Below are 95,226 nucleotides of genomic sequence, written 5' to 3' on the forward strand. Positions count from 1 at the left end.
GCGCAGAGCCCGCGGCACAGCGGCAGCGCGACGCTCGCCTGGGCATCGCCGCGTGGTTTCGCCGCCTCGCTCACCGCGCGCTATGTCGGCAAGCAATATGAGGACGATCTGCAGACCGACGTGCTCCCGTCCGCGACGACGCTCGACGGGGTGCTCACACTGCCCGTCGCCAGGCGTGTGGCGGTCGTCCTGCGCGGCGAAAATCTTTCCGACGAAACGGTGATCACCCGCAACGCGGCGGGATCGATCGACGTCGGCACCCCGCGCACGCTGTGGATCGGCGTGCGCTTGCGATGAGGAAGACAGACGTGACGCCAGATATCTATCCCGTTCCGACCAACTGGGCGACCGAGGCGACGATCACCGCGGAACGCTATACGACGGACTATGCCCGCTCGCTCGACGACGCCGATCGGTTTTGGCTCGAACAGGCAGAACGGCTCGACTGGTTCACCCCGCCGAGCGTGGCCAATCAAAGCAGTTTCCACGAAGCCGATTTCGGCGTGCGCTGGTTCGCCGATGGGGTGCTCAACGTCTCGGTCAATTGCATCGACCGGCATCTCGCGACGCGCGGCGATCAGGTCGCGATCGTGTGGGAGCCCGACGCTCCCGATCGCCCTGCGCGCCACATCACCTTTACCGAACTCCATGCCGAAGTGTGCCGCTTCGCCAACGTGCTGAAGGCGCAGGGCGTGCGTAAGGGTGACCGCGTAACGCTATATCTGCCGATGATCCCCGAGGCGGCGTTCGCGATGCTGGCGTGCGCGCGAATCGGCGCGATCCATTCCATCGTCTTCGGCGGCTTTTCGCCCGAGGCGCTGGCCGGGCGGATCACCGATTGCGACAGCCATATCGTCATCACAGCCGACGAGGGCTGTCGCGGCGGCAAATGCATCCCGCTCAAGACCAATGTCGATGCCGCCGCCAAACTCACCACCTGCCTCGACACGGTCATCGTGCTGCGCGCGACCGGCGGCCCCGTCGCGATGCAGGACGGACGCGACGTCTGGTATCACGAGGCCGCGGCGCAGGTGGATGCCGAGTGCCCGCCCGAATGGATGAACGCGGAAGATCCGCTGTTCCTGCTCTACACGTCAGGATCGACGGGCAAGCCCAAGGGCGTGCTTCACACCACCGGCGGCTATCTGCTCTGGGCGGCCTATACCCATGCCTGCGTGTTCGATTGCCGCGACGGCGACACCTATTGGTGCGCCGCCGACATCGGGTGGGTCACCGGGCACAGCTATATCGTCTATGGCCCGCTCGCCAACGGCGTTACCACGCTGATGTACGAGGGCGTGCCCAACTGGCCGACCCCGGCGCGGATCTGGCAAGTGGTCGATCGCCATCAGGTGACGCAACTCTATACCGCGCCGACCGCGCTACGTGCGCTGATGCGCGAGGGCGACGGCTTCGTCACGCAGACCAGTCGCGCCTCGCTCCGCCTGCTCGGTTCGGTCGGCGAGCCGATCAATCCCGAGGCGTGGCGCTGGTATCATGAGATCGTCGGTGAGGGGCGCTGCCCGATCGTCGATACATGGTGGCAAACCGAGACCGGCGGGCACATGATTACGCCGCTGCCCGGTGCGACGCCGCTCAAGCCCGGTGCCGCGAGTGTCCCGTTCTTCGGGGTCGAGCCGGCGCTGGTCGATGCGGCGGGCGCGGTGCTCGAGGGAGCGATCGAGGGCAATCTCGTCCTCACGCGGAGCTGGCCGGGGCAGATGCGGACCGTCTGGGGCGACCATGCGCGCTTTTTCGAGACCTATTTCTCGGCCTATCCCGGCGTCTATTTCACCGGTGACGGCGCACGACGCGACGCCGACGGGTATTGGTGGATCACTGGCCGCGTCGATGACGTCATCAATGTTTCGGGGCATCGCATGGGAACTGCCGAGGTGGAATCGGCGCTCGTGCTGCACCGCGCCGTCGTCGAGGCGGCGGTGGTTGGCTTCCCACACGACATCAAGGGGCAGGGGATTTACGCCTATGTCACGCTCAATACCGGCGAGGTGCCGAGCGCAGCGTTGCGCAAGGATCTGGTGGCGTGGGTCCGCACCGAAATCGGCCCGATCGCAACGCCCGACGCGATCCAGTTCACCCCCGGCCTGCCCAAGACGCGGTCAGGCAAGATCATGCGCCGGATCCTGCGCAAGATCGCCGAGGGGGACATCGCCACGCTCGGCGATACCAGCACGCTGGCCGACCCGGCGGTGGTCGACGATTTGATCGCCAACCGCGTCGGATAACACACGCGTCTCGCCGTGTTTCCTCGCAAAAGAGAGCGCTCCGTGTGCGCAGGAGCCTATGCGGAGCGTCAGCGCCCTGCGTCGATCCGGGGCAGGAGCTCGGCCTCAAGCCCCGGATAGAGATGAGCGACGGAGCGCTGCAGTTCGTAGCGCGCGGCCTGCAGCGTCGCGAAACGTGCCGGGATCATGACGTTGCCCGCCGCGACATTGTCATCGCCGGCGATGACCGACGCGCGCAGTGTGGCGGCGAGCCAGTCGAGCCAGTCGCGCGTCTGGACGATCGCAGTGGCGGGGGTGGGATCGACCGGGCCATGTCCCGGCACGACGCGCTTGTGACCCAACGCTTCGAGCGTCTTCAGCGAATCGTGCCATTTCTCCAGGTCGGCATGTGGGGTGGAGGGCGCGCGATCATGGAACACGAGGTCGCCTGCGATCAGCGTTCCGCTCGCTTCGTCGAGGATCGCGAGGTCGGCCGGGCTGTGTCCCGCCAGCGGGAGCAGTCGAAACCGCCGTGCCCCGAATGTTTCGTGATCGGCCGTCAGGATCGCGCCCGGCGGCGTGAATTCGGTCCCGCGCATCCAATCGCCGAGCAGCCGGTACATCCCATCAGAAAAGCCGGCACCCTCGCTCTTCAAGAGGTTCGCCAATTGTGGCGTGGCCGCGACGATCCCGGGCGCGAAAGCGGCGGCACCATAAATATGGTCGGGGTGGAGATGGGTCAGATAGACGCGAACCACCGGCTGGCCGGTCAGCGCTTGGGCCGCCTGCTTGAGCGCGACGCCATAGCGCAGCGACGGGCCGCAATCGACGAGCACGGTCCCGCCCTCGGTTGCGAGAATCGTGATATTGGCGATCGCGCCACCATTGGCCATCGCGATCGGCGCATCGACGCCTCGCACGACCCACAGCCCATCGGCAACCTTCTCGGGAATGATCCGATAGGCGAGCGGCTGGGCGCGGGCCGGCAGCGCGATCGCGCCAAGCAGACCCGCCAATGCGATCCGGCGATCGATCATCTAGCGGACCGCGGCCAGCGCGGGTGTCGCCTCGCGCACCGCGAGCGACCCGTCATAGCGGATCCCGTTGGTGTCGCTGGCGCGCACGGCCACCGTCTCGCCCGCTGCTGTCTCGGCGATGATCGAGATCGTCGGATCCTCGGCGACCGACGCCTCGATCCGCATCGTTCCGTATGCCTTGCCCGCCCCGCTCAGGGTGAGCGTGTCGAGATTGTACGTCGGGATGTTCGCGACGAAGCCGGTATCCATCGGGTGGCGGAAGGCCACCCGGATGTGTGTGCCGTCGGCCCCGCGCACCGCGACACCGCGGACTTCGCCGAGATGGTCTGCCCAATCGCCCCTGACACGACTTGTCGGCGGGGTCGAGCAGCCCCCGCCCGCTGCATCGATCCAGCCGCCGCCGACGAGCCAACTGCCATCGGCGAGCTGCACCGCACCGCGCACCGGGGTGCGCTGGTCGAGCTTGATTCGCGTCGCAAGAAACGCCCGGGCACCGGCGAGCGTATAATCGATCGCAAGCGGAATTGGGTTAAGGTCGGCGAACAGCAGGATACGCTTCACCCCCTCAATGCCGCGCGCGTCGACTGTCACGGGAAAGCTGGTCTGGTTTTCGGCGATTTCGGGAAAGATCACATGAACGCGATCGTCGAAGCGGACGGGGTCGTTGCCGAACAGCGTGTCGCCCAATCGCTGCCACATCGGCGATCCGAGCGGATCGGCGGGCAGGGTCGCGTGCGCCGGTAGCGGTGCCAGCGCCAGCAATAGCCCCCCGATCCAGGGTAGCGACGATACGACCATAATCTTCTCCCAAAGCACAGCTTAGCAGCGCGGCGACGCCTGCTACTATGCGACTTTGGGCCAAGCGGAGCGTTGCGGATGCGAAGGGCAATCATGCTTGCGGTGGCAGTGCTAGCCTCGACCGGGGGTGTGGTACAGGCCGACTCCCGCCCCCCAGCCGAAGCCCCACTGTTCGATCCGATTACAGGTTATCGAATGAGCCATTATCGCGGCGTGATCCCTTCAATCCCCGAAGGTGTCAGGCGCGTCGACGTCGCGCAGGCACATGCCTTGTGGCGGGCGGGTGCCATTTTTATCGACGTCAATCCTGCACCCGGTGCGCTCCGCGACGTCGAGACCGGACGATGGAGTCTTGCCGAGCCGCATGCCTCGATCCCAGGCGCGCATTGGTTCGCCGAGAGCGGGCGCGGCGAACTCGACCCCGGGATCGAGCAAGCCATGCTGCTCGGCGTGCGCCGTCTGGCTGCCCGGCACCCCCATCGCCCGCTTGTCGTGTTCTGCCAGGCCGATTGCTGGATGAGCTGGAACGCCGCACTGCGCCTGCATCGCGCAGGGCTGCCCGACATACGCTGGTTCGCCGACGGGCTCGACGGTTGGAAGGAGGCGGGCTTTGCCGTGACGCTGACGGTTCCAGCGGGATGAACCGAATTTTATGGAGTGTCGCTTGGACCTGCGATGGTTCGTCAGGCGCGCAAGAGAGACGCCAGTCGTGCCACTCGACGCCGGTGTCCTGGCACCCGGCATTCCCGGCTGTAGTCGTCGATGACGCTGAGCAGGCAGCGCCGCCGCCCATTGAGTACGATGACCAGCGAATACGAACGAGCGTACCAAAGGGCGGCCCTGGACTTCATGCGGATGGCTGCAGCCGCGTCGCTGCCGTTCTTTGGAACTCCCAACGCGTGCCGTATCGATAATCGAGCCTGTACGCATGCGCCCGTGCCGGATCATCCACCGACGTGCCGCATCATCCGTATTTTTGTCTTCGTTGCGAATCGTCTGGAATCATTGCGACAAAACGGCACACTATGCCGGTTATGAACGACGCCGCGATCGACCAGATTCTTGCTGCGCTCGCGGTGAACGTGAAGGAGTTCGCAGTCTGCGAGTTCACCGCGACCTCGGCGATTGAAATCAAGCAGCTCGACAAGATCGAGGTCCACTTCATTCTCGCGGGTACGCTCTATCTCGGCCTCGCCGACGGCGCGTGCATCGAGGCACCGGTGGGCAGCGTGGTCCTGGTACCGGCATATATCGATCAGGTGATCGGCGGTTCGGCCACGCCCTCCAAGATCCTCACTTCGCAGGAGACATGCAGCAGGCGGCGCGACGGCTTGATGCACTACGACGCTACGATGGGAAGCCCGGGCAGCGTCGTTGTCGCCTGCGGCCAGATCAAGGCCGACATCGGTGGATCGTTCGGGCCGTTCGAGGGGCTGAAAGAGCCGATCTGTTCGTATGTCGCCGATGAACCGGTCGTTGGCGTCGCCTTCTCGACGATCCTTCGTGAAACAGGCGTCGCGGCACTGGGGAGCAAAGCACTCATCGGATCGCTGATGAAGGCGTGCCTGATCCTGGCATTGCGCCGATCCGCTCAGGACCGTGGCTCGCGGGAAGTCCTCCCCGGCCTGTTCGAGCGGCCGTCCCTGGCGCGGGCGGTGGCGCGGGTCGTCGAGGATCCGGCCTCACATCATAGTCTGGCCGATCTTGCCCGCGCGGCCGGCATGAGCAGGTCCAAATTCGCGAAAGTCTTTGCGGAGACGGTTGGGTCGCCGCCGATGGAGTTCGTGAACCGCGCACGTCTCGACAAAGCGCGGCAGCTCGTCTTGTCGACGGACCTTTCGATCTCCGACATCGCCAATCATGCGGGCTTCGCCAGCCGCAGCCATTTCAGTCGCAGCTTTCGCAACGCATTCGGCATCGATCCGACGCGCATGCGCCGGAACGGCCTGAACGGGGATGCCCAGGATGCGCAATGAGCGAAAGTTTTCGGCAGTGAGAGCACGACGCATATCGGTGGCGGGCAAAAAGACCCCACGCGTTTTTATTTTGGGCGAGGCTGTAACCGTCCAGCCGGTTCCGCCGAATGACGGGACGTGCAACCCCACCTTCGTCTTGCGGTTCAACGATCGGCCAGCGCTGCGGTCCTGGTGCCGGGGAGCTCGTCGATGAGCGAGACCGCGGACCAATGGGGTCAATTGATGGCTGCGGCCCAAGAGGGGCATGCCGCCGCCTATCGGCGGCTGCTGGACGAGATCAGGCATTGGCTGAAGGGTTTTTACGCACGCCGCCTTCCCCCCGCTATGGTGGACGATGCCGTTCAGGACACGTTGATTGCAATCCACGAAAAACGGCACACCTACGACCCGGAAAGGCCGTTCAAGCCGTGGCTGATGGCGGTCGCCCGGTACAAATGGATCGATCGCCTGCGGTCGATGAGCCGCTCCCGGACCGAGGAACTCCCTGAAGAGATCGCTGTTGAGGACCATGAGCGCAACGTGACCAGCTCGGTGATTTTGGCGCGGTTGATGACCGAGTTGAAACCCGCACAGGCCGAAGCGATTCGGCTCGTGAAAATCGAGGGTTTTTCGGTTGAGGAAGCCTCCGAAAGGACCGGCCAGTCCGGATCCCTTATCAAGGTGAATATCCACCGGGGGCTGGCGCGGTTAGCCATGATTGTTCAGAAGCAAGCCGATGTCGAATGATGCGCTGATCGATAAACTGGTAGGGGATCTTCGTCCGGTGCCCCGGCCGAGGCTCGGCCCCCAATTTGTCACCCTCCTCATATTAGCCGTCGTCGAACTCGTCGGCTTCCTGGCGCTTGGCACGATCCGGCCCGATCTCGGCGCGGCGCTCGGCCGTGCGGCCTTCTGGTGGAAGATGGCGGGGCTCGGAATCCTCGCGCTTATTGGCGTGAATGTCGCTTTGCAGTCCTTCAGCCCGGTGTCCCTGCCACGAAAGGGGCTTCGCCGCTGGGGGCTTGCCCTCACGGCGATCGTCTTGGTCGGCGTGGTTATCGACGTTGCCGGTCAAGGCCTGGATGGGCTCGCTGCCCGATTGATGTGGCGAATGGGCGTCGAGTGCCTGGCCGTCATGACGGTCCTTTCGGTTCCGCCCGTGATCGCCCTTGGATATATGATGCGCCGAGGTGCGCCGACCGATCTTGAGGCGAGCGCATCGGCCGTCGGCGTAGCCGCAGCCGCGTGGGGCGCATTTATCTTCGCCTTTCACTGCCCGAGCGACGATCCCTTCTACATCGTGTTCTGGTACGCGCTCGGTTGCGCGGCCATCACGCTGGTCGCGCGTGCCATCCTCCCCTTGACCTCACGCTGGTAATACCGCCCGACAGCTTTACGCCGCCGGACGATATTCCGCGTAAGTCGGGCCCGGCCGTTCAACCGAGCCCAACGGCTGTTCAGCCCGCCTTCGGGGTGAGGCTGCCGCCCATCTTGGCGCACGACTTGGCGGAGAGGTCCTTGAAACCCTGGCCCTTGCAGTCGTTCTGGCCCTTGCAGTCATGCGTGCCCGACTTGCAGTCCGACTGGCCCTTGCACGAATTGACGCCGTAACAGGGCTGCACCTTGCCCGATGCGTGTGCGCCAGCAGCCTGCGCCGGGCTCACGGATGCGACACCTGCGAAGGCGAGCATGGCGGCGGCGGAGGCGATGGCAGCGCCGGTCTTGAAGGTCTTCATAGCAAACTCCTGAATTGAGACGTTGACTTGCCGAGTGGCAGCCATGTTTTCGCCGCGCGATGACGGGCGGTTACAGACGCATTTTAAAATCTAACTGCGGGGGCGACCTGTAACCGGGGCGCGCGTCCCAGCGGACTCATCGTCGTGGTCCGACCCTGTCAGCCTCCCGGACCACCGTGCGGCGCTCCCTCCCTTCCCGACGGACCGCCGCACGTGAGGCTGAATTGGAGACCGTAAGATGACAAGTCGTACCACCACCGCGCTCAGCGCCCTGCTGCTCGCGTCCCTCGCAGCCGGTGCCACCACGGCCGCCCACGCCCAGGCGAGCAAGCCGATGGAGAAATGCTACGGCGTCGCCAAGGCCGGCAAGAACGACTGCAAGGCCGGTGCCGGCACCACCTGCGCGGGCACTTCCAAGGTCAACTATCAGAAGGACGCGTGGAAGCTCGTGCCGGCCGGCACCTGCGCCAAGATCAAGACTCCCAAGGGCTTCGGCTCGCTCACGCCGGGTGCCTGAGGAGTCGACCGATGATCATGACCGCAGGCCTGGGTTTCAAGCTCGAGCATCTCGATGAAGCGCTGACAGCGCGTAACCCGGGCCTGTGGTTCGAGGTCCACGCCGAAAACTACATGGTCGATGGCGGACCGCGCCTGCGAGCGCTCGTCGCGCTGGCGGAGCGCTTCGCGATCTCGCTCCACGGCGTCGGCCTCTCGCTGGCGTCGGTGGAACCGCCTGCGGAGGATCACCTCCGCAGGCTGCGGGCCCTCGCCGACCTGATCCGCCCGGCCGCCATCTCCGACCATCTCGCATGGCAAAAGTGGGAGGGTGCTCATCACTCCGATTTCCTCCCGTTTCCGCGAACGCGCCAGGCCCTCGACATCACTGCAGGTAACGTGGCGCGCGTGCAGGACGCGCTTGGCCGAACGATCATGGTCGAGAACCCGTCCCTTTATATTGACCTGCCGGGACACGAACTCGACGAAGCGACCTTCCTGTCGGAGCTGGCACGGCGCACCGGATGCGGTTTGCTGGTCGATGTGAACAACATCTTCGTCAGCGCCGCCAACCTACGGTTCTCGCCCGAGGTTCGGCTCGACGCGATCCCGGCGTCGATCATCGGCGAAGTCCATCTCGCCGGGCATCGCCCCGATCCCGACCCTGATAGCGGGTTGCTGATCGATAGCCACGATGCGCCGGTCTCCGACCCCGTCTGGCTGCTCTACCAACGCCTGATCGACCGCGTCGGGCCGCGTCCGACCCTGATCGAACGCGACGACGAAATGCCGCCCTTCCAGGATCTGATGCTGGAGCGCGACCGCGCCCACCGCCTGCTCGAGCAGAGGATGTCGATCGATGCTTGATGCCGCCGATTTCCAGCACGCCTTCGGCACGATGCTCGCCTCCCCGGATCCGTCGAACGACCCCGCGATGCGGCGCGCGCTCGCGGTCCATCGCAATACCGCAAGCAAGGCGGCACGCGACGCGCTGTTCGCCAACTACCCGGTGACGGCGGCCATGGTTGGAGAGGAAGCGTTCGCCGCGTGCGCAACCTCCTATATCGAGGCGGTACCGCCACGCGAGGCGCGTCTGTGCCTCTATGGCGACAGGTTCGGGCCCTTCGTCGACGCTTGGACCCCCTTTGCGGAAGCACCGTATCTTGGGCCCGTCGCGATGCTCGAACGCAATGTGACCGAGGCGCTGTTTGCCGCGGACCGCCCGCCGCTGGATGCGGCGGCCCTTTCCCGAGGCATCGATCCCGAGGCGCCCCTGCACTGGCACCCCGCAACGCGGATCGCGAAGGCGCTGATGCCGGCGGCGAGCCTATGGCTTGCGCACCAGCCCGACGCCCCACCCGACGCGCTCGATGCGATCGCCTGGGATCGGGAGATCATCCTCGTCACGCGCCCAAGCGATGCGGTCGAGGTCCGCGTCATCGACGGGCCGACCAGAGCTTTTCTCGCGGGCAAGACGCTCGCCGAGGCCGCTGCCAACGCGTCGAGCGAAGGCGGAGACGTCGCCTCGACATTCGCATTGCTGCTGTCCGCCGGTGCCTTCGCCGAAGATATTCCAAGGGGAGAATGAGAATGAACTACTACGCCCGCTTCTGCTCGCTGCTCGATCGGTTTCCCGGCTCGATCCTGCTGCTGGTCGCACGCTTCGGAGTCGCTGCGGTCTTCTTCATGTCGGGCCGGACCAAGGTCGATGGTATTCTGCACATCACCGACAGCACGTACTCGTTGTTCGAGACCGACTATAAGATCCCGCTGATCCCGCCGCATGTCGCTGCGCATCTGGCGACTTACCAGGAGCATCTGTTTCCGATCCTGCTGGTCCTTGGCCTGTTCAACCGGGTCGCCGCCCTGGGTCTGCTCGGCATGACCACGGTCATCGAGGTGTTCGTCTACCCGGACGCATGGCCGACCCATTTGAGCTGGGCAGGCCTCCTGCTCCCAATCATCTTCCGTGGCGGCGGCAAATTCTCGCTCGACTATCTGCTGGGCCTGGATCCGAAGCGCGAGCGCAAGGCACGGGATTATGCCGCAGACTGACCACCGGCAAAGCGCGCCGCTGCTCTCGCGGCGCGGCGCGCTTTGCTATGCTGCGTGGGGAATCTTGCACAGCAAGGTGGCGGCGGACATCTGGCACCTTGGCGCGGGGCAGCACGGCCTTGCGCTGCGGCATTTTTGCCAGCTCGCCGCCTGCGACCACACTGCGCGTAGCGGTGAACGTCAGCGGGAAGTGATCCGCTGGCGCAATCGTGAGTGGGCTACGAAACTACCGGGCGTTCCGCCTGGCAGGCGTTTTGAGGCGGCGACTGTTGAAATAGGATCGCGAGCAGCACCGCCGTGCTTGGAAAAACACCTGCGTAACCAACGATTCCGATGTTGCGGAACCGCATGTCGCCAAGGACGACGCCACTCAGCCCGGCAAGCGCCAGCGTCCCGCTGGTTGCCAGTAGCACGCGTATCGTCGTGGCGAGCCGACCGCCGCTGAAGACTGGAGCCGCCCACAGCACGGATAGCGCGAAGAAAATGTCCCACCCAAGAATGTCGATCGCATAGGCTACCGAGGGCCATTTGAACGACAGCAACAGGGGCGACAGTTTGGAGAACGCTGCTTGGTGGCCGACAATAAGTATGACGAAGTGTAAGGCGGATGTCAGGCCCGCCAAGACGCCCGCGAAGACAAGAGCCATAAGGCTGAACACCTTGGCACCCGCGCCGGCCCATGCATGTACCGAAACCATAAGCGCGACGAATAGCGGCATCAGCAAGAGGATCTCGATCTCCAGAAAAGAGAATAGCGGGTCCGGAATCGGTTGCTGCAGCGACCGGAGCGACAAAAGGCCAGCGATCAGCGTCGCGACGTATACGGCACCAAGGAAAGCAGTCCCGCTAGCCGCCACGATCCCGACCCGACGGGCGCTCTTCGTGAATGTGAGACCTACGGTCACGCCTCAATCGCTCCCCGACGCCGATTTACACGCCCCCTTCTTGAGCGGCAAGCCGGGCTGGGATCGGTCGAGGGCCTGAATTTGGCTCTTCTCGTCGAACGACAAGACGATCGCACGGGCTGGCGGAGCGGCTTCCTGGATCAGACGCTCGCCTCTCCCGATCCGGCGGCCGGGGCGGGGCGGTTCCGTTCAATCTTCGTTCGGCGTAACCGATTGCTCCTGTGCACCGAATGTAGGGAAGACTCGCGGCGTGGAGGCCCGTCGGCCGAGTGATCGACGGAGCATTTCATGAACACCGAAGCGTTGATTGCTGAACTATCCAGCGGCTTGCAGCCGGTGCCGCGCGGGGCGACGAAAATCCTTCTCCGTAAGGGGCTCATCACCGGCGCAGTGGTCGCCGGGGTCGCGGTGCTCTTCTGGCCCAGCCTTGGGCCGCGGCCCGACATCGCGACAGCTGTCATCACCCCGTCGTTCTGGATCAAGCTGCTTTACACAGCGTCGATTGCGTCCCTGGGTTTCGTGGCGCTTGACCGGCTGAGCAGGCCCGACGCGGCGAAGCTTCACTGGTCGCGGCTGCTTTGGCCCCCGGTCGCGGCGTTGGCGGCAATCGCCGCGATGCGCTGGGCCGCGGCCCCAGCCGGCGATTCCAAGGCGTTCTGGATGGGGACGAGCTGGTGGCAGTGCCCCGCTTACGTCGCCGCGCTCGCGCTGCCTGTGTTCGTCGGGTTGATGTGGGCGATGTCGCGGCTGGCACCGACACGGCTGCGGGCGGCAGGCGCGGCGGTGGGCCTCGTCTCGGGCGGCACCGGTGCGACGATCTACGCGCTGCACTGCAGCGAAAGCTCGCCGGGGTTTGTCCTGCTCTGGTACTCGCTTGGCCTTGCCGCTGCGACGTTGCTTGGCGCGGTTGCGGGTCCCCGCCTCCTGCGATGGTGAGATCGGCGGCTCCAGCCTTGTCGCTGGCACCCCGGCCGAGCCGGACGAGGCGCATTTTTCCCTCGCCCGTGTAACCTTCAACGTCCAGCTACCGAACTTCCCTTTGTGCCGGGTCGGTCTCCCCCGGGATCGAGCCCCGGCACAACATTGGGAGGTCAGCAGTGCCGCACGTCGAGATCGCGCCATTTCAGGGGTTCGGGCTTGGGCTGCGCATCCCGCACTTCCAAAACTTCCTCACCGAACCCGTCCCCGTGGATTTTATCGAGATCATCTCGGAGAACTTCATGGTCGCCGGCGGTCGCCCGCTCCATGTGCTCGACCAGGTGCGGGAACGTTGGCCCGTCGCGATGCACGGGGTTTCGATGTCGATCGGTTCGGCTGACGGGGTGCGCACGGACTATCTCACGCGGCTCAAGGCGCTCGCCGACCGAGTCCAACCTTTGTGGGTGTCGGACCATCTCAGCTGGTCGCGGGTCGAGCGCGTCAATTCGCACGACCTTCTGCCCCTGCCGTTCACCGACGAGGCGCTCGACGCCGTGTGCGCCAATATCCTCCACGTGCAGGACGTGCTCGAACGCCCGCTCGTGCTGGAGAACCCGTCGACCTACCTGACCTTCGCCGATGACCAGATGACCGAATGGGCGTTTCTTACCGAGATGACCAAGCGCACCGGCTGCTATCTCCTCCTCGACGTGAACAACATCTATGTCAGCGGCACGAACAACGGCTTCGACCCCTATGAGTATCTCGCCGGTGTCCCTACCGATCGCGTCCGCCAGATCCATCTCGCAGGCCATAGCCAGGGGCGAGAGCGCTTGATCGACACGCACGACCAGCCGGTGCCGGATCCAGTTTGGGACCTGTTCAGGCGGATCTACCCGCGATTGGGCCCGGTTGCAGCGATGATCGAACGCGACGACAACATCCCGCCGCTTGGCGAGCTGCTGTCCGAACTCGACATCGCCCGCCGGATCGCCACCGAAGCAATGGCGGTCGCGGCATGAGCCTGCTCGCCCTGCAGCGGACGTTCCTGGACTTTCTGCTCGACCAACCGACCGAGATCCCGGTTGCCGTCAACGGCGGGGCCGGGCCGGGGCTCGCCGTCTACCACAATGCCTATAGCGCTCAGCTGGTTGCCTGTCTGAAGGACAGCTACGAACGGCTTTGGGCATGGCTCGGAGACGACGCTTTCGAAGCTGCGGCGCGCCATCATATCGGCCTTCACGCCCCGACCAGCTGGACGCTGGGCGATTACGGGATCGGTTTCGCCGATACGATCGACGCCCGCTATCCCGAGGACCCGGAGGTTGCGGAAATCGCCGCGCTCGATTGGGCCCTGCGACGCGCGTTCGATGGCCCCGATGCTTCGCCATTTGATCCAGCGCGCCTCGCCGAGATCGATTGGGACGATGCCGTCATCCACTTCGTCCCAACGCTTGAACTGATACCGGTGAGGACGAATTGCGGTGCGATCTGGACGGCGATCGCGGCCAGCGATGATGTTCCCGCCGCACAGATGCTGCCCGAACCGGCCTGGGTGCGGGTGTGGCGGGTGGACCTGCAGCCGCATTTTGCGACGATCGAGCGAACGGAAAGGGACGCCATCCAGCTCGCTGCGTCCGGCGTGACCTTCGCCCGGCTGTGCGACCGGCTTGCGGAAACGAGTGGTGTGGAGGAAGCGGTCCTTGCCGCCGGGCGCTATCTGACGTCTTGGCTGCAGGACGGTTTGATCACCGACATTCAATAAAATCGAACCGCTCGCCGTTGATCGCGAGAGTCCGTCGCAGAAACCGGTTGCCAACCGGGTTGCCGCCCCGGATCGGGGACATTGTTCAATGATTTTAAGGCGAAATGGCGGAGACGGAGGGATTCGAACCCTCGGTACCAGTAAACCCGGTACGGCGGTTTAGCAAACCGCTGGTTTCAGCCACTCACCCACGTCTCCGGATCACGGCGAAGGCGGGCTATAGCCGCGCATGCGCTGCGGATCAACAGCGCGTTCGCATGTTACCTGGCCTAAAATCGACTCGGTTGGTCGCGCTCAACCGCGCGGTTCATTGTCGCGACAGGCACGATGGCGTTACGGGGGCGGATTGAGGCGTGGGGAGAAGAACGATGCGAACAGGATGGCACAGCGTCCCGAGAAGCGGGGCCGCTTTGGTGTTGGCGCTTGCTACCGCCTCCGCCCCGGTGGCGGGGCAGGTGCGCACGATCGACCCCAATCAGGCGATCGATTCCGATCTGCGCGGCCAGAACGCTCCCGCGCCCGCACAGCCGCAATATCCCGCCGCCACGCCGACCACACCCGATAGCCAACGCTACCCCGATGCCCCGCGCTATCCGGACGCCCCGCAGTCGAGCGTGCCGCTCTCGGGCCCGACCCCGACGGCAGCGCCCCCAGGCGGACAAAATGGCACCGTGCGCGATGAGCGGGCGCAGGCGGCCGCGCGCGACGGGGCCGATGCCGAATCTGCCGCGAGCCAGACCTTCCAGAAGCAGGAGTTGCTCAACGCCGCCGAGGGCACCTTCGGCAAGGGTGCGGCCGGCCTCGCCGGGATCCTGGAACGCACGCTGAAGGAACAGGGGCAGCCCAATGCCTATATCGCCGGGCGCGAAGCGTCGGGCGCGGTGGTGGTCGGCCTGCGCTATGGCAAGGGCACGATGTTCCACAAGGTCGAGGGGCAGCAGCCGGTTTATTGGACCGGGCCGTCGGTCGGCTTCGATCTCGGCGGTGATGCCAACAAGGTGTTCGTATTGGTCTACAACCTCTACGATTCGGAAGACCTGTACAAGCGCTTCCCGGCGGGCGAGGGGCGCGTCTATTTCGTCGGTGGCTTCGCCGCGACCTATTTGCGGCGCGGCAATATCGTGTTGATCCCGATCCGGCTGGGCGTCGGCTGGCGGCAGGGCGTGAACCTTGGCTATATGAAGTTCAGCCATACATCGAAGTGGTTCCCCTTCTGAGCCAGCGACCCGCCAGCGCCGCGCCGCGCACTCGAGCGGTGCTCCGCGCGGTGCTGGCTGCGGCCTATCTCGCGGCGGGGGTATTGCACGTCGCGGTGCCGGGGCCGTTTCTGTCGATAACCCCCGGCTTCGTGCCCTTTCCCAAGGCGGTGATCCTCGTCACTGGGCTGTGCGAGATTGCCGGGGCGGTGGGGCTGTTCCTGCCGCGCTGGCGGTGGTGGGCCGGGGTGATGCTGGCGCTGTATGCGGTGTGCGTCTATCCCGCCAATGTGAAACATGCGGTGGATTATATCGAACATGGCACGGGCGGATTGAGCCTGTGGTACCATGTCCCGCGTTTGCTGTTTCAGCCGGTGATCGTGTGGTGGGCGCTGTTCGCCGGCGGCGTGATCGACTGGCCTTTTCACCGGCGGAGCAGCTTCCGATGAGCGATATCGACGACACCATCATCGACACCCCCGACGGCCCGATGACCTGGGCCGCGTGGAAGAAGAAGAACCCGGTGCAGATCCCCTCGCGCCGCACCAAGGGCAAGGATTTGCCGGTGAAAGTGAAGCGCTTCACCGAGAAGTGAGCGTTCGCGCTGCGGCGGGTAAGGTTAGGGGACGGATAGCAATAGCGGCCGGACCGGCGCCTAGACACGTTCAGGAGCGCAGGAGGTCAATCGTCTGTCGCTCGAAAGCCTGCGGGTCTTGCGCCGCCGTGTGAAGCGCGTGTTCGTCCAGCGCCAAAGCAACTTCGCCGTTCGCAAGGACGAGCCCGGCATCGCAGGCTGCGGCGAGCGTGCCGAGATCGTGGAGGGCCGTGATCAGCGTCAGCCCATCATCAACCATGCTGCGCAAGACCTCCCGCACATCAAAGATCGCCACGGGGTCGAGCCAGTTGAACGGCTCATCCAGAATGACGCGCGGGTGACCGCCCGCAAAGGCGCAGGCGATCGCGACCCGCTGCCGCATTCCGGCCGAGCAATCGCCGATCCAACGGTCCAGCAGTGGGGCGAGCGCCAAGGCGAGGGACAACCGCCCCAAACGGGGGCGGACATCATCGTAGCTGCCGCCGACCAGTTCGAGAACGTCGCGGACACGCACGCTATCCGGCAGCGTATGGGCGGGCGGACAAAAACCGAAGCGCAGCGCGCGTCCGGCGCGATCCGAGGCTAGGTCCTGGCCATCGACCAGACACGATCCGGCCGCGAACGGCAGCCTGCCCGCAAGCGCGCGTAGCAAGCTGGTCTTGCCCGATCCGTTGGCACCGATGAGGCCGAACCACGATCCGCGCGCGACCCTCAGATCGACGTCCTGCACGACACGCTGTCCGCTCCGTTCAACCGCCGCCCCGGCAAGGTGGATCGCGGGGCTCATGCCAGCAGCCACGTCTTCGTGCGGGCCCGGTGTTGCAACTGCCACAGGATCGCGACGGCGAGAAACGGCAAAGCGATCGGCAGGAAATAGGCTAGAAACAGGAGCAGCCCCGCGAAGATGGAGACGATGAGATCGGCGAACCGCTTCCCGTGCAGGCAATAAGCGAGGACGCGCAGGACCAAAAGCAGCAGCACCGCGCCCGAGACCGCCGTGACGACGGCTGCGGCAACCGACCCCGCGATCAGCCAGCATCCCGGCACCGCGAGCGCGAGGAAGTACGCCATGCTCTTCCCATGATAGCCGACGATGCGCCATGGCCCATAGCCGGTGGTCGCCATGAAGCGAACGACGTCGGAATCGACGCTGGTGAGTGCTAGTGTGAGCAGCGTGGTCTCGATGCCGAGGATCGCGATCAGCGTATTCGGCGTAAGCGATCGCTCCAATAGGAGCACCACGAGCAGCGTCGAGGCGACAAGGGCACCCGCTTGCCCATGGCGCAACCATGCCCGGATTACCCGTGCCGACCCGACTCTGTCGGCCAACCTCTTTGGCACGGTGACGCCGCTCATGAGCGCGGCCAAGAGCGTTCCAGCCAAATAGCTCGCACAGCCGACGATCAGCAGCGAGGGTGCGACGACCAGCAGGACTGTGGCCAGCAGGGCGAGCGCGATGCCATGCCAAGCGGCGATATACCGTCTGCGGGTTGCTGGGCGCAGCGCGTCGACTGCGAGCAACCCGTCAAAGCCGTGGAACGCCAGACGTTTCGCGACAAGACGTTCAGCGCTGGTGCCGAGGAGGAGACCGGCACCGACTGCCGACCACGCCGCGATCGTCCAAGGCCGCTCCGCCAGCCACGATTTGATCATCGCTAATGTGATGATCAGCACGGCCACAGCGACAAGGCGGTCGTTCCATCCTGCAAACGCGGCGCGTATCGTGTTGATCGCAATGCGCCCGTCATGGCGGAACAGCCGGTTACGGTCGCTGTCGGGGGAGATCATGGCGGCAGACTAGCCTGTCAGCCCATATCTGCAATTGGGATCGTCCAACCAAGCCCCCTCACCCAAACTCCACCGCCTCGAACCGGATCGGCTCCCCAACCGCTGCGCCAGCCAGCGCGCCGTCCCACATCACGCGGTGGCCGCGGACGATGGTGCCGATCGGGCGGCCGGTCAGCTCCATGCCGGTGAAGGGCGACCAGCCGCAGCGCGAGGCGAGCCAGTCTTCGGTGATCGTCCAGCGCGCCTTCAAGTCGACCACCGAGAAATCGGCATCATAGCCGACCGCGATGCGGCCCTTGCCGACGATGCCGAACACGCGCTGCGGCCCGGCGCTGGTGAGGTCGATCACGCGGGCAAGCGTGGTGCGCCCCTCCGCCACATGGTTGAGCATCAGCGGCAGCAGCGTCTGCACGCCGGGCATGCCGCTGGGCGAGCCGGGATAGGGCTTGGCCTTTTCCTCCAGCGTGTGCGGCGCATGGTCCGAACCGAGAATGTCGGCAACGCCCTGATCGACCCAATGCCACAGCCCGTCGCGATGCGCGCCCGAGCGGATCGGCGGGTTCATCTGCGCCAGCGTGCCGAGCCGGGGATAGGCTTCCTCGCCCGCCAGCGTGAGGTGCTGCGGGGTCACCTCGCAGGTCACGATGTCCTTGTGGGCGCTCAGGAATTCCAGCTCGGCGGGGGTGGTGATGTGCAGCACATGGATGCGCCTCCGCGCCGCGCGGGCGAGCGCGACGATGCGCTTGGTGGCGAGCAGCGCGCTTTCATCGTCGCGCCACACCGGATGCGAGGACGGGTCGCCGGGGACGCGCTCGTCGGCGCGGGCGTTCATGCGGTCCTCATCCTCGGCATGGATGGCGACGCGGCGATGGCCCGAAGCGAGCACGGCGGCGAGCGAGGCGTCTTCCGACACCAGCAGATCGCCGGTCGAGGCCCCCATGAAGATTTTCACGCCTGCGGTGCCGGGCATCCGCTCCAGCTCGGCGAGATCGGCGGCATTGTGGTTGGTCGCGCCGACATAGAAAGCATGGTCGCACCACATGCGATGATGCGCGCGGGCGAGCTTGTCGGCGATCGCCTCGGCCGAATCGGTATTGGGCTTGGTGTTGGGCATTTCGAACACGGCCGTCACGCCGCCCAGCACCGCCGCGCGCGCGCCGGATTCCAGGTCTTCCTTGTGGACGAGGCCGGGTTCGCGGAAATGGACTTGCGTGTCGATGACGCCGGGCAGGATGTCGAGCCCGGTGCAGTCGATCGTCTCGCCCGCATCGCCGGCCGCGCCGATCGCGGCGATTTTCCCTGCGATCACGCCGACGCTGGTCTGCACCGGACCCGCGGGCAAATGGACGGTGCCGTTCTTCAGGAGGAGATCGAAAGTCACTGCACGCACTCCGTTCGGGCGGAATCTGTCGAAGCCCTGACCTTGATCCCCGCCCGTCGGGGATAGGCAGCCGGGCGGCACGCGCGCGGCGATGGGTGACAAAGAGTCGCGGGCTTCCTACCTGTTAGCCATGCCAGAAACCACCCTGACCGACCGAGCGCTCCTTCGTATCGCGGGCGATGACCCGCGCGGCTTCCTGCAGGGGCTTGTTACGCACGACATGGCGAGCGTGGTGCCGGGCGCGCCGCAATGGGGTGGGCTGCTGACGCCACAGGGCAAGGCGCTGTTCGATTTCATGCTGTGGGCCGAGGGCGAGGCGATCCTGGTCGATTGTGAAGCGAGCGCGGCCGAGGCGTTGGTGCGGCGCTTGTCGATGTACCGGTTGCGGCGCGCGATCACGATCGAGCGCACGGGCGGCGCGGTGCATTGGGCGCGTGAGGGCGAGCAGGGCGTGCCCGATCCGCGCCTGCCCGCGCTCGGGCGGCGCTGGATCGGCGACGCGGGCGATGCCGCGACGGGCTGGCTGGCGCACCGGCTGTCGCTGGGCGTGACCGAGGGGCAAGCCGAACTGGGCAGCGACCAGACGCTGTGGCTGGAATGCAATGCGCGCGAGCTGAACGGGGTGAGCTTCACCAAGGGCTGTTATGTCGGCCAGGAAAATACCGCGCGGATGCACCATCGCAGCAAGGTCAACCGGCGGCTGGTGGTGGCGCCGCTCGGCGAAGCGGGGGACCGCACGCGGGTGACGTATCCTGAATTGGGCCTGATGGTGGAATTGCGCCGGGTGGAGGCGCTGGGGGATGCGCTGGTGCCCGACTGGATGGCGGCGGCGCTGGCGTAGACACGAGTGTTCGCACTCGCGTGTTGCGTGTGCGAGCGGATTGTGGCCATGTCGGACGGGAGATAAGGGGCCCCGAGTGATCCACAGCGCGTCATCGATCTGCCACGCGTCCGCACGGGCGGCGGGCTGGCCCCGGACGGGGATGCACGTGCGGCCCGGCATGTGCCGCCGCTGATGGCGAGCGCGCCCGCCCCGTCGTTGCTCGACCCCGGCATCCACGCGGCGCGCTGGATCGCCGAGTATCGCGCGCGGGCGGTCAGCGGCGACGTGCTCACGGCCGATCCCGATCCGGCGTGGGCGGCGATGTTCGAGGAACTGGCGGCGGCGGCAGGGGACGATCTCGGCCTCGCGCGCGAGCGCGTGCAGCGCCATGCCGAGGATATCGGCACCGGCTTCCGCATCATTGGCGAAAGCGAGGAGCGGCCGTGGCCGCTATCGCCGGTGCCGCTGCTGATCGCCGCCGAGGAATGGCGCACGATCGAGGCGGGGATCGTGCAGCGCGCCGATCTGCTCGAAACCGTGATCGCCGATCTGTACGGCGATGCGTCGCTGGTGGCGCGCGGGCTGATTCCGGCGGCGTTGGTCGGGGGATCGCCCTTCTTCCTGCGACCGATGGCGGGGCTGGTGCCGTCGGGCGGGCATCATCTGCAGTTCATCGCGGTGGACCTCGGGCGCGGGCCGACCGGCGAATGGCGCGTGCTGGCCGATCATCTGCGCGCGCCTGCCGGGGCGGGCTATGCGCTGGAGAACCGTCTGGCGATCGCGCGGACGCTGGGCGGATTGCAGGCGCGGCTGAACGTGCAGCGCCACGCGCCCTTCTTCGCGGCGTTTCGCGACGGGCTGGCGGCGGCGTGCCGCCGGGCCGAGCCGCGCATCGGGCTGCTGACGCCCGGGCGCTACAGCGCAAGCTATGCCGAGCAGGCGCATCTGGCGCGCTATCTGGGTTTTCTGCTGGTCGAGGGCGCGGATCTCGCTGCGCTGGAGGACAAATTATATGTCCGCACGATCGGCGGGCTGAAGCGCGTCGATGCGCTGTGGCACCGCGTCGACCCGCGTTTGCTCGATCCGCTGGCGTTCGATTCGCATTCGCGCATCGGCGTTGCCGGGCTGATCGATGCGGCGGCGGCGGGCAATGTCGTTATCGCCAATGCGCCGGGCGCGGGCGTGCTCGAATCGGCGGCGTTCGGTGCGTTCCTGCCGCGCCTGGCGACGCGGCTGTTCGGCGCGGACCTGATCCTGCCCAATATCGCGACCTGGTGGTGCGGGCAGGATGACGCGCGGGCAGCGGTGATCGAGGATCTCGACCAGATGCTGATCGGCCCCGCCTTTGGCGTGGCCCCGCTCGGCCTCGGCGGCGCGGTTGCGGTGCCAGGGGCGGAGATTGTCGGAGATGCGCGCGTCGCCCTGCTCGACGACATGACGCGGCGGCCACAGGATTATGTCGGGCAGGAAATCGTCCGACTGTCGACCATGCCGGTGGTGACGGATGCGGGGCTGGCCGCGCGCCCTTTCACGCTGCGCGTCTTCGCGGCGCGCGGGGCCGATGGCGGTTGGACCGTGCTGCCGGGCGGTTTCGCGCGCATCGCCGAACATCCCGATCCGCGCGCGTCGGTGATGGGGGAGGGCTGCTGGTCCGCCGATGTCGCGATTCATGGTGGTGAAGCGGTCGCGCCGGTGTCGCTCTTGCCGCCCGCCGACACCATCCATGTGCGGCGCAACCCCGGCACCTTGCCGAGCCGCGTCGCCGACAATTTTTTCTGGCTCGGGCGCTATCTGGAGCGCGGCGAGGCGCTGCTGGCGATCATTCGCGTGATGCTGGGCAATTCGATCGATGCCGATGCCGGGGCCGCGCTTGCGCCCGAGACGGTCGGGCGGCTGGTCGGGCTGGCGGTCAATGTCGGCGCGGCACCGCACCCGCCGAGTTTGCGCCGGGCGGATCTGGCAGCCTTTGCGCGTACGGCGATGGAGGATGGCGACTGGCACAGCGTGCGGTCGATCAACCGGCTGGCGCGCGGCATCGGCCAGGGATCGCGCGACCGGCTGGCGGCGGATGTCGTGCGGCTGCTCGACGCGCCCTATCCGACCAAGGGCGGGATGCTCGATCGTGCGGGCACGCTGCAGCGCCGCTATGCCGCTTTGTCGGGGCTGTCGGCCGAACATATGGGGCGTACCGCCGCGTGGCGCTTCCACGATCTCGGGCGACGGCTGGAACGCGCGCTGACGGTAACGCGCGCGCTGCGCGTGTTCGGCATGGCGCAAGCGAGCGCCGACGATCTGTCGAGCCTGCTCGACCTTGCCGACAGCCAGATCAGCTATCGCCAGCGCTATCTGACGGGCATCGCGCGCGTGCCGGTGGTCGATCTGGTCGCGCTCGACCCCGGCAATCCGCGCTCGCTCGCTTTTCAGATCTGCCGGATCTGCGAGCATCTGGCGGCGCTGCCGGTGCTTGAGGATGACGGCATGGAAGAGCCGCAGCAGACGCAGGGCACGGTGCTGACCGCGATCGTCTCCACCGCGACCGCCGCTGGGCTCGATGCCGAGGTGCTGGGCGATGTCGAGCGGCGGCTGTTCCAATTGTCCGAGGCGATTGCGCGGCGGTACTTCCTGCAAGGGGCCGAGCCGCTGCGCGCGGCGGGGATGGTGCTGGCGTGATTGGCATGCTGCATAACCGTCACCCCGGGCTGGTCCCGGGGTCCACCGTGCGGCTATCCCAAGCCGTGTGGAACGTGCTGCTCGGTGGACCCCGGGACAAGCCCGGGGTGACGCAGGTTTGGGTTCGATGATCTACGACATCCGCCACATCACGCGCTTCGACTACGGCGCGAACGTGAAATTCGCGCGCTGCAATTTGCGGTTGAAGCCGATCCATTGGTCGGGGCAGGATCTGCTCGACTATCGGCTCACCATTTCGCCCTCGGGCCGGGTGTCGCCCGCGCGCGCCGAGGCGGGGCTCGCCAATGTGATGCGGATGGTGGTGGATGCGCCGGTGCGGCATCTGACGATCGAGAGCGTGTCGCGGATTTCGGTCGATCGTCCGGTGCCGATGCCCGCCAACGGGTCCCCCCCCTTGCGCGAGATCGCCGCCGCTGCACGCGCCAGCCGCGATCCGTCGCCCGCCGGCCCGGCCAATTATATTTTCCCCTCGCCGCTGATCCCGCTCGATCGCGACATTGCCGAGTGGTGCGCACAGGATCTCCATCCCGATCGCCCCGCGCTCGATGCCGCCATTGGCCTTGCGCAGCGCATCCAGCACGATTTTGCGTTCGATCCGCAGGCGACCCTGGTCGATACGTCGCCGCATGAGGCTTTCATGAAACGCGGCGGCGTCTGCCAGGATTTCGCGCAGATCATGATTACCGGCCTGCGCGCCGCCGGGCTGCCCGCCGCTTATGCCTCAGGCTATATTCGCACGATCCCGCCCCCGGGCCAGCCGCGGCTGGTGGGGGCCGATGCAACGCACGCCTGGGTGCTGTTGTGGTGCGGGGCGGAGCTGGGCTGGGTCGGCGTCGATCCGACCAATGGCATCTGGATGGCGGGCGACCATATCGTGATGGCGATTGGCCGCGATTATGGCGAGATCGCGCCGATCGACGGGGTTGTACTCGGCTCCAGCGCGCAGAAAATGGACGTCAGCGTCGACGTGGCCCCGCTTATCTAGGCGACGGCGTTTGCACTCGCTCCCCCGATACCCCAAATAGACGGCAATCAAGACCACATCAGCACACCGGGGACATTCGTGGCCGATCCATATGCAACGCTGGGCGTCGCGCGCACCGCGACCGATGCGGAGATCAAGAAAGCGTATCGCAAGCTCGCCAAGGAGCTGCATCCTGATCGCAACAAGGACAACCCGAAGGCGACCGATCGCTTCGGGCAGGTGACGCAGGCCTATGATCTGTTGCTCGACAAGGACAAGCGCGCGCGCTTCGATCGCGGCGAGATTGATGGCGACGGCAATCCGGCCTCGCCCTTTGGCTTTGGTGCGGGCGGCGGCAACACCGGCGGGTTCCGCCCCGGTCCGGGGGGTGCGGGCTTCCAAGCCGACGGACCCGATCTGAGCGACATTTTCGAAAACATGTTCGCGGGCAGCAGCGGGCGCGGCGGCTTTGCCGGGGGCTTTGGCGGTTTTGGGCGGCGTGAGCAGCCGAAGGGCGCAAACGTGCTGTACAAGCTCGACGTGCCGTTCGTCGATGCGGTGGCGGCCAAGCCGCAGCGCATTACGCTCGCCGACAATAAGACGATCGACCTGAAATTGCCGGCGGGCCTGGAAAGCGGCGCGCAAATGCGGCTGGCGGGCAAGGGGCAAGTGGGCCCTGGCGGCAATGGCGACGGGATCGTCACCATTAATGTGCTGCCGCATCGCTTCTTCGAACGCGTCGGCGACGATGTCCGGCTCGATCTCCCGATCAGCCTGTCGGAAGCGGTGCTGGGTGCAAGCGTACGCGTGCCGACCGCTGAGGGCGCGGTGATGTTGACCATCCCCAAGGGATCGAATTCGGGCAAGGTGCTGCGGCTGCGCGGGCGCGGGTTTCACCGTAAGGACGGCACGCGCGGCGATCAGCTCGTGACGCTGATGGTCGATCTGCCGGTCGATGACGATGCGCTGATCGAGTTCGTCGAGGGCTGGAAAGACAAGGACTTACGGAACCCGCGCGGCGGAATGGGCGTCTGACCCGTTCCAGGAGGCCGACCGCGTGAGCCACATTTCCCCCGTATCCCCCGAAGAGCGCGAAGCGCACCGAGCGGCGGGGGGCAGTGGTGTGCCGGTCGGCCGGACGCACCTTGAGCGGGTGGCTAGGCGGGCTTGGCAAGTGCTGCAGCGGGTGTTGATCGGCGTGTTTTCCGACGGCTTCATTCACGCCGGTAACCTGGCCTATCTGGCGCTGCTGACGGTGTTTCCGTTCTTCATTCTGGCGGCGGCGATCGCATCGCTGATCGGGCAAAGCGCGGAGACGCAGCGCGCGGTCGCCTCCTTCCTTCACGTCCTGCCGCCCAATGTCAGCGAGTTGCTCGCCAAGCCGATTGCCGACGTGCTGGTCGCGCGGACGGGCTCGCTTCTGTGGCTGGGAGCGATTGTCGGGCTGTGGTCGGTCGGCAGTTTCGTCGAGACGATCCGCGACATTTTCCGCCGTGCCTATGGCGTGAAGATGAGCCGACCGTTCTGGCATTACCGGCTGAGTTCGATGCTGGTCATCATCGTGTCGGTGGTGGTCGCCTTGCTGTCCTTCCTGGTGCAGGGCGTGCTGACGGCGGCAGAGCGCTTCATTTACGACGTGCTGCCGGTCGCGCGCGATGTGGCGGGCTGGGTCGGGGTGTCGCGCGCGGTGCCGGGGGTGGTGATGTTCATCGCGCTCTACATGCTGTTCTTTTCGGTCACGCCGGCCAAATATCGCCTGAGCAAATGCCCGAAATGGCCGGGCGCGCTGTTCACCAGCGCGTGGTGGGTGACGATCACTGCGTTGCTGCCGGTGATCCTGTCGCGCCTCAGCAGCTACAGCCTGACCTATGGCAGTCTGGCGGGGGTGATCGTGGCGCTGTTGTTCTTCTTTCTGGTGGGGCTTGGCATTGTCGTCGGGGCGCATTTGAACGCGGCACTGGCGGAACCCCCCGAACCGGGAGTAGAGAGCGCTCACGGAATCAAGGAGTCTATACCGGCGTGATGGAATTGATGGCAGGCAAACGCGGGCTGATCATGGGCCTCGCCAACGATCGCTCGCTCGCCTGGGGCATTGCCAAGAAGCTCAGCGAAGCGGGGGCCGAGCTTGCCTTCAGCTACCAAGGCGAGGCGATGGAGAAGCGCGTGCGGCCGCTCGCCGAGCAGCTTGGCGTCGCGCGCTTGTTCGATTGCGACGTGTCGGACATGGCTGCGCTGGATGCGACCTTTGCCGAACTGGCGAAGGAATGGCCGACGATCGACTTCGTCGTCCACGCGATCGGCTTTTCGGACAAGACGCAGCTGCGCGGGCGCTATTGCGACACGACGCTCGACAATTTCCTGATGACGATGAACATCAGCGTCTACAGCTTCACCGCAGTCGCGCAGCGCGCGGCGGCGATGATGCCCAATGGCGGATCGATGCTGACGCTCACCTATTACGGTGCCGAAAAGGTGGTGCCGCATTACAACGTGATGGGCGTGGCCAAATCGGCGTTGGAAACGAGCGTCAAATATCTCGCGGTCGATCTCGGTCGCGACAAGATCCGCGTCAATGCGATCTCGGCCGGGCCGATCACGACGCTGGCCGCCAAGGGCATCGGGGATTTCAACCTGATCCTGAAGTGGAACGAGCTCAATGCGCCGCTCAAGCGCAACGTGACGATCGAGGATGTTGGCGGCTCGGCGCTGTACCTGTTGAGCGACTTAGCGAGCGGTGTGACCGGCGAGACGCACCATGTCGATGCGGGCTATCACGTGATCGGCATGAAGGCAGAAGACGCGCCGGACATCGCGCTGGCGTAAAGCTCCCTCTCCCGTTGGGAGAGGGAAGGGGCCCGCGCCGCAGGCGTGGGAAGGGTGAGGGCGACCGCCATGATTGATCTAGCAGGCGTGGGTGTATCACCCTCACCCTCCCATGCTGCGCATGGGCCCCTCCCTCTCCCGTTGGGAGAGGGAAAGTGAGCTTTAACAGCTTCGGACACCTCTTGCGCTTCACCACCTGGGGCGAATCACACGGGCCCGCGATCGGCGCGGTGGTCGATGGGTGCCCGCCGGGGATCGCTTTGTCCGAGGCCGATGTGCAGCCGTGGCTCGACCAGCGTCGCCCCGGCACCTCGCGCTTCACCACGCAGCGGCAGGAGCCCGACCAGGTCCGCATCCTGTCGGGGGTGTTCGAGGGGCGCACGACGGGCACGCCGATCAGCCTGATGATCGAGAATGTCGATCAACGATCGAAGGATTATTCGGAAGTCGCCAAGGCCTATCGTCCCGGCCATGCCGATTATGCCTATGACGCCAAATACGGTTTCCGCGATTATCGCGGCGGCGGGCGGTCCTCGGCGCGCGAAACCGCGTCGCGCGTGGCGGCGGGTGCGGTGGCGCGGCTGGTGATCCCCGAGGTCGGCATCATCGCCTGGGTCGAGGCGATTGGCGGCGACGCGATCGACCCGGCCAATTTCGATGCCGCAGAGATTGGCCGCAACCCGTTCTTCTGCCCCGACCCGCACGCGGCGGCGCGTTGGGAGGGGCTGGTTGATGCTGCGCGCAAGGCGGGCTCTTCGCTCGGCGCGGTGGTGGCGTGTGCGGCGACCGGTGTGCCGGCGGGCTGGGGTGCGCCGCTATACGCCAAGCTCGATGCCGAGCTGGCGGCGGCGTGCATGGGCATCAATGCGGTGAAGGGCGTCGAAATCGGCGATGGCTTCGCGGCGGCGCGCTTGCGCGGCGAGGACAATGCCGATGCGATGCGACCCGGCGCGGAGGGGCCGCAATTCCTGGCCAACCATGCCGGGGGCATTGCCGGGGGCATTTCCACCGGACAGCCCGTGACGCTGCGCGTTGCGTTCAAGCCGACCAGTTCGATCCTGACTCCGGTCGAGACGATCGACCGCGACGGCACCGCCACCGAGATCATGACCAAGGGCCGACATGACCCGTGCGTTGGTATTCGTGGTGTGCCGGTGGTGGAGGCGATGGTTGCTTTAGTATTGGCGGACCATAAGCTGCTGCATCGGGGTCAATGCGGCTAAAGCGGACCAGTTGTGGTGTGCGCGGGACAAAAGGAGCGACTGATCGACTGCCAGCGCGTTGTTAAGTCCGACCCATTTGGTGGTCACTGATTTTAAAGGACCAGAACCAATGCGTATTGCAACCTTGACCGGCATTGCCGCTTTGACCCTTTCGACTGCAGCCTTGGCACAAACCACAACGCCCGCACCGGGCGCGCCAACCAGCACGGTTCCCGCGACCCCTTCGACCACGCCGGGCACACCCGCGCCGACCACGACCACTCTGGCAACGCCGACTGCGGATCCGGCCACCACTCCGGCGGACCCGATGGCCAGCCCGACCTCTACCACGCCGGATTCGACGATGACGACGCAGACTCCAACGGACTCGGCCACACCGACCACGAAAAAGTCGAAAAAGCGCCCGATGTAATCAACCGCGATACTGCGGTTTCGGATCCCGGCCTTGCGCGAGCGAGGCCGGGATTTTTTGGCTGTAGCTTTTGCGTGAAAGCGGCTTTGCCCGTACAGGCCGCGCCGACCATGACCATTTCTTTCCCGTCCGCGATCGGACTCGATTTTGGCACTACCAATTCGGTGGTCGCCCTCGCCCGTCAGCCCGGCGTGGCCGATATGCTCCAGCTCGATGGCCCGGCCGCGCCAAGCGCGGTGTTCCGCTCCGCCCTGTGCCTGTGGGAAGAAGAGGGCGAGCCGCAGGGCCTGGCGAGCGAAGCGGGGCCATGGGCGATCGAGGAATATCTCGCCTTTCCGCAAGGCAGCCGCTTCCTGCAATCGTTCAAGTCGGTCGCCGCCAATGCGAGCTTCGAATATGCCAGCGTATTCGAGCGGCGGTTTCGCTTTGAGGATCTGGGGCGTCTGTTCCTCGGTAAGATGGCGGCGCGCGCGCGCGGCGCGCTGAACGGCAAGACGTCGCGGCTGGTGGTGGGGCGTCCGGTCGAATTTGCGGGCAGTCGCCCTGACGAAGCGCTGGCGCGGACGCGCTATGATGCGATGTTCGGCCACCTCGCCGAGGAAATCCATTATGTCTACGAGCCGATCGGCGCAGCGTTCAGCTATGCATCGCGCATCACCGACCCGGCGACGATTCTGGTCGCGGATTTCGGCGGGGGCACGAGCGATTTCTCGGTCGTGCGGATCGAGGCCCCCGGAGCGGTACGCCGTTGTACCCCGCTCGGCCATGCCGGTGTCGGTGTTGCGGGTGACCGGTTCGATTTTCGCATTGTCGATCATCTCGTCATGCCGCTGCTGGGCAAGGGCGGGTCGTATCGGTCGTTCGACAAGGTGCTCGATATTCCCGGCGGCTATTTCACCGATTTCGCCGACTGGTCACGGCTGGCGCTGATGCGCAACCGCCGCACGATGGCCGAACTCGACAAGCTACGCCGTGTCGCGCTCGATCCCGAGGCGATCGGGCGGATGATCGCGATCATCGATCAGGAATTGGGCTATCAACTGTACGATGCGGTCGGTGCGCTGAAGCGTGCGTTGTCGCAGAGCGACGTGGCCGAGTTCCGCTTTGCGGGCGCGGGCCTCTCGATCGCGGCGGAGGTGCGGCGCGATGCGTTCGAGGCGTGGATCGCCCCCGACATCGCGCAGATGGAGCAAGCGGTCGACCAGGCATTGGCGCGCGCCGAAACCGACGCGAGCGCCATCGACCGTGTGTTCCTGACTGGCGGCACCTCGCTCACCCCGCGCGTGCGACGGCTGTTCGTCGAACGCTTAGGGGAGGAGCGCATCGCCGCCGGTGGCGAACTGACCTCGATCGCGCATGGCCTGGCGCTGATCGGCCAGCAGGACGATATCGCCGCCTGGGCGGCGTGACCGTCAGCGCTTGACGGTAAACGCTCCGATCCCGGCCAGCGCTATCGATCCCGTCGGCAGCGCGGGCGCGTCGAACGACAGGCGCAGGAAACGCGCCGGACGCGGGTGGTCGAAGGTCAGGCGCTGCGTGGCGAGCGCATACGCGATATTGGCAAGCTCGCCGCTGCCCGCCGCTTCCCAGTGCGTGCCATCGACACTGGTTTCGCAACGATAGTCGCGCGGCGGGGACACATCCTTGGCGATGGTGCGCGAGGGCGAGATGCTGACCCCGGCCAGCGCAACCACTTGCCCCATGTCGATCGTGACGCTGACGGGGGTGCCCGGCGTCGGGGCCGGGGTGGTCCAGCGGGTCGCGGCATCGTCGTCGAGCAGCGCTTCTGCACCCGGCGCGGTGGCAGCGACGATGTGCCAGCCCTTGGTCGACAGGATCGTCGGGTCGCTCGACCGCGCCGGGGCGACGGCGACGGGTTGAACCTGGCGGAACAACGCGATCTCGCTGATTGCCGGGCAAGCGGGCGCTTCCAGGATACGCAGCCGCAGCCGCCGCGCGGTGATGGGCGCGGGCAAGCGGATGATGCGTTGTGCGCCGATGCATTCATGCTCGGCGAACGTTTTCCATACGCCGTCCACCTCGGCATCGACCGCGAAGCGCGTGACGCGCACGCCAAGCGGCAGATATTCGCGGATGCGGATCAGGTCGAAGCTGCGCGTCGGCGGCAGATCGAGCGTCAGCGACGGGGTCTGGTCGGCATCGGGCGTCGACCAATAGCTGTCGCGATTGCCATCGAGCACGCGCGCGGCGCTGAACGCCGCCCCGCGCTCAGCACTGGCATGGGCGACCGCGCCCTTGGCGAGATCATGGGCATAGGTCGCGGCTTGCGCATCGCCGAACGAGCGCAGCACCGCGACATCGGTATCGGCCAGGCGGCCGCGCCGGTCGGGCGGCAGGTTGAGGTTGAGATTGGTGCCGCGCCCGACCGATTCATCGAACAGCTTGAGCAAGCGCTCGGGCGTCTTGACCTTGGCGTCCTCATCGGCGTGGTAGAACCAGCCGGGGCGGATCGACACGTCGGTTTCGGCGGGCCACCACAGGGCAGCGCCGCGCACGCCGCTATTGCCCTCGGACTGGACATAAGGGTGGTTGGGCATGGTCGGCCAGCACGGATCGCCCGCCACGCCATCCTCATTGCCGACCCAGCGGATTTCGGCACCGAGCGGATCGAAGGTGCAGGCCATGGGCTGATATTTGTGGACCAAAGCGATCGTGGTCGGCCAGTCGTAATAAGCCGGGGCATCGATCTTTCGCGTCTCGCGCGCGCCGCCATAATAGCCGTCGCCGCCATTGGCCCCGTCGAACCAGAATTCGAACAATTCGCCATAGCGCGTGCACAGCTCGACGATCTGCTTGCGGAAATAGTCGAGATAGGCCGGGCGGCCATAGTCTGGATGATGCCGGTCCCAGGGCGAGAGATAGAGGCCGAAGGCGAGGCCGGCGCGGCGGGTGGCCGCTGCCATCTCGCCGACGATGTCGCCCTTGCCGTTCTTGTACGGCGTGTTGCGGATGCAGCGTTCGGTCAGCAGCGTCGGCCACAGGCAGAAACCGTCATGATGCTTGGCGGTGAGGATGATGCCGGTCATCCCCGCAGCCTTCGCCGCGCCTACGATCTGGTCGGGCGAGAAATCGGTCGGGTTGAACAGTTTCGGGTCTTCATCGCCATAGCCCCATTCCTTGTCGGTGAAGGTGTTGATGGAGAAATGGACGAAGGCATATTGCTGGCGCGTGTGCCAGGCGAGCTGGCGCGGCGAGGGGGTCGCGCCCCATGGCTTTGGCGCACCGCTGGGCGCGGTCTTGGCCAAAGCGGGCGTGGCAAGCGTGGGCAGAGCGGTGGCGGCAAGGCCGGAGGCGATCACGCCGCGGCGCGAGGGATGGGTCATCTGGGGCTCCGGGATCAGGCCGAATGGCCGAAGGATGGCGGGCGATCGGCGCGTGCGGCACCGAAGCTGGGGTTGGGCGTGGCCGACATGGTGAAGCGCAGCGTGCCGCCGCCGCTCAGCGTGCGGTGGTCGATCCAGCTCTTGCTCCACGGCTTGCCGTTCCACGTGACGGCCGCGACGTAGGGCGTGTCGGCGCGGTTGCCGGGTGCTTCGATTGTGAGGGTACGGCCCGTGCCGACGCGCACCGTCGCGCGTTCGAACAAGGGCGAGCCGAACACATAGGCCGCCTCGACCGGGTCGACCGGATAGAAACCGAGCGCCGAGAAGACGAACCACGCGCTCATCTGGCCGCAATCGTCGTTGCCGATGATGCCGTCGGGCGCGTTGCGGTACATTTCGGTGCACAAACGTCGCACCATCGCCTGCGTCTTCCACGGCTGGCCGACATAGGCATAGAGATAGGCGGCGTGCTGGTCGGGTTCGTTGCCATGCGCATATTGGCCGACCAGCCCGGAAATGTCGGGCGGGGCATTGTCGGGCAGCGTCGAGGGGGCGGAGAAGAAGGCGTCGAGCTTGGCCGCGAACGCGGCATCGCCGCCGACATACGCGATCCGGCCATAGAGGTCGTGTTGGTTGAGGAAGGTGGCCTGCCAGCCATTGGCCTCCGTATAATCGCGCCACCACGGCTTTGGCATATGGCCGAGTTGGACCGGGTCATAGGGCGTCCACCATGTGCCATCGGCGAAGCGCGGGCGGGCGAAACCGGTGTCGCGGTCGATGACATTGCGCCAATTGCCCGACCGCTTGAGCAGCCGGTCGGCATCGGCGCTGGCCCCGGCGGCGCGGGCGAGGTGTGAGGAGGCCCAATCGTCATAGGCATATTCCTGCGTGCGGCTGACGCTTTCGAACACCTGGTCGGCCGGGACATAGCCCATCTTGTCATAGGCTTCGCGACCGAGACTATTGTCCTTGTCGGGCGCCTTGAAATCGAAGCTGCGCCTGGCGATGGCGGGCCAGGCGGCCGCATAATCGGCGGGGATGCCCTTGGCTTGCGCCTCGGCCAGCGGGACGACGCCGTGCCAGCCGATCATCGTGCCGGTTTCCTTGCCCTGCAACGGCCACACCAACGGGCCGTAGGGCGATTGCTGGGTCTGGCGAATGAGGTCGTCGATCAGGCTCTTGGTCCGGTCGGGCGCAACCAGCGTCAATAGCGGGTGCAACGCGCGATAGGTATCCCATAGCGACCAGGTGCTGTAGGCGGCACCGCCCCGCGGCACGGTGTGGACCTGTCCGTCGAGGCCGACATAGCGTCCATCGACATCCGAGAAGAGCGTGGGGGCAAGCTGCGCGTGATAGAGCGCCGAGGCCATGATGGTACGCTGGTCGGTGCTGCCGCCCTCGACCTGCACCACGCCGAGCGCCTCCGCCCAACGCTGACGAGCGGCACCGAGCGTGCGGTCAAAGTCCCAATGCGGTGCTTCGGCGGCGAGGTTGGCGCGCGCGCCCGCGACATCGACGCCCGAGATGCCACAGCGCAGCAGGATTGGAGCCGCCCCGGCGTCGTTCCAGTGCAGCGCCATTTTCAGACGCTTGCCGGAGACCTGCGTGGTGCCCGCAGGTTGCTCGGCATCGCCATCGCCGTAGAAGGTGACGCGGTCGGGCCGCCGCGCGCATTGCAGCGCAAAGTGGATGCGCCGCCCCTTGGCCCAGCGGAACACGCGGCGGCTGCCGGTGATGGTGCCGTCCGCGTCGATCGACAGGCTCGCCTCATCGACCAAGGGCGCATGGTCCGAGGTGTCGAGGATGAGGTGCGACAGATCGATCAGCACATGCCCCGGCCCCTTAGGATAGGTATAGCGGTGCCAGCCGGTGCGATCGGTCGTGGTCAGTTCGGCGTGCACGCCCGATTCGAGCGTGACGCGATAGGAGCCGGGCTCGGCGATTTCGTTGGAATAGCGCTGGCGATAGCCCGCATCGGGGTTGTCGAGCGGTCCGGCTATGAGCTTGACCGGCCCGGTGCTCGGCACGACCAGCACGTCGAGCATGTCGCCGATCCCGGTGCCCGACAAATGCGTGTGGCTGAAGCCCATGATCGAGCTGTCGCCATGGTGATAGCCCGAACAGGTTGCCCAGCGCTCGACATCGGTATCGGGGCCGAGCTGGACCATGCCGAAGGGCAAGGTCGGGCCGGGATAGGTATGGCCGTCGCCGCCGGTGCCGACGAACAGATTGGGAGCGGTCGCGGTCGGGCGTGCGTCGAGCCGCCACGGCACCGCGCTGGCGAACAAGGCAAGGGTAGAGCTGCTGAGCAGGGTACGGCGATCAATGGTCACAGCGTGTCTTCCAGCAAGGCAGGGCGGGTATTGGCGAGGCGCACGATCAATTCCCCGAACAGGCCATTGGCCCAGGCGAACCACGCTCGGGTGAATTTGCGAGCGTCGTCCTGATCGAAGGTTTCGTGGATGAAGCCGGTATCGGCATCGGTCTCGCGCACCGTCTTGAGGCAGGCGCGGATCACTGCGGGGTCGTCGCTCGACAGCGCGCGCACGATCAGCGACATCGGCCAGATCTGGCGCAATCCGGCATGCGGGCCGCCAATGCCTTCGCCGGCTTGCCCCTTGAAGAAATAAGGGTTGTCCGGGCCCCAGGCAGCGGCCTGGGTGCGCTGCCACAGCGGATCGCTCTGGGCGACGCAGCCGAGATAGGCGAGGCCGGAGAGCGAGGGGACGTTGGCATCGTCCATGAAGATCGCATTGCCGAAGCCGTCAACCTCATAAGCCCATACTTCGCGCCCGTCGCGCAGCCGCATCCGGCCATATTGGGCAAGCGCGCGCTCGACCTCGGCAGCGAGCGCGGTGGCGTCCTGCGCGAGCGCGGTATCGCCGCGCGCGCCCTGCGCCACCACCGCCAGCTCGCGCAAAGCGCCGACCGCGAACAAATTGGCGGGGATGAGGTACGGGTAGAGACACGCATCGTCCGACGGGCGGAAGCCGCAATGGATCAGCCCGACCGGGCGCGAGGGATTGCCATAGCCGTCGAGCGGCTGGGTTTCGGTATTGCGATCGGATTCGCGTAGGAAGCGGTAGGGGCCGGGGCCATGCTTGCGCTGCTGTTCGCGGAAGGTGGCGATGCTGAGCCGCGCCGCCGCCGCCCAGCGCGCGTCGAACGGCGCGGGATCTTTCGTCGCCTGCCAATAGCCGTGCGCGAGCCGCATCGGATAGCAGAGCGAATCGATCTCCCATTTGCGCTCGGCGACGCCGGGCTTCATCTCGGTCTTGTCGTGCTGTGCCCAGCCGAGATTGGTCTTGGCCGACGGATCTTCCATGAAGGCATTGGCATAAGGGTCGATCAGGATCGAGCGCGCCTGTCGCGCGATCAGCCCGTGAAACAGCGTGCGCAAAGCGGGATCGTCGCGGACGAGATGGAGATAGGGCGCGAGCTGCGCCGAGGAATCGCGCAGCCACAGGCAGGGGATGTCGCCGGTGATGACGAACGCATCTGGCGCGCCGTCGACCGTGCTCATCCGCACCGTGGTGTCGAGCGTGTTGGGATAGCAATTGGCGAACATCCAGCGCAGCTTGGGGTCGCCGATCTTGGCCGAGACGCGCGCGATCTCGCGCTCGACCGCGCGGCTGGTGAACAGCCGTTCCTTGACCGGCGGGCGCTTGCTGGGGAGTGGCGCTGCGGCGAGCGCGGGCGAGGCGGCGAGCGCGGCCCCCGCCGCACTGCCGACGATGGCCTCACGCCTGGTCAGGATCATTTGGGCAACTCCTGCCGCGTGCCGGTGATCGTCAGGTCGATCCAGCTGCCGGGCGCGCTGCCTGGCTGGCCGCCGCCGACGAACAGGCGGTAAGCGCCGGGCTCGATCGCGCGCGTGCCGTCACGCGCGACCAGGCTGAGGCTGCGCGGATCGAGCGTGAAGCTGGCGTCGCCCGCCTTGCCGCGCGCGATCGCCAGCCGTTTGAAGCCGACCAACTGGCGCTGGAGCACCGGCGTGGTGAAGCCAGCCCCCTTGGTGGCCGGCGGGACGAGATAGGCCTGCACGACCTCTTCACCGTCGCGCGCGCCGACATTGGCGACGCGCACGTGCACCGTCGCGCTTTGCCCGGCGGCGACGGTGATCGCATTGGTCGGGGCGGTATACGCGAAGCGGGTGTAGCTGAGGCCGTACCCGAAGCCCCACAGCGGCGTGCCGGTGAAGTAGCGATAGGTGCGCTCCTTCATGCCGTAATCGACAAAGGCGGGCAGGTCGGTGGTGTGGGCGTAGAAGGTGACGGGCAAGCGTCCCGAGGGATTGTTGCGCCCGGCGAGCGTCTCGGCGATTGCGGTGCCGCCAGACTCTCCCGGATACCAGGCGGCGAGGATCGCGTCGGCATCGGTGGGATCGAGCGCGACGGCGCTGCCGCTGGTCAGCACCAGCACCAGCGGCTTGCCGGTCGCCTTGAGCGCGGCGATCAGGCGTTGCTGGGCGTGCGGCAGCGCGATGTCGGTGCGGTCGCCGCCGACAAAGCCGGGCACGCTGACCGAGAGCGCTTCACCCTCCAGATCGGGCGAGAGGCCGACCGAGACGACCACCACGTCGGCGGCCTTGGCGGCGGCCACGGCCTCGGCGATCAGCGGTTCGGCGGGGGGCAGCCACAACAACCGCACGCCTTCATCGTCGCTGACATGGTCGAGTTCGAGCTTGAACGGCACGGCCTGGCCGTCGCTGTCGAAGTTTACTTCGATGCGCACCTTCTTGATTTCTCCTTCGGCGAGTTGCTTGCCGTCGATCCACAGCCGCGCGGCATCGTGCGATTTGCAATATTTCCAGCAGGCGGGGACATCAAGGACGAGGCGATAGGCACCGGGGCCAGGAGGCGCGAGTTCGCCGGTCCAGCGCGCGCTCCACTGTGCCCCGAGACCAGGGGCCGGGACCGCGCGGTTGATGTCGTGATCGATATGGCGCTCGACGCGCGTGACGACGGGCGTGCCGCTGGTGCCGGGGACCGCAAAATATTCGGCTTGCAGCCCCGGCGCGCCATTCCAGCGCAAGGCGGTTTCGGGGACGAGCACGGGCGCGCCATCGGCGAGCACCGAGCCTTGCGCGTAGCGGACATTATCCGTGCCAAATTGCTGGCGAAGGCCTTCGAGCGGGGTGATCGGGGTGCGAGCTGTGCCGTGGTAATTGCCCTGCAGCACGCCAATGTCATCGGCATCCGCCCCGATCAGCGCGACGCGGGTTCCGGCCTTGAGCGGAAGCCGGTTGCCGTCATTCTTGAGCAGCACGATCGCCTTGCGCGCTGCCTCCAGCGCGACGGCGTGGTGTTCGGGCGTGCCGATGTCGCTGGGCGAAATGCGCGACCACGGGCTGGTTGCGCCATAAACGATGCCGAGCGCCTTGCGCGCGGCCATCGCGCGGTCGAACGCGGTGTCGATGTCCTGACTGGTGATCAGGCCGCGCTGGAGCGCTTCGGGTAGCGCCGCATAGGTGGTGCCGCAATTGAGGTCGGTCCCGCCCTTGAGCGAGGCCGCCGCAGCCCCTGCCGCGTCGAGCCGGTAATGGTGGAACAGGTGGACATTGGCGATGGCGTCGCAATCCGAGACGGTAAAGCCGGCAAAGCCCCAATCATGACGCAGCCGATCGACCATCAGCGGCGCATTGGCGCAGGCGGGGACACCGTGGATGGCGTTATAGGCGCACATCAGCGACTGCGCCTTGCCCTCGGTCACCGCGAGGCGGAAGGCGGGGAGGTAGGTCGCTTCCAGATCCTGCGGCGACGGGTCGACATCGAAACCGTCGCGCCCGGCCTCGGGACCGCTATGGACGGCGAGATGCTTGGGCGTGGCGATGACCTTTGGGTGCTTCGGGTCCGGCCCTTGCAGTCCGGTGATGAAGGCGACACCGAGATGGCCGGTGAGATAGGGATCCTCGCCATAGGTCTCTTGCCCGCGGCCCCAGCGCGGATCACGGAAGATGTTGATGTTGGGCGACCAGATCGTCAGCCCCTGATAGATCTTGCGATCGGCCGAAACCGGTTGCGCGTTGAACTTGGCGCGCGCTTCGGTGGCGACGACATCGCCGATGCGGTTGAGCAACGGCGCGTCCCACGTCGCCGCCATGCCGATCGCCTGCGGGAACACCGTGGCATAGCCATTGCGCGCGAGACCGTGCAGGCCTTCATTCCACCAGTCATACGCCGGCAGACCGGCGGCGGGATCGGCGGGCGCGCTGCTTTGCAGCTGGGCCGCCTTTTGCGCGGTGGTCAGCGTTTCGGGGGCGGGAGCAACTTGCGCAGCCTCGGCGGCGAGCAACATCCAGATCATCGACGGGATCCCAGCGAACGGAGGGTTAGGGCGGCGGCAAGCGCCGTGGGCGACGCGGTGGACGTCACGGTGATGGTGCGGCTTTCGCCCGGCAACAGGTCGAAGCCGTTATCGGAGGGATGCGCGCCGATCTGGCCGAAGTCGAGCATGACCGCGCGGGCGAGCGCTGTGCTTTGGATGGTGACGCTCTTGCCACTCCACGTCGCGGTCAGGCCGGGATCGGGATAGTGCATCGTCTTGGGCACGCCGCGCTCGATGATGGCGCGGCTGACCACGGCGTCACCGACCAGCAATTCGGCGACGGCATAGCTGTTGGCGGGATCGGCCCCGGCGAACACCGTCGCATCGTCGAGCTTGGCGACATCGGTGGCGGACAAAGCGGGCATGCTTGCCGCCGCGCCTTGTTCGCTAAGCGGCTTGCCCGCCATGTCGAACGCGCGGACGCGCCAGCGTGCCGCGATCGGCGTGGTCGCATCCGACACCAAGGCGATGCGCGTGGCTGTGTCCTTATGTTCGGCGACGATCACCTGCGGCGCGAAGAAACGGCGAGCGGCATAATGGAGCAGCTTCCAGCGCCCGTCATAATCGATGCTCGACCAGGAGATGGACGGCCACACGTCGTTCAACTGCCAATAGAGCGACCCCATCGTCACCGGGCGGCACGAACGGTGGTGGAGGGCGGCGAGTGCGATCGCTTCGGCCTGGTTGACCTGGCTGAGATAGACGAAGTCGGCAATGTCCTTGGGCTCGCCGAGCCGGTCGCGAATGTACATCAACAGCCGTTCATTGCCTTCCCCGGCGAGGAACTTCTGATGCACCTTCAGCACCGGGCTTTCGGGGGTGAGCGGGCCGTTGCCAGCAAAGGCGCGCACCGTCGCCATGTCGGGCATCGCCTGGAAGCCATATTCGGACATGAAGCGCGGGCACGCGTCGAGATAGCGCTCGACCGGCTTGGAGCCCGACCACACATCCCAGAAATGGCGGTCGCCCGACGCATCGGTATCGACCGGGCCTTCATAATCGGTCGAGGGCGAACCCGGCCAATAAGGCGTGCCGGGCGAGCGCGTCAGCACCGCATCGCGCAGCACACGATCGAACAGCACCGCCATGCCAGCGCCGATGCGTTCCTGCTCGTCGGCGCCAACCGCCTTTTTGAAGGCCTTGCGGTCGCCCCAATTCTCCCAGCCCGACAGCACTTCATTGCCGCCCGACCACAGAACGATCGAGGGATGGTTGCCGAGCCGCTCGACCTGTTGCTCCGCCTCGATGCGGACATTCTCGCGATAGGCGGCATCAGGCGGGGTGACGGCACCGCCGAACATGAAATCCTGCCACACCATCAGGCCCATTTCGTCGGCCATGTCGTAAAAGGCATCGTCGAGATAATAGCCGCCGCCCCAGATGCGCAGCATGTTCATATTGGCGTCGCGCGCGGCGGTGAGCAGCGGGCGCATCGAGGCTGGGGTGACGCGGGCCGGGAAGCTGTCGAATGGGATGACGTTCGCGCCCTTGGCGAAGATCGGGATGCCGTTGACGCGAAAGCCCATTGCGCCGCCGCCACGGATCAGCTCGACCGAGCGCAAGCCGATGCGGCGCTCGGCAGTGTCGGTTGCCTCGCCATTCTGGTTGAGCGTCGCGGTGACGCGGTAGAGCGGTTGCGCGCCATAACCGACCGGTTGCCAGCGCTGCGGGTTGGCGACGGTGATCGGCACCGACACGGCGTTGGTGCCGGCTGCCAGCGTCACTTGCTGCACGACATGCTGCTGCGATCCGTCGGGCGCGGTCAGCGTGACGCGGACGTTGGCGACAGTCTCGCGATCGGCCTGGAGGACGGCCTTGGCCGACAGGCGCGCCTCGCTATCGTTCAGCGAATCCTGGTCGACGCGCAGCGTGTCGATGCGCGCCTCGTCCCAGGCTTCCAGCCGCACCGGACGCCATGGACCTACGTTGAGGATGCGTGGGCCCCAATCCCAGCCGTAATTGTATTTGGGCTTGCGGATATAAGGCGAGGTCTGGCGGCCCTTGGGTTCGTCGCCAAAGGCCGAGTCATACTCGCCCGGCAGCGAAGCCTTTTGCGCCAGCACCATCGGTTGCAGCGTCTTGATTGGCGCGGCGAAGGTGATGAGGATTTCGTTGGCGCCAAGGTTGAGCAGCGGCTTGATATCGGTCCGCCAACGGCGATGGGCATTGTCGGCGACGATTGCGGGGCGGCCGTTGACCGTGACGGTGGCGAAGGTGTCGAGCCCGTCGAACACCAGATCGAGATGATCGCGCGCGAGCATTGCGGGCGTTACTTGCAGCGTGCGGCGATATTGCCAGTCGCTGCGCCCGACCCATTGGATCTCCCCTTCGTTGGTGGCGAGGAAAGGATCGGGCACGCGGTGGCGCGCGATCAGATCCTGCTGGATGCTGCCGGGCACGTGCGCCGGGAACCAGCGCGTCTGTTCCTTGTGCGCGGTGACCGCAGCGCTGTTCGACGGGGCGATGCGCGCTTGCCAGCCATCGTCGAGCGCGGTGGCGGTGCGCGGTGCGGCGGCGAGCGGTGCGGCCGCTCCCGTCAGCAATGCAGCGACGATTGCGGCGCGCAACGAGGTGTGCATCAGCGGCGCTCGGTCAGTTGGACCGATGCTACGGCGTAATAAGGATCGGAGGTCGGCGAGGTGAACTGGAAGCACAGGTCGCGGTCCCCGCTCATCTGCGGCAAGGCTCCCTTGAACGTCATCTTGGTAGGAGATGCTGCGGGATCAGGGAGCGGGAAGGTCGCAACTACGACGGGCTTTGGGGCGTCCTTGTCGGGCGCGCCCTTGCGGCCTCCTTGGCACCCGGCGAGCACGACCAATTCGCCATGCGCGGTTACGTTATAGGGCTCGCGCACCGCCGAAGCTTCGTGCGCCAGGCCGTAATGGCGCGCCAGCCGCGCGACTTCGATCGTGAAACCGCCGGCCACGTCCAGCGGGGCCGCCGGATAGGCGCTGCACGTGTCGAACAGGTTGATGTTGAAAGCAGGACCGTTGCTTTCGGCATCAGCGGTCAGCGACACGCGCAGCCCCAGCGCGCCGCGCGGGCACGACACCAGGTCGGAGGCGTTGCGGTAGAGCAAGGCGCTGCGGCTCGTCGCGAAATCGCGGATGCGCGCGGTGGCGATGCCGTCTGTGTCAAAAGCGGCGGCCTTGATCGTCGCGCCTGGGACAAGGCTGAGCAGTGCTGCATAAACGGGCGAGCGTGCCGTCGGCGCGGTGCCGTCCAGCGTATAGCGGATCGTGCCGACCGGGACTTGCGTAGCGAGCGCAACCGTCACTTTATTTGCCCGCAGCGCATCGCCGCGCGCGCCTTGCAGGGCGTAGGTTACAGCAAAGGCGCTGTCGGCCACCTCGATCCCACCGCGCCGCCAGCGCGCCGCCTGCGGGGCAAGGCGTGTGGCGAAGCTCGTGAAATCGCGCGGCGCGTTCGACCAGGTGTTTTCGGCCAGCGCCGCCGCACGCGGGAAGATCGCGTGCTGGACTTGATACGGCGTGACGAGATATTCGCTCCACGCATTCACCTGCGCGCCGAGCACATGCTTCGCGCGGTCGGCATCGATGCCCTTGGGTAGCGGATCATAAGCGTAGACATCGGCCAGCGTCTGGATCGACAAACGGCCGGGTGGTTCGTCGCGCTGGTCGCTTTGCAGGCTGTCGACGTACAGCGTCGGTGCCGGGGTCAGCACGACATCGTGTCCGGCATTGGCGGCATCGACCGCGCCCTTTTCGCCGCGCCACGACATCACCGAGGCCGAAGGCGGCAGTCCGCCTTCGAGGATTTCGTCCCAGCCGATCAGCCGCCGCCCCTTGCTGGCGAGATAGCGGCCGAATTCGTCGATCAGCCAGCTTTGCAGCGCATTTTCGGTCTTGAGCCCGAGCTTGGCCATCTGCGCCTGGACTTCGGGCGAGCGTTCCCACTGATCCTTGACCGCTTCGTCACCGCCGAGATGGATGAAGCTGCCGGGGAACACCGCCATCAGTTCATCGAGCACGTTCTCGACAAAGGCGACGCCCTTGGGGCCGGGGTTGAGCAGATAGGGATTGACCCCCCAATCGTGCGATACGACCGGACGATCCCCGAACACGCCGATCTCAGGATAGGCCGCGACCAGCGCCTGCGCATGGCCGGGCAGATCGATTTCGGGGACGATCGTGATGCCGCGTTCGGCGGCATAGCGGACCAGATCGCGCAGTTCGGCCTGGGTGTAGAAACCGCCAACGCGCGTGGTCGGGGCGGGGCCGCCGGTGCTTGGCGGCGCGCGGAACGCGCCGATTTCGGTGAGCTTGGGATAGCGTTTCACCTCGAAGCGCCAGCCCTGGTCGTCGGTCAGGTGGAGATGGAGTACGTTCAACTTCACCGCCGTCATTTGATCGACGATCTGGTAAAGCGAGGGCAACGGCTGAAAATGCCGCGCGACATCGACCATCACGCCGCGCCAGGCGAAGCGCGGCGCGTCGCTGATATCGACGCCGGGGACGGTGACGGGTTTGCCGAACGCCTGATCGGGGCTGAGCAATTGCGCCAGCGTCATCGCGCCATAGACGAAACCGCCGCGCGCCGAAGCCGCGATCCGGATGCCGCTCGCATCGGCGGTCAGGCGATAGGCTTCTGCGCCGACAATCGCTGGATCGCGCACGAAGCGGATCGCCGCTCCGTCGCTGGCGGTATGCAGGGCGAGCCCGCGCGTGGTGGCGACTTGCGCGATCAGCAGGCGCGCGGCGGCTTCGGCTTCGGCATCGCCGTTGGGCACGGCGACGCCCGCGCCATTGGCGATGGTGATGCTGTCGGCCGTGCGCGTGATCTTGGCGGGAAGCGGGAGTAATGGGAGCGTAGATGGCGTGGTTTGCGCCGTCGCCGATGCGGTGATCAGCAGCGAGGACAGCATTCCGAGCGTAGCACCGCACCGCCGAAAATTGCGCTCCGCGGTGCCGCGCTGCTTGCTTTGCATCATAAAATCTCCCTGCCGCCGCTCTGGCGTATCTTTGGCTCGAAGTGTAACCAATATAAGTCCACTTGCAAGCGGACCGGATAACGGTTTTTGATATAAAACTGCGGGATCGACCGGTGCGGCATTCGTGCGAAGCATACCAATATGAAATCGCAACAATCCCGATTGCTCACCTGCCACGCTTTGATTAGGCTGGCTGCTCACACAGCGACGCACGCACGAGACGGGGCGTATCACGTCGCGGCGAAAGGGATGGGCATTGGCGTTTTCGCAACAGATCGGACAGTTTCGCGAAGGCAATCCGGCACCGCTCTACCTGCAGCTTCAGCACCTCATCCGCGAGGCTATCGCGCACGATGTGCTGGCGCAAGACGATGCGATTCCGGCGGAGCGCGACCTGGCCGTCGAATATGATATTTCGCGGATCACCGTGCGCAAGGCGATTGGCGGGCTGGTCGAGGAAGGGTTGCTGACGCGCCGACGCGGTGCAGGCACCTTCGTCACCGGGCGCGTGGAAAAGAGCTTTTCCAAGCTGTCGTCCTTTTCCGAAGACATGGCGGCGCGCGGCAAGACCGCGTCGAGCAGCTGGATCAGCCGGGCGGCGGGCACGGTCGACCCCGACGAAGCGATGTCGCTGGGGCTGTCGCCGGGGACACCGGTCTATCGCTTTCACCGGATTCGCTATGCCGATGACCAGCCGATGGCACTCGAATTCTCGACCATCGCCGGTTACTGCCTGCCCGGCATCAGCGCGGTCGAGGACTCGCTCTATACCGCGCTCGACAAGGCTGGCAGCCGCCCGGTGCGCGCGCTGCAGCGGTTGCGCGCGGTGCCGTTCGGGCCCGAACATGCCAAGATGCTGGGCGTCAGCGCCGGGCATCCGGGCTTGCTGATCGAGCGGCGTGGCTTCCTGAAAGATGGCCGTGCGGCCGAATTTACGCGGTCTTATTATCGCGGTGACGCCTACGACTTCGTCGCCGAACTGTCCGACCTGTAGGCGCGTTCGCGCGCCGACCTTTCCTCCCCGGAGTGTTGCCATGAACCGTCGCCAGCTTCTGCTCGCCAGCGCGGGCGCTAGTGCCTTGCGCGCCGTTCCGGCCGTCGCCGCCGCCGCAGCGCCGCAAACGGCCGATGGGTTTCCGATGCCGCGTCCCGAAAACAGCCTGCCGCCGCGGCCCGTCCGCCAGGACCCGGCGCGGACGCTGCTCGAGCTTGGCTGGCGCTTTCATGAAGGCGATATCGCAGCACCCGCACCGGCGGGCCATGCCGAGACCTATCTTTCCGCGATGGCCGGGAATGCGATCGGTGCGGCGGCGGTGCTGTATGACGATAGCGACTGGGCGGCAGTGCGCGTGCCGCATGATTGGGCGGCGGCGCAGCCCTTCGTCGAGAGCGCGAACATCTCGCAAGGCTATCGACCGCGCGGGATCGGCTGGTATCGCCGCACGCTGCTGCTCGATCCCGCCGATCGCGGCAAGACGATCGAGCTGCATTTCGACGGCATCGCCACCAATGCGACGATCTGGGTGAATGGCAGCGTCGTCGCGCATAGCTGGTCGGGTTATGCCAGCGTCTATGCCGACATCACGCCGTTTGCGACCTTTGGCGACGAACCCAATGTCATCGCGATCCGGGTCGATGCCAGTGCCTGGGAAGGCTGGTGGTATGAAGGGGCGGGGCTGTATCGCCACGCCTGGCTGGTGCGGCGCGCGCCGGTCGCGATCATCAGCGATGGCGTCTATTGCGATCCGCGTCGCGATGTCGCGGGCCGCTGGCAGGTGCCCGTCGTCGCGACGCTGGCCAATAGCGAGCGCGCCGCAGCGACGGTGACGGTCGAAGCGACGCTGTTCGACCCCGAGGGCCATGCGGTCGAGCGCGCGAGCGTTGCGGCGACGGTGCCGGTGCTGGAGCAGGCCGACGCCAGGCTGACGCTCGACATTGGCGATGCGCGGTTGTGGTCGGTGGAAACGCCGACGCTCTACACGCTGCGCGTGCAGGTGCTGCGCGACGGGGGCGTGGTGGATGTGCGGCAGATCCCGATCGGCTTCCGCACGATCCGCTTCGATGCCGAGCGCGGCTTTTTCCTCAATGAGCGGCCGGTGAAGATCAAAGGGGTGTGTATCCATCAGGATCACGCCGGGGTCGGCACCGCCATGCCCGATGCCTTGCTCTATTGGCGGCTGCAGCGGCTGAAGGCGATGGGCTGCAACGCGGTGCGCATGTCGTCCAACGCGCCGACCGCCGAACTGCTCGACTATTGCGACCGGATGGGGTTGCTGGTGATGGACGAGAACCGCCATTTCAACCCATCGCCCGACTATATGGCCCAGCTCGAATGGCTGGTGCGGCGCGACCGCAACCACCCCAGCGTGATCATCTGGACGCTGTGGAACGAGGAACCGCTGAAATCGACACCGCAAGGCGTCGAAATGACGCGGCGGATGGTGGCGGTGCTGAAGCGGCTCGATGACGCGCGGCCAGTGACGGTCGCGATGAACGGCGCGTTCAACGATCCGGTCAACACCTCGACCGAAGTCGATGTCACCGGGTTCAATTATTATCAGGACCAATATGACGTCTATCATCGGCTGGTTCCGACCAAGCCGATCATCAGCACCGAGGACACCAGCGCGTATCAGACGCGCGGCGCATTCGAGAGCGACCCCAAGGCGCATATCGCGACGTCCTATGACCGCGAAGCAGCGGGCTGGGGGGCACCGCACGGGCCGAGCTGGAAGATGATCGCCGACCGGCCGTTCGTGGCTGGCGGGTTCGTATGGACCGGCTTCGATTATCATGGCGAGCCGACGCCGTATGAATGGCCGACGATCTCGAGCTTCTTCGGCATTCTGGACCTGTGCGGTTTCCCGAAGACCGCCTTCGGCCTGCGCAGCGCGCAATGGATCGACGATGCGCCGGTCCTGAGCCTCGCGCCGCATTGGACGTGGCCGGGGCGTGAGGGGCACGGCATCGATGTCGTGGTGATGAGCAATGCCGAACAGGTGACGCTCAGCCTGAACGGGCGCGAGTTGGGCACGCAAGCCGTTGACCGGTTCCTGGGGAACAGGTGGAAAGTGCCCTATGCGCCGGGCCGGATCGAGGCGGTGGCGCGGCGCGGCGGGCGGATCGTCGCGCGCGCGGTGCAGGAGACGGCGGGGCGACCGGTTGCGCTGCGCCTGACGCCTGCGCGCAGCGTGATGGCGGGCGATGGCGAGGATGTGCAGCCGGTGACGGTCGATGCGGTCGATGCAAAGGGGCGGCACGTGCCGACCGCCAATCTGCCGGTGCGCTTCACGGTCGCGGGCGCGGCGATCATCGGGCTCGGCAATGGCGACCCCAACAGCCATGAGCCTGAGCAATCGCCGCCCGACCATGGCGCGCGCTCGTTGTTCAATGGCCTGGCGCAAGTTATCGTGCGCGCGGAGACCGGGCGTGGGCGGATTGTGATGACGGCGCAGGCGGACGGCCTGGCCCCGGCGCGGCTGACGATCGACCGGCTGGCGATCGATCCGCCCGGCCAGGTTCCAGCGATCTCGCCGCAGCAGCGCATCGCGCAGTGGCGGCGCTCGGCGGCGTTCGACGCGCGGCCCTCGCCCGATCTTGCGCCGAGCGACGGCGATAACAATAGCTGGGCGTTCGTGCGCAGCGGGACGCCGACGCCGGTCGAAACGGGTGGGCGCTGGCGCGTCTATCGCGCGGCGATCACGCCGTGGCGCGCGGTGGCGGCGGGGGGCGGGATGCTCCGCTTTGCCGCGATCGGCGGGCGTGCGGAACTGTGGGTCGATGGGCAGCGCCTCGCGGACAAGGCCGATGGCGCAGCGGGGCCGTTGACCGCGCGCGTGCCCGCCGGGGCGGGCGCGCGCCGGATCGCGCTGTTGATCGAGGCGGATGCCGGCGCGGAGTCGGGGATTTTGGGGCCGGTTACGCTGGCGGCGGGGTAGGGTTACCTTCCCCCGTTCGTTTCGAGCGAAGTCGAGAAACCTGGCACAGCGCTTGTGGCTGTTTCTCGACTACGCTCGAAACGAACGGGTAGCGCGCGTCGGGCCGGTGGCTCAGGCGGTGATCAGCCGGCCGAGCGTGGTTTCGTCGCCGAGCAGATGCAGCAGGCCCGGTGCGGGGCGTGCGACCGCGTGCAGGTTGAGCGCGTCGAGCGCCGCTTGGTCAGCCTTGGCCACGTCGCGCAGCGTGATCCGCAGCCGCCCGAAATAGCGCGCGCTGTCTGCAATATTGTCCGCGCCGCCCAGCGCCGCGAGCAGGGGCGCGGCGAGGGTTAGCGTGGGCTCAGCGGTCGGCGTGGCGGCGACCGGTGCGGTGACAGCACCGCCGCCCAGCGCCAGCGCATCGCGGATCTCGACCGAGACGACATCGGCGATCGGCCCCAGCACGACTTGCAGCGCGGTCGCCGAGGGGCGGATGATGCCGCGCGCGCCGAGTGCCTTGAGCGCGGCGTCATCGACCAGCGCCTGATCGCGCACCACCAGCCGCAGCCGCGTCGTGCAGGCACCGACGGTGGTGAGATTGCCCCCGCCGCCAAGCGCCTGCGCAAAGGCCGCACCACGCCCGCCTGCGACGACTGGGGAGGATGTCGCAGGGGTGTCGCTGAGCGGCTCACGGCCGGGGGTCGGCAAGTCCATCCGTTTGATGAAGAAACGGAAGATGCCGTAATAGAGCAGGAAATAGACCGCGCCGACCGGCAGCAGCAGCAGCGGGCGCGTCGCCTTGCCGTAGTTCAGCACGTAATCGAACAAACCGGCGGAAAAGCCGAAGCCGAGCTTGACGCCGAGCAGGTCCATCAGCGCCATCGACAGGCCGGTGAGCGCGGCATGGATGCCGAACAGCACCGGTGCCAGGAACATGAAGCTGAATTCGATCGGCTCGGTGACGCCGGTGAGCGCGGACGTGAGCGCGAGGCTGAACAGCATCCCGCCGACCGCCTTGCGCCGATCGGGTGCGGCGGCGTGGTACATGGCGAGGCAAGCGGCGGGCAGGCCGAACATCATCACCGGGAAGAACCCGGCCATGAAGCTTCCGGCGCTGGGATCGCCCGCGAAGAAACGGCGCAGATCGCCGGTGGTGCCGTGCCAGTCGCCGACGACGAACCAGGCGACGTTGTTGAGGATGTGGTGCAGCCCGGTCACCAGCAGCAGCCGGTTGAGCAGGCCGAACACGAACAGCCCCGGCGCGCCTGCGCTGGTCGCCGCGGTGCTCAGTGCATCGATGCCATTGCTGATCGACTGGAAGCCAAGCCCGACGACGAGCGCGAGCGCGAGGCCGGCCAGACCGCTGACGATCGGCACGAAGCGGCGACCGCCGAAGAAAGCGAGATATTCGGGCAGCTTGATCGCCGAGAAGCGATTGTAGAACAGGCCGCCGACCAGCCCCGACAGAATGCCGATCGGCACGTCGAGCCGCGCCATGACCTTGGCTTTCCACGCCGCTGTCGCCAGGTCGACCGAGGGGCCGGTAAAGCCTGCGATCGCTTCGGGGGGGACGGTCAGCAGCGTCTTGCCGGCTTCGGTCGTGACCAGGAAGCAGGTGACACCGGCGAGGCACGCCGCGCCATTGCCATCGCGCGCGAAGCCGGTGGCGACACCGATCGCGAACAGCAAGCCGAGATGGTCGAAGATCGCTTGCCCCGCCGCGCCGATAAAGGGCAGGCCGCCGGGGATGAGATCGGGCTGGCCGAGCCGCATCAGCAGCCCTGCGATCGGCAGTACCGCGATCGGCAGCATCAGCGCGCGGCCGAGCGGCTGGAGCGCCCCCAGGATCGATTTCATGCCGACATCTCCTTGGTCGCGAAGCTTCGGGCGAGGGCGCGCACCTCGGCGGCGGAGGTGCAGGCGAGCGCGGCGGCGGCATGATCCCGGCAGGCCGCGAGCGTGACGTCCGACACCAGCGCCTTGATCGTCGGCACCATCACCGGCGCAGTCGACAATTCGGTGACGCCGAGCCCGAGCAGGATCGGCACGGCGAGCGGATCGGAGGCGAGACCGCCGCACACGCCGGTCCAGCGACCGTGCGCGGCACCGCCGCGACAGGTTTCGCCGATCAGCCGCAGCACGGCGGGGTGGAGGCCGTCGAGCGCGCTTGCGACTGCCGGATTGGCGCGGTCCATCGCCAGCGTATATTGCGTCAGGTCATTGGTGCCGACCGACAGGAAATCGGCCTCGCGCGCCAGCAGATCGGCGGTGACGGCGGCGGCGGGGGTTTCGACCATGATGCCGAGCTGCACCGCCGTGGTGATGCCGAGTTCCGCGCACAGCCGGTCGAGCAGTGCGCGGACGCGGCGCAGTTCCTCGATCTGGGCGACCATCGGCAGCATGATCTTGCATTGGCCGGTGGGCTGTACGCTGAGGATCGCGCGCAGTTGCTCTTCGAGCAAGGCGGGGTGGGCCAGGCCGACGCGGATGCCGCGCAGGCCCAGTGCCGGATTTTCCTCGCCCGCGATCGGCAGATAGGGGGCGGGTTTGTCGCCGCCAATGTCGAGTAGGCGCACGATCAGCGGGCGACCTTCCAGCGCATCGGCGATTGCCTGATATTCGGCGGCCTGTTCGGCGACCGATGGCGCGGTGTCGCGTTCGAGGAACAGGAATTCGGTACGCAGCAAGCCGCAGCCCTCGGCACCATTGGCTACGGCAGGGGCGGCTTCGGCAGCGGAACCGAGATTGGCGACGACTTCGATGCGCGTGCCGTCGGCGGTGTGGCAGGGGGTGCCCGCCCGCGCGAGCGCGCTCGCGCGGCGTGCGGCGGCCTTGGCTTGCGCCGCCTCGGCTTCCGCCAGCTGGGTGGCGGAGGGGGCGGTGTGGAGCAGGCCGTTGCTCGCATCGAGAATGACGCGGGTGTCGTCGGCGATATCCAGCACGTCGGGGCCGATCGCGACCAGCGCAGGTAAGCCCATGGAGGCAGCGAGGATCGCGACATGCGAGGTCGGACCACCCTTGGCGATGCACAGGCCGGCCAGGCCCTCGGCCGAGCCGATCAGATCGGACGGCATCAGGTCTTCGGCAATCAGGATCGTGCCTGCTGGGTAAAGCTGCGTGCTCGTCGCTACTCCCAAAAGGTGCGCGAGCAACTGGCGTTCGAGATCGCGCAGATCGTCGGCGCGTTCGGCGAGATGCGTGTCGCCCCCGGCGCGCAGCGCATCGGCTTGCGGGCGGATTGCCGCGCGCCAGGCAAAGCCAGCGCTCTCGCCGCGCGCAATTCCGGCGCGAGTCGCGTCGATCAGGGCCGGGTCGTCCAGCAACGCGGCGTGGGCCTCCAAAATAGCACGCGTCGGGCCGTGTGCCGTGGCGGCCTGACGTGTCATCTCGGCCGCAAGCGCGGCATGAGCGGCGGTGAAGGCGGCTTGTTCTTGCGCCACGCCGCTGCCCATCGGCAACACTTCGGGGTCGATCGCGCGGTGATGCCGCACTGGGCCGATCGCAAGACCGGGGGCCGCCGTCACGCCGACAAGTGCGCCTTCGGGCACATCGGCATTACGCGGCGCGATCGGTGGCGGCGCGGCAGGCGCGGGCGCTTCGTCCATGCCGCCGGAGATCAGCGCGACCAGCGCATCGAGCGCAGCGGTGCCGTCGCTGCCCTGCGCGGCCAGCGTGATCGTGTCGCCATGCCCAATGCCGAGTGCAAGTAGCCCGGTCGGGCTGAGCGCCGATGCAGTGCGCGCGTCCTTGCCGATCGTAATCGAGGCACCGAAGGCGCGGGCGCAGGCGGCAATGCGGGCGGCCGGGCGGGCGTGGATGCCGTGGGGCAGGTCGATGCGCAGTATGCGGCTTTCGGTGGCCGCATCGATGTCGGCGGATTCGCCCGTCGTGCCCTCAGCCGAAGCGACTTCGTGCACCATCATCAGCGGTGCACCGACGAGGATCGGGCCAACGCTCGCACGGTTGGTAATCTGATAGCCCTCGCTCTCGACGAGCAAGATCGGCGTGATCACGGCAGGGGCTTCACGCACCAGCAGATCGAGATCGAAGTCGATCAGTGCGTCGCCCGTAGCGACTCGGTCCCCGGCGCGCACATGCGGGGTGAAGCCGCGCCCGCCCAGCCCGACGGTATCGATGCCGAGGTGGATCAGGATTTGCGCGCCGTTTTCAGCTTCGATCGTCAGCGCATGGCCGGTCGACTGCACGCTGACGATGCGCCCGGCGCAAGGCGCATAGAGGCAGTCGCCCGTCGGATCGATCGCCAGCCCGTCGCCCAGCATCCGCCCGGCAAACACCGCATCGGGGACATCGTCCAGCGCAGTGACCCAGCCTTGTAACGGTGCGGACAGCACGATCGACGCCATGGTTTCTCCTCAAACGGGGCAGGGACGCGCAGGGCGCGAGAGGTCAGGCAGGAACGGGCTCGGACCGCGCCGTTGCCGCAAGGTCTCCGCCAACAATGGTAGCGGTCGGGTGGAAGGCGGCGTCGAGCTGTACCCAGTCGGCGCGCTTGCCTGGTACGATCACCCCGCGATCCCGCGACAGGCCGAGGAAGGCGGCCGGATGGGTCGCCGCCATCGCCGCTGCGCGCTCGGGCGCGATGCCGAGCCGTGTGATCGTGTTGCGCACCGCGCGCGCCATGTCGAGATCCGACCCGGCCAGTGTGCCGTCGGCCCCGAGGCAGCGACCGCCCTCGACATGGATCGGGCGGCCCTGCAGCAGGAAGGTGGTTTCGGCGGTGTTGACGCACGGCATCGCGTCGGTGACCAGCATCATGCGATCCGCCGGGCGCGCGCGCAGCGCGATGCGCAGCGCGGCATCATCGACATGGAAACCATCGACGATCAACCCGCAATAGACCGACTGGTTGTCCAGTGCCGCGCCAACCGCGCCGGGCGCGCGCTGAATGAGCGGCGACATGGCGTTGAACAAATGGGTGACCCCGGTCACACCGGCGGCGAACCCCGCCGTCGCTTCGGCATAGGTCGCGTTGCTGTGACCGAGGCTGACGAGCACGTCGGCGCGTGCCAACGCCGCGATACGGTCGGCGGGCACCAGTTCGGGCGCGATCGTGACCATAACGCGACCGCGACGTGGCCGCATCAGCAACGCCATCAGCGTATCGTCGAGCGTTACGAAGCGCGCGGCATCGTGAATCCCTTTGCGCGCGACGTTGATCACCGGGCCTTCGATATGAACGCCGACGACACCCGGTACGCCCGCCGCGATCGCGGCGTCGGTCGCTTCCAGCGCCTCGCCGATGACCAATGCCGAATCGCTGATCAGCGTCGGCAGGAAGGCGGTGGTGCCATAGGGACGATGCGCCGCACCGATCGCTGCGATCCCGTCGACGGTCGGTTCGTCGTTGAACAACACGCCGCCGCCGCCGTTGACCTGGGTGTCGATGAAGCCGGGCATCACCCAGCCCCCGTCAAGATCGACCGCGCCGGGGGTGGCCCGGTCCATGATCGCGACGATGACACCAGCCTCGACGTCGATCGTTGCGGCGGACAGGATTCCGCGCGGCGTGACGATATGGCCGTTTACGAAAGCATGAGACGTCATAGCGTACGGGTAACCTTGCTGAGATGACTCGGCGCGTCGGGATTGTACCCGCGCGCGCGCGAAAGCGCATCGGCCATGCGATAGAAGCTCTGGATCATCAGGATCGGCTCGATCGCGGGGTTGGCGGCGAGCGCGGGCGGGGTGCCCGCCCCGTCGGCGCGCGCGTCGGCCAGACTGACGATCGCACCGCGCGCGGCAAATTCCGCCGCAACCGCGCGGACGTCATCGCCGATGACATCGGAGGTGGCGAAGGCGACGATCGGAAAGCCGCTACCGACAATTGCCATCGGGCCGTGGCGCACCTCGGCCGAGCTGAAGGCTTCAGCATGAAGCCCGCAGGTTTCCTTTAGCTTCAACGCCGCTTCCTGCGCGACCGCGAGGCCAAGCCCGCGCCCAATGACGAACAGGTTGGTCGCCTCCTGCAGGCTCGCGCCGACGCCGCTCCAGTCCAGCGCCCAGGACCGTGCCAGCGCATCGGGCAAGCCCGCTACGGCGCGGCGCAGCGTGTCGTCCTCGGTCCACTCCGCCACCAAGGCGGCAAGCGCGGCTAACGACGCGATGTAGGATTTGGTCGCAGCGACCGACCGCTCGACCCCGGCCGACAGCGCGATCACCGTATCGGCGGTTTCGGCGAGCGGGGAGGTGGCGTCGTTGACCAGGGCGACGACATGCGCGCCCGCCGCCTTTTGCGCGGCCACGGTGGCGAGCAAGTCCGGGCTGCGCCCGCTTTGCGAGATGGCAATGCACAGCGCATGGCCCTGTACGGCGGGCGCGGCATAGACCGAGGCGACCGACGGTGCGGCCGACGCCACCGGAATGCCGGTGCGCGTCTCGATCAGATATTTGCCATAGGTGGCGGCGTGATCGGATGATCCGCGCGCGCAGGTCACGATAACCGCAGGCGGGGCTGCGCGCAGCTTCGCACCGAGCGCGGCGAAGGCCGGCCCATTGGCGGCGAGCATGCGGGCGACGGCGGCACCGGCCTCCGCCGCTTCCTGGAACATCAGCGTCGGGCCCGAAACGGGCGGAACGGTCGTGGATATGGTATCGTGCATGGCTGGTCCGATTGCTATCTCAACCGGGATAGGTTTTATATTGGTATTACTCAAGCTGCAAAATGCACCAGTTGCGCGAGCGCCGCGACGCGATCGGCATCGGTATCACCGTCCTGCGCCGCGATGAAGCCGAAGCGGCGTTCCGGAACATCCGGCGCGATCTCGCGCGTGGCGCGGCAGGATGCGTGGAGTTCGGCAATGCCGGTCGCCAACAAGGCGGGCGCGGTCTCGACCGTCACGCCGCTGCCCGCGAGGATGATGATCCGCCCCGCCGCCTGCCTGTGCAAGGCGGCGAGCGTTGCCACACCGTCGATCGCGCGCGGCTGCCCGCCCGAGGTCAGGATGCGATCGAACCCCAAGGCCACCGCCTGCTCGAGCGCGGCGAGCGGATCGGGCACCAGATCGAACGCGCGGTGCAAGGTGAGCGATAGCGGCGCACCGCGTTGCTGCCCGAGCGTTCGGGCATGCTCGATCCAGCGCGCGAGCGCAGCGGTATCGAGCTGCCGGTCGGCGGCGCTCGCGCCGATCACGACACCGGCAAGCCCGGCCTCGGCGGCGGCGCGAATGTCGTCGGCAATCAGCGCTTGCTCGGCGGCATCATGGATAAAGCCGCCCGCGCGGGGCCGCGCCAGCAGATGCACGGGCAGAGGCACTGCAGCTGCCGCGCGGATCAGCGAACCCGGCGGGGTCAGCCCGCCGACCGACAGCGCCGCGCACACCTCGATCCGGTCGGCTCCGCCGCGAACCGCCGCCTCCAGTCCCGCAATCGTTTCGACGCAGACTTCGAGCATTCTGCCGGTTGTGGTCACGCCTGGAATAGCGACGCTCCTTTATGTACCACAGTACGCCCTGCCATGTCGGTGACGGCATAGGTGAAGCCCGGCAACAGGCAGAACGCGCCGACATTGCCGTGCGGATCTAGCGCAAGGAACCCGACCTGTACGCCGCGAATGGCGTCGCCGCGAAGCTTGGCAATATGCTTCACCACCTCCTCGCACGCCTCCTGCGGGGAGCGTCCAGCGCGCATCGACGCGATCACGCGGGCAGTTCCCGCAATGCGCGTCACCTCCTCGCCCAATCCGGTCGACGTCGCGCCGCCAACGCCCGCTTCGACGAACAGGCCGCTGCCGACCTGCGGCGAATCGCCGACGCGGCCGCGCATCTTGAACGCCATGCCGGAGGTTGTGCAGGCACCGGCGAGCCGCCCGCTGGCGTCGCGCGCGAGCAGCCCGATCGTGTCATGGTCGAGTGCGCCGCCGGGCGTGCGGGTGGTACGGTTCTCGCTATTCGCCTCGGGTTGGTAATGCGCGGTCTTGAGCCATTCGCGCCACGCCTTTTCCGATTCGGGGGTCAGCAATTTACAATAAGGAAAGCCCTGATCCTTGGCGAAGCGGGTCGCGCCTTCGCCGACCAAAAGCGTGTGCGGGGTCTTTTCCATCACGCGGCGCGCGACCGAAATCGCATGCATGGTATCTTCGAGCGCGGCGACCGCGCCGACCCGGCCCGTATCGTCCATGATGACCGCGTCGAGCGTGACGTGCCCGTCACGATCCGGATAGCCGCTATAGCCGACCGAATGGTTGTTTGGGTCGGCTTCAGGGACCATCGCCCCGGCTTCGACCGCGTCGAGCAACGATCCGCCGCTGGCCAGCTTCGCAAAAGCAGCGTCGTTTGCGGCCGCGCCAAAGTCCCAGGTGGAGACAATTTGCGCGGCAGGGCCGGACGTTATGTCGGCCAAAGCTTTGGCGGCGGGCAATGCGCCGGCGGCAACGCCCATCATGGCGAGCAAGGATCTTCTACTGGTCATGGTCACCCCGGTTCATTCTTTATGTACGATCATGACATGGGCGCATAAAATGTCAAAATAGGTTTGGTGTGGTATCAATTAGGTATTGACGGTTTGCCAATTTGAATAGAACCTCTTGTCACGGTGCCGTAACGCAAAACGCGGGCGGCATGTGTAATTAGGGGAAATTTTTCATGATGCTCCGTCACTCTGTATCCTTTGCTGCGCTGGGCGCGGCGCTGGCTTTCGCCGCGCCTGCGATGGCGCAACAGGCCACCGCCGACGATCACGTCTCGAAACCGGATGCAGCCGATACGACGCCCGCAGACGGCGATATTCTGGTAACCGGGACGCGCATTTTGCGTCCGAACATCGCATCGGCCGCGCCGATCACCACGGTGACCGCGCAGGACATCAAGGCGCAGTCGCCAACCAATATCGAAGAAGTGCTGAACCGCCTCCCGCAGATCGCGCCTGACAGCCAGCAAAATTACCAGGATTCAGACGGTCGCCAGCGCATCAAGCTGCGCAGCCTCGGCTTTGAGCGCACGCTGGTGCTGGTCGACGGCAAGCGTTTGGGTACGCAGAATGGTGAGGATGCGGGGATTATCCCGGTCTCGCTGATCGATCGCGTCGACGTGCTGACCGGCGGTGCCTCGTCGGTCTATGGCTCGGACGCGGTTGCAGGCGTCGTGAACTTCGTTCTCAAGCCCGATTTCAAGGGCATCCGGATCGACGGCAATTACAATTTCTACAACCACCAGAACCGCGCGAACATCGTCACGCAGCAAGCGCAGGCGTCGAGCTTCCCGACCAATACCGGGATGGTCAATGACGGTGGCCGCGCCGATGTGACGTTGACCGCCGGTACTTCGCTGTTTGGCGACAAACTGAAAGTGTCCGGTTTCGTCAATTATAAGCATCAGGATCTGGTGCCGTACGACGCGCGATCGACCTCGGCCTGCCAATTGGTGCAGACCGGCACCGATGGCCCGCTCAGCTGCTCGTTGTCGTCCTATTCGGTCAGCGGTTACATCTCGCCGCGCTCGGGGGCCAATAACGGGACGGCTTATGTCAACAATCCGGACGGCACGCGCACCTTCGTTCCCTATGGCGCGGGTGCGGGCAATGCGGCCAACCCCTATGATGGCTATTCGTACCAGCGCGCCTTCACCCGGGTGAACGCCGGTGGATTCGCGACGCTGAAGCTCTCGCCCGCGGCGGAAATTTACGGGTCGGGCATCTGGTTCCGCGATAAGTCGACCAACCGCTTCCCGACCCGCGTGTTTGCTGCCGCCAATTACGGGTCGGACCCGTATCAGGTGAACTGCAACAACCCGTTCCTGTCGGCGTCGCAGGCATCCGCGATTTGCGGGGCTGCGGCCGGAACCGCGACGCTCGCGCCGATCGATGTGCGCTATCGCTTCAATGTGCCGTATCTGACCGACACCTATATCAATAGCGCCATTCGCGCGACGGGCGGTGTTCGCGGCAAGATCGGCGATGCGTGGACCTATGACGTTGGCGGCGTCTACGCGCGCAACCAGCAGGATTACATGCCCGCCTCGCTGCCGCAATTTGCCAACGTCAACCGCTCGCTCAACGTGGTCAACGTCAATGGCACGCCGACCTGCGCCTCGGTCGTCGATGGGACCGACAAGAATTGCGTACCGTTCGATGCGTTCAAGGCGGGGAACAGCAACCAGGCGCTGGTCAATTATCTGTATAGCGGTCTCGCGACCGAGAAGCAGACCACCGTTGGCATTCTGTACGATGTGCAGGCCAACGTGACCGGCGACCTCGGCAAATATGGCATCAAGTCCCCCTTCGCCGATCAGGGTCTCGCCTTTGCGGCGGGTGTGGAATATCGCGAGGATCGTCAGTTCTCGACCGCGAATGCGGCATTCCGGGCCGACAATGGCGGATCGGATTCCGACCTCCGCCAACATGTCTGGGAAGGCAATATCGAGCTTCAGGCACCCTTGGTTCAGCACAAGCCCTTCATCGAAGAGCTTCAGGTGAATGCCGCCGGGCGTCTGTCCAAATACAGCTCCAACCCCGACAAATTCACGACGTGGAAGCTGGAAGGGTTGTACGCGCCGGTTCGCGACATCGTGTTCCGCGCCTCCTTCAACAAGGCGCAGCGCGCGCCGACCGTGGTGGAAGCGTATCAGGCCAGCAACATCAGCTATTCGCGTCAGGGTGGGTCGCAGAACGATTTCTGCGCACCCGTGCCGCGTCAGATTGCTGACCCGGCCAATCCGGGCAAGACCATCACCACCACCGCGCCGCTCGCTTCGCGGGAGGTGTGCCGTGCGACTGGCCTGTCCGATTCGCTGTATGGAAGCGCAACGCTGCTGTGCCCGAACGACCAATGCACGGTCCGTTCGGGTGGCTTCACCGCAGCGCCCGAAACGGCCTATACCCAGACCTATGGCATCATCTTGAAGCCGCGCTTCGTCAAAGGCTTGGTGTTCTCGGTCGATCGCTATCGGATCAAGATCAACAACTCGCTCGGCTATAATGACGATAGCTATTACACCGATGGCTGCCTGCGTTCGAACGGGGATCCGTTCTTCTGCTCGGGCATCGTGCGCGCCGCCAACGGCACGCTCTATGCTGCGGCCGGCACCAACCCGACCAGCGGCTTCATCCGCGCCGGCACGACCAATTATTATTTCTCGATCGCGCGCGGTTGGGACTTCCAGTCGCAATATGCGCTGGGTCTGGGCAAGGTTGGCCGGATGGATCTGAGCTTCAACGGCTCGCTGACCACCTTTGCCGGTGGCCAGGATTCGCCGCTGCAGCCCGAGCGCAATTGCGCGGGCTATTACGGCAATGGCTGTGGCCAGTTGCTGCCGAAGTGGAGCCACGCCCTGCGCGCGACCTATGTCACGCCGGATGATGGCTTCAACGCCTCGTTCAACTGGCGCTATGTCGGGTCGCTCACCAGCGCCAACAATTCGGGCGATCCGGCGATCGGCGGCACGCCTGACCGGGTGCAGAAGACCTTCGGCTATATCGCCCCGGTCAGCTACTTCGATCTCGCGCTGACGTTCAACATTGCCAAGCGCTACAGCCTGCGCCTGATCGCGAACAACCTGCTCGACAAGGCCCCGCCGATCCTGGCGAATTCGTACAATATCAGCCTGGCGCGCAACAACACGATCCCGGCGCGCTATGACAGCCTGGGTCGCAACCTCGCGGTTGGCTTCACGGCGAACTTCTGAACGATCCTCGGAGGGAGCCCTGTGGTGCTCCCTCCGCTCTTTCGATCGATCACCCCAACCGCAGCGCCAGCGCCGCAAGCGTCACCAGCAGGATCGGGATGGTGAGCGTGACACCCACCCGAAAATAATAGCCCCAGCCGATCCGCACATCCTTTTGCCCAAGCACGTGCAGCCACAACAGGGTGGCGAGCGAACCGATCGGGGTAATCTTGGGCCCCAGATCGCAGCCGATAACGTTGGCGTAGATCATCGCCTGCCGGACCGCGCCGGTCGCGTGCGTGGCGTCGATCGACAACGCCCCCACCAATACGGTTGGCATGTTGTTCATAACCGAGGACAAGATTGCGGCGAGCAACCCGGTGCCGAAGGTGGCACCCCACACCCCGCCTTGCGCGGCGTGATCAAGCGCGGTGGCGATATAGCCGGTCAGTCCGGCATTCTTCAGGCCGAACACGACCAGATACATACCGAGCGAAAACACCACGACTTGCCACGGTGCACCGCGGATGACCGCGCCGGTTTGGATCACATGGCCGCGCCCGGCGATGACGATCAGCACCAGCGCGGCGAGCGCGGCGGTGGCGCTGATCGGGACACCGATCGGGTCGAGCAGAAAGAAGCCGACGAGCAGCATCGCCAGCACCACCCACCCGGCGCGAAAGGTCGCCGCGTCGCGGATCGCATCTGCGGGTTTGCGCAATTGGGTGACATCATAGTCCGCCGGAATATCGCGACGGAAGAACAGCAGCAGCGCCCCGAGCGTCGCGGCGATCGCGGCGAGATCGACCGGCACCATCACCAGCGCATAGTCCGCAAAGCCGAGCTTGAAGAAGTCGGCCGAAACGATGTTGACGAGGTTGGAAACGACCAGCGGCAGACTGGCGGTATCGGCGATGAAGCCCGCCGCCATGACGAACGCCAGCGTCGCCTTGGTTCCGTAACCCAATGCGCGCAGCATCGCGAGCACGATCGGCGTCAGGATCAGCGCCGCGCCATCGTTGGCAAAGAGCGAGGATACCGCCGCACCCAGCAGCACCACCAGCGCGAACAGCCTTTTGCCGTTGCCGCCGCCCCAGCGTGCGACGTGCAACGCCGCCCATTCGAAGAAACCGGCGGCATCGAGGATCAAGCTGATCAGGATGATCGCGACGAACGCGCCCGTCGCATTCCACACGATATTCCATACCACCGGGATGTCGGCGAGGGTGATCGCGCCTGCCAGCAACGCGACGATGGCACCGCCCATCGCGCTCCAGCCAATGCCAAGCCCGCGCGGTTGCCAGATGACGAGCGTAATCGTCGCGAGAAAGATCAGAACGGCGGTGAGCATCAGCCGACGCGCTGGCCGTGCGCGTCGATTACTTGCTCGCCATCTTCCTTGGTGAACGCCCCTTGTTGCGGCGCAGGCAGCAAATCGAGCACCAACTCGGACGGGCGGCAGAGCTTCACGCCGAGCGGCGACACCACCAGCGGGCGGTTGATCAGGATCGGATGCGCCATCATCGCATCGACCAGCGCGGCGTCGCTCAGGCTCTCATCGTCCAGGCCAAGCTCGGCATAGGGCGTGCCCTTTTCGCGCAGCAGATCGCGCGGGCGCATTCCGGCGCGGTCGATCAACTGCTCCAGCAGCGCGCGCGATGGCGGCGTCTTGAGATATTCGACGACGTGCGGCTCGATCCCTGCGTTGCGGATCATCGCCAGCGTGTTGCGCGACGTGCCGCAGGCCGGATTGTGATAGACGATGATATCGGTGGCGATCGGGTCGGTCATGCGTGTCCCTCCTTAGTACAGCGGCTGCGCAGCACGGTGTCGGCGAGCTGCCCGCAAATCTCCGGATTGCCGTCGCAGCAATCCTCCATGAGATATTCGAGTAAGCGCGCCATGCTGTCGTGCCGCGCGGAATAGATGACCGAACGCCCATCGCGGCGACTCGATACCAATTGGGCGTGCGACAGAATCTGGAGATTGGTCGACAAGCTATTGGCGGGAACGTCCAGCCGCCGCGAGATCTCGCCCGCCGCGAGCCCTTCGGGACCGGCCTGGACCAGCATGCGGAACACGCTGAGCCGCCCGGCATGGGCGAGCGCGGACAACGCGGAGACGGCGGTATATATTTCCATAGTTCTACTATAATAGAATTATGGAGTGATGCAAGGGCCTGCTATGGCGCTCCGTCATCCGGGGCGGTGCCCGGATGACGGAGCTGGTGCTCAGAAGCGGGCGCGGACGCCACCGTAAACCGCGCGGCCCGGATTGGCGAAGCTGAACACGTCCTCATAATGCGCGTTGTTGAGGTTCTCGATCCGGCCGAACAGCGCGAAGTGCTTGGTCAGCTTCACGTCGCCATTGAGGTTGAGCAGCACATAATCGTGCAGCCGTACCGTGACCGGAACATAGGATGGATCGGTAAACGCCACGTCGCTGGTATCGCCATTGTAGCGCGCGACGGCGGTAAAGCCGAAGCGATCGTGCGGCGCGCGCCACCCGAGCGCGACGCTGGCGATATGGCTCGGGCGGCGCACTTCCTCCATGCCATTCTCGCGCGCGTGGAGATAGGTATAGGCCGCGTCGATCCGCCACGCGGTGCCGATGCGGGCGTTGAGGAACGCCTCGACGCCGTGTTGGCGTGATTTGGTGGTGCGGTTGGCGGGTGTGGCGACGAAATTGGGTGCCGGATAGGTGGTGTAGATCTCATCCGACAAACGGCTGTCGAAATAGGTCGCGCCGATCAGCACATGGCCGTCGACGAAACTCTGCTCGATCCCGGCTTCCCAGCCCTCGGAGCGTTCCGGCTTCAGGCCCGGATTGCCGATGAAGCGCCCGTCGCTATAGCCGTAGAGTTCATAAAACCCCGGATTTTTCACGCCCGATCCCGCCGCTGCGCGAACCCGCGTACCGCTGTCGAAGCGATAGCTGCCCTGCACGCGATAGGTGGTGGTGTCCTGGAAGCGGTTGTTGAGGTCCTGCCGCAGCGACGCGCCGAACGCCGCATGCTCGCCCAGCGTCAGGTCATATTGTCCGACGATGCCGACATTGTCGACTTGCCGCCGCCCGGTGAAGGCAAAGCCGGTCGGATCGGTATTGCGATAGCGTTCGCGTTCGATATCGACCGCGACGGTAAACTGATGGCGCAGCGCGCCCTGGTTGAGCTTGAGCGTCGATTCATACGAGCCCTTAAGCCGCTGACCCGTGTCGCCATAGGTGCGCGCGGTCGCACCATAGCCATTGCGCGTGGTATCGGCGATTTGCCCGGTCAGCGCCTGCGTCCACTTGCCGTCGAGCAAATCGAGCTCGCCGCGCAGCAGGCCGTAAACCGCTTCGTTGATGAAATGCGCGCCCGGCGTGTCGATCGTATAGCCAAAGGTCTTGCTGGCGGAGTTGCTGTCGCTGTCGTTGAAATCGGCCTGGGTACGGGCATAGCGCGCGACGGCGGTGACGCGCGCATTGGATGCGGGCGACCACGTCGATTTGAACGACACCGCGCCCGAATCATTCCCGAGATTGCGCGTTCCCCCACGCGCGTTGGGGGTACCGCCGGTGGTGTTGAGCGTTCCCGACAGGGCATAGTCGAACGTGCCCGACACACCCGCAATGCGCGCGGCGGTGTTGACCGTGCCGAAGGAGCCACCCTCGATCCGCGCACTGATGCCTGGCGCTTCGCGGCCGGTCAGCGTGATATATTGGATTACCCCGCCGATCGCATCGGAGCCATAGATCGCGCTTTGCTGGCCGCGCAGGACTTCCACGCGCGCGACCTCGTCGGCGATCAGCGTGCCGAAATCGAATTCACCGGCATAGGGGTCGGACACTTCGATCCCGTCGATCAATACGAGCGTGTGGTTGGCCTCGGCCCCGCGCAGGCGGACTTGGGTCTGGCCGGGGATGCGGCTGACCGCGACGCCGGGCACGTCGCGCAGGATGTCGGAGACGGTGCGGGTCTGGCGTTGACCGAGCGCATCGGCATCAAGCACGGTGACCGAGCCGCCAATCTGATCCGCACGCAGCGGGGTGACGGTGGAGCGGATGCCAGTGACGACGATGGACGAAGTGTCGTCGGTCGCTTGTGCGGGCACCGGATCGGGGGCGACCTGAGCGAAGGCGGTGGCGGGGAGCAGCAGCGCGGCGAGCGCGGCCGAGGAAAGCAAAGTCTTCATGGCGTAAACGAGTCCCTTGGGCGTCGAGCGACAAGGGCCGGGGCGTCCGCTGCGAACGGTCGGGACACGCCACCGGACGGACGCATAAGCGCCCGGCACCGCCCCCGATGCGGCCCCAGCCGCACGTTCGTCGCTCAGACGAAAAGCGTTTCGCGCCTGGCCAATCCCATGAGCCGGGCAAGAGCGACCCGCGCCGGTCGGTCTCCTGGCTCACGGGTCATCGCGCGATGCGCGCCTTCCCAGGTGGTCCGCCACGGTGGCGGGCTTTCCCAGTGGCTGCGGAGCCGTTGCCGGTTCCGCCTGCGCGTCGTGCTCGCCGCTTACAGTTGCAGGGACAGCTGCAGATTTGCACGGAGCGTGCGCACTGCATTCCCGGTACCGGCGCGAAGCTGGATGGCTCCTCGAAAGGGGCCATCACGAGGCGTGGGATAGGACGGGCGTTGCGATAAGCCAACCGATTTTCGCGGTGGTCCGTTCTGGACGCGGGCGCGGTTAGGCGGCGGCAGGCCGCGTGCCGCCGGCGAAGGTGACCGGCAGCTTCAGGAAGACGGTGCCGCCAGGGCTGGGCGGTGGCAGGGCACCCGCGCGAATGTTGACCTGAAGCGATGGCAGGATCAGCGTTGGCGCGGCCAGCGTGCGATCGCGCGCCTCGCGCATAGCGACAAAGGACTGTTCGCTCACCCCCACATGCACATGGACGTTGGCGGCGGTTTCCTCCGCTACCGTGGTTTCCCAGCGATAATCGGTGCGCGTCGCGGGCAAATAATCATGGCCGACGAACAGCCGCGTGTGCGGTGGCAGCGCCAGGATCTTGCCGATCGAGCGATAGAGCGTCGCCGCATCGCCGCCCGGAAAATCGGCGCGCGCGGTGCCGTAATCGGGCATGAACAGCGTGTCGCCGACAAAGGCGGCATCGCCGATCAGATAGGTGCTGCAGGCGGGGGTGTGGCCGGGCGTATGCAACACGCCGATCGACAGGTCCCCGAGCGGCAAATGATCGCCTTCCTTGAGCAACAGGTCGAACTGGCTGCCATCGGGCGCAACATCGTCAAGCTCGAACAGATCGGCAAAGACATGCTGAACCGCCGTAATGTGGGCGCCGATCGCGATCTTCGCGCCGGCGCGGTGCCGGATATGGTCGGCCGCCGACAGATGATCGGCATGGGCGTGCGTTTCCAGCACATAGACCAGATCCAGCCCCTGTTCCGCCACCGCCTGCAGCACGGCATCGGCCGACGCCGTGGACAGCGTGCCGCTCTTCGGTTCGAAATCGAGCACCGGATCCACGATCGCGGCGACGCCTGTCGCGGGGTCGCTGACCAGATGCGTCGCGGTGAAGGTCGCTGAGTCGAAAAAGGTCTGCACATGGGGATTGTGGTTGGGGCGGGGCATCGTTTTGGCTCCTTCTCGTCGCAATATAAGATATTGCTAAATTAGATTCAATGAATATATTGAGGCTATGGCTGACCCGACCACTTTCGACCCTGCGCGATTCGAGGCGAATGCGACCGCTGCGGCCAAGCTGCTGCGGGCGCTGGCGAACGAACGACGGCTGATGATCCTGTGCCAATTGACCGGCGGCGAGCGCTCGGTTGGGGAATTGCTGCCGCTGATCGGGCTGTCGCAATCCGCACTCTCGCAGCATCTCGCGGTGCTGCGCAGCGATGGGTTGGTGGCGACCCGGCGCGAGGGCGTGTCGATTCGCTATCGCATCGCCGATCCGGCGGCCGCGCAGGTGCTGGCGACGCTCGCGACCATTTTCTGTTCCGATGATGTGGAGACGTCCCATGCCGAAACCCTTGCTTCCGCTGACGCCTGAGGCGGTCGAGGCGCGCCTGCGCCAAGGTCATGCGCTGCTGATCGACATTCGCGAGGACGACGAATTCGCCCGGCGGCATATCGCCGGCTCGGTGTCGTGCCCGTTGTCGCGCTTCAGTGCAGCGGCCTTGCCCGAACGGCCCGGGATCGACGTGGTGTTCCTGTGCCGCTCGGGCATGCGGACTGCCACCAATGCCGCGCGGCTGGCGGCGCCGGTGGCGGGGCAGGGCTATGTTCTGGAAGGCGGCCTCGACGGCTGGGCGCGCGCCGGTTTGCCGGTCGAGGCGGACCGCAAGGCGCCGTTGGAGATGATGCGCCAAGTCCAGATCGTCGCTGGATCGCTGGTGCTGATCGGGGTGTGCCTGGGCTGGCTGGTGGCACCGGGCTTCTTTGCGCTGTCGGCCTTTGTCGGTGCGGGGCTGACCTTTGCAGGCATTAGCGGCTTTTGCGGGATGGCGAAGCTGCTGGCGCTCTTGCCGTGGAACCGGACGGCTGCGCTGTAATCGGAGGAGAGCGTCATGATCTCCTATCCGGCCGCGATCCTCGGTGGCGCGGTGATCGGCCTGTTGCTGTCGGTGTTCGGCGGTGGCGGGTCGGTGCTGGCAACGCCGTTGCTGCTCTATATCGTCGGCATCCGCGATCCGCATGTCGCGATCGGCACATCGGCGGCGGCGGTCGCGGTCAATGCCGCGGTCGGGCTGCTGGTGCAGGCGCGTGCCGGGCGGGTGAAATGGCCGTGCGCACTGGTCTTTGGCGGGGCCGGGCTGACCGGCTCGCTGATCGGCGCGCATATCGCCAAGCAAATCGATGGCAGCCAATTGCTGATCTGGTTCGCGCTGGCGATGGCGCTGGTCGGAGGATCGATGCTGCTGCCGCGCAAAAGGGAGGGCGATGCCGGTGTGCGGTTGAACGCCGCCATCACCCTGAAGCTTGCCCCCGCAGGCGCGGTGACCGGGTTGGCCGCGGGCTTTTTCGGGATTGGTGGTGGCTTCCTGATCGTGCCGGGTTTGATGGCGGCGACGGGCATGACGCTGGCCAATGCGGCTGCCTCTTCGCTGGTGTCGGTGGTGCTGTTCGGCGCTGCGACCAGTGCGAGTTATGCGGCGTCGGGGCTGGTCAATTGGCCGGTCTTCGCCGCGCTGGTTGGCGGCGGGGCGATCGGATCTGCTCTTGCCATTCCGGTCGGTCGCGTGCTGGCGACGCGGGTTGCGGTCGCGCGGGTCGGCTTTGCGCTGATGGTGCTGGCGACCGCCGCTTATGTTGCCTGGCGGGCGCTGCGATAGCGCATAAGAATAGGGGCCCGGATCGCTCCGAGCCCCTTCTTCCTCCGTAAGAGCCGGAGGTTTTAGTCGCGGTCACCGGTCAGGAAGGCCGGCGCGAACTCGGGCGCGGGGCCGTCGTCATTGCCGCCTGAACGCTCTGCACGGGGTGCGCGCTCGCCGCCGCCATCGCGACGCGGGCCACGGCCACCGTCGCCATCACGGCGCGGACCACGATCACCACGGCCTTCGCCACGACCACCGCCATCGCCACGCGGGCCACGGCCGCCGTCACCATCACGACGGGGACCGCGCGGACCGCGATCGCCACCTTCGCGCGGTTCACGCGCCGGGCGGGTGTCTTCGATCTCGGCACCGGTTTCCTGGTCGACGACGCGCATCGACAGGCGCACCTTGCCGCGCGGATCGATCTCGAGGACCTTGACCTTGACGTCCTGGCCTTCCTTGAGGACGTCCGCGACCTTCTCGACTCGCTCGTTCTTGATTTCGGAGACGTGGACGAGACCGTCCTTGCCACCCATGAAGTTCACGAACGCACCGAAATCGACCAGGTTGACGACCTTGCCGTCATAGACCTTGCCGACTTCGGCTTCCTCGACGATGCCCTTGATCCACTTGATCGCAGCTTCGATCTGCGCGGTGTCGGACGAGCTGATCTTGATCAGGCCCTCATCGTCAATGTCGACCTTGGCGCCGGTCTGCGCGACGATCTCGCGGATCACCTTGCCGCCGGTGCCGATCACTTCACGAATCTTGCTCTTGTCGATCTGCAGCGTCTCGATGCGCGGGGCATGGGCCGAGAGTTCGGTGCGGGTCGAGGCGAGCGCCTTGTTCATCTCACCCAGGATATGCGCGCGGCCTTCCTTGGCCTGCTCCAGCGCCTTGCGCATGATCTCTTCGGTGATGCCGGCGATCTTGATGTCCATCTGCATCGTGGTGATGCCGGCTTCGGTGCCTGCGACCTTGAAGTCCATGTCGCCCAGATGATCCTCGTCGCCGAGAATGTCCGAGAGAACCGCGAACTTCTTGCCTTCCAGGATCAGGCCCATCGCGATGCCCGAAACCGGGCGCTTCAGCGGCACACCGGCATCCATCATCGACAGCGAACCGCCGCACACCGTCGCCATCGACGACGAGCCGTTCGACTCGGTGATGTCCGACAGAACGCGGATCGTGTAGGGGAACTCGTCCTTCGACGGCAGCACCGGGTGCAGCGCGCGCCAGGCGAGCTTGCCGTGGCCGACTTCACGACGGCCCGGCGCGCCGAAGCGGCCAACTTCACCGACCGAGTAAGGCGGGAAGTTATAGTGCAGCATGAAGTTTTCGTAGGACAGGCCGGTCAGGCCGTCGATCATCTGCTCGGCGTCCTTGGTGCCGAGCGTGGTGGTGCAGATCGACTGCGTCTCACCACGCGTAAACAGTGCCGAGCCGTGTGCGCGCGGCAGGAAGTGGACGATCGCCTCGATCGGACGGATCTGCGTGGTGGTGCGGCCATCGATGCGCTGGCCGTCCTTCAGGATCGCGCCACGGACGATTTCGGCTTCGAGCTTCTTGACGAGCTTCTGCGCGGCCATCTGGTCCTGCGGCGCTGCATCGGCAAAGGCTTCCTTGGCCTTGGCGCGCGCGGCGTTGAGCAGGTTCGACCGCTCGGACTTGTCGGTCACCTTATAGGCGGCGGCGATGTCCTTGCCGATCAGCTTCTTGAGCTTGTCCTTGGCAGCCGAGAGATCGGCCTGAGCGGCCATTTCCCACGGATCCTTGGCAGCCTGTTCGGCCAGATCGATGATGAGGTTGACGGCTTCGCGGCACGCCTTGTGCGCGAACTGCACGGCGCCGAGCATGACCTCTTCCGAAAGCTCCTTGGCTTCGGATTCGACCATCATCACGGCTTCGCCGGTCGCGGCGACGACGAGATCGAGATCGCCTTCCTTGACCTGGTCGAGCGTCGGGTTGAGCACATATTCGCCATCGACATAGCCGACGCGCGCTGCGCCGATCGGGCCCATGAAGGGCACGCCCGAAATGGTCAGCGCAGCCGAGGCGGCGACCATTGCGAGGATATCGGGCTCGTTTTCGCCATCATAGCTGAGCACCTGACAGATCACGTTGATCTCGTTGTAGAACCCTTCGGGGAACAACGGGCGGATCGGGCGGTCGATCAGGCGGCTGACCAGCGTTTCCTTTTCGGTCGCGCCGCGCTCACGCTTGAAGAAGCCACCGGGGATGCGGCCGGCAGCCGAATATTTTTCCTGATAGTGAACGGTCAGCGGGAAGAAATCCTGGCCTTCCTTCACCGATTTGGCGGCGGTCACGGCGCAGAGCACCACGGTTTCGCCGAGCGTTGCCATAACGGCGCCATTGGCCTGGCGCGCGACGCGGCCGGTTTCCAGCGTCAGCGTCTTGCCACCCCATTGGGTGGTCACGGTCTTGGTATCGAACATCTTTTTTCCTTCAACACCGCCGGCCGGATGCCGACGGGGCCACTGTGCGGACTAGCCGGTCCGCGCGGTTTGGAGCCTTTCGTGGCTCCCCTGCCATGCCGCCGGAGTGCGGAATGGCGAAAGAGGGACATATGAAAACGGCGCCGCGAGGGCGCCGTTTCCGTACTGGTCGAGTTACTTGCGCAACCCGAGTTTGGCGATGAGGTCGGTATATCGCGCGCCGTCCTTGTGGCGGAGATAGTCGAGCAGCGAGCGCCGCTTGTTGACCATCATCAGCAGGCCGCGCCGCGAGTGATTGTCCTTCTTGTGGCCCTTGAAGTGCTCGGTCAGGTTGCGAATACGCTCGGTGAGGATCGCGATCTGGACTTCGGGGCTGCCGGTGTCGCCTTCGACGCGGCCATGTTCCTTGACGAGCGCGTTCTTGCGCTCTGCAGTGATCGTCATGTTCTTTCCTTCGACATCGTCACAGGTTGAAACCGCGAATGACGCGGACCTCGCGGTCCTGAACCTCCACCAGGGCGACCGGACTTTCGTCCAGCATCGCGAAGTAGTGGCCATCATCTGCGGCGATCCCGATCAACACCCGCCCCTGTCGGAGCAGCCCTGCCTGATCGGGGGAGAGGGATAGAGCCGGGATGTCGTCCAGCCCCGCCCTCAACGGCAGGAGATTGTGTTCAAGGGTGCGCGCATTACCGAAATCGGCCAGTTTGTCCAGCGATATTGCGTGGTCGAGCGTGAACGGGCCGGCCTTGATGCGACGGAGCATGGTGACATGGCCGACCGTGCCGAGCGCCCGGGCGATGTCGCGCGCGAGGCTGCGGATATAGGTGCCTTTGGAGACGTGGGCGGTGAGGGTGATGGACTCGACTTCGTCACCCCGGACGTGTTCCGGGGTCCACTCTTCAGCCTGCAAGGTCGCTACGTGTTGCGGGGTGGACCCCGGAACACGTCCGGGGTGACGGACAAAGAGGTTGTGAATTATGATCGACCGTCCCGCCAGCACCACGTCCGCCCCCGCGCGCGCCAGATCGTAAGCGCGCTCACCATCGATCTTGAGCGCGGAATAAGCGGGTGGCACCTGCTCGATCGGCCCGGTGAAACGCGGTAGCACCGCTTCGATCTGGGCGAGGGTGGGGCGCACCGCGCTCTCGGCAATGACTTTGCCCTCGAGGTCGAGCGTGTCGGTCTCCACGCCGAACCCGATCGTGAAGTCATACACTTTGTCGCTGTCGAGCATCCGCCCGGCGAGCTTGGTCGCTTCGCCGAGCGCGATCGGCAGGACGCCGGTCGCCAGCGGATCCAGCGTGCCGCCATGCCCGACCTTGATGCCGCGTTTGCTTGCATCATAACCGGCGGCACGCAGCGCGCGCTTTACCGCCGAGACGCCCTGGGTCGACCCAAGGCCCAAAGGCTTGTCGAGGATCAGCCAGCCATGCAGCCCGGTCATGCCGCGCCCAGATTGGCGATGCCGAAGAAAAAGTCGGTGGCGGCACCCGCAATGGGAGCGACGAAGCGGTGCACGATATCAGTCTGCGGGCTGATCATCGGCAGGACGAACAGCAGCACGAGCAGCAGCGGAAAGCCGTAGCGGGCGAGCTTCGCATAGTGGATCGCGGCGGCGCGCGGCAGCAGGCCCTGCACGACATGCCCGCCATCGAACGGCGGCAACGGGATCAGGTTGAAGATACCGAGAAACACGTTGATCTGCAGGAAATTCCCGAGATTATCGACCGCGAAGCGCGCCAGGGTGAAGGGGGGCACCGGGGCTGGAACGCCGTGCAGCACGAGCAACAGACCCGCCAGCACGAAGGCCGTCAGCGTCGCCAGCACGAAATTGGTCGCCGGGCCTGCCAGCGCCACCAGCATCATGTCGCGGCGTGGGTTGCGCATCCGTCGTGCATCGACCGGCACCGGCTTGGCCCAGCCGAAGATCGGTACGTGTGCGATCGCCAGCACCATCGGCAGCAGCACGGTGCCGATCGGATCGACATGGCGCAGCGGGTTGAGCGTCAGGCGGCCGAGTCGCTCGGCGGTGTGGTCGCCGAAAATGCGCGCGACATAGCCGTGCGCGACTTCGTGAAACACGATCGCGATGACGAGGGGAATGAGCCACACCGCGATGGTGTAGGGCAGATTGGGGTCGGTCATGGGGGTCCGTTCGAAATCAGGCGGCGGCGAGCGCTTCGCTGAAATGGCGACGGCACAGCGCAATGTACAGGTCGTTGCCGCCAATCTCGGTCTGCGCGCCCGCCGCGACCGCGCGGCCATCGGCCCCGACGCGCAAGTTCATCGTCGCCTTGCGCCCGCACGCACAGACCGATTTGATCTCGATCAGCGAATCCGCAATCGCCAGCAGGCGCGCCGAACCTTCGAACAAATTGCCGAGGAAATCGGTGCGCAGGCCATAAGCGAGCACGGGAATGCCGTGGAAATCCGCCAGCGTGGCGAGCTGGTCGACCTGGGCGGCGGTGAGAAATTGCGCTTCATCCACCAATACGCAGGCGGGTGGCGCCTCGCCTTCGCGCGTGACCACGGCGACCAGATCGGTATCGCGCTCAAACGCGATCGCATCGGCGGCCAAGCCGATGCGCGAGGTGATCGTCCCCGCGGCAAAGCGATCATCGATCGCGGCGGTCAGCAGCACGGTGCGCATGCCGCGTTCGCGATAGTTGAAATCGGCCTGCAACAGGTTGGTCGATTTGCCCGCGTTCATCGAGGCGTAGTAGAAATAGAGCTTGGCCATAACGGGCAGAAAGCCGGAAGCGAGTACGATGTCCAGCGTCGTTTGTGCTCAATCCTCGATAGGGTCGCCCAAATCCCGCGCCACCTTCGGGTCGCGCAGCAATTTATCGATGTGGCTGCCTTCGTCGAAGCTCTCGTCGGCGAGGAATTTGAGCTTGGCGGCATATTTCATTTGAACGCGCGCGGCGACTTCGCGCTGGAGATAGGCGGTGTTGGTGCGCAGCGCTTTCAGCACCGCTTCCTCATCCTTGCCGAGCAAGGGCTTCATGAACACGGTTGCGTGGCGCAAATCGGGCGACATGCGCACTTCGGTGATCGTCACCGGATGCTTGGCCAGTGTCTCGTCATGCACATCGCCGCGCGCGAGAATGTCGCTGAGCGTATGGCGGACTTGCTCGCCCACGCGGAGTAGGCGGACGGAACGGGTTTCGGGCGTTTCGGTAGGGCGCATTTCTTACTCCTCCCTCTCCCCTCCGGGGAGTGACGGGTCGAACCGTCCCCCGGACGGTTCGCGACCGTGCGGGGCACGGTCGCCCCATCACTGGCCGGGGAGAGGGGCTGTAGCGAAAACCAACGCTTCCGCTCGGCCCCTCTCCCGACTTCGCTTCGCTCGTCTGCCCTCTCCCCGGAGGGGAGAGGGAGAAGATTACAGCGTCCGTTCGCGCAGTTCGACTTCGAACGTCTCCAGGAAGTCGCCCGGCTTGATGTCGACGAAGTTCGACGTGAAGGTCACGCCGCACTCCAGACCAGCGCGCACTTCGGCGACGTCGTCCTTGAAGCGACGCAGCGAGGCGATTTCGCCCTGGTAGATGATGACATCGGCCCGGGTGATACGCGCCTTGAGCGCCTTGCGGATAATGCCTTCTGTGACGAGCAGACCGGCGGCCTTGCCGTGCTTGCCCGCCGAGAAGACGTCGCGGATTTCGGCGCGGCCGACGACCGTTTCGAACGCCTCCGGGCCAAGCTCGCCCGCCATGCCGGCGCGGATCTCGTCGATCAGGTCGTAGATCACGTCGTAATATTTCAGCGCGACCTTCTGGCGTTCGGCGATTTCGCGTGCCTTGGCATTGGCGCGGACGTTGAAGCCGATGATCGGCGCACCGCTGGCACCCGCCAGTGTCACGTCGCTCTCGGTGATGCCACCGACGCCTGAATGCAGCACGCGCGCCTTGATGAGATCGGTCGAGATCTTGTTGATCGACGACACGATTGCCTCGACCGACCCTTGCGTATCGGCCTTGACCACCAAAGGATATTCGATCGCCTGCTTTTCCTTGAGCGCGCTGAACATCGATTCGAGGCTGGCCGGGCCACCCCCGGTGCGCTTGCTGGTCATCACGCCCTGGCGATATTCGGCAACTTCGCGCGCACGCGCTTCGTTTTCGACCACCGACAGCGGATCACCCGCACGCGGCACGCCCGACAGGCCGAGCACTTCGACCGGCATGGACGGGCCCGCTTCCTTGATCTGCATGCCCTTGTCGTTGGTCATCGCGCGGACCTTGCCGCTCTCGGCACCGACGACGAAGATGTCGCCGACCTTGAGCGTGCCGCGGTTGACCAGGATAGTCGCGACCGGACCACGGCCCTTGTCGAGCTTGGCCTCGATCACGGTGCCTTCGGCCGCGCGATCGGGGTTCGCCTTCAGTTCGAGCAATTCGGCCTGGAGCTGGATCTTCTCGATCAACTCGTCGAGGCCGGTCTTCTTGAGCGCCGAGACTTCGACATCCTGGACGTCGCCCGACATTTCCTCGACCACGACTTCATACTGCAGCAGGGCTTCGCGCACCTTCTGCGGATTGGCGTCGTGCTTGTCGACCTTGTTGATCGCCACGATCATCGGCACGCCGGCCGCTTTGGTGTGGTTGATCGCCTCGACGGTCTGCGGCTTGATGCTGTCATCGGCCGCCACCACGAGCACGACGATGTCGGTCACATTGGCACCGCGCTGGCGCATTTCGGTAAAGGCTTCGTGGCCCGGCGTGTCGAGGAAGGTGACCTTCGACTTGTCCTTCAGCGTGACCTGATAGGCACCGATATGCTGGGTGATGCCGCCAGCCTCGCCCTTCACGACATCGGTGCCGCGCAAAGCGTCGAGCAGCGAGGTCTTGCCGTGGTCGACATGGCCCATGATCGTGACGACCGGCGGACGCGGACGCAGCGTGTCCTCGGCATCGGTATCGGTTTCGACGGCGATATCGATGTCCGAATCGCTGACGCGGACGATGTTGTGGCCGAATTCGGTCACCAGCAGTTCGGCCGTGTCCTGGTCGATCGTCTGCGTCATCGTGACGGGCATGCCCATCTTGAACAGCGTCTTGACCAGATCTGCGCCCTTTTCCGCCATGCGGTTGGCGAGTTCCTGGACGGTGATCGCTTCTGGCACCACGACGTCGCGAATCTGCTTTGCCTGCGCTTCGCGTGGGCCGCCCATCCGGCGGTTTTCCTTTTCGCGGGCACGCTTGAGCGCGGCGAGCGAACGCGCGCGCGCGCCATCGCCATCGTTGAGCGCACGGTTGACGGTCAGCTTGCCGCCGCGACGCTCGTCGCCCTTGCGGTCGCGCTGGCCGGGACGCGAAGGCGCTTCGCTGGCGGGAGCCGCAACGCCGACGGCGGGGCGCTTGGGCGCACCGGCCGTGCCGCTCGTGGGCGCTGGCGCGGCCTCGGCTGCCGGGGCGGGCGGGGGCGGCGGTGCCGGACGCGGACGCTCGGGGCGCGGCACTGGCGTGAACAGGCGTGGTGCCGGCAGCGAGGGATCGAGCAGCAAGCCGAGCGGACGCGGGGGAGCGGCTGGCGCGGGGGCCGGTGCTGGCGCGGCGACAGGAGCGGGCGTTGCTGCGACCGGAGCTGGAGCGGGCGCTGCTGCCACGGGCGCAGGTGTCGGCGCGGCTGGCGCTGGCGCTGCCTCGACCGGAGCCGAGGCTTCCGCCACGGGAGCGACCGGCTCGGGCGCGGGCTGCGGCGTGGGATCGGGCGCAGCCGGGCTATCGGGCGCATCGCCTGCGCGGCGGTTTTCCTCGGCACGGCGGCGCTCTTCGGCTTGCGCCTCAAGCCGGTCGCGCTCTTCGCGGCGACGCGTTTCTTCCAGCGCGTTCATGCGCGCTTCGTCGGCTTCGCGCAGCAGCTTGGCCTGCAGTTCCTGGCGCGACAGCAAGGAATTGCCCGGCGAGACCGGCGCGGGGGCCGGGCGCGGCGGCGGCGCGGGCGGGGCAGGCGGAGCGGCTACGACCGGAGCCGCATCCTCGACAACGGCGGCCTCGACCGGCGCACCGCCGGGGCCGAGCACGCGACGGCGCTTCACCTCGACCACAACGGTGTTCGACCGCCCGTGGCTGAAGCTCTGCTTGACCTTGCCGGTCTCGACCGTGCGCTTGAGCCCCAAGGGCTGACGCATTCCGAGTTTCGGCTTTTCGTTGTCGGTATCGCTCACTCAAATTCCTCGCATGTGTCTTCGTCAGCCGCAACGGGAGCGCCACTTCCCGCTGGGTTGGATATAAGCGCCGATGCGCCCTGCGACGGTGTTTCGCAAGGCACGAGGGCGGGGTGGGGTCCGATAAAATGCAGCCAGCGGTCGAGCGTTTCGCTCACCCGCTGCGCCGCATCGCGCTCCGTTAGGCCGATATGTACCACATTCTGCCGCCCCAGGGCCACGGCCAATATGGTGCGGCTGACCGGTAGTGCCAAGCCCCTGAGCGAACTGCCCTCTTCATCGTTGCCGATGCGCCAGGCCTGGTCGAGTTTGCGGTTGCCATCGGCACCGGCGTCGCTGGCGTGCAGCAGCAGATGCAACTTGCCCGAACGCGCTGCGGTTTCGATCTTTTCCGCACCCGTCACCAAATTTCCGGTGCGCGCCTCGAGGCCAAGCCGGTCGAGCGTCGCGCGCTCGAGCGCGGTGGCGATCATCGCGGGCAAATCGTCGGGGATCAGCACCGGGCCGGTCTTGAATGCTCGCGCGAGTGCGGCCTTCAGCTTGCCCTTGGTGATCGCGGTTTCCAACTCGGCCCGCGTCACGCCGATCCATGCGCCGCGTCCGGGTGCCTTGGCACGCACGTCGGGCAACACATGCCCGTCGGGCGACAATGCGAGCCGCACCAGCGCCTCGCGCGGTGCACGCTCACCGAGCAGGATGCAGCGGCGGATGGCCCCGGTGGGATCGTCAGTGGTCGCGACTTCGGTCATTGCACTCCCCTCCCTTTCAGGCAGGAGAGAACGTGAAGTTCGAACGTCGGTGTCTGAACCGCTAGCGTGTCATTGCGAGGATTCCGCATGAGCGTCCTCCTGCGGTTTGGGCGCATCACGGTCGGCGATCAATTGCCCGCCCGCCCCGTAATTTTCCGGGCTCACTTCCTCGATCACGATCTGCACCGCAGCCGGGTTCTTCCCCAGCCGCTGTACCAGCGACTGGGTGACATCGGCGACGATGGCGGACTTCTGGTCCTTGGTCGCCGTGCCGGCAAGGCGGATGCTGACGAACGGCATCAGGCTTCGCTCGCCTCCGTGCTTGCGTCGGTGGTTTCCTCATCGGTGAACCAGTGCGCGCGCGCGGCCATGATGATCTCATTGCCCTGCGCTTCGCTCAGGCCATATTCGCCGAGCACCCCGCCTTTGTCCTCGGCGCGCTTGGGCGCATCCTCGGCGCGGCGGCGCTGTTCCTGGCGCTTCTTCTGGATCAGCTCGTCGGTCGCCAGATCGGCGAGATCGTCGAGCGTCTTGATCCCGGCCTTGCCGAGCGTGACCAGCATCGCTTCGTTGAGGTGCGGCAGTGCGGCAAGATCGTCCTCAACGCCGAGCGCGCGGCGCTCTTCGCGATTGGCGGCTTCGCGGCGTTCGAGCGCTTCGGACGCGCGGCTCTGCAATTCGGCGGCGAGATCGTCGTCAAAGCCTTCGATCGAGGCGATTTCGTCGACTTCGACATAAGCGACTTCTTCCAGCGCGCCAAAGCCCTCGGCTACCAGCAGCTGTGCCAGCGTCTCGTCAACGTCGAGCTCGGTCTGGAACATCTCGGTGCGCTCGGCGAATTCCTTCTGGCGCTTCTCGCTGGCATCGGCCTCGGTCAGGATGTCGATCGCCTTGCCGGTCAGCTGCGAGGCGAGGCGCACGTTCTGGCCGCGACGACCGATGGCGAGGCTGAGCTGATCGTCGGGGACGACGACTTCGATGCGGTCCTCTTCCTCGTCGATCACCACGCGGCTGACCGATGCCGGCTGCAGCGCATTGACGACGAAGGTCGCGGTGTCGGGCGACCACGGGATGATGTCGATCTTCTCGCCTTGCATTTCCTGCACCACCGCCTGCACGCGGCTACCCTTCATGCCGACGCACGCGCCGACCGGATCGATCGACGAATCATGGCTGATCACGCCGATCTTCGCGCGCGAACCCGGATCGCGGGCCGCAGCCTTGATCTCGATGATGCCGTCGTAAATTTCGGGCACTTCCTGCGCGAACAGCTTCTTCATGAAGTCGGGATGGGCGCGGCTGAGGAAAATCTGCGGGCCCCGGTTTTCCCGACGGACGTTGAGGATCAGCGAGCGGATGCGGTCGTTGACGCGCACCACTTCGCGCGGAATTTGCTGATCGCGGCGGATGACGCCTTCCGCGCGGCCCAGATCGACGACGACATGGCCGAACTCGACGCGCTTGACCACGCCGGTGATGATCTCACCCATGCGGTCCTTGAATTCTTCGAACTGGCGCTCGCGCTCCGCGTCGCGGACCTTTTGGAAGATCACCTGCTTGGCGGCCTGCGCGGCGATGCGGCCGAATTCGATCGGAGGCAGCGGGTCGACGATATAATCGCCGACGACGGCACCCTTCTGGAGCTTCTGCGCTTCCTTCAGGTTCACCTGCTTGAAGTAATCGTCGACCGCCTCGACCACTTCGACGACGCGCCACAAGCGCAGGTCGCCGGTGACGGGGTCGAGCTTTGCACGAATGTCGTTCTCGGCACCGTAGCGCGCGCGGGCGGCGCGCTGGATCGCGTCTTCCATCGCCTCGATGACGATGCCCTTGTCGATCATCTTCTCGGTCGCGACGGCATTCGCAATGGCGATCAGCTCGGCGCGGTTGGCGGTAACGGCGGTGGCCATCAGTTCAGTCCTTCGTCTTCAGTGCCTTCGGGCACCAGTTCGTCTTCAATCTCGTCTGCGCCGTCGAGCGACAGCGGCCGGGTGGCGGCGATCAGCGCGTCGGTCAGCAACAATTTGGCGGTGCCGACCTGCGCGAAGGTAATCTCCATCTCGCCATGCTTCTGCACGTAAATGGTGATGCGGTCGTCGGTGACGCCCTTGAGCAGCCCGGTCAGCACCTTGCGCCCCTCAATAGGAGCAGCCAGCACGATCCGCGCCTCATGCCCGGTCCAGTCGGCGAAATCCTTCAGCCGGGTGAGCGGGCGGTCGATGCCGGGCGACGACACTTCGAGGCGATATTCCTCGGTGATCGGATCGCGACCCTCGGCCTCCAGCGCGTCGAGCACGTCCGAGATACGGCGCGACAAATCGGCACAATCCTCGATCGTGAGCTGGCGCGTATCGGGGCGTTCGGCCATCACTTGCAGGGTCAGGTCGCCCTTGCCGCCGAACAGCTTCACGCGCACAAGATCGAAGCCGAGCGCAGCGGCTTCGGGGGCGATCAGCGCAGTCAGGTCGGGCTTGTCGGCCAAGATATGTCCCATGCAAAGGTCTTCGCTGCCGGAACCGGGTGGCTCCAGCCTCTTCACCTGGCGATGTAGAGAATATGCGTCGTATAAGCGCGTAGAGCGGCGCTGGCAAGCCATCCTGCATGTCACGCCGTTGCGTGGCGGAACAACTCAGGGGGGACGACGGTAGTGCTTTTGAAAAACCGGAGAGTGTTCATGCTGTCGTCGCGTCTGCCGCTCGTTATCGCCTTCGTCGCCACGACTGCCTGTTCGGCCCAGCCGCAGCAGAGCAGCACCACGCCGCCGGTGGCGTCACCGGGCGATCCGGCAACCCCAACGCCCTCGCCCAGCGCGCCGCCGGTGACCACGCTTCCTGACAATGCGCCCGATGCGACGGTTCCCAACGTTCCGGCGACCACCGGCCGCGCCAATCTCGCCGCGACTACGCCGCCCTTCGCGATACAGAAGATCGGCCAGTTCGCCGACCCGTTCGCGATTGCGATCCTGCCCGACGGATCGGCGCTGGTGACCGAGAAGGCCGGCAAGATCAAATGGCGGCACCCGGACGGCACGGTCGCCGACATCGGCGGCGTGCCGAAGGTGCTGAACGAGGGGCAGGGCGGGCTGCTCGATATCGCGCTCGCGCCCGATTTCGCGACGAGCAAGCTGGTCTATATCAGCTATTCCGAACCGCGCACCGGCGGGAGCAGCCTGGCGCTGGCACGCGGACAGTTCAGCGGGACCGCCTTGGTCAATGTGCAGGTGCTGTGGCGCGCGGGTTCGGACGGGGTCGGCGGGCAGTTCGGTGCCAATATTCTGTTCGCGCCCGACGGCCAGTCGCTCTATTTGTCGTCGGGCGAGCGTCAGCGCTTTACCCCCGCTCAGGACCCCGAGCAGCGGCTTGGCAAAATTCTCCGCCTGACGCTCGATGGCAAGGCGTGGCCGGGCAATCCGGATTACAAAGCGGGCGGCGCACGCGCCGAAACGTGGAGCACCGGCCACCGCAACCCTTACGGCATGGTGTTCACCGCCGACGGGCATTTGTGGGAAGAGGAGATGGGGCCGAAGGGCGGAGACGAGCTCAATTTGATCCTGCCGGGGCGCAATTATGGTTGGCCGATCGTTTCGAACGGCGACAATTATAGCGGCAAGATGATCCCCGATCATCCCAGCCGACCCGATCTCGAGGCACCCAAATTGTGGTGGAATCCGTCAATCTCGCCGGGCGGGATGATCGTCTATTCGGGCGCGATGTTTCCGCACTATCGCGGCAATCTGCTGATCGGGGCGTTGTCGGGTGAGGCGCTGATCCGCGTCTCGGTGTCTGGCGACACCGCCAAGGCCGAGGAGCAATGGGCGATGGGCGCGCGCATCCGTGACGTCGCCCAGGCCCCCGATGGCGCGATCTGGCTGTTGGAGGATGACGGGGCCTTGGTGCGGCTGACGCCGAAAGGGTGACCCCGCGTCGAGGTCGTTTAGGCGCGTACGATCAGATAGTTCATGCGCGCGGCGGCGATCGGTTTGTCCGCGTCGTCCTGCCAGGCGGTCGCCTCGACATTGGCGACGCGGCCGCCGAGTCGGGTGACGGATCCCCGGGCGAAGGTCGGCTTTTCGCGGCCGCCGCGCATATAATCGACGGTCACGTTGATCGGCTTGATCTGGCCGCCGCCATCCTCCGCCAACGCACACCGCAAGGCGACGATCGCTGCCATCTCGAGCAATCCGCCAATTGCACCGCCGTGCAAATAGCCCGGCCGCCCAAGCAGCGTGTCGGCGCTGGGCATCAGCAACAGGGTCGGATCCGCTGCATCGGCAAGCGTGATACCGAGCAGTTCGGCATAGGGCGGCAACATCACGCGCGCTCCGCCGGGGCGTCGGTGAACATGAAGGTGCCAGCGACATGGGCCAGCGGATCGGTCGGATCGCCATCATGCGCCTGCCCGCGCACGAATGAGATCGAGCGGGTGATGCGGTAGCATTCGCCGTGCCCGACCACCGTTTTGCCCGGCGTCGCGGGGCGCAGATAATCGATCCGCAGATCGAGCGTCGCATGCGGCCGGAAGCGCCCGAGCCGGGTCCACACCGCCAGGCTGGTCGCCATGTCCATCATCGTCAGGATCGGGCCGGAGGCGAGCACGCCGCGGTCGGGGTCGCCGATCAGCGCAGCTTGATAGGGGAGCTTCAACTCTACCCAATCGGGGCCGTGCGCGTGATAGCTGAGCTTCAGCAAGCCGCCATGCCCGCCCACGCCATGGCGAATGAAGCGCTGAGGATCGAAAGGCGGCAAGGTCTCGGGCGTCATTGTGCTCGCGATGTACTGCAATGCAGCACCGGCGCAAGCGCGTTGGTGGACGCGCCGAAAGAGTGTGGGGGCGGTCACCCCGCGATATTACACCGAATTAACTCCTCGACTGTGCCTCTGCGCGCTTAGCATCGGATGGCCGGTCGATCCGGCGCATTGTTGATGGACAAAAGGGAGGCGCGCGATGGATATCTTTAACCTCGACATCAACCAGATCGTAGATCTTGGAACGCAGATCGGCACCAGCGGAGCGATCCGCACCCTCGAATTGGTTGGCGATGATGTGTTTGACTACATCATAGGTGTCGCGATCCTGATCTATGAAATCTACCCGAATGGTTGAGCGCAGCGCGCTCGATGCGGCGGCGGCACGGTCTTTTGCCGCCGCCGCCCGTTTTCGGGCGAGCGAGCCGTATCGTGCGCTGGAGGCAGCATTCTCTGTCCCGGCGGTGGAGGATGCGGTGGTCGCGGTGCTAGCCGATACGGGCTGGGTCGGTGCGCTGATCGCGCCGCTTGTCGCTGCTTTGAGCGACGATCCATGGTTCGAGCCTCCCTTTCGCGTCGCGCGCGATGGCCTGCGGATCGGGACCGTGGTGTTCGAAAACCCGGTCGTCTCCATTGCAGCGACGGTGCTGTCGGCGGACGCGTTGGCGGTTTTGCCTCCGCCGCAAACGGTGGTGGTGCCGGGACGCCTGACCTTGACGCGGTATGTCCGTGCCGGAGAGGCACGGTTGCGGTTGTGGGATGCCGAGCCGATGGGCCCGGATTTCTCGGCGGCGACGGCGCGACCGTGCAGCGCCGCCCCAGATCTTGTGCTGCGCGATGGCGCGGTGGTGCGTCTGGACGGACGCACGCGCGGCCATTTGATCGACGGCGCGCGGAGCGATGTGGTGACGCTCAACGCAACGATCCGGACTGAAACGGCCCCTTACGCACGCGAATATGCGATCGAGACGGGTGCCTTGGTGCGCGTAGCGACCAATGACGATCGGGCCGCGCGCACGCAGATGTTGCTCGCCTATCTCCGCCTGGCGCAACGCCCTGGAGCGCAAGAGCGCTTCGCCGCCGCGACACGCGACCCCGCCTTCTTCCTGCGGTGGGGCGCGATGCGCGAGTGGCTGGCGATCGACACGCGCGCGGCGTTGCCACGCCTGCGGGAAATGGCGGAGGCGGACCCCAATGCCGAGGTGCGCGCGGCGGCGACCGCGACATTGGCGCTGGTTGAAGAGCGAATCGCTGCCTGATGCCGCGCTTGCTCGATCCCGGTGACGGCGACGCGATCGGCCTCGACGATCTGGTCGCGACGCTCGATGAGACACTGTTCGATGCCCGCGACGAGGATTCGCTTGCAGCTCTGGGGCCGCTTTTGGCGCGGCTCGGGCGCAACCGCGACTTCCTGGCCGATCTCGTGATTGCGGAACTGGAGGACCGCTGTTCGGGGCAGTCGAACGGCAATTCCTATGGTGCGCAGGTGTTCCTGTTGCGGCCGGCCAATGGCCGTTATGTGTTGCGTGCCAATTTCTGGCCGGCCCGCAACGATGCGGTTGTGCGCGCGAGCGGCACCGCGCCGTTCTTCTACGATCTGCCGCACGACCATAATTTCTCGTTCCTGACCGTCGGCTATCAGGGGCCGGGCTATTGGAGCGATTATTACGATTATGACGTCGATGCCGTGACCGGCTTGCCCGGCGAAGTCGCGGGCCTGCGGTTTGTCGAGCGATCGCGGCTCGAACCGGGCAAGGTGTTGCTGTATCGCGCGCGGCGCGACGTACACCGGCAATTGCCGCCCGACAGCTTGTCGGTGTCGCTCAATATCCTTGCTTACGACCGCGCTCAACCATGGTGCGACCAATTCCGCTTCGACGTGACGGGAGGCACGATTGCCGAGGGGCTGACCACGGCCCCTTCCGAGGCGTTGGTCGCGCTCGCGGTGCATTTGGCGGGCGAGCATGGGGTGGCGCTCGCTGATGAATTGGCGACGCGTCACCCCGCTCCCCGCATGCGCGTGACGGCGCTGCGGGCGCTGGCTTCGCGCCACGCCGGGGAGGCGGAGCGGCGCGCAGTGCTCGCACGCGGTCTGGGCGATCCCGATGGCTATGTCGCGGGCTATGCTCGGCAAGCCCTTTTGGGTCCAAAACGGATTTAAAGCACAGCATTTGCGCATTTGGCGGCTGCTAAACAGGAGCGGTGGAACCCGTTCTGGCCTTGGGCCCGCACCGTCCCGGACTTGGTGTGGAGGCAGCGAAGCGCGGCCTTCATTTCGTGGCGGATGGATCGTCCGCGCGCGCCGGGGTGCAGTTCCTCCGCGGGACGGGCTGGGTAGCCGATATCCCCATGCTCGTGGTGGTTGCAGGGGACGACGCAGCGGTGGCGGCCGCGATCGACGCGGGTGCCGATGATGCGGTTGCATCGTCGGCCAGCGATGCGCTGATCGCCGCGCGGTTGGCGGCGCTGGTGCGGCGTGCGCCGGGGCGGCTTCGGCTTGGCGCGTTGGAAATCGATCGAGTCGAGCGTCGCGTTTTGCGCTCGGGACATACGCTCGATTTATTGCCGCGCGAATATCGCCTGCTGCTGCATCTGGCCGAACATGCTGGGCAAGTGGTGCTTCACGACGAATTGCGGCGGGCGGTGTGGGGGCTGGATTTTCATCCCGGCACCAATGTCGTTGCGGTGCATGTGTCACGGTTGCGGGCCAAGCTGGATCGGGGATTCGCGGCACCGTTGCTGCACACCGAAAAGGGCGTGGGCTACCGCCTTGCCGTGCCGGAAAACGCGGTATAGCTTCGCGTTTCAAAACGAAACGAAATAGCCGGTGAGAGGGCCCTGATATGTCGCACCCGAGCGTTCACGCGCGGACCGATCCCGCGAAACCCGCACTGATCGTCGCTGAGACGGGCGAGACGATCAGCTTCGGCGCGCTAGACGCACGGTCCAATCGCGCGGCGCATGTGTTCCGTGCGCGCGGGTTGAAGGTTGGCGACACGATCGCCTTGTGCCTGGAGAACACGCCCGAATTTTACGACATCGCCTGGGGTGCGCAGCGCGCCGGACTGTTTTTCGTGTGCATCTCGACCAAGCTCACCGCTCCGGAAGTTGACTATATCCTGCGCGATTCGGGGGCGGCGCTGATCGTGCTGTCTGCCAGTCTGGCGAACGTGGCGGCGGGGCTGCCCGGCGATGTCGAACGTTTTTCGGTCGGGGGTTCCATTGAGGGCTGGGAAGCGTGGGAGAGTGCTGTAGCTGCGATGCCCGATACGCCGATCGCCGACGAGCGTGCGGGGATCGACATGCTCTATTCCTCCGGCACCACAGGACGCCCCAAGGGCGTGCGGGTCGCGTTGCCCGAAGACCCCGATATTGCCGGCGCGACCGTGCTCGAAATGCTCGCGCGCGGGCTGTATGGCCTTGGCCCCGACAGCATCTATCTCAGCCCCGCGCCGCTCTATCATGCCGCCCCTTTGCGTTGGTCGATGACGGTGCAGCGTCTGGGCGGTACGGTGGTGATGATGGAGCATTTCGACCCCGAACGCGCGCTTGCCGCGATCGAGCGCTATCATGTCAACGCCAGCCAATGGGTGCCGACGCATTTCGTGCGGATGCTGAAGCTCGATGAAGCGACTCGCGCGCGCTATGACCTGTCGAGCCTCAAGGTCGCGATCCATGCCGCCGCGCCGTGCCCGGTGCCGGTGAAGGAAGCGATGATCGCCTGGTGGGGCCCCGTGCTGTACGAATATTATGCGGGATCGGAGGGCAATGGCCTGACCACGATCGCCTCGCCCGAATGGCTGACGCACAAGGGTTCGGTCGGCAAGGCGGCGTACGGCGTGCTGCACATTTGCGATGAGCAGGGCGAGGATTTGCCGCCGGGTGCCGAGGGACTGGTCTATTTCGAGGGCGGCGGCGCGTTCGAATATCATAATGATCCCGCCAAGACCGCCGAGGCGCGCAATGCGCGCGGCTGGTCGACGCTCGGCGATATTGGGCGGATCGATGATGAGGGGTATCTCTACCTGACCGACCGCAAGAGCTTCATGATCATCTCGGGCGGGGTGAACATCTATCCGCAGGAAATTGAAAACCGGCTGATCACGCATCCGCGCGTCGCCGATGTCGCGGTGATCGGCGGACCGTGCCCCGAAATGGGCGAGCGTGTCGTGGCGGTGGTGCAGCCGGTCGACATGGCCGAGGCGGGCGAGGCATTGGCGGCGGAATTGACCGCGTGGTGCCGCGCCGAACTGTCGGGCGTAAAAACCCCGCGCCAGATCGATTTCGCGGCGGAATTGCCGCGCCATGCCACCGGAAAATTGTACAAAAGGCTGCTTCGCGACCGTTATTGGGGCGAAACCGGGAGTAAGATCGTATGAACGACCGCGTCACGACCACCATCACGCACCATATCGCCGATGTGCGGCTCACCCGCGCCGACAAGATGAACGCGATCGACCCGGCGATGTTCGAGGGGATTGGCGCCGCGATCGACGCGCTCGCTCCCCGCAAGGATGTGCGCGCGGTGGTGCTGTCGGGCGAGGGTAAGGCGTTTTGCGCGGGGCTCGACATGACCAGCATGGCGGGCGGTGGATCCGGCCTGTCGCGCGTCGACCGCAACGCGCAGGGCGCGATCCTGCCGCAGCATGTGACCTGGGGCTGGCGTAACCTGCCGGTGCCGGTGATCGCGGCGGTGCATGGCGTGGCCTTTGGCGGCGGGTTCCAGATCATGTCGGGTGCCGACATCCGCATCGCGGCACCGGGCACGCGCTTTTCGATCCGCGAACTCTATTGGGGGCTGGTGCCCGATATGGCGGGCTTCCCGATCTGGCGTGGCTTGGTGCGCGACGACGTACTGCGCGAACTGATCTACACCGCGCGCGAATTCGATGCCGAGGAAGCGTTGCACCACGGCTTCATCACACGCATTGCCGAGGATCCGCACGCCGCGGCGCTGGCGCTGGCGCACGATATCGCCGCCAAGAGCCCCAATGCGATCCGTGGGGCCAAGCGCCTGTGCAACATGGCGTTCGATGCCGATCCGTTGGCGATGCTCGAAGCCGAAACCGCCGAGCAGGTCGCGGTGATCGGTCAGCCGCCGATGATGGAGCAAGTCGCCGCCAACATCCAGAAGCGCCCGGCGGTGTTCCACGACGCGGATTAGGGGCGATTTCCTTTAGGTAGGCCCCCCTCAAATTCCGTTCGGGCTGAGCTTGTCGAAGCCCCGCTCTCCTCAGGCCGCAGCGATCGCGGGGGGAGAGGTGCCCTTCGACAGGCTCAGGGCGAACGGGGAAGGGGGCGGCTTTCCCCTCTACGGAAGGGGGATGCCGTGTGCACCACCCCTCAAGCGCGAATGCGGTGCGCCTCCAGCCCGGCGCGGAATTCCGGGGGCAGTTCGGTCAGGCCGCCGCTAGCGCTCATCACCAGCACCACATCGGCGGTGGCGATGCATTCGCCCTTTTGGAAGGCGGCGGCGAGAATGCTCCAGCTCCGCTTGCCGATCTCGCCAATGCCGCTGGCGATTTCGACATCGTCGGGGAAGAAGCCCTCGCCCAGATAATTGATCTCGAGCTTGGCGACGAGCCAGCGATGGCCCGACCATCCGGTCAAGTTCATCGCACGGTTGAAGCGCACGCGGCCGCTTTCGAACAGACCGGCCATCGCGACATTGTTGATATGGCCCAGCACGTCGAGATCCTGGAAGCGCGTCTGGATCGTCTCGCGGTGCGGATAGCTGGCGGGGTCGAGGCGATGGGGGGCAGGGCGGGGCATGAAGGTTCCTTATTCCCCTCCCGCTTGCGGGAGGGGTTAGGGGAGGGGCGTGGGGCAGGTGCGAGGGAATCATTTTCCCTCCCCCAGCCCCTCCCGCACGCGGGAGGGGAGATGTTACCGCGGCGCCATACGGATCGCGCCGTCGAGGCGGACGTCCTCGCCGTTGAAATAGCTGTTCTCGACCATCGCGAGCGCGAGCTTGGCATATTCCTCGGGCTTGCCGAGCCGCTTGGGGAACGGCACCGAGGCGGCGAGATTGTCCTTCACTTGCTGCGGCGCGCCTTGCATCAGCGGCGTTTCGAAAATGCCCGGCAGGATGGTGTTGACGCGAATACCTTCGCCCATCAGGTCGCGCGCGATCGGCAACGTCATGCCGACGACGCCGCCCTTGGACGCGGAATAGGCGGCTTGGCCGATTTGCCCGTCCTCGGCGGCGACGCTGGCGGTCATCACGATCGCGCCGCGCTCGCCATCTTCGCCCGGCTCCAGCGTCAGCATTCCGGCGGCCGATTTGGCGACGCAGCGGAAAGTGCCGACCAGGTTGATCTGGATGAGCCAGTCAAACGCGGCCAGGCTGAAATGCTTGATGCTGCCGTCTTCCTTGGATCGGCTGGCGGTCTTCATCGCATTGCCGGTCCCGGCGCAGCACACCAGCACCGATTCCTGCCCATGCGCCGCGCGCGCCTTGGCGAAACCGGCATCGACCGATTCCTCGGAGGTGACGTTCACTTCGCAGAACACGCCGCCGATTTCGGCGGCCACGGCTTCGCCCTTTTCGGTCTGCAAATCGAAGATCGCGACCTTTACGCCCTTGGCCGCGAGCGCACGGGCGGTGGCGGCGCCAAGGCCGGAGGCACCGCCGGTGACAACGGCGGCTTTGGTGGAATCGAGATTCATGAGGTCTCCCCTAGTTCGTCGCCCCGGCGGAGGCCGGGGCCGCTTTGGTGTGTGCAGTGCCGGTGTTGCGCTTCGCAACGTGGCGGCCCCGGCCTCCGCCGGCGCGACGCCGTGGTCAAATCCGCTCGATGATCGTGACGTTGGCGATGCCGCCGCCTTCGCACATCGTCTGCAGGCCGTACCGCCCGCCCGAGTGCTTGAGCGCATGGACCAAGGTCGCCATCAATTTGGTGCCTGAGGCCCCGAGCGGATGGCCCAGCGCGATCGCGCCGCCATTGACGTTCAACTTGGCATGGTCTGCGCCGACATGCTTCAGCCAGGCGAGCGGCACCGGCGCGAAGGCTTCGTTGACTTCGTACAGGTCGATGTCGTCGATCTTCATGCCGGCCCGCTGCAAGGCGCGGTCGGTCGCGAACAGCGGTTCCTCCAGCATGATCACCGGGTCGCCGCCCGTCACCGTCAGGTTCACGATCCGTGCGATCGGGGTGAGGTTGTGGGCCTTTAGCGCTGCTTCGCTGACGATCATCACCGCGCTGGCGCCATCGCAAATCTGGCTGGCATTGGCGGCGGAGATGCTGCCGCCTTCCTGCAGCAGCTTGACCGAACCGATGCTCTCCAGCGTCGCATCGAAGCGGATGCCTTCATCGGTGGCGTGGGCGACGACGCCTTCGGAGGTCTCGATGTCGAGCGCGATGATCTCATCGGCAAAGGCCCCGCGCTCGGTCGCGGCGGCGGCGCGGCGGTGGCTTTCGAGCGCGAAGGCATCAAGCTGGGCGCGGTCGAAGCCGTGCTTCTTGACGATCATTTCGGCGCCCATGAACTGGCTGAACAGGATGCCGGGATATTTCTCCTCCAGCCGCGGCGATTTGTAATTGCCGAGCCCCTCTTTCATGAACAGCGTCGCGGTCGAGCCCATCGGCACGCGCGTCATGCTCTCCACGCCTGCCGCGATCACGATATCCTGCGTGCCCGACATTACCGCTTGCGCGGCGAACTGCATTGCCTGCTGCGAGGAGCCGCATTGCCGGTCGATCGATACGGCGGGGACGCTGTCGGGCAGGTTTCGGGCGGCGAGCACGGCATTGCGGCCGACTTGCCCGGCCTGCTGCCCGCCTTGCATTACACAGCCCATGATGACGTCGTCGACCGCGGCCCCGTCGATCCCGGTGCGCGCGACGATCGCATCCAGCACCGCCGCCGCCATATCGACCGGGTGCCAACCGGCGAGTTTGCCGCCGCGTTTGCCGCCAGCGGTGCGCACCGCATCCACGATATATGCCTCGGCCATGCTCGACTCTCCATATCCGTTGTTATTTGCAACCTCTCTTGCCGTGATCCTCCGCGCTCGGCAAGGTGGTTCGCATACCGAATGATCGAAAGGATAGGGTGATGGAGGTCAGCGAAGCGATTGCGGCGCGGCGATCGGCGCGCGGGTTTCGCGCCGATCCGGTCGATCCGGCGGTGCTGCACGGCATCGTCACCAAGGCCGCGCGGGCGGCAACCGGGGGCAATTTACAGCCCTGGCATATCGACCTGCTGACCGGCGATCCGCTCGCGCGGCTCAAGGCGGCGGTGCTGCACAAGATCCAATGGGGTCAGCCAGAAACCCCAGCATATGACATCTATCCAAAGGAGCTGGTCGCGCCATATCGCGACCGGCGTTTTGCCGTGGGCGAGGCTATGTATGGCGAGATCGGCATCCCGCGTGAGGACAAGGCCGCGCGGCGCTTATGGTTTGCGCGCAACTTCCAGTTCTTCGGCGCGCCTGCCGCGTTGTTCTGCACCGTCGACCGGCGGATGGGGCCGCCGCAATGGGCCGATCTTGGCATGTATCTGCAGAATGTGATGCTGCTCGCTGTCGAGGCCGGGCTGGCGACCTGCGCGCAGGAATGCTGGGCGATGTACCCGGAGACGGTAGGCGAGGCGATCGGCATCCCGCCTGAGCGGATGCTGTTCTGCGGCATGGCGATCGGGTTCGAGGATACAGAAGAGCCCGCGAACCGCTTGCGCAGTGCACGGGCTCCGGAAGAGGAGTGGTTGCGGATCTGGGATTAATTCCCTCTCCCCTTGGGAGAGGGAAAGGGAAATCAGCCTGCTGCTGGCGAGCGGCGGCCACCGCCACCTGCGGGACGGCCTTGGCCGCCGGGGCGACCACCAGCCGGACGGCCATAGCCGCCGCCGGGGCGACCCTGGCCACCGGGACGACCGCCGCCAGCCGGACGGCCTGCGCCTTCGGGGCGTGCGCCAGCCGGACGGCCAGCGCCAGCCGAGCGATCACCGGTCGGGCGTGCAGCATGCGTCGCCTTGGGCGGGGCGCGGTGGCGGCCCGAGTCATCGCGACGTTCGAATGTGTCCGAACCCGCCGGGCGTGCCGCCTTGATCCGCGCTGCTTCGGCGGTGAAGCCTTCGGGAAGCTGCATCATCTCGGGCTTGACGCGCGTCAGCTTCTCGATGTCGCGCAGGTACGTCCGCTCATCATCCGCCACGAAGCTGATCGCGGTGCCCGATGCGCCGGCCCGCGCGGTGCGGCCGATGCGGTGGACATACTGCTCGGGCACGTTGGGCAGCTCGAAGTTGAACACGTGGGACACGCCCGACACGTCGATGCCGCGCGCGGCGATGTCGGTTGCGACGAGCACCTTGGCCTTGCCCGACTTGAACTCGGCGAGCGCGCGTTCGCGCTGCGGCTGGCTCTTATTGCCGTGGATCGCGTTGGAGACGATGCCATTGGCACCGAGCAGCTTCACGACGCGGTCGGCACCGTGCTTGGTGCGGGTGAAGACGAGCGCGCGCTCGACCTTCTCGTCACGCAGCAGGATCGTCAGCAGCGCCTGCTTTTCGCCCTGGTTGAGGAAGGTGACGAACTGGTCGACGCGCTCGGCGGTGCTGGAGGTCGGCGCGACCTTCACCGTCTTGGGATCGTTGAGGAACTGGTTGGCAAGCTCACGGATCGCATTCGGCATCGTCGCCGAGAAGAACAGGGTCTGGCGCTGCTTGGGCAGCATCCGCACGATCTTGCGCAGCGCGTGGATGAAGCCGAGGTCGAGCATCTGGTCAGCTTCGTCGAGCACCAGGATTTCAAGCATCGCGAGGCTGACGAAACGCTGCTCGATCAGGTCGAGCAAGCGGCCCGGCGTCGCGACGAGGATGTCGACGCCGCGCGCCATGTCCTGGCGGTTCTTGTTGATGCTGGTGCCGCCGAACACGGTTGCGACCGACATCTTGGAGAACTTACCGTATTCGCGGGCACTCTCGGCGATCTGGCTGGCCAGTTCGCGCGTCGGGGCGAGCACGAGCATGCGGCAATGCGTCGGCAGCACGCGCTTTTCGTTGTTGACGAGCTGCTGGATCGACGGGAGCACGAAGGCCGCCGTCTTGCCGGTGCCGGTCTGCGCGATGCCGAGCAGATCGCCGCCTTCGAGCAGGATCGGGATCGACTGCTTCTGGATCGGGGTGGGGGTGGTGTAGCCCTTGGCTTCGAGCGCGCGGACGAGCGGCTCGGCGAGGCCGAGTTGTGCGAAAGTCATAATGGTTCAGTCCATTGCATGTGCCATGGACGCGCGTTCTGGACGCACGGATGGCGGGGGGAGGATGACACCCCGCGTGAAAAGGGAAGTCCGTTGGATAACGACCGAGGCGGAGCTTGGGCTACCGGTTAACGGCATACCTAATCACGCTGCATGACGCCTCGATAGGGCGCATATGCCTGCTGCGGTGCGGAAAGTCAAGATGGTGGAGACCGAGGCGCAAGGCGGAGGTGCGGGAGTGGTAATCGCCCTACCGCCGTCACCCCGGCCTGGTGCCGGGGTCCACCCAGCCGCGGCCGATACCGCCAGCAATGTAGGGAGCGGTCGCCGCAAAGTGGACCCCGGCACCAGGCCGGGGTGACGGCGGGCGTTGTGGTGCCGCGTCAAGGCAGAGCGTCAGCCGCGCCTCACCGCTCATACGCCTTGGGTAAAGCACCTTCCTGCGGCACTATGTAGCGCTCGCGGAGTGCATCCTGGCGGGTGCGCAAGGGTTGCTTGATGCCGTCGATATAGACCGCCGCCACCGCCGTGCCGAGTTCGAGCGGATCGCCGTCCCAGATCACCACGTCGCCGCGCCGCCCGGTTTTGAGCGAGCCGATCTCGTCGCCCAGGCCGATCGCTTCGGCCGGCACCGAGGTGATCGCGGCGAAGGCGGCGTTCCAGTCGAGGCCGGTCGCGCCGGGCAGCTTGGTCAGCGCGACCAGATTGCCGGCATATTGCTTCTCGCGCCGCGCCTGGCGGGCTTCGTCGTCGTTGATCGTGCCGATGCCGACCAGCACGCCGGCCGCCTTCATCCGCCCGACATTGGACTGGGTTGCGCCGAGCTGGTCGAACGATTCGGGCAGATCGGCGAGCGCCGAGGCGATGACGGGCACATGCGCCGCAGCGAGTTCGTGCGCGACCATCCAGCCTTCGCCTGCGCCGACGAACACCAGCTTCAATGCCGGGAAATCGCGCTTGAGCTCGATCAGCGCGAGCATGTCCGCCGCGCGCTCGACATGGACGAGCAGGGGCATGCGGCCATTCACCACCGGCACCAGCGCCTCGGCATCGGCACGCGTCAGCAGCGCGTCCTTGCCCTGATCGGCATAATGGGCCGGATCGCGGGCGTAGTCGCGCGCCTGGGCGATGGCGTTGCGGAAGGCAGTGAGCGCGGCCGGGCGGCTGCCCCCGGCGGCCCGGGCGCCGCCTTCGCCATATTCCATGAACTGGAAGGCGCGCGCCCGGGTGATGGGGCTGCGGTCGGCCCCGAGGTCGATCACTGCGCCCTGTCCGGCAAAGATCGACCCGGCATTGTCGGGCGCGACGATCGCGCGCGTTACGCCCTCGGCGCGGTTGAGCGGGATCGAGGAGGTCGCCGGGTTGACCGCTGGCGCAATGTCGATCGCGGCGTGGAACGGGCTGGTGCGGGCACCGGCATCGTTGGTTTCATCGACGCCATCGACCTCGACGATGCCCATGCGGGTGAAGCCCGCGACGATGCCGGGGGTGACCCAGCGGCCACCGGCATCGACCGTGGCGATCCCGGCGGGAACCGCGACCGCCTTGCCCGCCGCAACGACGCGCCCGTCACGAACGATGACGGTGCCGCCCTCGATCGGCGCGGAGCCGTCCCCGATGACGAGCTTGGCATTGGTGATCGCGACCGATTGGGCGGCGGCGGGCGCGGCGAGGAAGGCGGCGCTGAGCAGCAGGAGGCGCTTCACTTGGTATCTCCCGCACCGGGCTGGCCGAGTTCGAAATCGGAGACGGGCCGTCGCTTCGGATCGTTGGCGTCGTAGAGCAACGCCCCGTCGATCCACACCTTTTCGGGCCGGGTATAGACGCTGAACGGATTGCCGTTCCACAGCACGACATCGGCCATCTTGCCGGGTTTCAGGCTGCCGGTCTTGTCGGCGATGCCGAGCGCCTTGGCCGGGTTATAGGTCAGCCATTCCCAGGCGACCGCGTCCGAAATGTCGATCCCGGCATGGCGGCCCGAGGCGAGCGCCTTGGCCACTTCCTGGTTGAGGCGCTGGATGCCGTCGGCGTCGTCCGAGTGGATCATCGCGCAGGCACCGTTCTTCTGCAGCAGCGCAAGGTTCTCGCCGATCGCGTCATAGGCTTCCATCTTGAAGCCCCACCAATCAGCCCAGACCGCGGCGCAGGTGCCATTCTGCTTCAGCAGATCGGCAATCTTATAGGCCTCCACCGCGTGGTGGAAGGCGCTGACGTGGTAGCCGAACTCCTTGGCCATATCCATGACGATGGCCATTTCGTCGGCGCGGTAGCAATGATTCTGGACGAGGATTTCACCCGACAGCACCCCCGCCAGCGTATCCATGGCGATGTCGCGGCCGGGGATTTCGCCGCCGTCCTTCTCATATTTGTCCCATTTGCGCTTATATTCGGCCGCGCGCGCCCAGGTTTGGCGGTCGACCGCGATATTGCCCATGCGGGTCGAGGGTTCGCGCCCCTTGGAGCCGTAGACGCGCTTGGGGTTCTCGCCGCACGCCATCTTTAGGCCGTACGGCGCGCCGGGGAATTTCATGCCCTGTTCGGTGCGGGCATAGACATTCTTGATCACGACCGAGCGGCCGCCCATCAAATTGGCGGAGCCAGGCAGGATCTGCAGCGTGGTAACCCCGCCATTGACCAGCGCGCGGCTGAACCCCGGGTCCTGCGGCCACACGCTATGTTCGGCCCAGACATCGGCGGTGACGGGGCCGGTCGCTTCATTGCCGTCCGAATTGGCCTGGACGCCGGGCGAGGGGTAATCGCCCAAATGGCTGTGAATATCGATGATGCCGGGGGTAAGCGTCTTGCCGGTGCCATCGATGACGGTCGCGCCCGCCGGGGCCGCGACGCTCTGGCCAAGCGCCACGATCTTGCCATCGGCGAACAGCACCGCGCCATCGTCGATCCGCCCGCCCTCGCCGTCGAAGATGGTGACATGGGTGACGAGCGTCGGCACGCCGGGATAGGGCTTGTAGGTCGACGGGTAGGGATCATGCGCAAAACCCTTCCCCGCGCCGGGCCCGGCTTTGGCGGGAGTCGAGGCGGTCGCAGGCTTCGCCCCGCCGTCGCTGACGCAGCCCGCGAGCAGCGCCGTGATGGCCGCGGCACCCAGCAGCGCCCGCAGCCGTGCGGGCAGAATTCGATCCGCCATGAAAGTCCCCCTTGCGCCGCGATCGGCTTGGTTTTGCGCAACATTCCGGGATTGGCAGGGGCTGTCAACCGCGCGCGGTGCGGGGTGCCGCTCGGGGAGAAACGCGAGAACGCTGAAAGAAAAACTTGGGGGTACTAAAGATCAACGCAATTGAATGCACATCGTTTTAGTAGAGATTGATGCGGTGCCTGGGGGGCAGTGGTGCGGATGCCGCTGGCTGGGCCAAGATTTCAAGGAGATTCGACGATGAAGAAGGTTTTGGCCCTGACGCTGACGGCCGCGATGGCGCTTTCGCTGGCGGCGTGCGGCGGCGGTGGCAGCAACACCAGCGCGGTGGCGAACGAGGATCTCTCGCTCAACGACACGCTCGGCAATGACGCGTTCGGCAACGACACCATCGGCAATGACACCGTGATCGACACCAACGCAGCCGACACCAATGCCGCTGCCGCGACGGGCAACGCGCTCTGACCTGATTTTCGTCCTATAGTGGATTCAGACACGCCAGGTTTGCTCCCTAGGCGCAACCTCAGGCCCGGCGGCACCACCGCCGGGCTTTTTGTTTTTGGCGGGGTGGGGGCGTTCCTGTTGGGGAGACGATGACCACCTGCCCGCCTAGAAAATGAACCGGCAGGTTAGAGAGATGCAAAATCGGGTGTTAAAGCGGTGCTGCGCTCAGATGCTTATATCCGGCTTAGGCTAGGCGGGAAGCAGGCTAGCGACACTTGCTACGAAAGTCGGCAAAGTGGCCGTTCTGAACGGGGACGAGTAGGCGGAGGGTTGATCCGCCAAAATGGCAACGCGAACGCTTGCTAAAGCTTATTGATAATGCGCACTTTCCAATTCTAACGAATCGGCGCGCGCGCGTGGGCTTAGCATATGAAAACCTTGACGCCGCAACGCGGCGGTTCGTGGTCGAAGAAATCGAAATGGATGTAAATAATGGATCGATTTACATCAGCAACTATCTAAATTCGCAAGGTTGCGAGATTTGGCCGCGTTTGCTCAAAGAGGCGGCCGAAAACGGAAATGACGATACATTAGCGGCTTCTATTGTTCGATGTCGATGTCTGAAAGCTCACGTCGAGAGAAGAACGTCAAAGGGCGGATATACCACCGCAGCCGTTCCCTACACCGCCCACGAAACAATGGGGGAGGGCGAATTTAATCGGTACTTCACACGCGGGCTTTGCCGGTATGCGATCGACGAACGTATCGCTTATTTGGAAGTCTATCGAGCGAAGGCGGTTATGGCACCAAGGCAGGCTTCCCAGGCCAAAATCGGCGCTATGGTCGATCCGCAAGCGATCCTCGATGACCTTCGTATGTCGCCGGGGCTTGAGCCTGCCTTAGGACTCCCGCCCGGGCCAAATTCCGGCCTGACGCTAAGAATCCCTTGGAATGTAGGCTGATCTGCCCTTGCGATGTTGATGACCAGTCTGCGATGGTGCCGTCTTCCTCCGTGCAGGGAGCAAATGCCTGCTAGGGGCTTCCAGTGGGGCAACGAGGAGCGAAAATTTATTTTCTGCCTCTCGCGCTGCCGAGCGACGGCTGCCGCTTGTGGGCGCTTGTGAACGCCCTGAAGGGCAAGCGCAAAAATTGACTGTCAAGCGTCAATTTGACAAAACGATGTAGGTTTACGAAATGAGCTTCTGATTTCGACACGCGATTTTTCGCGCGCCGGATTTTTTGTTGTGAAGCAACGCTGTTCAAAGGAGGGCACCGCAATGACTGCATTCGCACCTCTAGCAGTCGCTAACGCCGTACTCGATGAAGCTCGAGATCAGGGTAAGTCGCTAACGATCATGCAGCTTTTGAAGCTGGTTTATATCGCGCACGGTTGGTCGCTCGCGTTGCTTAACGTTCCGCTGGTGAATGAAGAGCCGGAAGCGTGGCAGCATGGCCCCGTTTTTCCGTCGATTTATCGCGAGTTTCGACGCTTCGGTTCGCAGCCAATCCAAGGCAGCGCAATGGGCCCGTTTGGAGCGCCCCAAGTCGCGAATCTGTCTGACGCGCAACGATCGGTCGTTCATTCGGTCGTACAGAATTACGGCGATATGCATGCTTTTTCGTTGTCCCGGATAACGCACGAAACCGACACGCCATGGTCGAAAACATATCGAGGCGGCTTGGGTAGTTCGGAAGATATTCCGAATGCAATAATCGCAGAACACTATAAAAAGCTGGCGCATGAGCGACGCGCCACGTCTTAACGATTCGATTGAAAGCATAATTGGCGATGCCGCTGCCGGTGAGGCATCCGCGGCGGCCCTAACTCCTGACGATCTTAAGGCTTTAGCCGATCGCGTTGATTTGCTCACAGCGGACTTTGGGCGTTGGGAATCTTACAAGGCCGCATCCGCCGAATATATCGCGGCTTTCAAAACCGAAGTCGACTGGCATTGGCGGATTCGCCTCGCTGTATCGATTGCTTGCGGCCTGTTATACCAACCTGCATTGATCACGACCCACGCGCCCATTTGCGGCGTCCGATTGTCATGATGCGCCATGGCTGATCAACCAGCCTGTTCCAAGCCTCGCAGCAAAGGTCGATGATGTTGTC

The 95,226-nt window shown here is 65.7% G+C and carries 86 protein-coding genes, 1 tRNA gene and 1 riboswitch (1 of these 88 running past the window's edge); of the genes, 43 read left to right on the plus strand and 44 right to left on the minus strand.

The annotated features are described in order from the left end of the window. On the plus strand, nucleotides 1-297 hold the 3' portion of the coding sequence (locus tag ACP7BY_RS15105) for a TonB-dependent receptor plug domain-containing protein (RefSeq protein ID WP_033963536.1). 1,716 nt of this gene lie to the left of the window's left edge; 297 of the gene's 2,013 nt are visible here — the last part of the coding sequence; its start codon lies beyond the left edge, outside the window; the stop codon is at nucleotides 295-297. Then, nucleotides 294-2,246: an acetate--CoA ligase gene (gene acs, locus ACP7BY_RS15110; protein ID WP_426288172.1), complete on the plus strand. Its 1,953-nt coding sequence runs from the start codon at nucleotides 294-296 to the stop codon at nucleotides 2,244-2,246. Before ACP7BY_RS15105 ends, acs begins: the two co-directional genes overlap by 4 nt. Nucleotides 2,247-2,314: 68 nt before the next feature. Here the strand turns inward: acs and ACP7BY_RS15115 are convergent, their stop codons facing one another. Further along, entirely contained in the window at nucleotides 2,315-3,262 is a 948-nt protein-coding gene (locus tag ACP7BY_RS15115) for a quinoprotein relay system zinc metallohydrolase 1 (RefSeq protein ID WP_137902696.1), read from the minus strand. Continuing rightward, nucleotides 3,263-4,060: a quinoprotein dehydrogenase-associated SoxYZ-like carrier gene (locus ACP7BY_RS15120; RefSeq protein ID WP_033963539.1), complete on the minus strand. Its 798-nt coding sequence runs from the start codon at nucleotides 4,058-4,060 to the stop codon at nucleotides 3,263-3,265. It lies immediately after the preceding gene. Between the two features lie 93 nt (nucleotides 4,061-4,153). Here ACP7BY_RS15120 and ACP7BY_RS15125 point away from each other — a divergent pair, with 93 nt between their 5' ends. The 4 genes from ACP7BY_RS15125 (at nucleotide 4,154) to ACP7BY_RS15140 (ending at nucleotide 7,393) form a co-directional block, all read left to right on the plus strand. Continuing rightward, nucleotides 4,154-4,702, plus strand: coding sequence for a rhodanese-like domain-containing protein (locus ACP7BY_RS15125; protein WP_209516010.1), 549 nt, complete (start codon nucleotides 4,154-4,156; stop codon nucleotides 4,700-4,702). A gap of 383 nt (nucleotides 4,703-5,085) precedes the next feature. After that, entirely contained in the window at nucleotides 5,086-6,036 is a 951-nt protein-coding gene (locus ACP7BY_RS15130; protein WP_249340829.1) for a helix-turn-helix domain-containing protein, read from the plus strand. Between the two features lie 189 nt (nucleotides 6,037-6,225). After that, nucleotides 6,226-6,762: a sigma-70 family RNA polymerase sigma factor gene (locus tag ACP7BY_RS15135; protein WP_033963570.1), complete on the plus strand. Its 537-nt coding sequence runs from the start codon at nucleotides 6,226-6,228 to the stop codon at nucleotides 6,760-6,762. Next, nucleotides 6,752-7,393, plus strand: a complete 642-nt coding sequence (locus ACP7BY_RS15140; protein ID WP_033963543.1) for an NrsF family protein — start codon at nucleotides 6,752-6,754, stop codon at nucleotides 7,391-7,393. The genes ACP7BY_RS15135 and ACP7BY_RS15140 overlap by 11 nt, the downstream gene beginning before the upstream one ends. Before the next feature lie 79 nt (nucleotides 7,394-7,472). On the opposite strand, the gene ACP7BY_RS15145 is transcribed toward ACP7BY_RS15140, so the two are convergent. Further along, complete coding sequence (locus tag ACP7BY_RS15145; RefSeq protein ID WP_033963545.1) at nucleotides 7,473-7,751, minus strand: hypothetical protein; 279 nt, start codon at nucleotides 7,749-7,751, stop codon at nucleotides 7,473-7,475. 238 nt (nucleotides 7,752-7,989) lie between these two features. On the opposite strand from ACP7BY_RS15145, the gene ACP7BY_RS15150 reads away from it, so the two are divergent. The 4 genes from ACP7BY_RS15150 to ACP7BY_RS15165 are packed head-to-tail and all read left to right on the plus strand — an operon-like array spanning nucleotide 7,990 to nucleotide 10,301. Beyond that, complete coding sequence (locus ACP7BY_RS15150) at nucleotides 7,990-8,268, plus strand: BufA1 family periplasmic bufferin-type metallophore (protein ID WP_033963547.1); 279 nt, start codon at nucleotides 7,990-7,992, stop codon at nucleotides 8,266-8,268. A gap of 11 nt (nucleotides 8,269-8,279) precedes the next feature. Then, nucleotides 8,280-9,113 (plus strand): DUF692 domain-containing protein, encoded by an 834-nt coding sequence (locus tag ACP7BY_RS15155; protein ID WP_137902695.1) that lies wholly within the window; start codon nucleotides 8,280-8,282, stop codon nucleotides 9,111-9,113. Next, on the plus strand, nucleotides 9,106-9,834 hold the full coding sequence (locus tag ACP7BY_RS15160; RefSeq protein ID WP_033963548.1) for a DNA-binding domain-containing protein: 729 nt from the start codon (nucleotides 9,106-9,108) through the stop codon (nucleotides 9,832-9,834). The genes ACP7BY_RS15155 and ACP7BY_RS15160 overlap by 8 nt, the downstream gene beginning before the upstream one ends. 2 nt (nucleotides 9,835-9,836) lie before the next feature. Further along, nucleotides 9,837-10,301 carry a DoxX family protein gene (locus ACP7BY_RS15165; protein WP_033963549.1) on the plus strand — a complete coding sequence of 155 codons (465 nt, stop codon included), beginning with the start codon at nucleotides 9,837-9,839 and terminating at the stop codon, nucleotides 10,299-10,301. A 218-nt stretch (nucleotides 10,302-10,519) separates the two neighbouring features. Here the strand turns inward: ACP7BY_RS15165 and ACP7BY_RS15170 are convergent, their stop codons facing one another. Next, nucleotides 10,520-11,206, minus strand: a complete 687-nt coding sequence (locus tag ACP7BY_RS15170) for a hypothetical protein (RefSeq protein ID WP_052192061.1) — start codon at nucleotides 11,204-11,206, stop codon at nucleotides 10,520-10,522. A gap of 288 nt (nucleotides 11,207-11,494) precedes the next feature. Between ACP7BY_RS15170 and ACP7BY_RS15175 the strand changes: the two genes are divergently transcribed. The 3 genes from ACP7BY_RS15175 (at nucleotide 11,495) to ACP7BY_RS15185 (ending at nucleotide 13,889) form a co-directional block, all read left to right on the plus strand. Beyond that, nucleotides 11,495-12,142 carry an NrsF family protein gene (locus tag ACP7BY_RS15175; RefSeq protein WP_033963550.1) on the plus strand — a complete coding sequence of 216 codons (648 nt, stop codon included), beginning with the start codon at nucleotides 11,495-11,497 and terminating at the stop codon, nucleotides 12,140-12,142. A gap of 161 nt (nucleotides 12,143-12,303) precedes the next feature. Next, nucleotides 12,304-13,146, plus strand: a complete 843-nt coding sequence (locus tag ACP7BY_RS15180) for a DUF692 domain-containing protein (RefSeq protein ID WP_033963552.1) — start codon at nucleotides 12,304-12,306, stop codon at nucleotides 13,144-13,146. Next, nucleotides 13,143-13,889 (plus strand): DNA-binding domain-containing protein, encoded by a 747-nt coding sequence (locus ACP7BY_RS15185; RefSeq protein WP_033963553.1) that lies wholly within the window; start codon nucleotides 13,143-13,145, stop codon nucleotides 13,887-13,889. The genes ACP7BY_RS15180 and ACP7BY_RS15185 overlap by 4 nt, the downstream gene beginning before the upstream one ends. 105 nt (nucleotides 13,890-13,994) lie before the next feature. Here ACP7BY_RS15185 and ACP7BY_RS15190 read toward each other — a convergent pair. Beyond that, nucleotides 13,995-14,087, minus strand: a tRNA-Ser gene (locus ACP7BY_RS15190). A gap of 170 nt (nucleotides 14,088-14,257) precedes the next feature. Between ACP7BY_RS15190 and ACP7BY_RS15195 the strand changes: the two genes are divergently transcribed. From ACP7BY_RS15195 to ACP7BY_RS15205, 3 genes are read left to right on the plus strand one after another with little or no spacing between them, the layout of a single operon-like run. Next, nucleotides 14,258-15,106 carry a DUF1134 domain-containing protein gene (locus tag ACP7BY_RS15195; RefSeq protein ID WP_126845465.1) on the plus strand — a complete coding sequence of 283 codons (849 nt, stop codon included), beginning with the start codon at nucleotides 14,258-14,260 and terminating at the stop codon, nucleotides 15,104-15,106. Further along, entirely contained in the window at nucleotides 15,091-15,534 is a 444-nt protein-coding gene (locus tag ACP7BY_RS15200) for a DoxX family protein (RefSeq protein ID WP_033963557.1), read from the plus strand. The genes ACP7BY_RS15195 and ACP7BY_RS15200 overlap by 16 nt, the downstream gene beginning before the upstream one ends. Then, nucleotides 15,531-15,680: a hypothetical protein gene (locus ACP7BY_RS15205; RefSeq protein WP_169313335.1), complete on the plus strand. Its 150-nt coding sequence runs from the start codon at nucleotides 15,531-15,533 to the stop codon at nucleotides 15,678-15,680. Before ACP7BY_RS15200 ends, ACP7BY_RS15205 begins: the two co-directional genes overlap by 4 nt. Before the next feature lie 70 nt (nucleotides 15,681-15,750). On the opposite strand, the gene ACP7BY_RS15210 is transcribed toward ACP7BY_RS15205, so the two are convergent. From ACP7BY_RS15210 to ACP7BY_RS15220, 3 genes are read right to left on the minus strand one after another with little or no spacing between them, the layout of a single operon-like run. After that, entirely contained in the window at nucleotides 15,751-16,467 is a 717-nt protein-coding gene (locus tag ACP7BY_RS15210) for an ATP-binding cassette domain-containing protein (RefSeq protein ID WP_033963573.1), read from the minus strand. Continuing rightward, nucleotides 16,464-17,468, minus strand: coding sequence for a hypothetical protein (locus ACP7BY_RS15215; RefSeq protein WP_052192064.1), 1,005 nt, complete (start codon nucleotides 17,466-17,468; stop codon nucleotides 16,464-16,466). The genes ACP7BY_RS15210 and ACP7BY_RS15215 overlap by 4 nt, the downstream gene beginning before the upstream one ends. 58 nt (nucleotides 17,469-17,526) lie before the next feature. Beyond that, nucleotides 17,527-18,849 (minus strand): dihydroorotase, encoded by a 1,323-nt coding sequence (locus ACP7BY_RS15220; RefSeq protein ID WP_137902693.1) that lies wholly within the window; start codon nucleotides 18,847-18,849, stop codon nucleotides 17,527-17,529. 130 nt (nucleotides 18,850-18,979) lie between these two features. Here ACP7BY_RS15220 and ACP7BY_RS15225 point away from each other — a divergent pair, with 130 nt between their 5' ends. From ACP7BY_RS15225 to ACP7BY_RS15265, 9 genes are all read left to right on the plus strand, one after another. Then, nucleotides 18,980-19,690: a YgfZ/GcvT domain-containing protein gene (locus ACP7BY_RS15225; RefSeq protein WP_033963559.1), complete on the plus strand. Its 711-nt coding sequence runs from the start codon at nucleotides 18,980-18,982 to the stop codon at nucleotides 19,688-19,690. Nucleotides 19,691-19,864: 174 nt separating this feature from the next. After that, nucleotides 19,865-22,342 carry a circularly permuted type 2 ATP-grasp protein gene (locus tag ACP7BY_RS15230; RefSeq protein WP_137902692.1) on the plus strand — a complete coding sequence of 826 codons (2,478 nt, stop codon included), beginning with the start codon at nucleotides 19,865-19,867 and terminating at the stop codon, nucleotides 22,340-22,342. 127 nt (nucleotides 22,343-22,469) lie between these two features. After that, nucleotides 22,470-23,348, plus strand: a complete 879-nt coding sequence (locus tag ACP7BY_RS15235; protein WP_033967330.1) for a transglutaminase family protein — start codon at nucleotides 22,470-22,472, stop codon at nucleotides 23,346-23,348. Nucleotides 23,349-23,426: 78 nt separating this feature from the next. After that, nucleotides 23,427-24,362 carry a DnaJ C-terminal domain-containing protein gene (locus ACP7BY_RS15240; protein WP_171010500.1) on the plus strand — a complete coding sequence of 312 codons (936 nt, stop codon included), beginning with the start codon at nucleotides 23,427-23,429 and terminating at the stop codon, nucleotides 24,360-24,362. 22 nt (nucleotides 24,363-24,384) lie between these two features. Next, on the plus strand, nucleotides 24,385-25,350 hold the full coding sequence (locus ACP7BY_RS15245) for a YihY/virulence factor BrkB family protein (protein ID WP_171010499.1): 966 nt from the start codon (nucleotides 24,385-24,387) through the stop codon (nucleotides 25,348-25,350). Nucleotides 25,351-25,358: 8 nt separating this feature from the next. Further along, complete coding sequence (gene fabI, locus ACP7BY_RS15250; protein WP_033966815.1) at nucleotides 25,359-26,150, plus strand: enoyl-ACP reductase FabI; 792 nt, start codon at nucleotides 25,359-25,361, stop codon at nucleotides 26,148-26,150. Nucleotides 26,151-26,305: 155 nt separating this feature from the next. Then, entirely contained in the window at nucleotides 26,306-27,373 is a 1,068-nt protein-coding gene (aroC, locus tag ACP7BY_RS15255) for a chorismate synthase (protein ID WP_033966814.1), read from the plus strand. A gap of 109 nt (nucleotides 27,374-27,482) precedes the next feature. Then, entirely contained in the window at nucleotides 27,483-27,785 is a 303-nt protein-coding gene (locus tag ACP7BY_RS15260) for a hypothetical protein (RefSeq protein WP_137902691.1), read from the plus strand. Nucleotides 27,786-27,895: 110 nt separating this feature from the next. Beyond that, a complete protein-coding gene (locus tag ACP7BY_RS15265) occupies nucleotides 27,896-29,194 on the plus strand; it encodes an Hsp70 family protein (RefSeq protein WP_137902690.1) in 1,299 nt (432 codons plus the stop codon). Nucleotides 29,195-29,197: 3 nt separating this feature from the next. On the opposite strand, the gene ACP7BY_RS15270 is transcribed toward ACP7BY_RS15265, so the two are convergent. From ACP7BY_RS15270 to ACP7BY_RS15295, 6 genes are read right to left on the minus strand one after another with little or no spacing between them, the layout of a single operon-like run. Continuing rightward, the gene (locus ACP7BY_RS15270; RefSeq protein WP_137902689.1) at nucleotides 29,198-31,129 is read right to left on the minus strand and encodes an alpha-L-fucosidase; all 1,932 of its coding nucleotides are present in this window, start codon (nucleotides 31,127-31,129) and stop codon (nucleotides 29,198-29,200) included. Between the two features lie 14 nt (nucleotides 31,130-31,143). After that, nucleotides 31,144-33,462, minus strand: a complete 2,319-nt coding sequence (locus tag ACP7BY_RS15275) for a GH92 family glycosyl hydrolase (RefSeq protein ID WP_137902688.1) — start codon at nucleotides 33,460-33,462, stop codon at nucleotides 31,144-31,146. Further along, on the minus strand, nucleotides 33,459-34,889 hold the full coding sequence (locus ACP7BY_RS15280) for a glycoside hydrolase family 125 protein (protein WP_137902687.1): 1,431 nt from the start codon (nucleotides 34,887-34,889) through the stop codon (nucleotides 33,459-33,461). The genes ACP7BY_RS15275 and ACP7BY_RS15280 overlap by 4 nt, the downstream gene beginning before the upstream one ends. Beyond that, nucleotides 34,886-37,435 carry a glycoside hydrolase family 3 C-terminal domain-containing protein gene (locus tag ACP7BY_RS15285; RefSeq protein ID WP_137902686.1) on the minus strand — a complete coding sequence of 850 codons (2,550 nt, stop codon included), beginning with the start codon at nucleotides 37,433-37,435 and terminating at the stop codon, nucleotides 34,886-34,888. The genes ACP7BY_RS15280 and ACP7BY_RS15285 overlap by 4 nt, the downstream gene beginning before the upstream one ends. After that, entirely contained in the window at nucleotides 37,432-40,035 is a 2,604-nt protein-coding gene (locus tag ACP7BY_RS15290) for a beta-mannosidase (protein ID WP_249340828.1), read from the minus strand. Before ACP7BY_RS15290 ends, ACP7BY_RS15285 begins: the two co-directional genes overlap by 4 nt. After that, nucleotides 40,035-42,407 carry a beta-N-acetylhexosaminidase gene (locus ACP7BY_RS15295; RefSeq protein ID WP_310066146.1) on the minus strand — a complete coding sequence of 791 codons (2,373 nt, stop codon included), beginning with the start codon at nucleotides 42,405-42,407 and terminating at the stop codon, nucleotides 40,035-40,037. The genes ACP7BY_RS15290 and ACP7BY_RS15295 overlap by 1 nt, the downstream gene beginning before the upstream one ends. A 256-nt stretch (nucleotides 42,408-42,663) precedes the next feature. Here ACP7BY_RS15295 and ACP7BY_RS15300 point away from each other — a divergent pair, with 256 nt between their 5' ends. Next, entirely contained in the window at nucleotides 42,664-43,401 is a 738-nt protein-coding gene (locus tag ACP7BY_RS15300) for a GntR family transcriptional regulator (protein WP_010406773.1), read from the plus strand. Between the two features lie 40 nt (nucleotides 43,402-43,441). Further along, entirely contained in the window at nucleotides 43,442-46,345 is a 2,904-nt protein-coding gene (gene galA, locus ACP7BY_RS15305) for a beta-galactosidase GalA (protein ID WP_137902685.1), read from the plus strand. A gap of 111 nt (nucleotides 46,346-46,456) precedes the next feature. Here galA and nagE read toward each other — a convergent pair whose 3' ends face one another. The 6 genes from nagE to ACP7BY_RS15335 are packed head-to-tail and all read right to left on the minus strand — an operon-like array spanning nucleotide 46,457 to nucleotide 54,751. Next, the gene (gene nagE / locus ACP7BY_RS15310; RefSeq protein WP_137902684.1) at nucleotides 46,457-48,181 is read right to left on the minus strand and encodes an N-acetylglucosamine-specific PTS transporter subunit IIBC; all 1,725 of its coding nucleotides are present in this window, start codon (nucleotides 48,179-48,181) and stop codon (nucleotides 46,457-46,459) included. Further along, nucleotides 48,178-50,688, minus strand: coding sequence for a phosphoenolpyruvate--protein phosphotransferase (gene ptsP / locus ACP7BY_RS15315; RefSeq protein WP_137902683.1), 2,511 nt, complete (start codon nucleotides 50,686-50,688; stop codon nucleotides 48,178-48,180). Before ptsP ends, nagE begins: the two co-directional genes overlap by 4 nt. A gap of 43 nt (nucleotides 50,689-50,731) precedes the next feature. Beyond that, nucleotides 50,732-51,889 (minus strand): N-acetylglucosamine-6-phosphate deacetylase, encoded by a 1,158-nt coding sequence (gene nagA / locus ACP7BY_RS15320; protein ID WP_033966366.1) that lies wholly within the window; start codon nucleotides 51,887-51,889, stop codon nucleotides 50,732-50,734. Continuing rightward, nucleotides 51,886-52,944 (minus strand): SIS domain-containing protein, encoded by a 1,059-nt coding sequence (locus ACP7BY_RS15325; RefSeq protein WP_137902682.1) that lies wholly within the window; start codon nucleotides 52,942-52,944, stop codon nucleotides 51,886-51,888. The genes nagA and ACP7BY_RS15325 overlap by 4 nt, the downstream gene beginning before the upstream one ends. Nucleotides 52,945-52,994: 50 nt before the next feature. After that, nucleotides 52,995-53,753 carry a copper homeostasis protein CutC gene (locus ACP7BY_RS15330; RefSeq protein WP_249340827.1) on the minus strand — a complete coding sequence of 253 codons (759 nt, stop codon included), beginning with the start codon at nucleotides 53,751-53,753 and terminating at the stop codon, nucleotides 52,995-52,997. Further along, nucleotides 53,750-54,751, minus strand: a complete 1,002-nt coding sequence (locus tag ACP7BY_RS15335) for a N(4)-(beta-N-acetylglucosaminyl)-L-asparaginase (RefSeq protein ID WP_033966337.1) — start codon at nucleotides 54,749-54,751, stop codon at nucleotides 53,750-53,752. The genes ACP7BY_RS15330 and ACP7BY_RS15335 overlap by 4 nt, the downstream gene beginning before the upstream one ends. Nucleotides 54,752-54,924: 173 nt before the next feature. On the opposite strand from ACP7BY_RS15335, the gene ACP7BY_RS15340 reads away from it, so the two are divergent. Then, a complete protein-coding gene (locus ACP7BY_RS15340; RefSeq protein WP_033966339.1) occupies nucleotides 54,925-57,960 on the plus strand; it encodes a TonB-dependent receptor domain-containing protein in 3,036 nt (1,011 codons plus the stop codon). Between the two features lie 49 nt (nucleotides 57,961-58,009). Here the strand turns inward: ACP7BY_RS15340 and ACP7BY_RS15345 are convergent, their stop codons facing one another. From ACP7BY_RS15345 to ACP7BY_RS15365, 5 genes are all read right to left on the minus strand, one after another. Beyond that, nucleotides 58,010-59,290, minus strand: coding sequence for an arsenic transporter (locus ACP7BY_RS15345; RefSeq protein ID WP_033966342.1), 1,281 nt, complete (start codon nucleotides 59,288-59,290; stop codon nucleotides 58,010-58,012). Next, a complete protein-coding gene (gene arsC / locus ACP7BY_RS15350) occupies nucleotides 59,290-59,730 on the minus strand; it encodes an arsenate reductase (glutaredoxin) (RefSeq protein ID WP_033966344.1) in 441 nt (146 codons plus the stop codon). Before arsC ends, ACP7BY_RS15345 begins: the two co-directional genes overlap by 1 nt. Continuing rightward, nucleotides 59,727-60,080, minus strand: coding sequence for an ArsR/SmtB family transcription factor (locus ACP7BY_RS15355; RefSeq protein WP_033966346.1), 354 nt, complete (start codon nucleotides 60,078-60,080; stop codon nucleotides 59,727-59,729). Before ACP7BY_RS15355 ends, arsC begins: the two co-directional genes overlap by 4 nt. 90 nt (nucleotides 60,081-60,170) lie before the next feature. Continuing rightward, nucleotides 60,171-62,114: a TonB-dependent receptor plug domain-containing protein gene (locus ACP7BY_RS15360; protein ID WP_137902681.1), complete on the minus strand. Its 1,944-nt coding sequence runs from the start codon at nucleotides 62,112-62,114 to the stop codon at nucleotides 60,171-60,173. Nucleotides 62,115-62,292: 178 nt separating this feature from the next. Then, nucleotides 62,293-62,512: riboswitch (cobalamin riboswitch) on the minus strand. Nucleotides 62,513-62,606: 94 nt separating this feature from the next. Next, nucleotides 62,607-63,506: an MBL fold metallo-hydrolase gene (locus ACP7BY_RS15365; RefSeq protein ID WP_137902680.1), complete on the minus strand. Its 900-nt coding sequence runs from the start codon at nucleotides 63,504-63,506 to the stop codon at nucleotides 62,607-62,609. Nucleotides 63,507-63,573: 67 nt separating this feature from the next. Here ACP7BY_RS15365 and ACP7BY_RS15370 point away from each other — a divergent pair, with 67 nt between their 5' ends. From ACP7BY_RS15370 to ACP7BY_RS15380, 3 genes are read left to right on the plus strand one after another with little or no spacing between them, the layout of a single operon-like run. After that, nucleotides 63,574-63,933: an ArsR/SmtB family transcription factor gene (locus ACP7BY_RS15370; protein WP_052192472.1), complete on the plus strand. Its 360-nt coding sequence runs from the start codon at nucleotides 63,574-63,576 to the stop codon at nucleotides 63,931-63,933. Then, nucleotides 63,902-64,435 (plus strand): rhodanese family protein, encoded by a 534-nt coding sequence (locus ACP7BY_RS15375; RefSeq protein ID WP_033966347.1) that lies wholly within the window; start codon nucleotides 63,902-63,904, stop codon nucleotides 64,433-64,435. Before ACP7BY_RS15370 ends, ACP7BY_RS15375 begins: the two co-directional genes overlap by 32 nt. A gap of 15 nt (nucleotides 64,436-64,450) precedes the next feature. Further along, a complete protein-coding gene (locus tag ACP7BY_RS15380; protein ID WP_033966349.1) occupies nucleotides 64,451-65,215 on the plus strand; it encodes a sulfite exporter TauE/SafE family protein in 765 nt (254 codons plus the stop codon). A gap of 62 nt (nucleotides 65,216-65,277) precedes the next feature. On the opposite strand, the gene pnp is transcribed toward ACP7BY_RS15380, so the two are convergent. From pnp to rimP, 11 genes are all read right to left on the minus strand, one after another. Then, on the minus strand, nucleotides 65,278-67,653 hold the full coding sequence (gene pnp, locus ACP7BY_RS15385) for a polyribonucleotide nucleotidyltransferase (RefSeq protein ID WP_137902679.1): 2,376 nt from the start codon (nucleotides 67,651-67,653) through the stop codon (nucleotides 65,278-65,280). Nucleotides 67,654-67,827: 174 nt separating this feature from the next. Beyond that, a complete protein-coding gene (gene rpsO, locus ACP7BY_RS15390; protein WP_010406799.1) occupies nucleotides 67,828-68,097 on the minus strand; it encodes a 30S ribosomal protein S15 in 270 nt (89 codons plus the stop codon). A 19-nt stretch (nucleotides 68,098-68,116) separates the two neighbouring features. Then, a complete protein-coding gene (gene truB, locus ACP7BY_RS15395) occupies nucleotides 68,117-69,100 on the minus strand; it encodes a tRNA pseudouridine(55) synthase TruB (protein WP_137902678.1) in 984 nt (327 codons plus the stop codon). Next, on the minus strand, nucleotides 69,097-69,801 hold the full coding sequence (locus tag ACP7BY_RS15400; RefSeq protein WP_033966351.1) for a site-2 protease family protein: 705 nt from the start codon (nucleotides 69,799-69,801) through the stop codon (nucleotides 69,097-69,099). The genes truB and ACP7BY_RS15400 overlap by 4 nt, the downstream gene beginning before the upstream one ends. Before the next feature lie 16 nt (nucleotides 69,802-69,817). Beyond that, nucleotides 69,818-70,396: a thymidine kinase gene (locus ACP7BY_RS15405; protein WP_033966353.1), complete on the minus strand. Its 579-nt coding sequence runs from the start codon at nucleotides 70,394-70,396 to the stop codon at nucleotides 69,818-69,820. A 48-nt stretch (nucleotides 70,397-70,444) separates the two neighbouring features. Next, entirely contained in the window at nucleotides 70,445-70,846 is a 402-nt protein-coding gene (gene rbfA / locus ACP7BY_RS15410; protein WP_033966354.1) for a 30S ribosome-binding factor RbfA, read from the minus strand. A 195-nt stretch (nucleotides 70,847-71,041) separates the two neighbouring features. After that, nucleotides 71,042-73,825, minus strand: a complete 2,784-nt coding sequence (gene infB, locus ACP7BY_RS15415; protein WP_137902677.1) for a translation initiation factor IF-2 — start codon at nucleotides 73,823-73,825, stop codon at nucleotides 71,042-71,044. Beyond that, the gene (locus ACP7BY_RS15420) at nucleotides 73,822-74,574 is read right to left on the minus strand and encodes a DUF448 domain-containing protein (protein WP_033964444.1); all 753 of its coding nucleotides are present in this window, start codon (nucleotides 74,572-74,574) and stop codon (nucleotides 73,822-73,824) included. The genes infB and ACP7BY_RS15420 overlap by 4 nt, the downstream gene beginning before the upstream one ends. A gap of 69 nt (nucleotides 74,575-74,643) precedes the next feature. Continuing rightward, a complete protein-coding gene (locus ACP7BY_RS15425; protein WP_033964443.1) occupies nucleotides 74,644-74,874 on the minus strand; it encodes a tautomerase family protein in 231 nt (76 codons plus the stop codon). Beyond that, nucleotides 74,874-76,484: a transcription termination factor NusA gene (gene nusA / locus ACP7BY_RS15430; protein ID WP_033964442.1), complete on the minus strand. Its 1,611-nt coding sequence runs from the start codon at nucleotides 76,482-76,484 to the stop codon at nucleotides 74,874-74,876. Before nusA ends, ACP7BY_RS15425 begins: the two co-directional genes overlap by 1 nt. Continuing rightward, nucleotides 76,484-77,068: a ribosome maturation protein RimP gene (gene rimP / locus ACP7BY_RS15435; protein ID WP_405052971.1), complete on the minus strand. Its 585-nt coding sequence runs from the start codon at nucleotides 77,066-77,068 to the stop codon at nucleotides 76,484-76,486. The genes nusA and rimP overlap by 1 nt, the downstream gene beginning before the upstream one ends. A 180-nt stretch (nucleotides 77,069-77,248) precedes the next feature. Here rimP and ACP7BY_RS15440 point away from each other — a divergent pair, with 180 nt between their 5' ends. After that, the gene (locus ACP7BY_RS15440) at nucleotides 77,249-78,490 is read left to right on the plus strand and encodes a PQQ-dependent sugar dehydrogenase (protein ID WP_137902676.1); all 1,242 of its coding nucleotides are present in this window, start codon (nucleotides 77,249-77,251) and stop codon (nucleotides 78,488-78,490) included. 17 nt (nucleotides 78,491-78,507) lie between these two features. Here ACP7BY_RS15440 and ACP7BY_RS15445 read toward each other — a convergent pair whose 3' ends face one another. Both ACP7BY_RS15445 and ACP7BY_RS15450 read right to left on the minus strand, forming a co-directional pair. Next, nucleotides 78,508-78,885: a PaaI family thioesterase gene (locus ACP7BY_RS15445; protein ID WP_033964441.1), complete on the minus strand. Its 378-nt coding sequence runs from the start codon at nucleotides 78,883-78,885 to the stop codon at nucleotides 78,508-78,510. After that, nucleotides 78,885-79,334, minus strand: coding sequence for a PaaI family thioesterase (locus ACP7BY_RS15450; protein WP_033964440.1), 450 nt, complete (start codon nucleotides 79,332-79,334; stop codon nucleotides 78,885-78,887). Before ACP7BY_RS15450 ends, ACP7BY_RS15445 begins: the two co-directional genes overlap by 1 nt. Before the next feature lie 184 nt (nucleotides 79,335-79,518). Between ACP7BY_RS15450 and ACP7BY_RS15455 the strand changes: the two genes are divergently transcribed. The 6 genes from ACP7BY_RS15455 to ACP7BY_RS15480 are packed head-to-tail and all read left to right on the plus strand — an operon-like array spanning nucleotide 79,519 to nucleotide 84,483. Further along, nucleotides 79,519-79,677, plus strand: a complete 159-nt coding sequence (locus ACP7BY_RS15455; protein WP_156142986.1) for a hypothetical protein — start codon at nucleotides 79,519-79,521, stop codon at nucleotides 79,675-79,677. Beyond that, entirely contained in the window at nucleotides 79,670-80,578 is a 909-nt protein-coding gene (locus ACP7BY_RS15460) for a hypothetical protein (protein ID WP_137902675.1), read from the plus strand. Before ACP7BY_RS15455 ends, ACP7BY_RS15460 begins: the two co-directional genes overlap by 8 nt. Continuing rightward, nucleotides 80,578-81,480, plus strand: coding sequence for a transposase (locus ACP7BY_RS15465; RefSeq protein WP_137902674.1), 903 nt, complete (start codon nucleotides 80,578-80,580; stop codon nucleotides 81,478-81,480). The genes ACP7BY_RS15460 and ACP7BY_RS15465 overlap by 1 nt, the downstream gene beginning before the upstream one ends. Nucleotides 81,481-81,521: 41 nt before the next feature. Further along, nucleotides 81,522-82,115, plus strand: a complete 594-nt coding sequence (locus ACP7BY_RS15470; protein WP_137902673.1) for a winged helix-turn-helix domain-containing protein — start codon at nucleotides 81,522-81,524, stop codon at nucleotides 82,113-82,115. A gap of 47 nt (nucleotides 82,116-82,162) precedes the next feature. Continuing rightward, nucleotides 82,163-83,698 carry an acyl-CoA synthetase gene (locus ACP7BY_RS15475; protein WP_137902672.1) on the plus strand — a complete coding sequence of 512 codons (1,536 nt, stop codon included), beginning with the start codon at nucleotides 82,163-82,165 and terminating at the stop codon, nucleotides 83,696-83,698. Further along, the gene (locus tag ACP7BY_RS15480) at nucleotides 83,695-84,483 is read left to right on the plus strand and encodes a crotonase/enoyl-CoA hydratase family protein (protein WP_033964439.1); all 789 of its coding nucleotides are present in this window, start codon (nucleotides 83,695-83,697) and stop codon (nucleotides 84,481-84,483) included. Before ACP7BY_RS15475 ends, ACP7BY_RS15480 begins: the two co-directional genes overlap by 4 nt. Nucleotides 84,484-84,662: 179 nt before the next feature. On the opposite strand, the gene ACP7BY_RS15485 is transcribed toward ACP7BY_RS15480, so the two are convergent. The 3 genes from ACP7BY_RS15485 to ACP7BY_RS15495 all read right to left on the minus strand — a co-directional run bounded on the left by ACP7BY_RS15485 (nucleotide 84,663) and on the right by ACP7BY_RS15495 (nucleotide 87,276). Next, nucleotides 84,663-85,091: an acyl-CoA thioesterase gene (locus ACP7BY_RS15485; RefSeq protein WP_033964438.1), complete on the minus strand. Its 429-nt coding sequence runs from the start codon at nucleotides 85,089-85,091 to the stop codon at nucleotides 84,663-84,665. Nucleotides 85,092-85,205: 114 nt separating this feature from the next. Beyond that, entirely contained in the window at nucleotides 85,206-85,988 is a 783-nt protein-coding gene (locus tag ACP7BY_RS15490; protein WP_137903344.1) for an SDR family NAD(P)-dependent oxidoreductase, read from the minus strand. 115 nt (nucleotides 85,989-86,103) lie between these two features. Then, nucleotides 86,104-87,276 carry an acetyl-CoA C-acetyltransferase gene (locus tag ACP7BY_RS15495; protein ID WP_033967396.1) on the minus strand — a complete coding sequence of 391 codons (1,173 nt, stop codon included), beginning with the start codon at nucleotides 87,274-87,276 and terminating at the stop codon, nucleotides 86,104-86,106. A 101-nt stretch (nucleotides 87,277-87,377) separates the two neighbouring features. Here ACP7BY_RS15495 and ACP7BY_RS15500 point away from each other — a divergent pair, with 101 nt between their 5' ends. After that, a complete protein-coding gene (locus tag ACP7BY_RS15500; protein ID WP_033967395.1) occupies nucleotides 87,378-88,043 on the plus strand; it encodes a nitroreductase in 666 nt (221 codons plus the stop codon). Nucleotides 88,044-88,075: 32 nt separating this feature from the next. Here the strand turns inward: ACP7BY_RS15500 and ACP7BY_RS15505 are convergent, their stop codons facing one another. The 3 genes from ACP7BY_RS15505 to ACP7BY_RS15515 all read right to left on the minus strand — a co-directional run bounded on the left by ACP7BY_RS15505 (nucleotide 88,076) and on the right by ACP7BY_RS15515 (nucleotide 92,663). Then, a complete protein-coding gene (locus tag ACP7BY_RS15505) occupies nucleotides 88,076-89,515 on the minus strand; it encodes a DEAD/DEAH box helicase (protein WP_126845512.1) in 1,440 nt (479 codons plus the stop codon). 407 nt (nucleotides 89,516-89,922) lie between these two features. After that, entirely contained in the window at nucleotides 89,923-91,221 is a 1,299-nt protein-coding gene (locus tag ACP7BY_RS15510) for an amidohydrolase family protein (protein WP_137903345.1), read from the minus strand. After that, complete coding sequence (locus ACP7BY_RS15515; protein ID WP_137903346.1) at nucleotides 91,218-92,663, minus strand: amidohydrolase; 1,446 nt, start codon at nucleotides 92,661-92,663, stop codon at nucleotides 91,218-91,220. The genes ACP7BY_RS15510 and ACP7BY_RS15515 overlap by 4 nt, the downstream gene beginning before the upstream one ends. Before the next feature lie 246 nt (nucleotides 92,664-92,909). On the opposite strand from ACP7BY_RS15515, the gene ACP7BY_RS15520 reads away from it, so the two are divergent. The 4 genes from ACP7BY_RS15520 to ACP7BY_RS15535 all read left to right on the plus strand — a co-directional run bounded on the left by ACP7BY_RS15520 (nucleotide 92,910) and on the right by ACP7BY_RS15535 (nucleotide 95,165). Next, nucleotides 92,910-93,134 carry a hypothetical protein gene (locus ACP7BY_RS15520; RefSeq protein WP_010406861.1) on the plus strand — a complete coding sequence of 75 codons (225 nt, stop codon included), beginning with the start codon at nucleotides 92,910-92,912 and terminating at the stop codon, nucleotides 93,132-93,134. 440 nt (nucleotides 93,135-93,574) lie between these two features. Continuing rightward, nucleotides 93,575-94,075, plus strand: a complete 501-nt coding sequence (locus ACP7BY_RS15525; protein WP_137903347.1) for a hypothetical protein — start codon at nucleotides 93,575-93,577, stop codon at nucleotides 94,073-94,075. Between the two features lie 315 nt (nucleotides 94,076-94,390). After that, complete coding sequence (locus tag ACP7BY_RS15530; RefSeq protein ID WP_033967320.1) at nucleotides 94,391-94,876, plus strand: Panacea domain-containing protein; 486 nt, start codon at nucleotides 94,391-94,393, stop codon at nucleotides 94,874-94,876. Further along, nucleotides 94,854-95,165, plus strand: a complete 312-nt coding sequence (locus ACP7BY_RS15535; RefSeq protein ID WP_137903348.1) for a hypothetical protein — start codon at nucleotides 94,854-94,856, stop codon at nucleotides 95,163-95,165. Before ACP7BY_RS15530 ends, ACP7BY_RS15535 begins: the two co-directional genes overlap by 23 nt. Nucleotides 95,166-95,226 lie beyond the last annotated feature (61 nt).

The organism is Sphingomonas sp. PSPC2-2 (assembly GCF_049897725.1).
Taxonomy (GTDB): domain Bacteria; phylum Pseudomonadota; class Alphaproteobacteria; order Sphingomonadales; family Sphingomonadaceae; genus Sphingomonas.

Coding starts and splice junctions, on each gene's coding strand:
- ACP7BY_RS15495 (WP_033967396.1), bottom strand. CDS start 87,276: ATGGCCGAGGCATATATCGTGGATGCGGTGCGCACCGCTGGCGGCAAA.
- ACP7BY_RS15215 (WP_052192064.1), bottom strand. CDS start 17,468: ATGATCTCCCCCGACAGCGACCGTAACCGGCTGTTCCGCCATGACGGG.
- ACP7BY_RS15380 (WP_033966349.1), top strand. CDS start 64,451: ATGATCTCCTATCCGGCCGCGATCCTCGGTGGCGCGGTGATCGGCCTG.
- ACP7BY_RS15265 (WP_137902690.1), top strand. CDS start 27,896: ATGACCATTTCTTTCCCGTCCGCGATCGGACTCGATTTTGGCACTACC.
- ptsP (WP_137902683.1), bottom strand. CDS start 50,688: ATGGCGTCGATCGTGCTGTCCGCACCGTTACAAGGCTGGGTCACTGCG.
- ACP7BY_RS15340 (WP_033966339.1), top strand. CDS start 54,925: ATGATGCTCCGTCACTCTGTATCCTTTGCTGCGCTGGGCGCGGCGCTG.
- ACP7BY_RS15365 (WP_137902680.1), bottom strand. CDS start 63,506: ATGCCCCGCCCCAACCACAATCCCCATGTGCAGACCTTTTTCGACTCA.
- ACP7BY_RS15260 (WP_137902691.1), top strand. CDS start 27,483: ATGCGTATTGCAACCTTGACCGGCATTGCCGCTTTGACCCTTTCGACT.
- ACP7BY_RS15145 (WP_033963545.1), bottom strand. CDS start 7,751: ATGAAGACCTTCAAGACCGGCGCTGCCATCGCCTCCGCCGCCGCCATG.
- ACP7BY_RS15270 (WP_137902689.1), bottom strand. CDS start 31,129: ATGACCCATCCCTCGCGCCGCGGCGTGATCGCCTCCGGCCTTGCCGCC.
- ACP7BY_RS15120 (WP_033963539.1), bottom strand. CDS start 4,060: ATGGTCGTATCGTCGCTACCCTGGATCGGGGGGCTATTGCTGGCGCTG.
- ACP7BY_RS15205 (WP_169313335.1), top strand. CDS start 15,531: ATGAGCGATATCGACGACACCATCATCGACACCCCCGACGGCCCGATG.
- ACP7BY_RS15285 (WP_137902686.1), bottom strand. CDS start 37,435: ATGATCTGGATGTTGCTCGCCGCCGAGGCTGCGCAAGTTGCTCCCGCC.
- rimP (WP_405052971.1), bottom strand. CDS start 77,068: ATGGGACATATCTTGGCCGACAAGCCCGACCTGACTGCGCTGATCGCC.
- ACP7BY_RS15135 (WP_033963570.1), top strand. CDS start 6,226: ATGAGCGAGACCGCGGACCAATGGGGTCAATTGATGGCTGCGGCCCAA.
- ACP7BY_RS15425 (WP_033964443.1), bottom strand. CDS start 74,874: ATGCCGTTCGTCAGCATCCGCCTTGCCGGCACGGCGACCAAGGACCAG.
- ACP7BY_RS15505 (WP_126845512.1), bottom strand. CDS start 89,515: ATGACTTTCGCACAACTCGGCCTCGCCGAGCCGCTCGTCCGCGCGCTC.
- ACP7BY_RS15140 (WP_033963543.1), top strand. CDS start 6,752: ATGTCGAATGATGCGCTGATCGATAAACTGGTAGGGGATCTTCGTCCG.
- ACP7BY_RS15210 (WP_033963573.1), bottom strand. CDS start 16,467: ATGAGCCCCGCGATCCACCTTGCCGGGGCGGCGGTTGAACGGAGCGGA.
- ACP7BY_RS15500 (WP_033967395.1), top strand. CDS start 87,378: ATGGAGGTCAGCGAAGCGATTGCGGCGCGGCGATCGGCGCGCGGGTTT.
- ACP7BY_RS15160 (WP_033963548.1), top strand. CDS start 9,106: ATGCTTGATGCCGCCGATTTCCAGCACGCCTTCGGCACGATGCTCGCC.
- ACP7BY_RS15375 (WP_033966347.1), top strand. CDS start 63,902: ATGCCGAAACCCTTGCTTCCGCTGACGCCTGAGGCGGTCGAGGCGCGC.
- ACP7BY_RS15520 (WP_010406861.1), top strand. CDS start 92,910: ATGAAGAAGGTTTTGGCCCTGACGCTGACGGCCGCGATGGCGCTTTCG.
- ACP7BY_RS15485 (WP_033964438.1), bottom strand. CDS start 85,091: ATGCCCCGCCCTGCCCCCCATCGCCTCGACCCCGCCAGCTATCCGCAC.
- ACP7BY_RS15225 (WP_033963559.1), top strand. CDS start 18,980: ATGCCAGAAACCACCCTGACCGACCGAGCGCTCCTTCGTATCGCGGGC.
- nagA (WP_033966366.1), bottom strand. CDS start 51,889: ATGACGTCTCATGCTTTCGTAAACGGCCATATCGTCACGCCGCGCGGA.
- ACP7BY_RS15175 (WP_033963550.1), top strand. CDS start 11,495: ATGAACACCGAAGCGTTGATTGCTGAACTATCCAGCGGCTTGCAGCCG.
- truB (WP_137902678.1), bottom strand. CDS start 69,100: ATGACCGGGCTGCATGGCTGGCTGATCCTCGACAAGCCTTTGGGCCTT.
- ACP7BY_RS15230 (WP_137902692.1), top strand. CDS start 19,865: ATGGCGAGCGCGCCCGCCCCGTCGTTGCTCGACCCCGGCATCCACGCG.
- ACP7BY_RS15155 (WP_137902695.1), top strand. CDS start 8,280: ATGATCATGACCGCAGGCCTGGGTTTCAAGCTCGAGCATCTCGATGAA.
- ACP7BY_RS15150 (WP_033963547.1), top strand. CDS start 7,990: ATGACAAGTCGTACCACCACCGCGCTCAGCGCCCTGCTGCTCGCGTCC.
- ACP7BY_RS15125 (WP_209516010.1), top strand. CDS start 4,154: ATGCTTGCGGTGGCAGTGCTAGCCTCGACCGGGGGTGTGGTACAGGCC.
- rbfA (WP_033966354.1), bottom strand. CDS start 70,846: ATGCGCCCTACCGAAACGCCCGAAACCCGTTCCGTCCGCCTACTCCGC.
- ACP7BY_RS15515 (WP_137903346.1), bottom strand. CDS start 92,663: ATGGCGGATCGAATTCTGCCCGCACGGCTGCGGGCGCTGCTGGGTGCC.
- ACP7BY_RS15345 (WP_033966342.1), bottom strand. CDS start 59,290: ATGCTCACCGCCGTTCTGATCTTTCTCGCGACGATTACGCTCGTCATC.
- ACP7BY_RS15530 (WP_033967320.1), top strand. CDS start 94,391: ATGACTGCATTCGCACCTCTAGCAGTCGCTAACGCCGTACTCGATGAA.
- ACP7BY_RS15535 (WP_137903348.1), top strand. CDS start 94,854: ATGAGCGACGCGCCACGTCTTAACGATTCGATTGAAAGCATAATTGGC.
- ACP7BY_RS15235 (WP_033967330.1), top strand. CDS start 22,470: ATGATCTACGACATCCGCCACATCACGCGCTTCGACTACGGCGCGAAC.
- ACP7BY_RS15195 (WP_126845465.1), top strand. CDS start 14,258: ATGCGAACAGGATGGCACAGCGTCCCGAGAAGCGGGGCCGCTTTGGTG.
- rpsO (WP_010406799.1), bottom strand. CDS start 68,097: ATGACGATCACTGCAGAGCGCAAGAACGCGCTCGTCAAGGAACATGGC.
- nusA (WP_033964442.1), bottom strand. CDS start 76,484: ATGGCCACCGCCGTTACCGCCAACCGCGCCGAGCTGATCGCCATTGCG.
- ACP7BY_RS15280 (WP_137902687.1), bottom strand. CDS start 34,889: ATGATCCTGACCAGGCGTGAGGCCATCGTCGGCAGTGCGGCGGGGGCC.
- ACP7BY_RS15420 (WP_033964444.1), bottom strand. CDS start 74,574: ATGACCGAAGTCGCGACCACTGACGATCCCACCGGGGCCATCCGCCGC.
- ACP7BY_RS15130 (WP_249340829.1), top strand. CDS start 5,086: ATGCCGGTTATGAACGACGCCGCGATCGACCAGATTCTTGCTGCGCTC.
- arsC (WP_033966344.1), bottom strand. CDS start 59,730: ATGACCGACCCGATCGCCACCGATATCATCGTCTATCACAATCCGGCC.
- ACP7BY_RS15455 (WP_156142986.1), top strand. CDS start 79,519: ATGGATATCTTTAACCTCGACATCAACCAGATCGTAGATCTTGGAACG.
- galA (WP_137902685.1), top strand. CDS start 43,442: ATGAACCGTCGCCAGCTTCTGCTCGCCAGCGCGGGCGCTAGTGCCTTG.
- ACP7BY_RS15460 (WP_137902675.1), top strand. CDS start 79,670: ATGGTTGAGCGCAGCGCGCTCGATGCGGCGGCGGCACGGTCTTTTGCC.
- ACP7BY_RS15400 (WP_033966351.1), bottom strand. CDS start 69,801: ATGACCGACCCCAATCTGCCCTACACCATCGCGGTGTGGCTCATTCCC.
- acs (WP_426288172.1), top strand. CDS start 294: ATGAGGAAGACAGACGTGACGCCAGATATCTATCCCGTTCCGACCAAC.
- ACP7BY_RS15475 (WP_137902672.1), top strand. CDS start 82,163: ATGTCGCACCCGAGCGTTCACGCGCGGACCGATCCCGCGAAACCCGCA.
- ACP7BY_RS15325 (WP_137902682.1), bottom strand. CDS start 52,944: ATGCACGATACCATATCCACGACCGTTCCGCCCGTTTCGGGCCCGACG.
- ACP7BY_RS15490 (WP_137903344.1), bottom strand. CDS start 85,988: ATGAATCTCGATTCCACCAAAGCCGCCGTTGTCACCGGCGGTGCCTCC.
- ACP7BY_RS15480 (WP_033964439.1), top strand. CDS start 83,695: ATGAACGACCGCGTCACGACCACCATCACGCACCATATCGCCGATGTG.
- ACP7BY_RS15405 (WP_033966353.1), bottom strand. CDS start 70,396: ATGGCCAAGCTCTATTTCTACTACGCCTCGATGAACGCGGGCAAATCG.
- ACP7BY_RS15360 (WP_137902681.1), bottom strand. CDS start 62,114: ATGAAGACTTTGCTTTCCTCGGCCGCGCTCGCCGCGCTGCTGCTCCCC.
- ACP7BY_RS15290 (WP_249340828.1), bottom strand. CDS start 40,035: ATGCACACCTCGTTGCGCGCCGCAATCGTCGCTGCATTGCTGACGGGA.
- ACP7BY_RS15165 (WP_033963549.1), top strand. CDS start 9,837: ATGAACTACTACGCCCGCTTCTGCTCGCTGCTCGATCGGTTTCCCGGC.
- ACP7BY_RS15450 (WP_033964440.1), bottom strand. CDS start 79,334: ATGACGCCCGAGACCTTGCCGCCTTTCGATCCTCAGCGCTTCATTCGC.
- nagE (WP_137902684.1), bottom strand. CDS start 48,181: ATGAAATCGATCCTGGGGGCGCTCCAGCCGCTCGGCCGCGCGCTGATG.
- ACP7BY_RS15445 (WP_033964441.1), bottom strand. CDS start 78,885: ATGTTGCCGCCCTATGCCGAACTGCTCGGTATCACGCTTGCCGATGCA.
- ACP7BY_RS15355 (WP_033966346.1), bottom strand. CDS start 60,080: ATGGAAATATATACCGCCGTCTCCGCGTTGTCCGCGCTCGCCCATGCC.
- ACP7BY_RS15335 (WP_033966337.1), bottom strand. CDS start 54,751: ATGACCAGTAGAAGATCCTTGCTCGCCATGATGGGCGTTGCCGCCGGC.
- fabI (WP_033966815.1), top strand. CDS start 25,359: ATGGCAGGCAAACGCGGGCTGATCATGGGCCTCGCCAACGATCGCTCG.
- ACP7BY_RS15440 (WP_137902676.1), top strand. CDS start 77,249: ATGCTGTCGTCGCGTCTGCCGCTCGTTATCGCCTTCGTCGCCACGACT.
- ACP7BY_RS15115 (WP_137902696.1), bottom strand. CDS start 3,262: ATGATCGATCGCCGGATCGCATTGGCGGGTCTGCTTGGCGCGATCGCG.
- ACP7BY_RS15295 (WP_310066146.1), bottom strand. CDS start 42,407: ATGATGCAAAGCAAGCAGCGCGGCACCGCGGAGCGCAATTTTCGGCGG.
- ACP7BY_RS15465 (WP_137902674.1), top strand. CDS start 80,578: ATGCCGCGCTTGCTCGATCCCGGTGACGGCGACGCGATCGGCCTCGAC.
- ACP7BY_RS15185 (WP_033963553.1), top strand. CDS start 13,143: ATGAGCCTGCTCGCCCTGCAGCGGACGTTCCTGGACTTTCTGCTCGAC.
- ACP7BY_RS15370 (WP_052192472.1), top strand. CDS start 63,574: ATGGCTGACCCGACCACTTTCGACCCTGCGCGATTCGAGGCGAATGCG.
- pnp (WP_137902679.1), bottom strand. CDS start 67,653: ATGTTCGATACCAAGACCGTGACCACCCAATGGGGTGGCAAGACGCTG.